The organism is Pseudomonas sp. GL_093 (genome assembly GCF_057837605.1).
The window spans coordinates 3,548,478-3,663,300 of record NZ_CM174448.1 but is presented as its reverse complement, the minus strand read 5'-3'; the positions used below and the strand labels follow the sequence as shown (position 1 = coordinate 3,663,300).

Sequence of the window (114,823 nt, the reverse complement as noted above, 5' to 3'; positions counted from 1 at the left end):
TCGGTAATCGAGATCAATTGCAGGGGATGACCCAAGGCGCTGAGCAACTGCAGCAGGCCGCCGCAGGTCACGACTTCATCGCCGGGATGTGGAGCAATCACCACGGCGCGTGCGCCAGCGGGAACCAGGGTCTGAGTGCTGATGACAGGAATGTTGTCCAGTTGCGGGGCGCTGTTCCAGATTTGTACTGGCGGGATGCTTTCACTGATGGAAACCGATTTCATGGCTACGTCCTTGTTCTCGTTGATAGCAATGTGCGGCGCTCCAAACCCTGGATTGCCGCGAGCAGAGTATTGCTCATGTCACGCTATTCGTCGACTCGATGCGCCATTCAGTCCGTTTTTTTATCCGGGCTATCCCTGAAGGTCCATTTCACTCTTCTTCCTCACGCTGCAATTCGAACAGCAGCAGCGAACGACCAGTGACGGAATATTCGTGCCCGAACTCGAAGCGTTCCTGACCCCGAATCGACGGTTGGTTGGTGTCGATCATGCAGGTCCAGAAACCGCCGTCTGGCACTTCCGGAAGCAGGAAATTGACGATGTCGTGATGGGCGTTGACCACCAACAGCAGGGTGGCGTCGGCGCCTTTGCGGCGGATACCGGTTTCCTGGGCGCGGCCATCCATCAGCATGCCGAGGCAGCGGCCATGGCCTTCCTCCCATTGTTCGATGGACATTTCGCTGCCATCCGGCGCGAGCCAGGTGACGTCCTTGACGCCGATGTCCTCGTTGTAATTGCCCACCAGGAACCGGCCGCGACGCAGGATCGGGTAGGTCAGGCGCAACTTGATCAGCCGTTTGACGAACTTGAGCAGGGACTTGCCGTCTTCGCTCAGGTCCCAATTGACCCAACCGATCTCGCTGTCCTGGCAATAGGCGTTGTTGTTGCCCTCCTGGGTGCGGGCGAATTCGTCGCCGGCCACCAGCATCGGCGTGCCTTGGGACAGCAGCAGCGTGGCGAAGAAGTTGCGCATCTGCCGCTGACGCAGCTCATTGATCTCGGGATCGTCGGTCGGGCCTTCGACGCCATGGTTCCAGGACAGGTTGTTGTTACTGCCGTCCTGATTGTTCTCGTCGTTGGCTTCGTTGTGTTTGTCGTTGTACGACACCAGGTCGTTCAGGGTGAAACCGTCGTGGGCGGTGACGAAGTTCACCGAGGCATACGGCCGTCGGCCCCGCTGATTGAACATCTCGCCGGAGGCGGTCATGCGGCTGGCGAAGTCCGCCAGTTGGCCGTCGTCGCCTTTCCAGAACGCACGCACGGTGTCGCGGAATTTGTCATTCCACTCGACCCAACCCGGCGGAAAGTTACCGACCTGATAGCCACCGGGGCCGCAATCCCATGCTTCGGCAATCATCTTCACCTGGCGCAGCACCGGGTCCTGCCGGCAGGCCACAAGGAAGCTGTGACGTTCGTCGAAGCCATCGTGGTAACGCCCGAGAATAGTCGCCAGGTCGAAGCGGAAACCGTCGACGTGCATTTCCGAAGCCCAGTAGCGCAGGGAGTCGGTGACCATTTGCAGCACGCACGGGTGACTCAGGTCCAAGGTGTTGCCGGTACCGGAATCGTTGATGTAGAAGCGCTTGTCGTCGGGCATCAAGCGGTAGTAAGAGGCGTTGTCGATGCCGCGCATGGACAGGGTCGGGCCTTGTTCATTGCCCTCGGCGGTGTGGTTGTAGACCACGTCGAGAATCACTTCAAGATTGGCTTCGTGCAGGTGCGCGACCATCTCCTTGAACTCGGCGATCTTGCCGCTGGCCAGGTAACGCGGGTCGGGGGCGAAGAACGCGATGCTGTTGTAGCCCCAGTAATTGGTCATGCCTTTGTGCAACAGATGCTGGTCGTTGACGAAGGCATGAATCGGCAGCAATTCCACCGTCGACACACCGAGCTTGCGGATGTGTTCCAGCACGTCATCGACCATCAACCCGGCGAAGGTGCCGCGCACGTTATCGGGGACGGAGGGGTGACGCATGCTGAAACCGCGCACATGAGTCTCATAAATGATGGTTTTGTCCCACGGCACGCTGACCCGATGGTCGTGACCCCAGGTGTGGGCCGGGTCGATCACCTTGCACTTGGGCACGAACGGCGCGCTGTCACGTTCATCGAAACTCAGGTCGGCGTCGGGGTGGCCGATGGTGTAGCCGAACAGGGCTTCGGACCATTTCAATTGGCCGACCAGTTGTTTGGCGTAGGGGTCGATCAGCAGTTTGTTGTGGTTGAAGCGATGACCGTTCGCCGGGTCGTACGGGCCATAGACACGGTAGCCGTAGATCATCCCCGGATGCGCGTCGGGCAGGTAGCCGTGGTAGATCTCGTCGGTGTATTCCGGCAGTTCGATGCGTTCCAGTTCGACCTCGCCGGCATCATCGAAGATGCACAGCTCGACCTTGGTGGCATTGGCGGAAAACAAGGCGAAGTTGACCCCCAGGCCATCCCAGGTCGCGCCCAGCGGGAAGGGCAAGCCTTCACGGATTCGCGAGGCCTCGACCTGAGGTTCTGGCGCGGCTTTCTTCGGACTGGTCATAGGTGCTCCTGCAAAGGGGGGACAGTTCTTGGCTCTGGTTTTTTTTGAGGGCGAGCGAGCCCTCGGTGGCGAGAAGGCTCGCCACGAGGTCAATCAGGACACGGGTGAGAGGCGTCAGACAGCGGGCGGTTTACGCGCTGCTCGAGGCTTTTTCTCAGTAGCTTTTTCGCCCGGAGGGATCACCTTCGACGCCGCGGCAGGCTTGGCTTTGGCTTTGGTTGTTGGCTCGGCAGCCTTGCCATTGGCTTTGCTGGCAGGGGCCTTGACGGCGGCTTTGCTGCCAGCGGCTTTTGGCGATTTGCTCGGTGCCAGGGCTTCGGCTTCAGCCAGTTTGCGGGCCATCTCCCAGTGGCGAGCGTCCTGGCCCTCGGGTTTTCCTTCCGATTCCCAGATTTGATAGGCGAATTCGCGGATGCGTTTATCGTTTGTGCTCATCGCAATGCTCCTGAACTGAACTCAAGTGTGGGTAGTTTGGATAAAAAGATTGATCGGGAAATCCACTAGCGCGTCGCTGATGTTCAACTCCCTTTGGGGTGTGACTGTTGTGCTTGAAAAAAGTCCCTTCAAATTTTCATCAGGGGCGGTGAACGGTAATTTGACCCGTGTATCGCCCCACAGCGGCGCGTCAATTCGGGGTTCGGCACTGTTTTTCAGCAGTTCGGCGCAGCGTATCGGTACGATCACGATGGCGCGTTTTCCTTCCAGCGAGCGAGCAAATGCGAGCACCCGGTGAGCCTGGCTGCCGACGACTTCCAGGGCTTGATACGTCCCTCGCCGAAACAGCTCGGTGTGCTCGAGTCGCAGGTTCAACACCTGAGCGATCAGGGTTTGCTTGATGCGCCCGTCGCGCCAGTCTGCCAACAGCTCGGGCAGTGCCAATGGCGTCTGCATCGACTGCTGACGGCTGGCGTAATCCACCGGCCGGCGGTTGTCCGGATCGACCAGCGAAAAGTCCCAGTACTCATTGCCCTGATACAGGTCCGGTACCCCCGGCACAGTCATGCGCAGCAAGGTTTGCGCCAACCCATTGAGGGCGCCGGGGACGGCGATGCTCTTGGCTGCTTTGCCGAGGGCCGCGCGTAACAGCTCACCTTCGGGGCTCAGAAGCAGACGTTGCAGGAATTGCTGAACCGCTTGTTCGTAAGCTTCGTTCGGCGCGCTCCAGCTGCTTTGCAACTTGGCTTCGCGCAAGGCTTTCTGTTGCCACTGCCACAGGCGTTGAGTGTAGTTTTCCAAGGCTGCTTGATCGTCACTGCGCAAATCGAGCGGCCAACTGCCGAGGATCGCTTGATAGAGGATCAACTCATCGCCTGCAGTCGGCATCTGGTCGTCGTCGCGCAGGGGGCGTGCGAGGGTTCGCCAGAACGGGACTTCCTCGGCGTACCAGGCACTGCGCTCGCTTAGCACCGCCAGGCGCGCGCGGGTGTCTTCGCCGCGTTTGTGGTCGTGGGTCGCGGTGGCCAGCAAATTATCGGGGAACGCTTCGAGACGGCTGATGCACGCCGCATGGAAATCGGCCACCGGCGCGCTGAACTGCTCGGTGCTGAACCCCACGTCATTGCGCGACAGCAACATCGCCGAGCGATAGAACGCGGTGTCTTCCACAGCCTTCGCCGCCGCCGGCGACGTCAGTTGCTGAAAACGCACACAGGCATGCTTGAGCATCTTGCGCGGCCGGCCCAACGGGCGTTTGCGCCATGATTCACCACCTAGCCAGCCAGCCAGGCAATCGAGCACCGGCCAGTCGGCCTCGCCGAGGGTTTGTCTGGCACCGTCCATGGCTTGCTGGAAAAACACATCGTCTTCAGCCAACCGCCCACGGGGGCTGATGTAGGTGCGGTACACCGGGAAATGCACGATCAATTCCTGCAACGCCCGACGGATCGCACCGAGGGTCAGGTCGCGGGTCATCAGGTCATCCCGGGCCACTTGCAACAGGGCCTGGGCGACGCTTTCGAAGTCTCCGGCAAGGGAGCCGTTGAGGATCTGCTGGCGGGCCAGTTGCGCTTCCTGACAGAAATCGGCGGGCCGTTCGCTGTAGCGATTCCACAGTTCGCCCAAGGTGTCGGCGCCTTCCGGAGCGTGTTGCAGCAGCGACAGCTGATTCATGAACTCGTAACCCGTGGTGCCATCCACCGACCAGTCACGGTGCAGGGTTTCACCTTCGCCGAGGATCTTCTCGACGTAGATCGGCAGGTGCCGATCCGGCGATAGGCTGTCGACCCGCCGCCGCAATTTGCGGCAGTAACCCCGAGGGTCGGCGAGGCCGTCGATATGGTCGATGCGCAGTCCGTCAACGAGGCCTTCGGCCACCAATTCGAAGATTTTCGCGTGGGTGGCTTCGAACACGGCCGGACGTTCGACGCGCAGGCCGCCCAGTTCGTTGATATCGAAAAAACGCCGCCAGTTGATGTCATCTGCCGCCGTGCGCCAACTGGCCAGGCGATAGCTTTGGCGTTCAAGCAACAGGTGCAGGCGCTGGAAACCTTCGGGCGTGAGCGAGTCGTAAGCGCTTAGGTTTTGCTGGATGGCTTGCAGAATCGCCGGATCGCTGGCCAGTTCACGCAGCTCTGTTTTCAGCGGTATCGCCAGACTGTGGGCGTCGGTCTGGTAGCTCAAGGTGCTGAAACGGTCTGCCAGCGACTTGAGCGATTCGGTGCTCAGAGGGTCATCGGTCCTGAGCAGTTCGCCGTAATTCGTCGGGCAGATCGGGAAGTGATGCTCATAGTGCTCGACATAAAACGCACCCTTTTGCCCATCGAAGCGCAGGGGCAGGGTGCCGTCCTGCAAGGCGATGCCGTAGTCGCTGCCGAGGAAAGGCAGCAGTAACTGGCCTTCCATCAACGGGTCGGGTGAATGCCACTGGATATCGAAGAACTCGCCGTAAGGACTCAGGCGTCCCCATTCCAGCAAGTCCTGCCACCAGGGATTATCGCCACCGCCGACGGCCATGTGGTTGGAGACGATGTCGAGGATCAGCCCCATGTTCAGCTCGCGCAATGCGCTGACCAAACGCCGCAGCGCCGCTTCTCCGCCCAGCTCCGGGTTGACCGTGGTCGGGTCCACGACGTCGTAGCCATGCATGGAGCCGGCGCGGGCGCTCAGCAGGGGGGACGCATAGACATGGCTGATGCCGAGGCTAGCGAAGTACGGCACCAGCGGCACCGCATCGTCCAGCGTGAAGTCTTTATGGAACTGCAGCCGCAGGGTGGCCCGCAGCGGTTGGGTAAGCGTTTGCGTCATTGGTCACGCTCGGCCGCCTGAAGCCGCGCACAGGCGAGCAGTTCCAGGCGTCGGGCGGCGTCCGCGTCATCGAGTAACGCTTCACTGTCGCCGGGCAGGCGTCGGGACCAGTTGGGGTGCGTGTCGGTGGTACCGGGCAAGTTGGCCTGCTGTTCAATGCCCAGGGCATCTTCCAGCGGCAGCAACACCAGCGGTGCACGGGTATGACCGAGGAAACGTATCGCGGCGTCGAGCACCTGATCGGTTTCATGGGACTCTTCGCGAAAGTTCTGCGGGTCCTCGCTCAACACCCTGCGCAGGCCTTCACGCTCGCGTTCGCGGTGGTGGCGCCATTCGATTTCACCCGGGGCGTCGACCAGGCCCAGTCGGGCGTTCCAGTCGATATCGCGGCCATGCCACCAGCCATTGAGCGTCGGCAGGTCATGGGTGCTGGTGGTTGCGAGGGCGTTGTCCGGCCAGTCGAGAATCGGTTTGAAGTGCGCGTTGTCCTGTTCGAACAGCAGCACGCGCATGCCGAGGATCGAGCGGGCGATGAGCTTTTCTCGTAGACCATCGGCCACGGTGCCGAGGTCTTCACCGAGGACGATGGCCTGATGCCGATGGGACTCGAGGGTCAGCAAACGCAGCAGGTCGTCCACCGGGTAATAGAGGTAGGCGCCGTCGGCGGGTGACGCGCCATTGGGGATCACCCACAGCCGTTGCAGGCCCATGACGTGATCGATGCGCAGGCCACCGGCGTGGGCAAAATTGGCGCGGAGCATTTCGATGAAGGCACGAAAGCCATTGCGTACCAGACCTTCGGGCGAGAACGCGGAAATCCCCCAGCCCTGACCGGTGCGGTTAAGGATGTCCGGTGGTGCGCCCACGGTCAGCGAGGCGAGCAACTCGTCCTGACGACTCCAGGCCTGACTGCCGCCGCCATCGGCACCCACCGCCAGATCGGCGATCAGGCCAATGCTCATGCCGGCGCCGCGGGCGGCGGTTTGTGCGCGTTCCAGGCAGCGGGTGATCAGCCATTGGCAGAAGGCGAAGAAGCCGATGCGCCCAGCGTTCTCTTCGGCGAATTCGGCCAGGGCCGCGCTGCGCGGGTTTTGCCATGGCTCGGGCCACTGCCGCCAGTCGAGGCTTTCACCCTTGGCAGCGCGGGATTCTTGAATGGCTTCAAAGCGGCAGTGGTTTTCCAGGGCTTCGCCAGCAGCGTGGCGGAAGCTGCTGAAGTCGGCATGCAACGGGTGTTCGCCCTGGACAAAGCCTTCGTACAACGCCTGCAACAGGCGATGTTTGGCTTCGGCCGCCACCGGCCAATCAATCAACGGCATGGCTTCAAGGTGCTTGAGTTCTGCCGCCAGGCCGGTGGTATCAATCGCGGTGCGCAATGCTCGATCGCCCAGGATGGCGCCCGGTGCGGCGTACAGACTGTTGAGAAACAAACGGCTGGACGGCGAATACGGGCTGTAACGCTGGGTGTCGCTGCTGAACATGGCATGCAGCGGACTGATCGCCAATGCTTCGGCGCCGCGTTCACCGGCCACCCGGGCCAGGTCTTCCAGCGCCTGGGTATCGCCGAAACCACCATCACCCGGACGACGCAGCGAGTACAGCTGCACACTCAGGCCCCAGGCACGCGGGATCGGGCTGTCGACGGCATCGCCGACGCTGTAGCTGCGAGACGGTGCAACGGCCAAGGTAAATTCCTGGCCGTCGATGCTGACGTGTTGATAACCGACCGGGATCAGGCCGGGCAGTATCGCCTCGGCATCCAGTTTCAGGTTGAGTCGCGAGCCATCTTCAAGGTGGATTTCGCACGGTGTTTCGGGCTCAAAGTAATGCGCCAGGCTCAGGCCGACACCGAAGTCTGCGGTCAGCAGCGGCGGCAGGTGTCGGGTCTGTTGCACCTGCTGCAGTTCCAGCAGGCTGGCGTCGATTTCCTGAGCGCTGCCGGCCGGGTGGCCGAGTCCTGTGAGGACGTTACGCAACACCGATGGAGCGACTTTCTGTGGGCGGCCGTTGGCGTCGATCCAGTCGACAGCCAGGCCAGCTCGGCTGGCCAGTATTTCCAATTGCGCATCGCTCATTGGCGCTCTCCATCCGGGGGTAGCAAAGGGGCTGCGGCCGTGAGGCTGACTAGCGCGCAATACGGGGCGAGGGTGCCCTGATCCAACAGACCGGCTGACTGTGGCGGGTATTCGAACAACAACGAAGCGTCGGCCTGTGGGGAGTGGACCACAGGCGTGTCGCTGAGGTTCAGGTCAATGCGCAGCTGACTGCCATCGCCCAGTCGCCAGCGCGCCGTTACCGCGCCTGTGGCCAGCACCTCGGCGCCCAATGCTTGAGCACCGGGCAGGCGGGGAATGATCTGCTGATGGCGGATCTGCAACAGTTGGCGATACAGATCGTGCATGGCGGATTGTCGGGTTGATGTCAGCTCGGGGCGTGAAGCCTCGAAGGTCTGGCGCGCGTTGGGGTCGGGAATCTGCTCGCGTTTGTGCGGATCAGCAAACGCGCTGAAGGCTGCAAACTCGTTACGGCGTCCCTCGCGGACCAACTCCGCGAGCTCACCGTGATGGCTGGTGAAGAACAGGAACGGTTGCTCGGCGGCGAACTCGTCGCCCATGAACATCAGCGGAATCATCGGTGACAACAGCAGTAATGCCGTGGCTGCCTTGAGCGCATCGGGGTTGGCCAGTTGATGCAGCCGTTCGCCCAAGGCGCGGTTGCCGATCTGGTCGTGGTTTTGCAGAAACAGCACGAAAGCACTGGGCGGCAAATGACCGCTGGGCTCGCCACGGGTTGTACCGTGACGGGTCACGTGGCCTTGAAACACAAAGCCCTGGCTCAGGCAGCGGGCCAGTTGTTCAGTGGGGTTTTGCGCATAGTCGGCGTAATAGGCGTCGGTTTCGCCGGTCAGCAGCACGTGCAAGGCATTGTGGCCGTCGTCGTTCCACTGCGCGTCGAAGCCTTCTTCGAGCAGGCTGGCCTGGTTGTGTTCGTTTTCAACGGTCAGCCACACATGCCTGGCCGGATCGGTTTGCTGGCGAACCTTTTGCGCCAGTTCCTGAAGAAAGTCAGGGTCTTCAATGGCGTGTACCGCGTCCAGGCGCAAACCGTCGAAGCGGTACTCCAGCAACCACATCAGCGCATTGTCGATGAAGAAGTCCCGTACCTCGCGCCGCCGGAAGTCGATGGCCGCACCCCACGGGGTGTGCTTGTCTTCGCGGAAGAAGGCCTTGGCGTAGCGATGCAGGTAATTGCCGTCCGGACCGAAGTGGTTGTAGACCACGTCGAGAATCACCGCCAGGCCATGGCCGTGGGCGGTGTCGATCAGGTGCTTGAGTTGTTCGGGAGTGCCGTAGGAGGCTTGGGGCGAGTAGGGCAGCACCCCGTCGTAGCCCCAATTGCGATCGCCGGGGAACTGCGCCAGCGGCATCAGTTCGATCGCGCTGATGCCCAGCTCCACGAGGCGCGCCAGGTGCTGCTCGACTTCGCTGAAGCCGCCGAGCGCACCGACGTGCAATTCGTAGATCACCGCCTCATTCCACGGCCGCCCAAGCCAGGCGCTGTGTTGCCATTGATACGCAAGTGGATCGACCACCACGCTGTGGCGGTCGATATCACCGGCCTGCGCGCGGGAGGCCGGGTCGGGCACCTCCAGCTCGCCGTCGATGTTGTAGCGGTAACGCGTGCCGGCAGGGCAGCGGGTGTTGATCACGAACCAGCCATCTGCCTGGGGCAGGAGTGGCAAGGACTGTCCATCTTCCAGTTCGACACTGACGTAAAACGCATCTGGCGCCCACAAGGCAAAACGCGTGTGCTCTGCGTCCAGCATGATTGCGCCGTGGGGCCAGGTCTCAAGGGTCCGTAACGGCATCTATGAAAACCTCTTAATGTTTGCCCGATTTACCCAGCGCCTTGGTCACCAGTTTTTCGTAGAGTTCGGCGTACGGTTCGACCGCCTTGCACCAGTTGAAAGGCGCGGCCATGGCCCGGCAGCGCATGGCATTGAGCAGGTCGGGGAAGGCAAAAACCTTGAAGGCCCGGCTCAGGGCTTCCTCGTAACTTTCGGCCGTGGATTCGTCGAACAGGAAACCGGTCACGCCGTTTTCAATGGTGTCGGCCAAACCACCGGTGTTGCGTGCCACCGGCAACGAACCGAAGCGCTGGGCGTACATCTGGCTCAGCCCGCAAGGCTCGTAACGCGAAGGCATCAGCAGGAAATCACTGCCGGCGAACATGCGACGGGCGTCGGTCTCATTGAAACCGATGCGCACGCCGATCTGGCCTGGAAAGCGCAGGGCCAGTTCACGCATGGCTTGTTCTTCTTCCGGTTCGCCACGACCGATGATCGCGATCTGCCCGCCAGATTTGACGATGTACTCGGAGACGGCTTCGGTCAGGTCCAGGCCTTTCTGATAGACCAGTCGCGAAACCACGGCGAACAGCGGACCTTCACTATCGTCCAGGCCGAACAACTCACGCACGTGGGCGGCGTTGACCGCTTTGCCTTCCCAATCGCCAATTTTGAAGGGGCAGAACAGGTGCGGGTCGGTGGCGGCGTCCCAGCTTTCATCGATGCCATTGGGAATACCACTGAGCAGACCTTGCTGGGTCTTGGCGGCAAGAAAACCGTCGAGACCGCAGCCGAAGGCCGGGGTGGTGATTTCCTGGGCATAGGTGGCGCTGACGGTGGTGATGTGGCTCGAATAAGCCATGCCGGCCTTGAGGAACGACATCTTGCCGTAGAACTCCATGCCTTCCTGTTGCAAGGCATGCAGGGGAATACCCAGTTCCGGGCACGACCCAAGACTGGTCACGCCCTGGTAGGCGAGGTTATGAATGGTGAACAGCGTCGGGGTGCGCTGTCCACGCCAGTGCATGTAAGCGGGTGCCAGACCGGCAGGCCAGTCATGGGCGTGCACCAGGTCCGGGCACCAGTGAATTTGTGCAAGGTTGGCGGCGATATCGGCGGCGGCCAGGCCCAGACGGGCGAAACGGATGTGGTTGTCCGGCCAGTCGCGACCGTTGTTGGCACCGTAAGGAGAACCCTCGCGCTCGTAGAGTTCGGGGCAGATCAACACGTAAATGACCAGACCGTCGGGCATGTCCATGCGCCCGATTTTGCAGGGGGGCAACGCGGCGTGACCACCGAGCTCACCAATGATATGAATCGGGTTCTCGCTGTGCAGCACTTGCGGGTAACCGGGGATCAACACGCGCACATCGTGCAAGTGAGCCATGGCTCGCGGCAGCGCTGCGGAAACGTCGCCCAGACCTCCGGTTTTCACCAGATCGGCAATCTCCGAGGTGACGAACAGGACTTTCTTCTTGTTGGGATTCTGACTGGCCACCGGTGCCAGCGTCTTGGTGCCGGGGACGCTGATCGATTGGTGGCTTGGGGCGCTCACGGCGCTCGTTTCGCCGACCTGCTGATGAGCACGTTCTCCCTGAATATCTAAAGCCGCACTGATCATATGAATCTCCCGTGTTGTTGATCTAATTCTTAGGTCTGGCACAAACGGTGTTTCGTGGCCAATTCCTGTGGCCGGGCGCAAACGCGCTACGCATCGGTGAGCAAGCGCTGCCAATACGATGAAGCAGAATGGCTGTAGAGATCGTTGCAAGGATTGCACCAGTCGCAACGCACCTCCTTTTAAGCTGACCCGTCACGACCGGCAAAAGTTTCGACTTTCTTTCCGCTTTGTGACCGACCGGTTTCGCCCCGCGGAACTGAGTCTAGGCCAGAACTTAGAGCGTGTGAGGCCAGATGGCAAAATTGTTCGACAATCGGTTTAAAGAGGTACGGACGTACCGCCTGGAGGGAGAAACGCACCGACGAAGGGCATGTTTTTTTACCTTTTTGCCTCAAAAAAAAGTCGAGATGTCACATGAATGTGCGAGGCGCGGCAATGCTCGCGCACCGTTGTGGTGCGCAGGCTAAGTCCCGTCTTTGGCCGAACCGCTGCCTTACGGTCCGCCTTGATGCCTTGTTATAGTCCGGGCCTCATTTTCTGCCCGGTAAAAGGATCACTGCCATGTCTCAGTACACTGCGTTCACCGTCGAACTGGCCGATAAAATCGCCCATGTGCAGATCAACCGGCCGGAAAAGATCAATTCGATGAATGCCGCGTTCTGGAGCGAGATCATCGAGATTTTCCAGTGGGTCGACGACACCGACGAAGTCCGGGTGGTGGTGCTCAGTGGTGCGGGCAAGCATTTTTCTTCTGGCATCGACCTGATGATGCTGGCCGGCGTGGCCAATGAACTGGGCAAGGACGTGGGTCGCAACGCGCGCCTGCTGCGCCGCAAGATCCTCGCCCTGCAAGCGTCTTTCAATGCCGTCGACAATTGCCGCAAGCCGGTACTGGCGGCGGTTCAGGGTTATTGCCTGGGTGGCGCCATCGATCTTATTGCTGCCTGCGACATGCGTTACGCTGCTGAAGACGCGCAATTCTCGATCAAGGAAATCGACATCGGCATGGCGGCCGACGTTGGCACTTTGCAACGCTTGCCGCGGATCATCGGTGACGGCATGCTGCGTGAACTGGCTTACACTGGTCGCACGTTCGGTGCCGAAGAAGCGCGTGGCATGGGCCTGGTCAATCGTGTTTACAGCGACACCGCCAGCCTGCTTGACGGTGTCATGGGCATAGCCCGCGAGATCGTCAGCAAGTCGCCGATTGCGATCACCGGCACCAAAGAGATGATCAGCTACATGCGCGACCATCGCATCGATGACGGCCTCGAATACGTCGCCACCTGGAACGCCGCCATGCTGCAATCCAACGATTTGCGCGTGGCCATGGCCGCCCATATGAGCAAACAGAAACCCGAATTTCTGGATTGATTAAAAATGACTCCACGCTGGACCACTGCAGTACTGGACACCGACCAACCGGGCGGCTGGGCGGTGGCGCGCAGCCCCGAAGGCTTTCTGTTCGATGACAATGGCGCGCTGTTCCCCCGTGAATGGCTCAAGCGCCAGGACCTGTCGATCCTTGCTGAACATGGCATCGGTCACCTGGACGGCGAACCGGTCTATTTACTGGAGCTGCGCAGTCACAGCGACGTGCCGGGCTGCAACTGGAAAGGCCTGCGGGCGTTCATGCTCGAAGGCGACCATACGGTTTACAAGGTACTCGGTTATGCCGCGCAAATCGGCACCTGGGCCCGCGAACACCGTTTTTGCGGTAACTGCGGGCAGGCGATGACCCAAGTGACCCGGGAACGGGCGATGTATTGCGAGCCGTGTGATTTACGCAGCTACCCGCGCATTTCGCCGAGCATGATCGTGCTGGTGACCCGGGGCGATGAAGTCCTGCTGGCCCGTTCGCCGCGCTTTGTCACCGGCGTCTACAGCACGTTGGCGGGGTTTGCCGAGCCGGGCGAGTCGGCCGAAGACTGCCTGATTCGCGAAGTCCGCGAAGAAGTGCAGATCGAGGTCAAGAACATCCAGTACATGGGCAGCCAGTGCTGGCCGTTCCCGCATTCGATGATGCTGGGTTTCCATGCCGAATACGCCGGTGGCGAGATCGTGTGTCAGGAAGACGAGATCGAAGACGCCCAGTGGTTCAACGTTCATGAGCTGCCGCCGTTGCCGGCGTCACGCTCGATTGCCCGTTACCTGATCGACGTCTATGTGGCGCAGCGCTTAGGCCACGCTGAACCAGTGTTGCCAGGCTAACCGCACGGTCAAGCCCAGCACCACGGTGATGAACACCGGGCGAATGAACTTCGCACCGCCGCTGATGGCGGTGCGAGCCCCGAAGAACGCCCCGATCATCACCGACAGGCCCATGCTCAGGCCGATGATCCAGTCCACCTGCCCGGAAAACACGAACACCGACAGTGCCGCAATGTTGCTGACGAAGTTCATGCTGCGCGCCACACCGCTGGCCTTCACCAGGTCGATGGGGTACATCAGCATCGTGCTGACGGTCCAGAACGCACCCGTGCCGGGACCGGCAACGCCGTCGTAGAAACCGAGGCCGAAGCCTTGGGTCGATTGCCACTTTTTCTTGATCGGTGCGTCGCTGTCCAGCGGCGCTTTCGGCGTGCCGCCAAACAATAGATAGACGCCGCAGCCGAAAACGATCACCGGGAGCATCTTGTTCAGCCATTCCGCCGGCAGGTAGTGAGCGACCACGGCACCGGTCAGCGCGCCCACCAGCGTGCCGACAATGGCGTGCATCCACTGCCTTGGATGGAACAGCTTGCGTCGGTAGAAGGTGAAACTGGCGGTGGCCGAGCCGAACGTCGAACTGAGTTTGTTGGTGCCCAGCACCAGATGCGGCGGCAGGCCTGCGGTCAGCAGCGCCGGAGTGGTCAACAAACCACCGCCGCCGGCAATGGCGTCGATGAAACCGGCAATGAAAGCGACGAGGGCCAGAATGGCCAGGGTGGTGAGGTCAACGCTGAGTTCGAAAGGCATGGAATCGGCTTATTCGGCGGGGTGCAGGACAGGGCTGCGGGGAAGGGCCGATATCTTACCTATATCCAACTACTGCGGCGACCGCTCTGGCCCTATCGTCGGATCGCCGCCCGGAGACAAGCTCGCTCCCACATTTGATCTATGCCGCACCGCAGATCACCTGTGGGAGCGAGCTTGCTCGCGATGGCGTCAGCCCTGACGACACATCACTTGACCTGCGGACCATTCCCGATTTGCCACACAAACGGCGGCTCGGTCCCGTTGATCGCCCAATCCCCGACAATCCGCGCTTTGTAGATCACCGGATTGTGCGACGACACCGTCCGCGCATTGCGCCAGTGCCGGTCCAGCGATTTACCCACCCGAGTATCCGAAGCCCCCAGTGCATTGAACAGTTCTGTGGTCGCTCGCTGGATCAGCTCCGACACTACCACCTGCGCCTTGGCCGATTCGATTTCCGCCGCGACATTCGCTGCCTGTTCCAAGGCTTCATCACCCGAGAATCGCGCCAGATAAGCCCGCTGCGCCGGTTGCGCAGCCTTCAAGGCGCTGGCCTCGGCCGCATACACCAGTGCCGCAATTTCACCGACCACTTGCTGCACTTGCGAATCCTGGCTGACGTGCTGCGCATTGCCATGGCTGTAGATGCGTTTGCGTTCACGTACCTGGTGCGCCACATCGCGCAACGCCGCGCGACCGATCCCGGCCAGGGTCGCCAGCAGCACCAGCTGATAAAACGCAGTCTGATATTTGAAGCGGGTGGCGAAGTCGAGGATGTTCTCGGCCTCCACGTCGGCATCGATAAACCGTGAGGTGCCACTGCCGGTGGTGCGCTGGCCGAAACCGTCCCAGTCGTCGCTCTGCACGATGCCCGGTTGGCGAGTGCGGACCGCAGCAATCACGTCGCCGCCGGTGTCGCTGCGTTGCGCGTACACGTCGATCCAGTCGGAAAACAGGCTGCCGGTGCTGTAGAACTTCTCGCCGTTGAGCCTCCATTGGTCACCGTGAGGCGAGACTTTAGTGATGACATCGCCAATCGCCACGCTGCCGATTTCGGTCCAGGCATTGCCGGCGATGTCACCGTCGACGAAGCGCTTGAACCACAGGTCCCGCGCCGGCCCGGGCGCCGAGTTCAAGCGATCCTCGGCAAAGGCGAAGTGCCCGCGCAAGGCCTGAGGCACGTTGGAATCGGCTTCGGCCAATTCGATCAGCAGCTCAAACAGTTGTGGCAGGGATGCACCGCCACCGCCGTATTCAACCGGAATCCGTACGGCGCCGAAACCGGCATCCTTGAGCCACTGAATCGGTTCGTACGGAAGGGTGCGGGACTGCTCGCGCTCAACGGCACCGGCGGCGATGCGTTGGAAAATCGGCCGGAACCTTGCGGCCAGCGCTTCGTAGTCGGTGCCAATGGACAGCGGATTGATTACCTGATGTTCGGTCATGGGACGGCTCCTTGGATCGGCAGTGAATTCCAAGGGGGGATTGCACGGTCCATGCCGGGTAGCGGTAGCCAGGATTTGCTGGGGCGTGTGGTTTTCGATGTCGCGTGAACTGTTGCTGTACCAACAACAAAGCAGCAAATTGCCCTGACACACCGCAAATCACTGTGGGAGCGAGCCTGCTCGCGAAAGCGGTGTATCAGTCAACGATGATGTTGAATGTTAAGCCGCCTTCGCGAGCAGGCTCGCTCCCACAGGGTTCTCGCCCGGCTCAAGACAGTCGTCCTGCAAGCCATGTTTCAGCGCTGGCACGGTTGCTGCTCTCACCCAAGGACTTCCCTAAAGTCCCGAGGACATGCCAATGAGTCAGCAAGCCGTCAAATTTGCCTACTGGGTGCCGAACGTCAGCGGCGGGCTGGTGGTCAGCAAGATCGAGCAACGCACCCACTGGGGCATCGACTACAACCGCAAACTGGCGCAGCTGGCCGAAGAGGCGGGGTTCGAATACGCCCTGACGCAGATCCGCTTCACCGCCGGTTATGGCGCCGAGTACCAGCATGAATCCGTCGCCTTCAGCCATGCGCTGCTGGCCGCCACCACCCAACTGAAAGTGATCGCCGCGATCCTGCCCGGCCCTTGGCAACCGGCACTGGCGGCCAAGCAATTGGCAACCATCGACCAGCTGACTAACGGCCGGGTGGCGGTGAACATTGTCAGTGGCTGGTTCAAGGGTGAGTTCCAGGCGATTGGCGAACACTGGCTGGAACACGACGAGCGTTATCGCCGCTCCGAAGAATTCATCCGCTCGTTGAAGGGCATCTGGAGCGAGGACAACTTTACCTTTCGCGGCGACTTCTACCGCTTCGACAACTACAGCCTCAAACCCAAACCGCTCGGTCAGCCGGAAATCTTCCAGGGTGGCAGTTCCCGCGCGGCTCGGGACATGGCCGCGCGGGTTTCGGACTGGTACTTCACCAACGGCAACACCCCGGAAGGCATCAAGGTCCAGGTCGATGACATCCGCACCAAGGCGGCGGCCAACAATCATTCGGTGAAAGTCGGCGTGAACGCGTTTGTCATTGCCCGCGACACCGAAGAAGAAGCTCGAGCCGTGCTGGCGCAAATCATCGATCAGGCGGACCCGGCGGCGGTGAATGCGTTTGGCGATGCCGCGAAGCAGGCGGGCAGGGCGTCACCTGAGGGCGAGGGCAACTGGGCCAAGTCGACGTTCGAGGATCTGGTGCAGTACAACGACGGTTTCAAGACCAACCTGATCGGTACGCCGCAGCAGATTGCCGAGCGGATCGTCGCGCTGAAAGCGGTGGGCGTGGATTTGGTGTTGGCGGGGTTTCTGCACTTTCAGGAAGAGGTGGAGTATTTCGGCAAGCGGGTGTTGCCATTGGTGCGTGAGCTGGAAGCCAAGGCAGCGGCCAAGCAGCAGGCCGCGGTAGCCTGAACACCACAAACCCCTGTAGGAGTGAGCCTGCTCGCGATGGCGTCAACAAATTCAACATCAATGTTGACTGATAGTCCGCTATCGCGAGCAAGCTCGCTCCCACATTGGATCAGTGCTTACAGGCCCAGGTCGGACAGACCTGGATGGTCGTCAGGACGACGGCCCAGCGGCCAGTGGAACTTGCGGTCGCTTTCCTTGATCGGCAAGTCGTTGATGCAGGCAAACCGATTGGCCATCAAACCGTTCTCGTCGAACTCCCAGTTTTCGTTGCCGTAGGAACGGAACCAGTTGCCCGAGTCGTCGTGCCATTCGTAGGCATAACGCACGGCGATGCGGTTGCCGGTAAAGGCCCAAAGTTCTTTGATCAGGCGGTAATCCAGTTCCTTGGCCCATTTGCGCGTCAGGAAACCTTTGGCTTCTTCGCGGTTGTAGGCGAACTCGGCGCGGTTACGCCATTTGGTGTCCAGGGTGTAGGCCAGCGACACCCGTTCCGGGTCGCGGGAGTTCCAGCCGTCTTCGGCCAAACGTACTTTTTCGATGGCCGATTCACGGGTGAATGGCGGCAATGGCGGACGAACTTCGGCATTAGACATTAATAGTCTCCCTATCAAAGTAAAGTTCTAGCAAGTTGTCGGGCTTGGTTGAAGTGTTACAGGTCCAATAACTTTCGCGCCATGCATTGCGCATTATCGGCGGCACTGTGATCACCCATGACAAGCGCCACGGTAATGGCACCGTCGATCAGGATCAGCAGCTGTTTGGCCAGCGTCTCCGGGTCTGTGGCGCCATGTTCGGTGCAGAGCTCGCGCACGTAGTCGAGCAGCTTCTGTTTGTGGTCTTTGGCAACCAGGCGAACCGGGTCTTGCGGGTCGCCGGTTTCGCCGCTGGTGTTGATGAATGCACAGCCACGGAAGCCTTCGGAGGCGAACCAGGCCTTGAGTACGGTAAACAGGTTGAGCAGCCGGTCGGCCGGTGTTTCAGCCTGGTCGACTTCGCTTCTGTACCAATGCATCCAGCGCACATCACGGCGCTGCAGGGCCGCGACGGTGAGCTCCTCCTTGTTGGCGAAGTAGCGGTAAATACTCTTTCTGGAGACGCCGGCGGTTTTCACCAGAAGATCCATCCCGGTGGCAGCGATGCCACTTTTGTAGATCAACTTTTCGGTGACATCCAGAATGATGTCGCGTGTGTCGTTGCTGGTTATTTCGTTCATGTGGCGAACAGTAGAACGATCGTTCTCCTTGGTCAAGCGGATATTTCGTCGCATACAAAATAGCTATCGCGAGCAAGCTCGCTCCCACAGGGGAACGCATTTCAAATGTGGGAGCGAGCTTGCTCGCGATGGGGGCATTACAGTCAGTAACAAGACCCGAACCGATCCATGGTGTAAGCTCTCGGGTTCTTCGGATTCGACCTTTTTGCGAGCCCTATGCCGTCGCTTTTCAAACGCTCTCTGCTGCCCAAACTGCGCAGTTTTCCGCTGACCGCCGATGCCGTCACCATTCTTTCCGGCGCTGCCGAGTTTCGTCGGTGCCTGCTGGAAAAGATCGCCAGCGCCACCCGGCGCATTTATATCGTCGCGCTCTATCTGCAACAGGATGAAGCCGGCCAGGAAATTCTCGATGCCTTGCACGCCGCCAAACTGGCGCGTCCGGAACTGGACGTGGTGCTGGTGGTTGACTGGTTGCGCGCTCAGCGCGGCTTGATCGGCGCCGGCAAGCAGCCGGGCAACTCGGCCTGGTATCAGGAAACCACCCGGACTCATGCCAGTGAAGTCCCGGTGTATGGCGTTCCCGTGCAGACCCGAGAGCTGTTCGGCGTGCTGCATTTGAAAGGCTTCGTGATCGACGATTGCGTGATCTACAGCGGCGCGAGCCTGAACAACGTTTACCTGCACAAATTCGACAAGTACCGCTACGACCGTTATCACCTGCTGCAGAACAGCGCTCTGGCCGATTCGATGCAGCACCTGGTCCAGCACGGTCTGATCGCCTCCAAAGCGGTGCATCGTCTGGATTTGCCGAACCTGCCGACCACCCGCAGCCTGCGCAACGACATCGGCGACTTGCGCAGCCGCCTCAAGCACGCGGCGTACGACACCACGACAGGCACCACGGAAAAGGGTGGTTTGTCGGTCAGCCCATTGCTTGGTGTCGGTAAGAACAACCCGTTGAGTCGAGTGATTTGCGAGTTGATCGCCAGCGCTCAGCATCAACTGACCATCTGCACGCCGTACTTCAACCTGCCGCTGCCCGTGACCCGGGAAATCAACCGGGCACTGGCGCGGGGCGTGAAGATCGACATCATCGTCGGCGACAAGACGGCCAACGACTTCTACATCCCGCCGAGCGAACCGTTCAAGGTGATTTCGGCGTTGCCGTACCTTTACGAGATCAGCCTGCGGCGTTTCGCCAAGCGTCATCATCGCAGCGTCGACAGCGGCCAGTTGAACCTGCATCTGTGGCGTGACGGCGACAACACCTATCACCTCAAGGGCATGTGGATCGATCAGCGCTACACCTTGCTGACCGGCAACAACCTCAACCCGCGGGCGTTCCGACTCGATCTGGAAAACGCCTTGCTGATTGATGATCCGAAAGGCGAACTGCTGGAGCCGCGTCGTAAAGAGCTGGCGGAGATTTTCGAGAACACCCGCCGCATCGAGCGTTATCAGGAACTGGAAACGCTGCTGGAATACCCGGCGGGGGTAGCCAAGTTTCTCAAGCGCGTGAGTCGTGTGCGGATCGAGCGGTTGTTGTACCGGATTCTGTAGCACGGCGGGGCAAATGTGCTGCCCTTCAAAACGCCTTCGCGAGCAGGCTCGCTCCCACATTGGATTTGTGATCGACACAACCCCCCCTGTGGGAGCGAGCTTGCTCGCGATTGGGCCCGCTCAAACACTACAAATCTCAGTTCAGCCCCAACTTCCCACGCAACGTCGACAAATCCTCAGCCAGCGTATTCACCGGCCCGACCAGCGCCTTGCGGTCGTTTTCCTTCACCTTGTCATACGTCTCGAAACCACCGTCTTTGGTTTTGTACTTGGCCAGCGTCTTGTTCACCGTCGCGAAGTTCTTGTCGACTTTGGCTATGAAGGCCGCGTCCTGCTTTTCGATCTGCGGACGGAACAAATCGACGATTTTCTTCGCGCCGTCGATGTTGCCCTGGAAGTCATAAAGGTCGGTGTGACTGTAGCGATCTTCTTCACCGGAGATCTTGGTCGCAGCGACTTCTTCAAGCAGCGCCGCAGCGCCGCCCACCACTTTTTCCGGCGGGAAGGTCAGGCCGGCGACGCGGGTTTGCAGGTCTTTCACGTCTTTGTTCAAGCCATCGGCCAGTTCGCCAAGGCCCTGGGTGCTGTTTTCCGAAAACAGCGAGTATTCGATGCGGTGGAAACCGGTGAAGTCGGAGGCACCCACGCCTTTTTCGTGGTCATCGACACGGGAGTCGATGGACGCGTCCAGGTCACTGAACAACTCGGCAATCGGCTCGATCGACTCGTAGTAGACGCGGGTCGGGGCGTAGAGCTTTTTGGCGGTGGCCAGGTCACCTTTTTTCACGGCATCGGTGAATTGTTGGGTGTGGCTGGCCAGCTCATCGAGCTGTTCAGTCACGTAAATCTTGTAGTCCGAGATCGGCCCCACCAACTCCAGCTGTGCCGTCGCCGCGAAAGCCGAAAGTGGGATGTTGAGCAAACCAAGGGTCAGCAGTAACGCGAATGGCGACTTTTTCATGGCACGGTTCCGTGTTGGGGGTGGGTTATGCGGTTGCTTTTGGTTGAAGAGTTGGTTGCGTGGCGTCAAGCAGCGAACGACCGATGAAGTCCTTGTCGCCCGTCACCCCGGGCAGGGTGAAGAAATACCCGCCGCCGACCGGTTTGAGGTATTCCTCGAGAGGCTCGCCGTTGAGTCGGGTTTGCACGGTGATGAAGCCTTTTTGCAGATCCGCCTGATAGCAGATGAACAGCAGACCCATGTCCAGCTGACCGTTCTTGTTCACGCCGTTGGAGTAGTTGAACGGCCGACGCAGGATCAGGTTGGCCTGGGTCGCGGCGGTGCGAGGGTTGGCCAGGCGGATATGCGCATCGAGCTTGGTCAGCTTGCCTTCCGGGTCCTTGGCATAGTCCGGGACCTGGGTTTCATGCTCGCCGCCCATGGGCGCGCCGGTGCTCTTGACCCGGCCGAGAATGCTTTCCTGTTCTTGCAGCGGCGTGCGGTCCCAACGCTCGACGAAGTTGCGGATGATTCGCACCGCTTGATAGCTGCCATTGGCCGCCCAGGCCGGTTCGTCGCTGCCGGGCTGGACCCAGACGATGCTGTCCATGACCTTGGCATCGTTGGAATTCGGGTTGGCCGAGCCGTCGCGAAAACCGAGAAAGTTGCGTGCACTTTGCGCTGGCACGCCGGGTTTGACCGGGGCCTGGGGCGGCACGCTGCCTTCCTGTTTCCAGCGCACCAGGAGCAAGTCCGGCAGGTTTTTCACGATGTCGCGCAGGGCGTGGATGTTGGTGTCGGTGGTGTTGGAGCAGAACTGCAAACTGAGGTCGCCGTGGCAGCAATCGGCTTCCAGCGCATCGTTGGGAAAACCGACCATGCGGATCAGGCGCTTGGGTTTGGCGGCGGCCAGGCCGAAGCGCTCATCGAACAGCGACTCGCCCACCGACACGGTGATGGTCAGGTTGTCCGGCGTGACGACCGGGCCGAGAATTCCCGAATCCACCGGCGGCAGTTTCGGATCGACCTGCGTGACCGGGCCACCCTTCATCAGGAAGGCGATGCGCTCGTTGAGGGTGCGGAACAAACGCTCCAGGTCTTCGCGGTCGCTGGCCAATACGTCAAACGACACCAACATGCCGGAGGCCGGGCGCGGGGTGACGATGCCGGTCTGGTGCATGCCGTGGAACGCGTGGCGGTCTTCAGTCTTGTCGCTGCTCGGCGCTTCGGTCACTTGCGCCGGGCTGGCGGCCATGGCCGGGCAACTGAGCGCGGTGCCGGCCAATGCCACACCGGCGGCGCCCATGCCCATCAATACCCGGCGACGCTGGAGGTTGAATTGTTCTGAATCGTTCATCGGTTTGTTCTTCTGCTTACAGGCCGGAAAGGCCAAGGGCGGGATCGATTCCATCGAGTGCATCGGCCAGAACCTTGGCCTTGTCGGCGATCTGTTGGCGCTGCTCGGCACTGACGCTGTCGTAGCTCGCATAGCCGTCATTGACCTTGAAACCATTGAGCTCGGCGTTGAGGGCAGTGACAGCGCTGTCGATATTCGGCAGTAGCTCGGCGGCGGATTTGCTTAGTAACGGACGCAACAGGTCGACGACTTTGCGGGCAGCAAAGAGGTTGGCGGCAAACCCGTTCAGGTCGGTGTGGCTGTAGCGTTCTTCTTCACCGCTGCTGGCGCGGACGTCGGCCAAGCTGTTGAGATTGCGCACCAAAAGGCTCACCAGCTGTTCAGGCGGCAGCGACTGGGCCAGCAGTTGTTGTTTGAGTGTGGTGACATCGGCAATCAGACGCTGGGCGACAGGCATCACGCCGTCGAGCGTGCGTTGCTGGAACAGTGCGTATTCGATCCGGTGGAAACCGGTGAAGCCCGGATCCTGCTCGCGTTTCTCGAAGTAATCGGCGCGGGCGTTGATCGTGTTGTCCAGCTCGGCCAGACGCTGGGCGGCCGGGGCGATCCGTTGATACGCGGCGCGGGCTGGCACATACAAGGCTTGCGCCTGATCGAGGTCACCGGCTTCGATGGCTTGCTCAAGGGCGGTGACGGCGTTGATCAGCGCGCTGCTCTGAGTGCTCAGGTAAACGCGGAACTCCGACAATGGGCCAACAAAGGCCACCATCGACGGTTTGGCTTTGGCCGCAGCGTCTGAAGCGGCCGTCGGGCTGACGTGCAAGGTGCCACGCGGATTGCTCAGCAGGCCGCACGTGATCGCATAGTCACCGGGCAACAGGTTGGCATTGATCACCTGGCTCAGGCCGGGTGCGATGTTTTCCCGCTCTTCGACCACCAGCACACCGTCGAGGATTTCCCATTCAACGGCCCGGTCCGAGCGATTGACGATGCGGAAACTGGCTCGACCGGCCGGGACGCTCAGTGCATTCGGCTCGCAGCTGTGCGGGTGAATGGTCACCAGCACTTCGTCATGGTTGGCCTGACGCTTGGCGGCGGCCACTTTCGAGGCGTAGTAGAACAGGCCACCGGCGGCGATCATCACGATCACCGAACCGGCCACCGCCCAACGCAAGGCGCGAGGAGGGGAGGCCTGAGGAGAGGCTTGATTTGGCATGGGTGCCCTTACTGACTGGAAACGGAAGAAGATCGCTTGGCGGGTGCAGGCGCAGGGAGAAAAAACATCATCAACGCCACCACCAGATAAATCAGATACGCCCCGAGGGTGCTGACCGTAGGCGCGTCCTGGTAGCCGAACATCCCGGCCAGTACCGAGCCCAGCGGGCCATCCATTGGCAGCGTTGCGCTGAAGTCGAAGAGCACGGTTTGCAGGTGATTCCACACGCCGGCTTCATGCAGCGCTTGCACCGAGTTGGCGAGGATCCCGGCGGCGACCACCAGAATGAACAACCCGGTCCAGCGGAAGAACGCGCCGAGGTTCAGGCGCATGCTGCCTGTGTAAATCAGGAAGCCGACGATGATCGCCAGGATCAGGCCGAGCAGGGCGCCAATCGGTGCCGCCGGGCCTTCGCTTTGCTGGAACACGGCGAGCAGGAAGAACACCGTTTCCAGGCCTTCCCGGGCCACGGCGAAAAACACCATGGCGATCAGCGCCGTGACCTGGTGTCTGGAACCGGTCAGCGCCTGATCGAGTGAAGCGTGCAGTGAGTGTTTGATTGAGCGCGCGACTTTGCGCATCCAGAACACCATGGAACTGAGAATGCCCACGGCGACCAGGCCGACCACGCCTTCAAACAATTCCTGTTGTTTTTGCGGGAACTCGGCACTGACCAGTTCCAGGCCTCCGCCCACCAGCAGGGCCAGGGCCGCGGCGAGGAAAACGCCAATCCACACCGCCGGCATCCACTGGCCGCGGCCGGTCTGCTTGAGGTAGCTGGCGATGATGCCAACGATCAGCGCGGCTTCTATGCCTTCGCGCAACATGATCAGAAAAGGAACGAGCATTCAGCACCGTGGTGTCATTCGATAGGGTGCTAATTTGTAACATAATGACACTAATTCCCAAATGGCATTCATTAGCATTTAGCTGAACGTAACCTGAACAACTTTGCACATCACACCATCCCCTGTGGGAGCGAGCTTGCTCGCGATGGCGGACTGACATTCAGCAATGATGTCGACTGATACGCCGCTATCGCGAGCAAGCTCGCTCCCACAGGGTTTCAGGCTGACCCACAGGGATCTGCGTCTGGCCCACGGCTGCGCTAATATGCCCACCACTCAAACAAGAACAAGGCTTACCTCGGTCAATGTCGGAAAAAGACACCATCTCCATTCAACTGGTGCGTGAAGCACTGCTGCAAAGCTGCGCCCCCGGAGCGACCACCGATGAGGTGTTGAACAAGGTCGGCATCGATCCGGCGCTGCTGGAAACCACCACTGCCCGCGTACCGGCCACCGCTTACGCAAGGCTGTGGCGCTTGTTGGCCCGGCGTCGGGACGATGAATTCTTTGGCATGGACCCGCGCAAACTCAAATCAGGCAGCCTGGAGTTTCTCTGTCGCTGCTCCATGGTCCAGCCGAGCCTGGCTGCCGGCCTGACCTCGGGTTTGAGCTTTCTGTCGTTGATGCTCGAACACCTGCCCGCGGAACTGGTTCGTCAGCAAAGCCTGGCGGAAATCGTCCTGCTCGAAGACGACCAGGGCCCGCGCCGCGCCTTCACGTATTTCACTTACTGGATGATCGTGCACGGCGTCGCCTGCTGGCTGGCGGGACGGCGGATTCCGATCCTGGCCATCGAGTTACGCTGCCCGGCGCCGGACTTCTGCGATGACTATCAGGTGATGTTCTCCGAGAACCTGCGTTTCGACCGGCCGCGCACGCGGATGATTTTCTCGGCCGAGTGCCTGGACTTGCCGATCAAGCGCAGCCCGGAAGAACTCAAGCGTTTCCTGGCCCATGCGCCGGCCAATATTCTGGTCAAGTACCGCGACCCAGAGAGCCTGGCCAGCCGGATCAAGCACGATTTGCGGCAACTGCCCGCGGAACACTGGCCGGAAACTGAACCCTTGGCGCAACAGCTGTGCATGTCGGCTTCCACCCTGCGTCGACGCCTGGCCGAAGAGGGCCAGACTTACCAAGGGCTCAAGGACAGCGTGCGCAAGGAACTGGCGATTGTCTGGCTGGCCGAGCCTGCCATCAGCTTTGCAGAGATCGCCACGCGGCTGGGGTTTGCCGATACCAGCTCGTTCTACAAGGCGTTTCGCAAGTGGTCCGGGTCAAATCCCGGGCATTACCGCAGCCTGATCCTCAATGAGGCTGACTGATCCGAAGGCTGTGGTGTCCGGACTGACGCTATCGCGAGCAGGCTCGCTCCCACATTTGGAATGCGTTCCCCTGTGGGAGCGAGCCTGCTCGCGATGAGGCCCTTACAGGCGCCACATCTCTCGGATCTTGGCCAAACCAGTCACGCAACTTGATAGCTTTGACCATTGTCCCGCGCCCCGCGCAGAGCGAGTATTTCCCAGTTACTCAAGGTTCCCCCAGCCTAATAAAAATACAAAGGGATTCTGGCAATGCGCGATTATTTGTCTGCTACATCACAGTTCAATTATCAGCACACCGTCGACGCCGCACTCGCGGGCGATTTGACTGCCCTCAATGCCTGTGTCGAGTGTTGCGACCGGCATGCCTTGCCGGGGCGCATCGCGCTGTTCTGGGAAGGCCGCGATGGCGCCAGCGCGACCTACACCTTCAGCGACTTGCAGGACAAAGCGGCGCGTTTAGCCAATTTTCTCCTGGCCCAAGGCGTGAAAAAAGGCGACAAGGTGGCCGGTCTCCTGCCACGTAACATCGAATTGCTGATCACTGTGTTCGCCACCTGGCGCATCGGCGCGGTCTACCAGCCGCTGTTCACGGCGTTCGGCCCGAAAGCCATCGAACACCGCCTCAGCTCCTCTGGCGCCAAAGTGGTGGTCACCGACGCCGGCAACCGCTCCAAACTCTCTGAAGTCGCCGACTGCCCGACCATCGTCACCGTCGCCGGTCCCAAAGGCCAGGGCATCGTCCGCGGCGATTACAGCTTCTGGGCCGAACTGGCCAATTATTCTCCTGAGTGCGAACCGGTCCTGCTGACCGGCGAAGACCCGTTCCTGCTGATGTTCACCTCGGGCACCACCGGCCCATCGAAAGCGCTGTCCGTTCCGCTCAAGGCCATCGTCGCCTTCGAGAGCTACACCCGTGACGCCGTGGACTTGCGCCCCGAAGACGCCTTCTGGAACGTCGCCGATCCGGGTTGGGCCTACGGCATCTATTTCGGTGTCACAGGGCCGATGGCCATGGGGCATCCGATCACCTTTTACGATGGCCCATTCACCCTCGAAAGCACCTGCCGGGTGATCAACAAATACGGAATCACCAACCTTACCGGCTCGCCGACGGCCTATCGCCTGTTGATCGCGGGTGGCGACGAATTCGCCCGCTCGATCAAGGGCAAGCTGCGCATCGTCAGCAGTGCCGGCGAGCCGCTGAACCCGGAAGTGATTCGCTGGTTCGCCGACAACCTCGGCGTGGTGATTCATGACCATTACGGTCAGACCGAACTGGGCATGGTCCTGTGCAATCACCATGGCCTCGAGCATCCGATCCACATGGGGGCCGCCGGTTTCGCTTCGCCAGGCCATCGCATCGTGGTGCTGGATGACGAGTACAAAGAACTCGGCGTCGGTCAGCCGGGCATTCTGGCCATCGATCGCACCCAGTCGCCGATGTGCTGGTTCGCCGGTTACGAAGGCGCACCGACCAAGGCCTTCATCGGCAACTATTACTTGAGCGGCGACACCGTCGAGTGGAACCCGGACGGCAGCATCAGCTTTGTCGGTCGCAGCGACGACGTGATCACCACCTCAGGTTATCGCGTCGGTCCGTTCGACGTGGAAAGTGCGTTGATCGAACACCCTGCAGTGATCGAAGCCGCCGTCGTCGGCAAGCCGGATCCGGAGCGCACTGAGCTGGTGAAAGCCTTCGTGGTGATTTGCTCGCAATACCGCGCAACACCGGAACTGGCAGAAGAATTGCGCCAACACGTGCGCAAACGACTGGCGGCGCACTCGTACCCCCGTGAAATCGAATTTGTCAGCGAGTTGCCGAAAACCCCAAGCGGCAAATTGCAGCGCTTTATCTTGCGCAACCAGGAAATCGCCAAGGCTCAAGAGGCCGCCGCGAAGAACGTTTCAGCTTGAATCCAAGGAAACAATGATGCAGATCGAAAACAAGGTTTTTCTCGTCACCGGCGGTGCATCCGGCCTCGGTGCGGCCACGGCTGAAATGCTGGTCGCGGCGGGCGCCAAAGTCATGTTGGTGGACATGAACGCCGAAGCCGTTGCGGCCCAGGCTGAACGTCTCGGCGCGCAAAGCGTGGTGGCGGATATCAGCAACGAAGCCGCGGCCGAAGCCGCCGTGCAGGCGACGGTCAAAGCCTTCGGTGGCCTGAATGGTCTGGTCAACTGCGCCGGTATCGTGCGCGGTGAGAAGATCCTCGGCAAGAACGGCCCACACGTGTTGGCCAATTTCAGCCAGGTGATCAACGTCAACCTGATCGGCAGCTTCAACATGCTGCGCCTGGCCGCTGCGGCGATTGCCGAAACCGAAGCGGATGCTGACGGCGAGCGTGGCGTGATCATCAACACCGCCTCGGCTGCCGCGTACGACGGCCAGATCGGTCAGGCCGCATATGCCGCCTCCAAAGGCGCGATCGTCAGCCTGACCTTGCCCGCCGCCCGTGAACTGGCGCGCTTCGGCATCCGCGTGATGACCATCGCCCCGGGTATTTTCGAAACCCCGATGATGGCCGGCATGACCCCGGAAGTCCGCGCGTCCCTGGCGGCTGGCGTGCCGTTTCCGCCACGTTTGGGCAAACCTAGCGAATATGCCGAGCTGGTCAGGCATATCATTGAAAACAGCATGCTCAATGGCGAGGTGATCCGTCTCGACGGTGCCTTGCGCATGGCCGCCAAATAAGGAGGATTTGTCATGACTATTTCCAACGATCCCATTGTTATCGTCAGCGCCGTCCGCACCCCGATGGGCGGTTTCCAGGGCGAACTGAAAAGCCTGACCGCACCGCAACTCGGTGCTGCGGCGATTCGCGCTGCTGTCGAGCGCGCCGGTGTGGCGCCAGACTCGGTTGAAGAAGTGCTGTTCGGTTGCGTCCTGTCCGCCGGCCTCGGCCAGGCGCCGGCGCGCCAAGCCGCATTGGGCGCCGGGCTGGATAAATCGACCCGCTGCACCACCCTGAACAAAATGTGCGGTTCGGGCATGGAAGCGGCCATTCTGGCCCACGACATGCTGGTGGCCGGCAGCGCCGACGTGGTTGTCGCCGGCGGCATGGAAAGCATGTCCAATGCGCCGTACCTGCTGGACCGCGCCCGCAGCGGTTACCGCATGGGCCACGGTCGTGTGCTTGATCACATGTTCCTCGACGGACTGGAAGACGCTTACGACAAAGGCCGCCTGATGGGCACCTACGCCGAGGATTGCGCTGAAACCAACGGTTTCACCCGTGAAGCCCAGGACGCGTTTGCCATTGCCTCGACCACCCGCGCACAGCAGGCGATCAAGGACGGCAACTTCAAAGACGAGATCGTGCCGCTCACCGTGACTGTCGGTAAAGAGCAAGTGCTGATCAGCAACGACGAACAGCCACCGAAAGCCAAACTGGACAAGATCGCTTCCTTGAAACCGGCGTTCCGCGACGGCGGCACGGTGACGGCGGCGAACTCCAGCTCCATTTCCGATGGTGCTGCGGCACTGGTGTTGATGCGCCGTTCCGAAGCTGAAAAGCGCGGCCTGAAACCGCTGGCAGTGATTCACGGCCACGCGGCGTTTGCCGACACTCCGGGCCTGTTCCCGGTGGCACCGGTGGGCGCGATCGAGAAGCTGATGAAGAAAACCGGCTGGTCTCTGGACGAAGTCGATCTGGTCGAAGTCAACGAAGCCTTCGCCGTGGTCAGTCTGGTGACCATGAGCAAACTGGAAATCCCCCACGAGAAGATCAACGTTCACGGCGGCGCTTGCGCCCTCGGTCACCCGATCGGTGCATCTGGCGCGCGGATCCTCGTGACCTTGCTCTCGGCCCTGCGCCAGAAAGGCCTGAAACGCGGCGTTGCAGCGATCTGCATCGGCGGCGGCGAAGCTACGGCCATGGCCGTGGAATGCCTTTACTAGGCCAACCTCACCCCTGTGGGAGCCAGCCTGCTGGCGATGACGGTGTGTCATAAAAGTAGACATTGACTGACATGACGCCATCGCCAGCAGGCTGGCTCCCACAGAGTTTTGTGTTGTACCCCGGATTTTAAGGATTTGCCATGATTCCCAATGACGAACAACTTCAGATCAGCGAAGCGGCCCGGCAGTTTGCCCAGGAACGGCTGAAACCGTTCGCCGCCGAGTGGGACCGCGAGCATCGCTTCCCCAAGGAAGCCATCGGCGAGATGGCGGAACTGGGCTTCTTCGGCATGTTGGTGCCGGAAGAGTGGGGCGGTTGCGACACCGGTTACCTGGCCTACGCCATGGCCCTGGAAGAAATCGCGGCCGGCGACGGCGCCTGCTCGACCATCATGAGCGTGCACAACTCGGTGGGTTGCGTACCGATCCTCAAGTACGGCAACGACGACCAGAAAGAACGCTTCCTCAAACCGTTGGCCAGCGGCTCGATGCTCGGGGCTTTTGCCTTGACCGAACCGCAGGCCGGCTCCGACGCCAGCGGCTTGAAAACCCGCGCCCGTCTGGAAGGCGATCATTACGTGTTGAACGGCTGCAAGCAGTTCATCACGTCCGGGCAGAACGCCGGGGTGGTGATCGTGTTCGCCGTGACTGATCCGAGTGCCGGCAAGCGTGGCATCACGGCGCTGATCGTGCCCACCGATTCGCCGGGCTACAAAGTCGCGCGGGTCGAAGACAAGCTCGGTCAGCACGCGTCCGACACCTGCCAGATCCTGTTTGAAGACGTGAAGGTGCCGGTAGCCAACCGCTTGGGCGAGGAGGGCGAAGGTTATCGAATCGCCCTGGCCAACCTCGAGGGCGGCCGTGTCGGCATCGCTTCGCAATCGGTGGGCATGGCCCGCGCTGCCTTCGAAGCAGCCCGCGACTATGCCCGCGAGCGTGAAAGCTTCGGCAAACCGATCATCGAACATCAAGCGGTCGCGTTCCGCCTGGCGGACATGGCGACCCAAATCGCCGTCGCCCGGCAGATGGTGCATTACGCGGCGGCGTTAAGAGACAGTGGCAAACCCGCTTTGGTAGAAGCGTCCATGGCCAAGCTGTTTGCCTCGGAAATGGCCGAGAAAGTCTGTTCCTCGGCGTTGCAAACCCTCGGCGGTTACGGTTACTTGAACGATTTCCCGCTGGAGCGTATCTACCGCGACGTGCGGGTTTGCCAGATCTACGAAGGCACTAGCGATATTCAGCGCATGGTTATTTCGCGCAATCTTTGAGAAGGAAGCTACTTGTGAACTACGAAACGATTTTGTTGGAAACCCATGGTCGCGTTGGCCTGATCACCCTCAACCGTCCGCAAGCGCTGAATGCGTTGAACGCGCAAATTGTCAGCGAGCTGAACCAAGCCCTCGATGGCCTGGAAGCCGATTCGAACATCGGCTGCATCGTGCTGACCGGCTCGAAAAAAGCCTTCGCGGCCGGTGCCGACATCAAGGAAATGGCCGAACTGACCTACCCGCAGATCTACCTTGACGACCTGTTCAGCGACAGCGATCGCGTGGCTAACCGCCGCAAGCCGATCATTGCCGCCGTCAACGGTTTCGCCTTGGGCGGTGGTTGTGAACTGGCGCTGATGTGCGACTTCATCCTGGCCGGCGACAATGCCAAGTTCGGTCAGCCGGAAATCAACCTCGGCGTACTGCCGGGCATGGGCGGCACCCAGCGCCTGACCCGCGCGGTGGGCAAGGCCAAGGCCATGGAAATGTGCCTGAGCGGTCGCTTGATCGATGCGGTGGAAGCGGAGCGTTGCGGGATTGTGGCGCGGATTGTTCCAGCCGATGAGTTGCTGGAAGAAGCGTTGAAAGTCGCGGCGCTGATTGCCAAGAAGTCGCTGCCGATTGCAATGATGATCAAGGAAAGCGTCAACCGCGCGTTTGAAGTGAGCCTGTCGGAAGGTGTGCGCTTTGAGCGTCGGGTGTTCCATGCGGCGTTTGCGACGCAGGATCAGAAGGAAGGGATGGCGGCGTTTATTGCCAAACGTGAGGCCGAGTTCCAGGGCAAGTGATGTAGCGTTCTCACGGACGTCATCGCGAGCAAGCTCGCTCCCACAGTGGATCAGCGGTGTTCACAGATCTTGTGTACACAGAAGAACCCTGTGGGAGCGAGCTTGCTCGCGATGCTTTTGGGCATCACACCAGGTAGTGCTTCAGCTCCCGAGCAATCACCATCCGCTGTATCTCGCTCGACCCTTCATAAATCTGCGTAATCCGCGCATCCCGGTAGTAACGCTCCACCGGGTAATCCTCCAGATACCCATACCCGCCATGTATCTGCATCGCCGACGAACACACCTTCTCGGCCATCTCGGATGCAAACAACTTCGCCTGTGAAGCCTCCGACAGACACGGCTTGCCGGCACTGCGCAACCGCGCGGCATGCAAGATCAGCAGTCGTGCCGCGTTCAACCGGGTGTGCATGTCGGCCAGCATGTTGGCGATGCTCTGGTGCTCGATGATCGGCTTGTTGAACTGCACCCGATCCCGCGAGTAGGCCAGCGCCGCTTCAAATGCCGCGCGGGCAATGCCCAACGCCTGCGCCGCGATGCCGATGCGGCCGCCTTCGAGGTTGGAGAGGGCAATCGCCAGTCCTTTGCCGCGCTCACCCAACAGGTTGGCTTCGGGGATGGTGCAGTTGCTCAGGGTCACCGCGCAGGTATCGGACGCGCGAATACCCATTTTGTGTTCGGTGCGATCAACGATGAAACCCGCGGTATCGGTCGGCACCAGGAACGCCGAGATGCCGCGCTTGCCCAGGTCCGGATCGGTCACCGCGAACACGATGGCCAGTTTCGCCCGTTTGCCATTGCTGACGAATTGCTTGGCGCCGTTGATCACCCACTGGCCGTCGCGCAGTTCAGCGCGGGTGCGCAGGTTGTGGGCTTCGGACCCGGCCTGGGGTTCGGTCAGGCAGAAGCAGCCGATGGCCTGACCGCTGGCGAGATCCGGCAGCCAGGTCTGTTTCTGTTCTTCAGTGCCGTAGTTGAGGACCGGCCCGCAACCCACGGAGTTGTGAATGCTCATCAGCGCGCCAGTGGCACCGTCACCGGCCGAAATCTCTTCCACGGCCAAGGCGTAGGCGACGTAGTCGACATAGGTGCCGCCCCATTCCTCGGGCACCACCATGCCCAGCAGACCCAGTTCGCCCATCTTCGCCACCAGGCCATCATCGATCCAGCCGGCTTTTTCCCAGGCCTGGGCGTGGGGTGCGATTTCGCCGCGGGCAAAGTCCCGGGCCATGTCGCGGATCATGACTTGCTCTTCGCTCAATTCGATATCGTGCATGGCTCAGCTCCCGCTTTGGTCAAAACCCGTGAAGAAACTCGCGACGTGCTCGGCGTCCAGCGCCTGCAAGGTCGGCGGGTTCCAGCGCGGTTTCTTGTCTTTGTCGATCAGCAAGGCGCGCACGCCTTCGATCAGGTCGCCGCGCTCGAACCACTGACGGTCCAGGTGCAGCTCAAGGGCGAAGCAGTCTTCCAGACTCAAGTGCCGACCACGACGAAGCATTTCCAGGGTCACACCCATGGCCAGCGGTGAACGGCTTTCCAGCAGGTCGGCGGTGGTCATGGCCCACTCGTGGCTGTCGGCGACCGTTACTTCACGCAGTTGCTCAACAATACTCGGCACATCGGGCAGGGCGAAGAAGTGATCGATGGCCGGGCGCAACGCGCTCAATGGCGCGTCGGGCAGCTGTTGCACCGCGAGTTTCGCCAGCAGACCTTGAAGGTCCTTCAACGGTGTTTCGTGCCATTCGAGCTGATCGAGTTGCTCGTCCAGAGTGCCCAGCCTGTCGCTTTCCAGGTACCAGTCAGCCAGGCCGCAATAGAGCGCATCGGCCGCACGGATCTGCACGCCGCTGACGCCGAGGTAAATACCCAGCTCACCGGGAACGCGCGGCAGGAAATGGCTGCCACCGACATCCGGAAAATAACCGATCGCCACTTCCGGCATCGCCAAGCGGCTTTTCTCGGTGACCACCCGCAGGTCGGCGCCTTGCACCAGGCCCATGCCGCCGCCCAGGACAAAGCCGTCCATCAAGGCGAGCATCGGTTTGCGGTAATGGTGAATCGCGAGGTCGAGGGCGTATTCCTCGACGAAGAAATCTTCGTGCAGCGTGTCGCCGTTTTTGAAGCTGTCATATAGCGAACGGATGTCGCCGCCGGCACAGAACGCCTTCTCGCCAGCACCGCGCAATACCACTGCGTGTACATGCGGATCCAGTGCCCAGGCGTCGAGCTGACGCTGCAGATTACGCACCATGTCCAGGGTAATGGCGTTAAGGCCGGCGGGGCGATTGAGGGTCAGGTGACCGATGTGGTTGCGAACCTCGGCCAGCACCTCGTTTTGCGTGGCATCCATGGACGAAGTCCACTTCGATGAAACCTGAGCAGTCATCACTAACTCCCTGCTTTTATTGTTCTTTATAGAGAAGCTCGCGCGCGAGCGATGCTGGATCGTACCAGTGCAAATTTGTGATGTACAACCGGCATATGTGCAGCTCTCGTCTGCGTTTTTGTAATGCCGGCGAAGAATTCCTCTGCGAAAATGGCCGCGGGCCGTGCTTACGACAGATTCGGCTGTGAAAACTGCCTTATCAGCGCAATCCGGGTGTCTACACCGGCCCGTACGACACCTGCACCCGCTCATCTGTTGGCATTCTGGCCTCGGGTTTGAAGCCGTCTGTGCCGAGGGTTTCAGGCCGGGTGCCGCTGAGTGCGGCCCACCGTGCAAAACAATAAGAACGCTGTTGCGGTGTTAGCCGCATCGACTCTCTGTTCCTGCCCATAAAGGTGGCCTGGTTAGCCTGGCCGCGATAACTCCAAACAAATCGGGATTCAAGAAGATGAAGACTAGATGGCTGAGCTTGTCGGTACTCGCATTGCTGTGCTGCACCACCGGCGCCAGTGCCAAGGAATGGAAAGAGCTGCGATTCGGCGTCAACCCGAGCTATCCGCCTTTTGAGTCCACCACCGCCGATGGTGGCGTGCAGGGCTTTGGCGTGGATTTGGGCAACGCGATCTGCACCGAATTGAAGTTGAAATGCGTATGGGTCAGCAATGACTTCGACGGGCTGATTCCGGCACTCAAGGCGGGCAAGTTCGATGCCATCGAATCGTCGATGACGGTGACCGATGCGCGCAAAAAACAGATCGACTTCACCGATCGCCTGTATGCCGGGCCGACCGCGATCGTCACCCGCAAGGATTCCGGGCTGTTGCCCACCGCCGAGTCGCTGCAGGGCAAGACCATCGGTTACATGCAGGGCACGATTCAGGAAACCTACGCCAAGGCCAAACTGGCACCCGGCGGCGTGAAACTGCGGGCCTATCAGAATCAGGATCAGGTCTACGCCGACCTGGTATTTGGCCGCCTCGACGCCTCCATCCAGGACAAGATGCAGGCGCAAATGAGCTTTTTGACTTCCCCCCAAGGCGCTGACTTCAAGAACAGTGAAGGCATCAGCGACCCGTTAGTGCCATCCGACATCGCCATCGGCGTGCGCAAGGACAACGAAGAACTCAAAGGCATGCTCAATACCGCCATCAAAGCCCTGCATGACAAGGGTATCTACGCGCAGATCCAGCAGAAACACTTCGGCGATCTGGACCTCTACAACTACTGATCCTCGCGCCCCGAAGGCTGCGTCCTGGTAACAGGCGCAGCGCTTGCGCGCGGGCGCCTCAAGACAGGTGACTGACGTGAACTCCTTCCTGAATCTGATCGGGGTCGATCTCTCGGCCCTGCAAGGCTATGGCCCTTTGTTGCTGCACGGCACCTGGGTCACGCTGAAATTGTCAGCGCTCTCGCTGCTGGTGAGCATGGCGTTGGGCCTGCTCGGCGCGGCGGCAAAACTGTCGCCGCTGAAGCTGTTGAACCTGCCGGCAACCTTCTACACGACGCTGATCCGCGGTGTGCCGGACCTGGTGCTGATGCTGCTGATTTTCTACAGCCTGCAAGGCTGGCTGAGTAGCCTGACCGAGGCCATGGACTGGCCCTACATGGAAATTGACCCGTTCGTGGCCGGCGTCATCACCCTCGGGTTTATTTACGGCGCGTATTTCACCGAGACCTTTCGCGGGGCAATTCTGAGTGTGCCGCGTGGCCAACAGGAAGCCGCCGCGTGCTTTGGTCTGAACCGCTGGCAGCGATTTCGCTTCGTGGTGTTCCCGCAAATGATGCGTTTCGCCTTGCCGAGCCTCGGCAATAACTGGCTGGTACTGCTCAAGGCCACGGCGCTGGTGTCGATCATCGGTTTGTCGGACCTGGTCAAAGTCGCGCAGGAAGCCGGAAAAAGCACTTTCAACATGCTCGATTTCCTGCTGCTGGCAGCGGCCCTGTATTTGCTGATCACCAGCGCTTCGAACTACGTTTTGCGCGTGCTGGAACGGCGCTATAACCAGGGTGTGCGGGGGATGGCACGATGATCGAGTTGATTGCCGAATACTGGAAACCCTTTCTGTTCAGCGACGGCTACAGCCTCACCGGGTTGGCCATGACCTTGTGGCTGCTGGTGGCGAGCATTGTGATGGGGTTCTTCCTGTCGTTGCCGTTGGCGATCATGCGCACCTCGCGCTGGGGCCTGCTGCGCTGGCCGGTTCAGCTGTTCACTTATGTGTTTCGCGGTACGCCGCTGTATATCCAGTTGCTGATTTGCTACAGCGGGATCTACGGCATCGCCGTGGTGCGCTCGCAACCATTGCTCGAAGCATTTTTCCGCGATGCGATGAATTGCACCTTGCTCGCGTTCACGCTCAACACCTGCGCCTACACCGTGGAAATCTTCGCCGGGGCGATTCGCAGCATTCCCTACGGTGAAATCGAGGCCGCCCATGCTTATGGCTTGAGTGGCTGGCGCCTGTACCTGCGGCTGATTCTGCCTTCGGCGTTGCGCCGGGCACTGCCGTATTACAGCAACGAAGTGATCCTGATGTTGCACGCGACTTCAGTGGCGTTCACCGCCACCATTCCGGACATCCTCAAAATCGCCCGGGACGCCAATGCCGCGACCTTCATGACCTTTCAGGCCTTCGGCATTGCCGGCCTGCTGTACCTCGCGCTGTCGTTCGGCCTGGTCGCAGCTTTCCGGCTGGCAGAGAAGCGCTGGCTGAGTTTTCTCGGTCCTACTCACTGAATCCCATTTTCTATCCAGAGCGGTGCCGCCAGGCGCGCCGCTCCAGGAGTGCTGACATGTACAAACTCACGGTTGAAAATCTGTATAAACGTTTTGGTGACAACGAAGTGCTCAAGGGCGTCTCGTTGAATGCACGGGCAGGCGATGTGGTGAGCATGATCGGCGCCAGCGGTTCGGGTAAAAGCACGATGCTGCGCTGCATCAATTTTCTGGAGCGCGCGGACGAAGGCGCCATTGAACTGGACGGCGAGCGCGTCATCACGCGCCCGGGTGCCGGTGGCATGCGTGTCGCTCATCCGGCGCAATTGCAGCGTTTGCGCACACGCCTGGCGATGGTGTTCCAGCATTTCAATTTGTGGAGCCATCTGACGGTGCTGGAGAACATCGTGCTGGCGCCGTGTCGGGTGCTGGGGATCAGCCGCAAGGCCGCCGAAGAAAGTGCGCGGGCTTATCTGGACAAGGTCGGTCTGCCGCAACGAGTGGCCGATCAATACCCGGCGTTTCTGTCCGGCGGACAGCAACAGCGGGTGGCGATCGCGCGTGCCCTGGCAGTGGAACCGGAGATTCTGTTGTTCGACGAGCCGACTTCGGCACTCGATCCGGAATTGGTGGGTGAGGTGTTGAAGGTCATTCAGGCGCTGGCCGAAGAAGGCCGTACCATGTTGATGGTGACCCACGAAATGGGCTTTGCCCGGCAGGTTTCAAGCCAGGTGTTGTTCTTGCATCAGGGCAAGGTCGAGGAGCAGGGTGACGCTACGATCCTCGACCAGCCAAAAAGTGAACGTTTGCAGCAATTTCTATCGGGTCGTTTGAAGTGAGGCAAGACGTACATGGCGGATATCCGCGATCTGTCGATCGTGCTTGATCGTATCGATCAGGCAATCATCGAAGTGCTGCGCCACGAAGGGCGCATCACTTATCAAAAGCTTTCCGAACGCGTGCACCTGACGCCCAGGCCGTGCCTGGAACGGGTGCGCAAACTCGAACAGCTCGGGGTCATTCGTGGGTATGGCGCGATTCTCGATGAAAAGAAACTGACACCAGGCTTGTCGTTGCTGGTACTGGTTGCGTTGTCGAACCAGAGTGGGCGGGCGGCGCAAAAGGCGTTCGAAGCCAAGGTCCGCGCCTGTCCGCAGGTGCTGGAATGTCGGTTGATCAGCGGTGCGTTCGACTACAGCTTGCGCATGCGTTGCCGGGACATGGAGCACTATCGGGTGCTCACCGAAGTCTGGTTCGATGATCCGGATTTGCACATCGACAAGTTGGTCAGCCACCCGGAACTGGCGATGGTCAAGACCACGATGGAATAGAACTGCACCCGTCCCTGTAGCAGCTGCCGAGCCTGCGAGGCTGCGTTCGGCGGCGAAGCCGTCGTGAAATCAAGCGGTGCGGTGTATCAGGTAGACCGTGTATGCAGGGTTTACGACGGCTTCGCCGCCGAACGCAGCCTCGCAGGCTCGGCAGCTGCTACAGACCTACGCCGAATCGGCTGCGCCACACACGTTTTTCAGCCGTTTCCATCACGCCGCAGCCACTTATCAACCGGGTTTTTTAGCCTGCGAAACAGACAATGAGTACCTCTTAACCCTCATTGAATCTGTGCCCATGCAAACCACCAATACTGTTTTGATGATTCGCCCGACACGCTTCTCCTTCAATCAGGACACAGCGGCGAACAACCGTTTCCAGCAGCCGGCCGACGTCAGCGAAGACGTTCAGCAAAAGGCCCTGCAAGAGTTCGATGGCTACGTTGCCGCGCTGCGCAACCATGGCGTCGAAGTCATGGTGCACAACGACCGCGAAGCGCCGCATACCCCGGATTCGATCTTTCCTAACAATTGGTGGAGCAGCCATCCCGACGGCACCTTGGTGCTGTACCCGATGCAGGGCCACAACCGGCGTCTGGAGCGGGACAAAGGCGTGCTCGACTGGCTGCGGGACGAGTACCGGGTGGAACAGTTGCTGGACCTTTCCAGCCTCGAACAGCAGGAAGTGTTCCTCGAAGGCACCGGCAGCATGGTGCTGGATCGTCAGCAGCGGATTTGCTACGCCGGTTATTCCACCCGCACCCATGCCCGTGCGCTGGATCAGGTGGTCAGCCATTTGGGCTACGAGCTGTGCGCATTCAATGCAGTGGACCGCCAGGGCGTCGCGATTTACCACACCAACGTGATGATGAGTGTCGGCACGCGCCTGGCCGTGGCTTGCCTGGCGTCGGTCACGCAACCGGCCGAACGCCTGGCCCTGCGTTCGCGACTGGAAGACAGCGGCAAAAAGGTCATCGCCCTGAGCTGGGAGCAATTGGAATCCTTCGCCGGCAACATGCTGGAGGTCCACAACGCCGCAGGCGAACCCTTGCTGGTGATGTCGCGCACGGCCTGGCAATCGCTGGATGCCGCGCAACGTCGTTTGATCGAAACCCACACCACGCCACTCCCCGTCAACATCGACACCATCGAGCGTATCGGCGGCGGCAGCGCGCGCTGCATGTTGGCGGAAGTCTTTCTAACCAAACGTCTGGCTACCCAGGAGCAACTGCAATGATCGTTCGTCCAGCCACACCGGCAGACCTGCCGGCCCTGTTAGCCCTGGCCCATAGCGCCGGAACCGGTTTGACCACTTTGCCGGCCGACGCGGGGCGTCTGCGTCAGCGTCTGGAATGGGCGGCGAAAACCTTCGCCGGCGAGGCCGAGCGTGCCGATGCCGATTACTTGTTTGTGCTCGAGAATGACCAGCATGAAGCCATCGGTATTTGCGCACTGGCGGGTGCTGTCGGCCTGCGCGAGCCTTGGTACAACTATCGACTGGGCCTGTTTGTCGCGGCCTCGAAAAACCTCGGGATCAATCAGCAACTGCCGACCTTGTTCCTCGGTAACGACATGACCGGCCATTCGGAGCTGTGCTCGCTGTTTCTACATGCCGATCACCGCAGCGGCCTGAACGGGCGCTTGCTGTCCAAGGCGCGGTTCCTGTTTCTGGCGGAATTTCGTCAGCATTTCGGAGAGAAGGTCATCGCCGAGATGCGCGGCTACTCGGATGCAGAAGGCGTTTCACCGTTCTGGGAAGGTCTGGGGCGGCACTTCTTTAAGATGGATTTTGCCGATGCCGACTACCTGACCGGGCTGGGTAACAAGACGTTCATCGCAGAATTGATGCCCAAGTTTCCGCTGCCGACTTGCCTGTTGCCGGAAGCGGCGCGAACCGTCATCGGTCGCGTCCACCCCAACACCGAACCGGCGCTGGGCATGCTCAAGGCTGAAGGGTTCGAGCACCGCGATTACATCGACATCTTCGACGGCGGCCCGCTGATCGAATGCGCCACCGGGGATATTCGTGCGGTGCGCGACAGTCAGGTGCTGCAACTGAGCATCGGCACACCGGGGGAGCAGGCGGCGACTTACCTGATTCATAACCGCCAGTTTGCCGAATGCCGGATTACCGCGGCACCGGCGCGGGTGGCTGCCGGGACGTTGATTGTCGATGCGCAGACTGCGAAAACATTGGGCTTGAGCGCCGGTTCATCGGTGCGCGCGGCGAGCCTGGCCGTGCCAGCCCGGCAAATGTCCGCGGCCTAAACAGATTTTTGGGTTGGCGCTGAACCTGTGGGAGCGAGCCTGCTCGCGAAGGGGTCCTGTCAGTCAATATTGATGTTGAATGACACTCCGCCTTCGCGAGCAGGCTCGCTCCCACAGGGGAACTGTGTTTCTTCAGGTTCTACTGCTGAGTACTTCACCAATGCTGCGCCGCTTGGCATGCAACTCACTGGCATGGATCAACTGTTCGAGGTCTTCGGGCGTGACATCGAAGAACGCCTCCATGTCCGCCAAGGCCAGTTTCAGGTCTTGGGCGGTGATCGCCTGGCTGTCGGTGGGCGGGCGATCGGCCGGCACCCTGGACACCGGTTCGCTGGCGCGTTTTGGGTAACGAATGCGCGTCAGGTTGTTGTAGGCCAGCGCGCTGAGCAGCATGGTCGATCCGCTGAGCATCACCGGGCCAAGGGCTTTCCAGTCCAGGGCAATGGTCGCCGGGTCTGCTAACACCAACAGCAGCGCCAAGGCCCCGGCCGGTGGGTGCAGGCAACGCAGCCAGCACATCAGAATCAGTGCCATCCCCGCCGCCAAACAAGCGCTGCCGAGGGTTCGTCCGAGCACGTGAGCGACCAGCAGCGAAACCACCCCGGCGCTGAGGTAGCCGCCAAGAATCGACCAGGGCTGGGCAAGGGCGCCGGAGGACACTGCGAACAACAACACCGCCGACGCGCCCAGCGGACCGATCAGGTGCTGCGCCACTTGCATGCCGAATACCTGGCTGCAGAGCCAGACGCTGAACATCGTGCCCAAGGACATGCCGATCGCGGCGCGGCTCCATTCGGAGGGGCGGGTGTTGATGGCGGCGGGAAACCAGCGAGCGAACATGAGGCAGACGATCCGTTGAAAAAAACCGAGGCAAAAAAAAGGCTTAGCTGGGATACCCAGAAAGCCCTTGAAGTTGTTCCAACTATTGGGGGAGGAACGGGCACAGTGTGCCGTTCATTCCTGATGCTGACAAATTCATATTAATGCAGCTTTAGTGCATTAATTTTGCTGTAACGCCACCCGACGACCGCTCATGAAACACAGGAAACCGCCCATGGCGGTCAGTGCGCTCAGGGCATAAAACATCGTTGGCGCCGGGGTGTGCATCAGCAGGTAACCGCAAATCACCGGGCTCAGGGCACCGCCGAGGGCCGCGAGGTTTTGCGCGCCGTAATAGCTGCCGCGCAGCTCTTCCGGGGCCAGGGTGTCGACGAAGAGGAATTCGGCGGGGTAAATGATCATTTCACCGAGGGTGAAGATGAACATGGCCACGCACCAGCTCACAAGGCTGTCGGCCAGGCTGAAACCGATCAACCCGACGATGAACAGACTGGTGCCGCCTGCGATCCAGTAACGCAATTGCTCGCGTTTGAGGAAACGGCCGATCTGGTATTGCAGCAGGATCACGCTGATCGCATTGCAGGCGAGCAGGGCGGCCATGGTTTCCAGCGCCCGCTTGGAATCGTGGGTCACCAGCAGGTATTGCGACAGGTACAGGGTGAAACGCCCGTGGACCACGGTGCTGAGCAGGCAGCCACAGGTGAACATGATCAGCGTGCGGTCGTTTTTCAGGGTGACCAGCGTCTTGAGAAAACTCTGGGGCTGGCCGATTACGGGTGCCTGGGCCGAGTCCTTCGGTATCCCGATCATCAGGAAAATACTGAAGAACGCGATGCCGCCGGCGATCAGGAACGGTGCTATCGGGTACACGCCGGCAATCACCACGCCCAGCATCGGGCCGGTGGCGTAGCCGATGTTGGTCAAGGTGTAGCGCAGGGAAAACGCCTTGGCGCGTTGGCCCATGGGCAGGTTTTCGCTGAGAATCGCCTTCGAGCCGATCAGGAACAGCGCCGAGGCGGTTTCGGTGATCACCAGGGTGGCGGTGGTCAGGTAGAGGTTGTCGGCGAAGGTCAGCAGCACGAAGCCGATGGCGCTGGAGAGCATCGCGAGGATCAGCAGCCGGCGCTTCTCAAGGCGGTCGATGATGTAACCGCCGTAGAGCGCGAGCAGGGTGGCGATGAACACCGCGATGCCCAGCAGCAAGCCGACGTCCTGTTGGTTGAGGCCGAGTTTGTTGCTCAGGAACAACGTCAGCAGCGGGCTGGTGATGGCGCGGCTGACAACGATGGTCAGCGAAACGATCATCAACCGGCGGATAACGAGTGAGTAAGTGGCCACGGTGGTGCAAATATCCTTATTCAGATTTTAGTGTTCGACGTAACACCGAGTCGCTGCCATTCGCGAGCAAGCTCGCTCCCACATTGGATGTTCGGCGAACACAAAAGGTGTGATCACTACAGATCAACTGTGGGAGCGAGCTTGCTCGCGATGGGGCCCGCCAAGGCAACGCAAGACTCAAGTCAGCCATCGACCCAGAGCCTCAACCGATTCCAGCTCATCCAACCGCCACAACTGCTCAAGCAGTTCTGCCGCTTGCCCCCGCGGCATCACCCGCACCGCCAGACTGAAAAACTTCTCCTCCAGCGCCGCATCACTCAACGGATTGCCCGGCGCACCCAACGGCGGGTCGACACACAGGCTCGCCTGCCGACCGTCCACGGTCCGCACGCTGACGACGGGCTCGCCATCCTCTGACAGTTGCGGGTCCACTTCAAGACGGATACGCGACATCCAGTGAGCAATCCGTGGATCGCTCCGTTGTTCATCGTCATAAGCCTCCAGCCGGCAATGACCCTGCACCAGCCGGGCCGCGAGGGCATACGGCAGGCTCATCTGCGCCGCCGCCAACGTGCCGACATCGCGTCCGCCGCACATGTCCTGCAGAAACCCGCACAACGACACCTGAACATCCTCGACCTGATCCGCGCTGACCTGCAGTTGATCCAGCAACAGGCCTAGCGCATCGATTGCCGAATGCGTTCCTCGGCACGCGGCATACGGTTTGATGGAACAGCGAGCGAGTTTCCATACGACGCCCAGATCGGCATCCAGCGCGTCAGGTTGTGCAGTATCACCGGCCAGGGTTTTCAGAAACCCGCCCCAGACATCGTCGAACAACTTCGTCGGCCCGGTGATGCCGCGTTGGGCAAATCGCGCCGCCAGTAATCCACCCTCGGCGGCACGACCGCTGTGAAGTTTTTTGCTTTGCGAACCGTCGTGGATGAAGGCCCACAATCCCCCGCTGAAACTGCCGGCAATGCCCAGCGCCGAGACGGTTTGCGCGGTATCCAGTCCGAGAATTCGCGCGCTGGCCGCCGCCGCGCCGAACACGCCGCAGGTGGCGGTGGAGTGCCAGCCGGCGCCGTTGTGGGCTGAATAACTGCCGCAGGCTTCGAGTACCCGGCGGCCGATTTCGTAGCCGATCACCACGGCCGCGATCAACTCCCGACCATTCACCGGTTTTCCACACATCGATATCGCCGCCATGACGGCCGGCAGCACCACCGCGCCGGAATGGTCGCAGCCACCGGTGTCGTCCAGTTCCAGGGCATGGGCGGCGACACCATTGAGCATCGCGGCCTGAGCCGCGCCGGTGCGCTGATCGGTGCCCCAGATCAGCGTGCTCCCGACTTCACCGTCGAACACCTGACGTGCCTGTTTTGCTACATCGCTGCCAGCCCCAGCCAACGTCGCGCCGAAGGTGTCGAGTATGTGCCGCTTGGCTTGGGCCACCAGTGCGGGCGGCAAGTCTTCGAATCGGGTGTCGACGCAAAACTGCGCCAATCGCTGCATCCGCTCACTCATACGATGTAATCCCGATAATGCCGCTCATACACGGCCGCCGGATGGTCCTCGGTCACCGGCAGCGCCGATTCAGCCCACCATTGAGCGACGTCGGCGCCGGTGGCAATCCACACGTCATCGTGCTGTTGAATCCCTTCAAGCAACTCGCGCAACACGCCAATCCGCCCGGGTGTCGCAATGATTTCCGGGTGCAGCCGCAGCACATAACACAACCCAAACCGGTGAAACCCGGCGAAGTCCATTTGCAGGTTGCCCAGGGTGTGGCTGTAAGAGGCAATCCGCGATTGCGCCGGCGGCACCGCCGGGCTGAGGTTGAAGGCGAAGTAGGGTTCGTCTTCCAGTTCGTAGTGCAACGGCAACTCAATGACGTCGGGCGCGGTCGGGTGAGCAAACGGCAAATCATCACCGCGCCACGACGATGACCAGCGAATGCCGTGATCCTTCAACGCCTCGATGAAACCCGGCGCACCGTTGCCGGCCGGAATGCGAAACCCCGTCGGGCGCTGGCCCGTCAGCGCGGTCAACGCCTCGCAGCCTTTGGCAATTTCGGCACTTTGCTCGGCGAGACTCAGGGTGTCGTAGTTCTGATGGCGATAACCGGCGCAGGCAATTTCATGCCCGCCAGCCTGGATTGCCCGAATGTGCCCGGGGTTTTCCTCGGCGACGATGCCGGGAACAAACCAGCTGCTGGAAACCCCCAGTTCTTCGAACAAACCGAGCAAACGGTCGACGCCGCGTTGGGTGCCATAGCGCCAGACCGACAGCGTCTTGTCGCGCCCGGCGACCTCCGGGGCCTGGGTGAGGATGCCGTGGATGTCGTTGTAATCGACGGTCAACACCACGGCGCAGCGGTAGCCTTTGGGCCAGACAGTGGACTCAGCCATGGTGATGCTCCTTCAGCCACCACTGGGCGACATCGCGGCACGTGGCGAACCACACGTCATCGCGCTGGCGCATGTGTTCGAAGAGTTTTTCCAGCAGCAGGATGCGTCCTGGTTTGCCGGTGATCTTGGGGTGGAACAGGGTGGTCAGGCACAACCCTTCGTTCATCGCACCGTCGAACTCGCGGCACCAGTTATCGAGGGTCAGCGCGTAGCTGGCGGTGCGGTCCAGCCCGGAAGGAAAGTCCGGCGCGCGGGTGTAGGCGAGGGAGGCGTAGTCGTCCATTTCCCAGCGACCGGGGATTTCCACCAACGGTGTTTCGTGACCCGGCACTTTCACCAGGTACGGCCGGTCATCGCCGCGCATGCTGCTGGAGTAGGTCACGCCGGCTTCCACCAGCATCGCCGGGGTTTCGGCGCGCCAGTCGCCGGACGGGGTGCGGAAACCTTCGGCGCGGATGTTCAAGTGCTTCCAGAACACCTCGCGGGATTTGTTCATCACGTCCTTTTGCTGTTCCAGCGTCAGGGCGTAAAAGGATTCGTGTTTGTAGCCGTGGTAGGCCACTTCATGCCCGCGCTCGACAATCGCCTGGCACTGTTTCGGCCAGTTCTCCACGACCCAGGCCGGGACGAAGAACGTCGTCGGGATTTGGTACTCGTCGAGCACATCGAGGATTCGCGGCAAGGCCCGGTAAGGGCCATAACCGCCGAAACCGAAGTACTCGGGTTTGCGCCAGATCGAGCCATTGAGCATGGCATCGCCAGTCGGGCCGTCGAGGTCGAAGGCCAGGGCGAGGCAGGCTTTGTGCGGGTCGGGCCAGGTGGGTTGAGCAGAGGCGGACATCGTGGTGCTCCAACTATCTATAAGTGCACTCCGAACCCTGTGGGAGCGAGCTTGCTCGCGATAGCGGTGTGTCATTCAACATCAATGTTGACTGGCATGGCCTCATCGCGAGCAAGCTCGCTCCCACAGGTACTACATTCATCCCTTACAGGTTTATTTGCCGGCGTTGATGGTCACAGTCTTGATCGCACCCAACTCCAGATCCCACTTCTTCAGGATCGTCTGGTAGGTGCCGTCATCGATCATGCTCTGCAACGCGACCTTCACCGCCTCACTCAGCTCAGGCTTTTTCTTGCTCACGCCCATCCCGGAGAACTGCACGGAAATCGGCTGGCCCACGGTCTTGTACATGTCCTTTTCCTGAGTCTTCAGGTAGGACAAGGTCTCGCTGCCTTGCATGGCGGCGTCGATACGGCTCTGACGCAGTTGTGCACGGGCATCGGCCGAACCTTCGGTGCCAATCACCACGATGGCCGGTTTGCCGGCGGCTTCACAGTTGGCTTTGCTGTATTCAGCGATTTCCGCCGGGAAAGTAGTACGTCGGCTAGTACCGACTTTCTTGCCGCACAGATCAGTGATTTCGTTGAAATCCTTGTTCTTCTGCAAGGTGTAGAACTGCGGACCGCTGGTGAAGTAGTCGACGAAGGTCACACTGGCCTGCCGTTCGACGGTGTCGGTCATGCCCGACAGCACCATGTCCACGCGGTCGGTGGTCAGCGCATTGATCATTTGCTCGAAGCCGGTTTCCTGCCATTTGATCTTCACGCCCAGACGTTCGGCCAGGGCGTTGCCCAGGTCGTAGTCGAGCCCGGTGAGGGTGTTGGTGGCCGGGTCCTTGAAATCCATCGGCGGGTAGTTCGGCATGATCGCGACGACGATCTCGCCCTTGGCCTTGATGCTCGCCGGCAACTCGGCGGCAAAGGTGACGCCGCAAGACATAACGCCTGCGAGTACTGCTGGGATAACGAAGTTCTTCATGGTCGTTCTCTTATGAGTGTTGTGAGGCGGCTCTTGTTTTCCAAGCACGGCACTTAGGTTCGAACGGCAGAAATGAAGCTTTGGGTGCGCGGGTTTTGCGGACTTATTAGTATTTCTTCGGGGCTTCCAGCCTCCACGATCTGCCCGCCGTCCATGAACACCATGCGGTTGGAAACTTCGCGGGCGAAGCCCAGTTCATGGGTGACGACGATCATGGTCATGCCGGTCTGCGCGAGGTCGCGCATCACCGACAGCACCTCACCGACCAGTTCCGGGTCGAGTGCCGAAGTGGGTTCATCGAACAGCATCAGCTTGGGCCGCATGGCCAGTGCACGGGCAATGGCGACGCGTTGTTGCTGACCACCCGAGAGTTCGATCGGGTAGCTGTTGCGCTTGTCGGCCAGGCCGACGCGAGCGAGCAATTCCACGGCTTCTTCGTGCGCCTCTTTGGGCGAACGCTTGAGCACCTGGCATGGCCCTTCGATGATGTTTTGCAGCACGGTCATGTGCGGGAACAGGTTGAAACGCTGGAACACCATGCCGGTGGACAGGCGTTGACGGGCGATCTGCGATTCGTTGAGCTCGTGCAGTTTGTTGCCGACGATCCGGTAACCCACCAGTTCGCCGTCGACCCACAGGCCACCCTTGTCGATTTTTTCCAGCTGATTGATGCAGCGCAGCAAGGTGCTTTTGCCGGAGCCGGACGGGCCGATGATGCACAGCACTTCGCCTTGCTCGACTTCGATGTTGATGTCCTTGAGGGCGTGGAAATGGTCGTAGTACTTGTTCAGGCTCACGGCCTTGACGATGCTTCTCATGTTGAACTCCTCAAGAACGCTTGCCGGCGCCGCGAGCGAAACGACGCTCCAGACGACTTTGACCGAAGGACAGGACGGTGACGGTGGCCAGGTACCAGATACCGGCGACGATCAGCAGCTCCATGACCCGGGCGTTGGCGTAGTAGATGTTCTGGGCGTTGTAGAGCAGTTCCGAGTATTGGATGACGCTCGCCAGCGAGGTCATCTTCACCATGCCGATGAACTCGTTACCGACCGGCGGAATGATGACCCGCATGGCCTGGGGCAGGATGATCCGGCGCAGCGCTTGCAGGCGCGGCATGCCGATCGACTTGGCGGCTTCGTACTGGCCGGTGTCCACCGACAGCAGGCCGGCACGCACCACTTCGGCCGTGTAGGCGCCCTGGTTGATGCTCAAGCCGAGGAGGGCAGCCACGAACGGCGTCATCAGGCTCACGGTGTCCATTTCGAACAGGCCGGGGATGCCGATGGTGGGGAAGATCAGCGCGAGGTTGAACCACAACAGCAGTTGCAGAATCAGTGGCGTACCGCGAAACAGCCAGGTGTAGGTCACCGCCACATAGCGCAGGATCGGGTTGGCCGACATGCGCATGATCGCGGTGATCACCCCGAAGACAATGCCCAGCGCCATGGCCAGCACCGCCATGACGATGGTGTTGAGCAAACCCCACATGATCGCCTGGGAAGTGAGGAACTGGCCGATGTAGGACCATTCGATCTTGCCTTCGGCGAAGGCCCGCACCAACCCGAGAATCGCAATGACGATGACGGTGGCGAAGAAGATCCGCCCGTAGTAACGCCGTGGCACATGGTGGTACTGGGTGATATCGAACTGGTTTTCCGCCAGTTTGCGCTCCGACTGGAGTCGTTCTGCCTGAGTCTGGCTCATGTTGTTTCTCCGTACACTTGGTCATTCAAGCCAACCACAATCCCTGTAGGAGTGAGCCTGCTCGCGATGGCGGCGGGTCAGGCAACAGGGGTGTTGAATGTCATACCGCTATCGCGAGCAGGCTCGCTCCTACAGGTTCTGTGTGCTGACTTAAAGCCGGAAACCCTGATAGTTCTCGGTCCACGCTTGCTGAGCAGCGAGCGCGGTTTTCAAGCGGCCGATCTGCTCGCGCACCTGTTGCGGCGCGGTGCCGCCCCAGCCACTGCGGGCGGCGATGGCGGCTTCGAGGGTCAGGCTCTCGCGCACTTCTGCGGTCAGGCGTGGATCGATCTCGGCCAACAATGCCGGGGACGCTTCCCACAATTCGATGTCGTGTTTCTCGCAGGCCTGGACCAGCGCACCGGTGATTTCGTGGGCTTCCTTGAACGGCACGCCGCGCATGGCCAACCAGTCGGCGACTTCGGTGGCGAGGGTGAAGCCCAGTGGCGCCTGACGACGCAGCTCTTCGACGTTGACCTTCATGGTCGCGACCATTCCGGCCATGGCGGGCAACACCAGCAACAGGGTGTCGACGCTGTCGAGCACGCCGTTTTTGTCTTCGCTCAAGTCGCGGTTGTACGACAGCGGCAGGGATTTGAGGGTGGAGAGCAGGCCGGTCAGGTTGCCGATCAGGCGACCTGCCTTGCCGCGGGCCAGTTCAGCAATGTCCGGGTTTTTCTTCTGCGGCATGATCGAACTGCCGGTGGCGTAGGCATCGTCCAGTGCGACCCAGCGAAACTGCCGCGACGACCACAGGCAGAACTCTTCAGCGAGGCGGGAAATGTTGATCCCGAGCATGCTGGCAATGAACAGGAACTCGGCAACGTGATCGCGGCTGGCCACGGCGTCGATGGAGTTTTCACACACGCCGCTGTAACCCATTTCCTTGGCCGACTGCTGCGGCAGGCGAGCGATGGCGGAACCGGCCATGGCCGCCGCGCCGAGTGGCGACAGCGAAGTGCGCACGTCCCAGTCCACCAGCCGTTGCACGTCACGCAACATCGATTGGGCGTGGGCCAGCAAGTGGTGAGCGAAAACGATGGGTTGAGCCTGCTGCAGGTGAGTGAACCCCGGGCAGATGCTTTCGATGTGTTGCTCGGCCTGATCCACCAGCGCTTGCTGCAGGGCCAGCACTTCAACGGCCAAGGTGCGGACGTGATCACGCAGGAACAGGCGCAGGTCGTTGGCGGTCTGGTCGTTGCGTGAACGGCCGGCGCGCAGCTTGCCTCCGAGGGCGCCGAGGCGTTCGGTCAGCAGGCGTTCGATGAAGGTGTGGACGTCTTCGTCGTCCAGGGTCGGTGCGATGCTGCCGGCGCGGAAGTCATCACCGATGCGCTCAAGAGCGTCGAGCATGGTTTGGGTTTCTTGTTCGCTCAGCAGCCCGGCGCGCTGCAATTCACGGGCATGTGCCTTGGAACCGGCGAGGTCATACGGGGTGAGGCGAAAGTAGCGCTCGGGGCAACGGGACAAGGCCGCCAGGGCTTCGGACGGGCCGCTTTTGAAGCGAGCACCCCAGAGACGGTCGGTGGTTTGAGACATTGTTGTTTTCCTCGTCGGTAAAGCGAACTGAAATCGGTGTGCCGGGCCTGAAACACTCGCCACAAATCAATTGGGCGTGGTTTGGCCTAAACATTATTCAAGGGCAGGGGAAAAGCGCAGTTGCATCGTTGCGAGAGCTGATCGAAGTGTCAGCTTTTAATAGTTCGAATTCAGTGAGTTGGCACTGATGTGCGGGATTTATTAGCGGTTGCCAAGCCTGGTTTTCTGTGGTCATTATTATTTACCAGCACTATTTTTGTTGTTGGACACAGGTTGTTGAATAGGGCGCCAGAGGTAAATAGGCATTATGGAAACCCCACTTTCCAATTCCGGAAACCCGCCGTTGAAAACGAGCCATCGGGCACCGCTGACCCTCAGCGGTCTGGACTTCAAATTGCTCAAAGTGTTCAAGGCCGTGGTCGAGGCCGGCGGCTTCAGTGCCGCCCAGAACGAGTTGAATGTGGGACTGGCAGCCATCAGCAAACAGATCTCCGACCTGGAGATCCGCATCGGCATGCGCCTGTGCACCCGAGGTCGCGAGGGTTTTCACCTGACCGAAGAGGGCCGTCTGGTGTATCAGGCGTCGATTGATTTATTCGCCTCGGTCGACAACTTTCGTGATCGGCTTAGTTCAGCGCAAAACGAACTGATCGGTGACCTTGGCGTGGGGGTTATTGATAATACGATTTCCGATGTTAATTCGCCGTTAGTTGCTGCACTTAGAATAATTAATGAGACTTCGCCTAAAGTCAGGTTCCAACTTCAAGCCTCTCAGCTGGATGAGGTGGAAAGAGGCGTGGTAGAGGGGCGATTAGTGGCAGGGATCGTGCCGGTTTATCAGAAGCGCGAAGAGTTTGATTACTACGGGCTTTATGAAGAACGCTCCGAAGTTTATTGCGCGGTCGGTCATCCATTGTTCTCGGTGCCGGACGCAGAAATCGGCAGTCATGTGCTCAAGGATTACGAGTGCATCAACCACCGCTATGCGATCCATCGCGACAAACTGAATTTTGCCCACTACGACAGCTTTTCCGCCTCGGCCACCCAGGTCGAAGCGGTGGCATTGTTGATCAAGACCGGGCGTTTCGTGGGTTTTCTTCCCCAACATTACGCCGCGTCGCTGGTGGAACAGGGGCAGTTCCGGGCGGTGCGCCCGGACCTCATCAACATCGTCACACCGTTCAACCTGATCCTTCGCCACAACACCGTGCGCAGTCCGTTGGTCAAGGCGTTTGCCCAGGCGTTGGGGGTTGATTTGAAGGCGCCGCTCTAAGGCGCAAACGCATCGCACACCGCCGTTCACCGGGTAAGCCGTGGGCGACTTCGTCGTTTAATACAGTCGCTAATCGCGGACCCAATTGTGCAGGGCTCAATGTTTCAAAGCCCATGCCCTGATAAAACGGTTCATTCCACGGCAAGTCACGGAACGTGGTCAGCGTCAGACCATAGAGTTCTCGATCCCGGGCATACTCAACCGCGGTTAACAGTAACTTGCGACCCGCTCCCCGGCCCTGGAAGCGTTGTCTGACGGACAGTTCCTGAATATGCAGTTCGTTGTCGACTTCAACAGCGCTGAGAAACCCCATAAGTACGCCATCAAGGGATTGCGTGACCCAAACCTCATCCGTCTCGATTGCCCGTTGATGTTGTTCGGCATCGGTCACCTGCGCATCGGCAAGCCAGGCCAGCGAAGGGTCGCAGCGAAACAGTTCAGCCGCCGAACGCTCGATGGCGGGGAGGGCAGCGGCGTCGGCAAGTTGGGCACGGCGAATAGTGAAATTCATGCGGGCGACTGTAGCAGCTGTCGAGCTTGCGAGGCTGCGTTCGGCGACGTAGTCGTCGTGAACCCAGGCAACGCGGTGTTCCAGGAAGACCTCATGCGCAGGCCTTGCGACGACTGCGTCGCCGAACGCAGCCTCGCAGGCTCGGCAGCTGCTACAAGGGGTTGAGGTGAAGCAGGACGAAATCGTTTTTGTCGAAGCGCCCGCTCAATACGGGCGACAACGCACCCAAAGGCGTGCCCTGCAGGGCGCGGTAGTCGATTTCATCCATCATCAGCCAATGCGGCCCCTGAAGGCTTTCCAATTCTTGGGTCGATTCGGTGAATACCGGCCGAAAGTCCTGATCGATATTGACCATGAACTTGATCGCCTTGGCGTCTTTACCCATGGCGTGCAGCACCAGCGGCGCCGGGTCTTTCTGGACAAGTGCGAATGCCGCGCGGCTGAAGGTCCGGGTGTCGTAGAGCCGGCGTTCGACCGGCTCGAACACCAAAACATACACCGACCACAGCGCCAGGACTGCGCAAAAGGCAAGTGTTTGCGCCCGCCAGCGCGGTCGCACAAGCACCGCCAGGGCAATGACTTGCAGCACGCCGAGGATGATCAGTATCGAAGTTAGCGTCGTCAGTTCATCGGGAAACCGTCGCTGGGCGACCAGCAGTCCGCCGATCAACAGGGCAGGGACCACCAGCCACACCCCTTGCATCAACCCCCGCAACCACTCGAATACCCGACCTTGCGCTACCTGAAACGGATACGCCGCAATGATCGCCGCCATGGGCAACATCGGCAGCAGGTAGCGGGCTTTTTTTGCCTGGGGGATCGAGAGCCCGACCATCACGATCAGGCCGGCTGCCGTGCAGTACTGCAACAGGCGCAACGCAGGACCCGCCTGCCGCGGACTTGTCAGCCAGACCGCGGCCAGTACCAGCAACGCCAACGGATACGCAAGCGCATAGTTGCCCACCGAGCTGGTGAAGTAGTACAGCGAACCGCTGACGCCTTCGCTACCGTCCATGCGCCCCATGAACTGCATGCGGACCACGTCGTGCATGAAGTCCGCCCCTCCGATGGTTTCCGCCAGCCACAGCAGCACGCCAATGCACACTGCCAGCAGTACGGCGGCCACCAAGCCAAAACCAAAAAAATGCTGCCATTGACGATTGAGCAAGAAATAGCTGCACAGCATGCCCGTGGGAATCACCAGCCCGATCGGCCCGCGAATCCCGAAACCCAGCAACAACAAGGCAAAGATCAGCAACCACCGGCGCTTTGCGGCGAAATGATCGGCGGCATAACCCAGGTAGAACACTGAAAACGCCACCGCCGCGAGCATCAAATCCAGGGACACGGCACGGGTTTCGGTGACAAAGGTGTTGGTCAGCATCATCAGGGCGATGCTCAGCAACGCCCAGCGCTGGGAGTAGGGCGCCAGCAGCCGGTACATCAACGTGACGATCACCGCCCCGGCAATGGCGCTCGGCAACCAGGCAGTCAAACTGTTGACCTGCCCGAACGGCAGCGACAGCAGCCAGGTGAACAGCGTCGAAAGCGCCGAATAGTCCGCATACGGCTGGCCATAGGTCGTCGGAAAAACGGACGGCCCGTAGCGCAGCATTTCCTGAGCAAACAGCACGAAGCGCGAATCGAAGCCGATCACTGTCTGCTGATACACCCCGGCGCTGAACAGCAGCAGCGCCAACAGCCCTATGCATAGAGACTGTCGGCGGATACCGGGTGATGTCGTAATCAAGCGATGACCGAGGCGGCGGGCCACTGCTGATGCGGAATCGGCAGATTGCGCGATTCACCGCGGCCCATCGGGAAGTACTTGAAGCCGGCACGAGCCAGGCGATCGGCGTCGTAGAGGTTGCGTCCGTCGAAGATCACCGGTGCGTTGAGCCGCTGTTGGATCAGGCTGAAATCCGGGGCCTTGAACTGCTGCCATTCGGTGCAGATGATCAGCGCGTCAGCGCCGGACAATACCGACTCCGGGGTGCCCATGAGCATCAACTTGGGTTCATCGGGATACAGCTGCTGGGTTTCCTGCATGGCTTCCGGGTCGAACGCGCGGACGTTGGCCCCGGCGGCAAACAGCGCTTCCAGCAGCACCCGGCTCGGTGCATCGCGCATGTCGTCGGTGTTCGGTTTGAACGCCAGCCCCCACACGGCAAAGGTCCTGCCGCGCAAATCGCCCTTGTAGAACGCGTTGATGCGCTCGAACAGCTTGTGCTTCTGACGCTCGTTGATCGCTTCCACCGCTTGCAGCAGATCGCTGGAGCAATGCGCCTCTTCAGCGCTGTGGATCAGCGCGCGCATGTCCTTGGGAAAGCATGAGCCGCCATAACCGCAACCGGGGTAGATGAAGTGATAGCCGATGCGCGAATCGGCGCCGATGCCCAGGCGCACCGATTCGATGTCGGCGCCCAGGTGTTCGGCCAGTTCGGCGATCTGGTTGATGAAGCTGATCTTGGTCGCCAGCATGCAGTTGGCGGCGTATTTGGTCAGCTCGGCGCTGCGCAGGTCCATGAACATGACCCGGTCATGATTGCGGTTGAAGGGCGCGTAGAGGTCACGCATCACGTCACGCACCTCATCGCGTTCGCAGCCGATGATGATCCGGTCCGGGCGTCGGCAATCGGCCACGGCCGAGCCTTCTTTCAAAAATTCCGGGTTGGAGACGATATCGAACTGCAGCAAGCGGCCGACCTTGATCAGGCACTTGTCGATATGCGCACGCAAGGTGTCACCCGTGCCCACCGGCACCGTGGATTTCTCCACCAGAATCACCGGTTGTTCACGATGACGCGCCACGGCTTCTCCTACCGACAGCACATAACGCAGGTCCGCCGAACCATCGTCCCGGGACGGTGTACCGACCGCGATAAACAACACCTGGCCATGCTGCACCGCGAGTTTTTCGTCGGTGGTGAACTGTAGACGTTTGCCTTCCAGGCCTTCGCGCACCAGGCTGGCCAGCCCCGGTTCGAAAATGCTCACGTGGCCTTGTTGCAACAGTTCGATTTTCTTCTCGTCAATGTCCATGCAGACCACGTCGTGGCCAACTTCAGCCAAGACGGCGGCTTGCACCAGACCAACGTAACCGCTACCAAATACAGTGATTTTCATGGGGCACTCCTGAGTTCGCGCGAGCGAGCAGGCCGAGAGTTAATGGTAATGACACCGAGGATGACCAGGGCCACCCCGATGGTTTTTGAAAGGCTGAATGCTTCGTTGAACAGCGGCAGGCTGGCGGCCAGCAGGTAGACCAGCGCGTAGCTGATACTCAGCAGCGAATAGGCCCGGCCCAGCGGTAAATCCCGCAGGGCGGCGAGCCAGCAGAGCATCGACAGGGCGTAAGCGAAAATGGCGACCAGCACCACGGCGACAGCGCTCAGATCGATGCTGGTGGTGAGCCAGTGCTCGGGCGATGGCAGGCGACTCATGCTCCAGCGCATGCCCAATTGCGCGGCACTGACCAGCAGCACGCTGCCCAGCGCGAAGGTAATTCCGCGACGCAGGTTCATGTGTGTTGCCCCAGCAGCACCACGCCACCGATCACCAGCGCCACACCCAACCAGTGGCGACGGTCGATGGTTTCGTGGAAAACGAAGCGGGCGACCAAGGTGATCAGTACGAAATTGAGGCTCAGCATCGGGTAGGCAATGCCGACTTCGAGGCGCTGCAACACCAGCAGCCACACCAGCAAGCCCAATCCCAGAGAGGCAAGCGCCAGCCACAACCACGGCGAGCGCAGTTTCTCAGCCCAGCCCGACGCCTTGTCGCGCCAGCTTTCAACGGCGTATTTTTGGGCGATCTGGCCCAGGCAGGTCAGCAGGCAGGCGGCCAAGAGCAGTAACAGGCTCATGACGCCTCCTGAGGAAAAATCAGAATCACAATGTTGCCTTGTTCATAACGCTTGCCATCCTTGGGCAGCAGTTCGATTTCGCGCAGTTCGTCGTCACCCTTGATGCGCATGACCACGCCGACCGAACCGCTCTGGCGGGCATCGCGCATCCACGCTTGAACCTGGCGCGGGTCGACTTGCTGCTGTGCGCCGTCAGGATAGGCGAGGCCATATTTCAATTCGCCTATCGTGTTGTACAACGCCACGTCCGGGCGTTTCAGACGCCAGGCCAGCGCCCCGGCGGCGCCTAGGTCGTTGCTCAGCAACTGATCGGTCTGGCCGAGTTCCTGGGCATGTTCGAGGATGAATTGATCGGGCATCTTGTTGGCGACCACCGACTCGGGCAGCCCGGCCGGCAACAAGGCGATCAGCAGCAGACTGCCGAAGGCCGGCGCCGCCCAGCATTGCAAAGGTCTGAAGGCTTGCAACAGGTTGGCCATGATCCAGCCGATCAGACCGATAAACACCAGCACCAGGTTGTGCAGTTCATGGTTGTAGAGCGGTTTTTTCAGTTGCAGGTAGACCAGGGCCACCAGGATCGTCAGGCCCAGCAGCAGGTTCAGCAGACCATTGATGCCCAGTACCCGGCCTTGCTCAAGCTTCAAGCGGTCCACCAGTGCGTGGCCCAGCAGCAACGCCAACGGCAACAGGCACGGCAGGATGTAGCTCGGCAATTTGCCTTTGCTGAGGCTGAAAAACAGCAGCGGCATCAACAGCCACAACAACAGGAAAGCGATATTCGACTGACGACGTGTTTGCCACGCTTGCTTGAGCGCCGGTGGCAACAGCGCCACCCACGGCAGGCTGAACGCAACCAGTAACGGCAAGTAGTACCACCACGGGGCGTCATGCTGGGCATCGTCCCCGGCAAAACGGCGGATGTGTTCGTGCCAGAAGAAGAACCGCCAGTAATCGGACTCCTGGCCATGCACCGCCAAGGCCCAAGGCAAGCTGACGGCGATGGCCACGACAATCGCCAGCGGCCCGTAGATCAGCAGCTCACGCCAGCGTTTTTGCCAGAGTATCCAGGGCAGGGCGATCAACACCGGCAATAACCAGGCGAGGAAACCCTTGGTCATGAACCCCATGCCGCAGGCCAGGCCTAACCCGGCCCAACTGATCAGGCGTTGGGTGCGGTCGACGCTGTCCAGCGCAAACCACAAAGCGACCAGGCTCAAATTGACCCAGAACGTGAATTGCGGATCGAGATTGGCGTAGCCCGCCGCGCCGGCGATGACGGTGAGACTCATGTACAACAGCGCGCAGGCAAAACTCTTGCGTGGATCGCTCCACATCCGGCGAGCGATGAGGTAACACAGCAACACACTCAGCCCGGTGCTCAGGGCGGAGGCAAACCGCACGCCGAACAGGTTCTGGCCAAACAGTGCCTGGCTCGCGGCGATCATCCAGTAGCCGGCCGCGGGTTTTTCGAAATAACGCAAACTCATGAAGTGCGGCGACACCCAGTTGCCGCTCAGGAGCATGTCCTGGCTGATCTGGGCGTAGCGGGTTTCGTCGGGAATCCATAAGCCATGGCTGCCCAGCGGCAGCAGATACGCCAGAGAGAAGATGACCAGTAACAACGGCAATGCCCAGCGCTTGCTCATACGCCTTGCACTCCCAACCAGCCTTCGCGTCCTTCGAGTGCGCCACGCAGCACCCGGCCGACCGGCAAGGTGTCGGGGGCCTCGGGCAGCAGATCGCCCAAGGGTTGAAAACGGATGTTTCGCTGGCGCGCATCGGCCAGCAGTTGACGAAAATCGTTGGCCATCAGAATCCCTTCTACTTCGGCATGGATCGTGTAGACGTTGAGTTTTTCGGGGCTGAAGCGATCAAGAATGAAGGCGTTGAAGTCCTTGGCCGCCACGTTGGGGCCGACCACCTCATCGAACGTCGGCAGGTCCACCGGAATCTGCGGCGCACCCAAACCACCATCGGCCAATCGTGGTCGGAACAGGCTCTGGCCCCGGCAATCGCTGTTGTAGCGAAAGCTGAACGCCTGCTTGGCCTCGATCACGCGCTCGTCCGCCCGCCACCCGGCGGACGCCGAACATTCGACGTTTTTCCCGAGGATGTCGGCGAGGGTGTCGACGCCCCGACGAAGGTGCTCGATCAGTTGCTTGTCACTCCAGCGTCCGGCATTGGCCTGCCAGCCGTGGTGATCCCAGGCGTGCAGGCCGACTTCATGCCCGGCGGCCACGGTTTGACGCATCAAATGCCCAAGATCACGGCCGATCGGTTTACCGGGCCACGCGGTGCCGGCCAGCAAGATGTCCCAGCCGTACAGGCCGGCCGCGTTGGAACGGAGCATTTTCCAGAGAAATTGCGGGCGGATCAGGCGCCATAAATGACGCCCCATGTTGTCCGGCCCGACACTGAAGAAAAACGTCGCCTTGACCTGCGCTTCATCGAGGATTTCCAGCAGCCGCGGCACCCCCTCACGGGTGCCTCGGTAAGTGTCGACATCAATCCGCAGACCTGCCCGCATCAGCGCTTGTCCGCGATTTCGAGCATGGCTTCACGCAGGAAGAAATCCAGCGTATTGCCGATGGTCTCGCTCATTTCAACCGTTGGGGTCCAGTCCAGCAGGCGCTTGGCGTTGGCGATGCTCGGTTTGCGGTGCGAAACGTCCTGATAACCGGTGCCGTAGAACGCTTTGCTTTCGACATCGCGGAACCCGGCGAACGGCGGGAAGTTGTCGCGCAACGGATGCGCTTCGAACTGACGCAGCAGCTCTTCGCCCAACTGGCGGATGCTGGCTTCGTTGTCCGGGTTGCCGATGTTGATGATCTGGCCGTTGCAGGCGTCGTTGTCGTTGTCGATGATCCGCGCCAGGGCTTCTACGCCGTCGGCAATGTCGGTGAAGCAGCGTTTTTGCTCACCACCATCGAACAGGCGAATCGGCGTGCCTTCCACCAGGTTGAGGATCAACTGGGTGATCGCGCGGGAACTGCCGATACGCGCCGAATCCAGGCGGTCGAGGCGTGGGCCCATCCAGTTGAAGGGACGGAACAACGTGAAATTCAGGCCTTTCTGGCCGTAGGCCCAGATCACCCGGTCGAGCAGTTGCTTGGAGATCGAGTAGATCCAGCGCTGTTTGTTGATCGGACCGACGATGAGGTTGGAGGTGTCTTCGTCGAAGTTCTGGTCCTGGCACATGCCATAGACTTCCGAGGTCGACGGGAAGATCACGCGTTTGTTGTATTTGACGCAGTAACGAACCAGTTTCAGGTTCTCTTCAAAGTCCAGCTCGAACACCCGCAGCGGGTTGCGGGTGTACTCGATCGGCGTGGCGATCGCCACCAGTGGCAGGACCACGTCGCACTTCTTGATGTGGTACTCGATCCACTCGGAGTGGATGCTGATGTCGCCTTCGACGAAGTGGAAATTCGGATGGCTGCGCAGGCGCTCGATGGCATCCGAACCGATGTCCAGGCCATACACCTCGTATCGGTCGTCGCGCAGCAGGCGCTCGGACAGGTGATTGCCGATGAAGCCGTTGACGCCGAGGATCAGCACGCGGGTGCGACGCGGGGCGCGACCGGACTCGGCGCCACGCAGTACGGAACCGTCCACCAGGCCCAGTTCGTTGGCCAGTTGCGGACCACTGAGGTACAGGCCGTTGTCGTTGCGCTGGCCGGCGGTGATCACCAGGGAATCTTCGCCGCAGGCGATACGCAGTGGGTCGACACTGATGACGCGACCAGGCGCTTGACCTTCATTGCCTTGGGCGACTTCTGCGTTCCAGACAATCAGCTTGTGCTCGCCCACGGCGCAGAAAGCACCCGGGTACGGCTGGGTAACGGCGCGAACCAGATTGAACAGTTCTTCCGCCGGTTTGCTCCAGACCAGTTTGCCGTCGGCTGGCGTGCGGCGGCCAAACACCGTGGCTTTGGATTCGTCCTGTGGGGTTTCGTTGACTTTGCCCTGAAGCAACGCCGGTAGTGTGTCACGCAGCAAGTCGCTAGCGGCCAGACGCAGTTTTCCGTGCAGGCTCAGCGCCGTGTCGCTGCGCTCGATCGCCACTGTTTTCTGGGCGAGGATTGCGCCGGCATCGGCCCGTTTGACCATGCGGTGCAGGGTGACGCCGGTTTCGGTTTCACCGTTGACCAGCACCCAGTTGGCCGGCGCACGACCACGGTAGCGCGGCAACAACGAACCGTGCAGGTTGAAGGCGCCTTTGCTGGCAGTGGCCAACAGCGGCTCGCTCAACAGGTTGCGGTAGTAGAACGAGAACAGGTAATCCGGGTTGAGTTTGCTGATGCGCTCGATCCACAGCGGGTGGTTGGCATCTTCCGGGGCGTGCACCGGGATGCCCTTGCGTGCGCACAGTTGCGCAACGGAGCCGTAGAACGCGTTTTCCTTCGGATCATCAGGGTGAGTAAACACGGCGGCAATATCAAAGCCCGAGTTGAGCAGGGATTCGATGCCGGCACAGCCAATATCGTGATAGGCGAAGACAACAGCTTTTGCACTCATGAGTGAACCTGATCTGAAGAAATGGAGGTGAGACCGTCAACGGTGACAACGGGAGCGGGGGCTGCGGGTTGGTTACGCAGGACTTTTTCAATAAAGAACCGGGGGCGGGCGCGAACGTCACCGTACATGCGTCCCAGGTACTCGCCCAACAGGCCCATGCCGATGAACTGGCCACCGGTGAAGATGAACAGCACGGCGAACAGCACGAATGTCCCGTCGCCGGCCCAATGGGCGCCGAAGGCCAGGCGCAGCACGATCAGCGTAATGGCGAACACTACGCCGAGGGCCGCCATGCCAAAGCCGACGATGCTGAGCAAACGCAGGGGCGTGGTGGTCATGCAGGTGATCAGGTCGAACATCAGATTGATCAGGCGCATGGGGCTGTACTTCGATTCCCCGTGTTCGCGCTCGGCGTGGGGCACGAGGATTTCCGTGGTGTGCCGGGCGAAGCTGTTGGCGAGGATCGGGATGAAGGTGCTGCGTTCACGGCAGGCGAGCATGGCGTCGACAATGGTTCGCCGGTAAGCGCGGAGCATGCAGCCGTAGTCGGTCATGGCGACGCCGGTTGAGCGCTGCACGGCCAGGTTGATCAGCTTTGACGGCCAACGGCGCAGTGCCGAGTCTTGACGGTTGTTGCGCACGGTGGCGACCACGTCATAACCCAGCTCGGCCTGAGCCACTAACCGCGGAATCTCCTCGGGAGGGTTTTGCAGGTCGGCGTCGAGGGTAATAATCACATCACCTTTGCACTGCTCGAAACCGGCCATGATTGCCGCGTGCTGGCCGTAGTTGCGGTTGAGAATGACCGCCACCACCGAGCTGCACTCGCGATGGGCGGCCTCTTCGAGGATTTGCGCCGAGTTGTCGCGGCTGCCGTCGTCCACCAACACAATCTCGTAGTCATGGTGCAATTGCTGACATGCCGCTTCAGTACGCCGGAGCAACTCGGGCAGGCTGTCTTGCTCGTTGTAGACCGGGATGACGATTGACACGCAACGGATCGGGTAAGGTTTCACAGGCTTGAGTCCATAACGTTTTCAATAGCGCCGACCACACGATCGACGTCATCGGTGGTCATGTCGGGGAATAACGGAATCGAGCACAGCCGTGCCGAGTTCCATTCAGTGTTGGGCAGATAGATGTTGGGGAAGCGCTGGCGGTAGTAGGTGTGGAGGTGAGTGGCGATGAAGTGAATGCCGGTGCCGATGTTCTGCGCTTGCAGGGCCTTCATGAACGCTTCACGGTCCATTCCGCAGCGCTCGGTGTCGATACGCAGGATGAACAAGTGCCAGGCGTGCTGTTGCGCATAGGCTGGAAGGGCCAGGGGTTGCACCGGCAAACCTTCCAGTCGCTGCAAATAAGTGCCGGCCAGCTCCGTGCGTTTGGCGTTGATTTCGTCCAGTCGCTTCAGCTGCACCAAGGCGATGGCGGCATTGATGTCGGCCAGGTTGTACTTGAAGCCGGGCTCCATGACCTGAGCCTGAGGTTTGCGGCCGTGGGTCAGGCGGTCATAGGCATCGACACCGAGGCCGTGGAACTTGAGCATGCGCACACGACTGGCCAGGGCTTCATCGTCACTGACAAACATGGCGCCCTCGGCGCAGGTCATGTTCTTGATCGCGTGGAACGAGAAGATCGCCGTGCCTTTCGCGCCGACATGACGACCTTTGTAGAAGGTGCCTGCGGCGTGAGCGGCATCTTCGATGACGGGGATGCCGTGTTTGTCGGCCAACGCATAAAGCGGATCGAGATCGAACGCCGCGCCAGCGTAATGCACTGGAATGATGGCTTTGGTGCGCGGCGTGATCGCTGCTTCGATGCTGGCCAGGTCACTCATCAGCGTGTCGCGATCAACGTCGACGAACACCGGTGTCGCGCCCAACAGGCAGATCATGTTGGCAGTGGACACCCAGGTCTGCGACGGCGTGATGACTTCATCGCCCGGACCAATTCCCAGTGCCAGTAAAGTAATGTGCATCCCGCCGGTGGCCGAGGACAGTGCCACGGCATGACGGCATCCCACGTAGTTGGCGAATTGCTCTTCCAGTTCCTGGTTTTTCGGCCCGGTAGTGATCCAGCCAGAGCGCAATACTTGCTCTACGGCGGCAATTTCTTCATCGCCGATACTGGGGCGGGAGAAGGGGAGAAAAGCCTGACTCATGGACACCTCGGGGCTGAAGAGTGAATAGCCTGTGAGGCTAAAAAAATTTTGGATCCATTGCAAGCGTAGACGCTAAAACAAAAGCTGCATCAATTACTTACTCGAAATACCTGACGATTTAGATAGGTTGACATTTTCTGCGATGGTCGGCAGGTTGGTCCCTCGCAAAGAGACAGGCCGGATCCATTGAGGTTATTCCCGATTTTGTGAAAGGAACATGAAAAACCGGTCGGCGAATCGTTTATCTGGATGTCATACAGCCACTGTTCAGGCTTCTGCCGCTCATCGAGTTTTCTAGTAAGAAGTCCTACAGAAGTGTCCCGCTTTACATGAAGGATGTTTCAATCCTTAGTTGTTTAATGAACTGTTTCCACTGAAGGCCGTTTCGTTTGATCGACTTACCCGCTACCGACTCAACTCCCTCAAAGACCAATCCGTTGACCCTGTATCTGGCGCGTCTGGCGCCCTCCAGCCAACTGACCATGCGTTATGTTTTGCAGGACGCCGCTGACCGGTTGGGCTTCGAAGACATGAACGTCGAGGAGATTCCCTGGCACAACCTGCAACCTGAAGATGTCATCGCTCTGGTGGCAGCCTTGCGCACGGATGGCTACGCGCCGAACACCTCTTCGCTTTACGTCAACGCGGTACGCGGGGTGATGAACGAGGCGTGGCGCATGAGCCTGATCAGTCAGGAACACTTGCTGAAAATGCGTTCAGTGAAAGGGATTGCCGGCACGCGATTGTCCCAGGGGCGAAACCTCAGGCGCACGCTGATCCAGGAATTGATGGCGGTCTGCGCCGCCGATCCACGGCCTCAAGGGTTGAGGGATGCGGCGATTATCGGGATTTTGTATGGCTCGGGCATGCGCAAATCGGAATCGGTCAACCTGGACCTGAACCAGGTCGATTTCACCGAGCGCAGCCTTCGTGTGACCGCCAAGGGCAACAAACAATTGATCAAGTACGCACCGGCCTGGGCGTTCGCCAAACTCAATGACTGGCTGGAACTGCGGCGCTCGCTACTGAAGGAGGGTGAAGTGGATGATTCGTTCCTGTTCAACCGCATCCGCCGCGGCAGTCATATCACCCGCGAGCGCATCACCAAGCATGCGATCTATTACATCGCCCGACAGCGGGGCGCGCAGGTCGGGGTGAAAATCATGCCGCATGATTTTCGACGTTCGTTCATTACCCGAGTGATTGAGGAATATGACTTGTCGATCGCCCAGAAACTCGCCCATCACAGCAACATCCAGACCACGGCCAACTACGATGTGCGCGATGACAACGAACGGCGTCGGGCCGTGGACCGGTTCGATCTTTGATGGACGGGGTTCAGGATTCGCTCAGTACGTGGGCATGGCCGATCGTCGAGACGTGAACCGCACTGCCGGCGGGTGGTGCATACAGGCCCGAACTGCGCACCATCAATGATCGACCTGGCTGTTGCCCGGAAGCCAAAGCCTCCAGTTCCACCGTCAACGTGCAGGTATTGCCGCTGAAATCCCGCTCGGTCACAACGGCACGACACCCGGCAGCCTCGGTTGGGCTGGGCTGGATGCTGACGAGTTGCAGTTGTTCGGGACGCAGCATGATCTGCGCCGATTTGTTGTTCCGGTGATTGTTCACCGGTATGCGACCGAGATCGCAATGGGCCCAGCCGGCTTCGATTCTGGCGGGCATGACCACGGCATCCCCCAGAAACAGCGCGGTTTGTTCATCCTCGGGGTAGCGGTAAAGATCCAGCGGATGGCCTGACTGCACCAGCCGACCATCGCGCATTACCGCCAGCTGATCGGCAAACGACAAGGCTTCACTCTGGTCATGGGTGACCAGAATGGTGGTCACGCCGGCGTCGGACAGCAGCCGTGCGACCATTTTGCGCATGGCGCCTCGAAGTCCGGTGTCGAGGGCCGAAAACGGCTCGTCCAGCAACATCAAGCGCGGCTGTTGCGCCAACGCCCGTGCCAGCGCCACGCGTTGTTGCTGGCCGCCGGAGAGTTCATGGGGCCAACGATTGGCCATGTTCGCATCCAGCGCCACGCTGTCCATCAACTCTGCGACTCTCTCCTGTTTTGCACCGCCCTTGATCGAAAGCCCGAAACCGATGTTGGCGGCCACGGTCATGTGCGGGAACAGCGCGCCGTCCTGTGGAACATAACCAATCAAACGCTGATGCGCCGGGACTTCGTGGGTGTCGTCGACGAGCGTTTGGCCATTGAGTGATAGTCGGCCTGCATCCGGGAATTCGAAGCCGGCAATCATCCGCAACAGCGTGGTTTTTCCTGAGCCGGACGGGCCGACGATGACCGTTCGGCTGCCCGTTGGCACCGACAGGTTGATGCTCTCCAGCGCTTTATGGGCGCCGTAGGACTTGGAAATGGAATGGAGTTCAAGAGCGTTCATCGGCCAGCCGTTCGTTTGGATTGGTGATAAAGAAGTCCGGTCAAGGGAAGCGACAGCAAAATCATCAGCAAGGCATAGGGCGCAGCCGCGGCGTAGTCGATTTCGCTGGTCATGGCCCAGAATCCGGTGGCCAGGGTGCGTGTGCCGTTGGGGGCGAGCAGCAGGGTGGCGGTCAACTCATTGGTGATCGCCAGGAACACCAGAGCGGCGCCAGCGGCAGCACCAGGCGCGGCCAGGCGCAGGGTGATCAGCCACAATGCCCGGGCGGGGGAGCGGCCGAGGCTGCGGGCCATGTTTTCCAGCTCCACCGGCGCCTGTGCGATCCCGGCGCGCAAACTCACCAGGGCGCGGGGCAAAAACATCAGCAGGTACGCCAGCAGCACCGTGATGGTCGTCTGGTAAATCGGCCGGGCGAAATGGATGGTGACGGTCACCAATGCCAGGGCCACGATGATCCCGGGCAACGAACTGGTGATGTAGTTGCAGCTTTCCAGTACGCGTTGCAACCGGCCCGGAGAGCGAATCGACAGCCAGGCAATCGGGATGGCGGCGCAGGTGGTGAGGGCTGCACCCGCAAGGCCGAGCAGCAGCGTCTGCTCCAGCGCCGGCAGAAGTTCGTCCATCTGCCAGACCTGCGTACCGCCGGCGATCAGCCAGTTACCCAAGGTCACCAGTGGCACCCCCAGCGCCAGCGCGCAGGTCGCGATCTGTACGGTCAGCGCGAGGAGGGTGGTTCCAGATTTCAGGCGCACCACCCGCTGTTCGCGAGCGCTTCCCGACCCGACCCGGGCGTAACGCGCCGTGCCGCGAGCGGCCGATTCTGCGGTCAGCATCACCAGGCAACACAACCCGAGCACGCTGGCCAGCATGTTGGCGGCGGGGCCGTTGAAGGTGGATTTGAACTGATCGAAGATGGCTGTGGTGAAGGTGTCGAAGCGGATCATCGCGTACAGGCCATATTCGGCCAGCAGGTGCAGGCCCACCAGCAATGCGCCGCCACAGATGGCCAGGCGCAGTTGCGGCAGCACCACGCGGAAAAATATCGCCCAAGGCTTGAGCCCCAGCGATTCGGCAACGTCTTCGATGGCCGGATCGAGCCGGCGCAGCGTCGCAGCAATCGGCAGGTAGAGGAACGGGAAGTAGGCGATGACCGAGACCAGAACCCCGGCAAACAGCCCGTGAATCGGTGGGACCAGACTGACCCACGCATAGCTGTGAACGAACGCCGGCACCGCCAGCGGCGCGGTCGCCAACAACGACCACCAGCGCCGCCCCGGCAGGTTGGTGCGCTCTGTCAGCCAGGCCAGAGACAGGCCTAACGTGACGCACAACGGAATCGTGATCACCACCAATAAAACGGTGTTGATCAACAGTTCAGCGACCCGCGGCCGGAATACCAGCGGCACAAGGGTCGCCCAACCTGTCTGAAACGATACGCCGATGACGAAGGCAATCGGCAGCAGCGACAGCAGCGACACCAGTACCGACAAACCGATCACCCACGCGCCACCACGCCCCGCGAAGAGGCCGCGGGATCGTCGTCGCAAGTTCGCGGGTATCGCCTCGGCGACGCCCGCTGGCAAGGTTTCAGGCATCAATTAGAGCAGTCCCGCCTGAGTCATCAACTCCACGGCTTTTTTACTGTCGAGTTTTGAAGCATCGACTGTCGGCGCGTCGAGTTGCTGCAAAGGCACCAGTTTTGGATTGGATTCAGCGTTTTTGCCCACGGCGTATTCAAACGATTTGCCGGTTTTGAGGATGGCCTGGCCATCTTTGCCGGTAATCCATTTGAGGAACGCCTGGGCTTGTTCCTTGTGTTTGCTGGACGCCAGCACGCCGCCGCCGGAGACGCTGACAAACGCGCCCGGATCCTTGTGCTTGAAGTAGTGCAGGGCGGTGTTCTTGCTGTTTTCGCCGGTTTTGGCCTGGTCGCCGAAGCTGTAATAGTGGTAGATCACGCCGCTGTCGACCTGCCCGGCGTTGACCGCTTTCAGTACCGCACTGTTGCCGCGATAGATCGTGGCATTGGCCTTCAACCCTTTGAGCCATTCCAGCGTGGCGGCTTCACCCTTGAGTTCCAGCACGGCGGCGACGATGGCCTGGAAGTCGGCACCGGCCGGTGAAGCGCCCCAGCGACCTTTCCAGTTCGGGCCGGCGAGGTCCATCAGCGACTTGGGCAGCTCGGCTTCGGGCAGTTTGCTCGGGTTATAGACAAACACCGTGGAGCGCGCGGCGATCCCCACCCATTTGCCATGGGCCGGGCGGTAAGCATTGCCGACCTGTTCCAGAGTGGCCGGCGCAACCGGCGCAAACAGCCCCGCATTGTCGACCAGCACCATGGCCGGGGAGTTTTCGGTCAGGAACACGTCGGCCGGGGAGGCAGCGCCTTCCTGCACGATCTGATTGCCCATCTCGGTGTCGTCGCCATTGCGCACGGTGACCTTGATCCCGGTTTCCTTGGTAAAGCCCTCGATCCAGGATTTGGTCAGGCTTTCGTGCTGGGCGTTGTAGACCACAATGCCATCGGCCTCAGCTGCATATACGTGGCCGGCGCTCAGCAGAGCGGTGGTCATCAGTGCGGTTTTCAGGAAAGAGGGAAAATGGGCATTCATGCGTCGGCAGCTCCTGTTTTTTTAATCGTGCGCGCAGATTCGACAGCGTCGACGAGGTAGGTCGTCGATGAGTGTAGATCAATACGAATCATTTGCATGTTTAAGACGCGGCGAATGTAGTGCCTGAAATGAGAAAAAAACGTCAATTTAATCGTTAATTCCTGTCATTTGGCGTGTGGGCTCGGGTACCGAGACAGTCACTCGCGAGCCGTTGCCTGGAGCGCTGTGCACGGTGATGTGGCCACCGAGTGTTTCGACAATGCGTTTGCAATGGGCAAAGCCCAGCCCGAACGAAGATGTTTGTGAGCGAGCTGCATCGGCGCGAAAGAACACCTGGCCCAGTTGCTTGAGTTCATCGGCGGACATGCCCACGCCGTTGTCACAAATGTCGATTGTGAAGCCAGTGCCTGGGTGGTGCGCAACGAGTACATTAATTTCACCGCCCGGGTCGGTGTACTTGATGGCATTGTCCAGCAGGTTACCGATGACCACTTCCCACTGTTCCTGAGTGCCCATCACCCGGCCCCCGGCATCGTCGAGCGACCGTAGGGAAAGATTGAGCTGCTTTTGTTCCGCCGCTTTACGCCAACGCTCGACGGCATCGAATACGTTGTCATTCAGCACGCTCGACTGACCGGCGGTGTCTGCGGTGCCTTCCAGTTCTGCCAGGTTCAGCAGGCCGAGTGACAGGCGTTTGAGCACTTGCATTTCGGCCAGCACATCACGGCAGGTCTGTTCGTAGTCTTCGGCCTGTCGGGGCCGGGCCAGAATCACCTCCAGTGCCGAGGTCACCGCAGCGATCGGCGTCTTGAGTTCATGGGAGGCGTTGGCGATAAACAGCCGTTGGCGCTCCAACACCTCCTGGACTGCCGTTTCCATTTGCGCATAGCTGTCGAACAGCAGTTTTTCTTCCGCCGAATGCGGCTCGAACACCACTCGACGGGTGAACTCCGGCGGCTTCAAGGTGCGCAGTTGTCGGGCGAAGCTGCGCAGGTTTCGGGTGGAGAACGACACAACGAAAAAACTGCCGAGCGTGGTCAGCAGCAGTATTCCCGATGCGGCAAGCGCCACCACGCGTTTGAAGGCGGCGACTGCATCAAGTACCGGTTGTGCGTTGGTAGCCACCAGCAGCCTGGCCTTCATCGCCCCCTCGGGGCTATTGCGCTCAAGGTCGCCGATCTGCGCAATCCATTTTTCATAACCGACGTCGAACAGGAACGTCTCTTCGCCGTCCGCCCGAACCTGATTCATGGCGCGGCGAAGTGCTTCGCGCATGGGTAGAGTCGGGCCTTGAGAGTCTTGCAGCAGCGCACCGGATATCGATGACAGTGCGAAGTACATGTCGTGATCGTGATCCAGTTCCGAGGCAAACTCGCCATGGCGTTGATAGACCAGATCACCGTCTTCGACACTGATCAATGATTCGATGACATCCGACTGGGTATCGAGATGGTGACGCAATTCATCGAGGCGGGTGGTTTGCACCCAATGACTCAGCCACACAAACCCGATCAGTAACACGCACGCCTGCACCAGGAACAAGGTGATGGCAATTTTTATGTTGAGTGCCAGGCTACGCCACACGAAGGATCAACCCCTTGCCGCGAATGGTTTCAATCTCGACGTTGGCACCTGTCAGCTTGCGCCGCAGACGATTGAGCAGAACGTCCAGGCTGTTGCTGTCCGGCTCGCTGTCAAAAGGATAGAGCAGCCCCAGCAAAACCGTGCGGGTCTGCAACTGATTGGCCTTGCCGGCCAAAGCCACCAGCAGATCGTATTCCATGCCCGTCAGTACCAGCGGTCGGTCACCGATGCTGACCCGCAACGTGTCGAGTTCGATGTTCAGATTGCCCAAAGACAGCAATCTCGAGCCTCGGGCGATCGAGCGTCGATAGAGCGCATTCAAGCGCGACACCAGTTCGATCATTTCGAACGGTTTGGTCAGATAATCGTCGGCGCCGCGATCCAGTCCCTGAACCCGATCCGCCACTTCACTTCGGGCGGTGACCATGATCACCGGCACCTCGTTGCCCATGCCGCGCAGTTCCTTCAGCACGTCCAGGCCCGATCTGTGCGGCAGCATCCAATCCAGCACCAGTACGTCGTATTCGCTCGATTGCGCGTAGTACAACGCCTCTTTGCCGTCCCTGGCCAGGTCCACCACCCAGCCTTCTTCCTCAAGCCCGCGCTTGATGCTGTTGCCCAGCAAAACATTGTCTTCAGCCACCAGAACTTTCATCACTCGCTCCCTGTCCGGGCGTTGCAGAGGAGGGCATTCATTGCATGTCCGCCACGCGCTGGCAAGCCATCGCGCAACAACGTGGCTTCGTTAACAAGCGGTTCATTTTCACCTCTTTAGACTGCCCGGCAGTGGCGAACGATGATCCTGCGGGTTCGGTTCGCTTTTCAATTTCTCACCTGGACTTCCCTCATGAGCCTTTCCAGTCGACGTCTGTCGTTCATCTTCCTGACGGTGCTATTGGCCTGTCTGGTGGCCGCGACATTTTCCAGCCTGGCCACCCATGTGCGTTTCGGACTGGAGTTTCGCGGTGGTTACGAGATTTATTACGTTGTAAACCCGGCGCCGGGCAAAACCCAGGTTTCCAAGGATGACCTTTTGCAAACGGTCGCGATCCTGAGTAAGCGCGCCGATAGCATCGGCATTACCGAGCCGGACATCCGGGTTGAAGGCGCCAACCACATTCGGGTCAAACTGGCCGGCCTGACGTCTGCCGAAGAGTCGCGTTCCCTGCTCGGCAGCGCTCAGGGACTGCCCACCCAATTGACGGAGAAATACACCCAGACCGTCGGCAGCGTGCTGGGCAAGACGGCTCTGGCGGAAACGGTACAAGCGGGGTTGATCGGTATCGCCTGTATTTTCCTGCTGCTGGTGGGTCTGTATCGCATCGCCGGTTTGCTTGCCGCGTTTTGTACGGTGGTCTACCTCTGGTTATTGCTGATTGTATTCACAGCCTCGGGGGCGACCTTATCGCTGTCGGCGGTGGTCGCGTTCGTGCTGGGCATTGGCATGGCGGCAGACGCCAGCATCATCTGTCTGGAGCGCGTTCGTGAAGAACTCGGCCTCGGTCGGTCATTGCGCGAGGCCGTGCAAAACGGTTTCAACGGCTCGCTGCCGACAATTCGCGACGCGAACCTGGTGACCGCACTGGCCATGATCGCCCTGTTTGCGGCGGGCATTGGCCCGATCCAGGGTTTTGCGCTGACGATGCTGGTGAGCATCGTGATCAGCATCGCCACCAACTTTTTCCTGGTTCGGCGGCTAGTACTGTGGCTGGCCGATACTCAATGGGTCAGCCAGCGCTGGTTGATCGGCAAGGGCAAATCACCCGCGACCACAGCCCGCAGTTTCAACTTCATTGGCCTGGGTAAAACAGCGATTTTTGTGTCATTGCTGACCATCGTCGCCGGATCGCTGTACTACCGTGCTCACGGTCTGAACCTGGACATCGATTTCACCGCAGGCACCGCGCTGGACATCGACGTTGACCGGGCGATTACTCAGCAAACGGCCACCCAAATCATGACCGAGGCGGGCACCATACCGGCCACGGTGGCTGTGGGCGGTGTACAGAATCAACACATCGCCGTGCGCTTCGATGAAGTGCTCAAACCGGCTGATCTGAAGCAAATCATTGCTGCATTCAAAGGCAAGTACCAGAGCGTCGAATACGAAGAGAACACCGCGGACCCTGGCGTAGCGCGAGACTTCGCTACCCGGGCGATCTATGCCGTGATTGCGGCGTTCGCCAGTATCGCGATTTACATCGGCCTGCGCTTTTCCTGGGCCATCGCCCTGGCGACACTGCTGCCGATCGTTCAGGATATTCTGATCGTCTCGGCGATATTTTCGCTGTTCAAGTTTGAGGTCGACGTCACCTACATCGCGGCCCTATTGACGATTATCGGCTACTCGCTGAACGACAAAATCGTGATTTTCGGGCGCATCGTCGAGAATGTGAAAAAGTCCCCGCCCGGCGATCCTGTGTCCTTGTGGCGTTTGATCAACTTGAGTATCCGCCAGACCCTGGGGCGTTCGCTGTACACCGTGCTGACGGTAGTGCTGGCGTCGACCTGCCTTTATTTGTTCGCGTGTGAGCCGTTGCAAATGTTTTCGCTGGCACTTGTGCTGGGGCTGATATCAGGTGCAGCGTCGTCAATTTTCATCTCCAGTGCGATCTGGCTGACCCTGTCGCGCCGCCAGCTATGGCCGGCCAAGGCTGGCTCACCCTTGAAGATCAATCCTCGGTCTGTCCCGCACCTGGCATCAACGCCGTTCCTTGGCGCGCTGCTGGCGGTGTGTATGGTTGGTGTGGGCGGGTGGTTCTGGATTCCCGCCCAGGCAACGGCAGGCAAGTCGGCGCTCAGTATGTCGACCGATACGGGTTCCCTGGGAGACTTGTCGAGTTTCCGGCAAATCACTGTGGACACCGCCCGATTAGTGGATGCAGGAGATATGAAGGCAGCCAAGGCCCGGATCACTGACCTGGAAACCGCCTGGGATCAGGCCGAAGAAACCTTGCAACCCAAGTCTCCGGCCAACTGGACGTCCGTCGACAAGTCAATTGACCGTGCGCTGTCGCAATTGCGTTCGGGTAAGCCAGATCCGGCAGCCTGTGCAGAGGCGTTGAAAACCCTGCTGGCGAAGCTGGATAACAAGCAGAGCAGTGCCGCCCCCCCAGTGGCGGCCGCGACCGCGGGGTCCATGGGCGATTTGTCTTACCTGAAGGTCATTCTGTCCGACACTCAACAGCTGCTCGCCCGCGGCGACATGAAGGGTGCCCGCGCACGGATCACCGACCTGGAGAGCGCCTGGGATCAGGCCGAGGAAAAATTGCGTGCGATCGATCCTGAAGGCTGGACCTCGATCGACAAGTCATTGGACCGGGCATTGAAGCAGGTCAGGACGGGGTCGCCGGACCTGGCAGCCTGCACCGAGGCGCTGGATACCTTGTCGACGAAGATCACCAGTAAAAGCGCGCACTGACAGTTTGTTAAACCCGAATAGGAACGACATAATCCGTAGCAGCTGGCGAAGCCTGCGTTCGGCTGCGCAGCAGTCGTGAAATCAGACGATGCGGTGTTTCAGGAAGACCGCAAACTCAGGTTTTACGACTGCTGCGCAGCCGAACGCAGGCTTCGCCAGCTGCTACAGATCTCGTTTCGGCTTAACTGATCGGCATTAGGTTCCAGGGGCCTCTTTTTTTGACGGTCTTGTCAGGGTTGGGTTTGCGGGAAAATCAGAATCTCCAGATTGCCGCGCTCATAACGCTTGCCATCGATAGGCAACAATTCGACTTCTTGCACTTCCTGGACACTGTTGACTCGCATCACCACGCCGACTGCGCCTTTTTTGCGGGCCTCGGTCATCCACTGAGCGACATTGTCCTTGGTCACTTTTCTCGAATCCATCGCAGGATCGTCGAGGCCGTACTTCAGCTCACCGATGGTGTTGTAAAGAGTGATCTGCGGCCGCTTCAGTCGCCACGACAAGGCTGATGCCGCACCCAAATCGTTACTGAGCAGCGAGGTCGTCTGGCTCAAGGCATCCAGATGCTCGGCAATGAACTGATCGGGCATCTTGCTATCGACGATCTGACCGGGCATCGCCGCCGGCAGCAATGCGACCAGCAGCCAGATGCCCAGGGCCGGCATGGCCCAGAACATCAATGGACGCAGGACTTGCAACGCGTTAGCGATGATCCAGCCAAGCAGCACGAAAAACACCAGCGACAGGCTGAACATTTCGGTGTTTTCGTAGATCTCTCTGGTGGTCTGCAGATAAAGCAGAACGATCAGGGCTATGGTCGCCACAACGACATTGATCACACCGTTGATACGAATCGCCCGGCCGCGCGCCTGGTTCAGCAACTCGGTCAGAGCATGGCCCATCAGCAACGCCAGGGGTAACAGGCACGGCATGATATAGGTCGGCAGCTTGCCGCTGCTCAGGCTGAAGAACCCCAGTGGCAATAGCAGCCAGAGCAACAGAAAGCAGATCGCCGGCTGGCGTTTGTGCTGCCAGGCCTGGACGAATGTCGCTGGCAGCAAGGCTGCCCAAGGCAGACTCGACACGACCAGTAGCGGCACGTAGAACCACCAGGGACGAGCGTGCTGCGCATCATCGGCAGCGAAACGGCGAACGTGCTCGTTCCAGAAGAAAAACCGCCAGAAGTCCGGCTCCTGATGGTGGATCGCGAGTACCCACGGCAGACAAACCGCAGCGGCCACGACGACCGCCAGCGGCCCGTAACGCAACAACTCACCCAAGCGTCGTTGCCAGAGCATCCAGGGCAGGGCAATCAACACGGGCAACAACCAGGCAAGAAAACCCTTGGTCATGAAACCCATACCGCAGGCAACGCCCAACAACGCCCAAGCGCCGAGTCGAGCGCGTGAAACCTGGCTATCGATGGCAAACCACAGCGCAACCAGGCTCAGGTTGACCCATAACGTGAATTGCGGATCGAGGTTGGCGTATCCGGCCTGACCGGCGATCAACCCGAAGCTCATGTACAACAGTGCGCAGGCGAAGCTTTTGCGCGGGTCGTTCCAGAGGCGACGGGCAATCAGGTACGTGAGCCAGATACTCAGTCCGGTGCTCAATGCCGAGGCGATACGCACCCCAAACAGGGTGTCGCCAAATACAGCCTGGCCGATGGCGATCATCCAGTAACCGGCAATCGGCTTCTCGAAATAACGAATCCCCATGAAATGCGGAGCGACCCAGTTGCCGCTCAACAGCATTTCCTGACTGACCTGACCATAACGGGTTTCATCAGGCGTCCATAAGCCATGGGTCACGAGCGGCAGGAGATAAAAGACCAGGAAGACCAGCAGCAAACCCGGAACCATCCAGCGCTCGGCGATCGACCGGGCTGAGGAGTCTGCTCGGGATAAATGGCCAGCAGAACGGGGAAGCAGGTTATCGGGTGTCATGACTAAACCTTGTCAAAGTTTGTAAATGAACGGGCGCGTGGCACGACGCAGCAAGAGCGCAACTTCTTCAATGTCATGACGCAACCGCGACCTGAACTTGGAAGTTGGCTCAACTGTTTTTTGGATTTTTAAGTTAAAGCGATTTGTTCGCAAACACTGTGTTCGGGCGCGCCGGCAGGATTATCGGCTCACCTATTTTTCGCTTAACAGCGAATGCCAGCCATTGGCACTGACGATACCGAGCACTTGAAGTTCTCCATCAGCACTAATGCGCACGAACAACGAACTGCCATATTCACTTTTCTTCGCGTGTTTGAAACCGGTCTGCGCTTCAAATCCGTGGATACAACCGCTGTGAGTGACCAACACCAGATTGCGATGGGCCACCTTGTGCGCCACCACATCGTTACGCAGGGTTTTGCCGCAGATCGACAGCCAGTCCTGAGTCATCGCGTCTTTGCCGAGCATGTAGTGTGCGGTTTGCACTGTACGGGTAACCGGACTGCTCAGGACGTCGGTCTGCGACAGACCCAGGCGCAGGAAACCCTGGCCCACCGCCGCGGCCTCAACGCTGCCGGCTTGGGTGATACCGTCAGCCGGGCCCAGGCATGGGTTCGTGGATCGGTCGCATCGCTCGGCATGGCGTACCAGCGCGACGACCTCACCGGCTTGCCAGCGCTGGAGCAGGTCCGCTTTAGTTGCGGTTCCAGCCGTCGACAGGTTGGCCGGAGATCTTGACCACAACAAAAAACCGGTTGTCCCGGCCAGGATGACCAACGCCACGATCAACCCCGTAAGCCCGAACAGCCGCGATAGCCACGTTGGTTTTTTCGGAAACTTGCGCGATAGTAAATTAGACACGTGTGTTTTAACCCCTGAGTGCGCGATAAACATCAACTCTCAATGCGCTTCTTCCAAACAGTCTTTGAAATTCATCGGCTATTTTGGTTGTCCAGGCGCAATTAACGACAAACTAAAAGGTGTCAGGTGCCTGAGGGGTGAAAGAAATGTGAAAGTTTTGCAGGAGGGTTGGGCCGTTAATTATTAGTGCGTTGTTGCAAACGCTTCTCTTATGTACCTTGCCTGTGGGCTGATGTTGGTTTTAGCCCCGGTTCTGTGGCAATTGACCCCGACAATGGAGCCCGGCAACAGAATGGATTTCAAACAGAGCCTGACGAAAAGGATCGTCATCGTATTCGCCCTGATGAGCGCGTTGGTGGCGGGCGTATTTGCGGTGGGCATCGTCGCAACAGTGCACGTGGTTGACCGAAAGCTCACGACGACGCGATTGGCGGGAGGGATGCACCGCCTGCTGTCGATGGACAATCCTGGTCAGTGGACCCATCAACCGGAAAAAGACGAGCTGTTTTTTACCCAGGGCGGGAAGGGCCTCATGGCGCTTGATTCGCAGTTGGAATCGCTACGTCTTGGATTTCAGGAAATCCTGTATCACGGCGCCGATTTCTACGCGATGGTCGAAGTCGTGGATGGACGCAAGTATGTGTTGCTGCGCGATCAGCAAAGCCTCGAACAGCGCGAGCGGATGTTGTTTGGTATCGTCATGGTCGGTTTCGTTTTGAGCATTCTGCTGGCGATTCTGCTGGGCCGGTTATTGGCTCGGCGTGTGATGGCTCCGGTGATTCGCCTGGCGCGCCAGGTGCGTCATCGCGATCAACTATTGGACCTCGCGTCACCGCTTCGACCCGACTATGCGGCTGATGAGGTGGGAGAGCTGGCGCAGTCCTTTGACCAGACCCTGGGACGTCTGCGCGCAGCACTGGGCCGGGAAAAACTCTTCACCAGTGATGTCAGTCACGAATTGCGTACCCCGCTGATGGTGCTAGGCGGCTCCTGTGAGCTTTTGCTGAGCAATCCCTCGCTGGACCCTCGTTCCGTGGCTCAGGTCAACCGAATCGCCCGGGCCACCGACGAAATGCGTCAATTGGTCGAAACGTTTTTGATGCTGGCTCGCGCTCGAGAGGATTCCGGTTCGGAGGCGAATGCCACCCTCAAAGAAGTCGCCGATGCGCTGGTTGAAATCTGGGGGCGACTGATCCGGGAGAAGGGCATCGAATTCATTTACGACATCGAGCATGTTTCGTCGGATCGTCATAACCTGACGTTCCTGCAATCGGTCATGGGCAATTTGTTGCGAAATGCCTGGCACTACACGGATCAAGGCCACATTCGACTGACCCTGCGTGAACACGGCTTCATTATCGAAGACAGCGGCATAGGCATCCCGGAAGAAGAACGCCATGCGATATTTCAGCCGTTCGTGCGCGGTGACGAGAGTCGAGGTGAAGGGTTGGGGTTGGGCCTTTCACTGGTACAACGAATCTGCAGCAATCAGAACTGGCGAGTACAACTCAGTAGCCGCCAGCCCAACGGTTGTTGTTTCACCGTTGAGCTGGACCGCGAGTAAACCTTTTACTGAACCGATGGACAGCCTCTCGGTGTTCCGGCAGCGGCTTGACTGATCAACGCGGCCAAGCGCTTGACGTTGCTCTGCTGAGCCGCTACCAGTTCATCGATGGACGGCCCTGAAGGTGTTTGCAAAGTGCTTCGGCACGTGACCAGCGCGTTATCGCTTTCGCCGAGGTTGCGCAGGCGCCATTTGACGTCAATCAGCGCGTATTGGCCGGGGATCGAGTCAAACCGTTGCACGTCCAGGCGCACCGACATTTTGCGCTGGGGATTACTGTTGACCAGTTGGTCCGCCAGGGCAGTGCGCAATTCATCCGACAGGCTCGCGCCCCACCATTGTGTTTCGAGGATGGCCAGGCCGCTGTTACCCTGTCGAATAACGATTTGCGGGCGGTCGACCTGAGGCGGGACGCTGAGGCTCTCGATCTGGATATCCGCAGTGCTGGTCCTTGAATTGCTGCTCGGTTGGGCCGGGGTCAGGGTGTGGAATTGAATCGGCTCACTGCGGCACGCGGCGAGTAGCAACAATGCAGTGACCAAGCTGATCTTCAGCGGATAAACCATGAGTGATGCTCCTGTGGTCATTTGCGCGGCGGCCCCTGCAGGTCAATCGGCGCGGCATTGTCGGGACGACCGCGAATCAGCGATTCCGGATGCCGTCCCAGGTAATCCGAGAGTTCACGCAAGGAGCGCGACATGCGCCCGAGCTCGTCGAGGGTCTGACCTAATTGTTCGCGTTGCGGCGAGTCTTCGGCCAAGGTCGAACTGGCCGATTGCAGCGTCTTGCTGACGTCCGCCAGGGTGGTCTGCACGCCGGGCAGGGTCTTGGCGTTGAACTGTGCGAGGCCTTTGCGCAGTTCGACGAGGTTGCTGTCCAGGTTGCCGGCAATGCGCTCGATCGGCAGTTGGTTGATCTTGTTGACCATGCCCTCCAGTTTTTCCTGCAATTGTTCGAGGCTGCCCGGAACGGTTGGGATGGAGACTGGACGGGCGGTCGGATCGAACACGACTTTCTCCGCTTTGGGGTAGAAGTCGAGCGCAATGTAGAGCTGGCCGGTCAACAGATTGCCGCTACGGGCCTGGGCCCGCAGGCCGTTTTCGATGAAGGTGCCCATCAAACGTACGCCAGCGGCTTCGTCGTTGGGGTCATGCTTCAACACCTCGAGCATTTTGGTGTGGGCCTGGCCGAGTCGTTGTGGGTAGATCATGATCCCGACATTGACCGGAAAACTGCGCTTTTTCGCGTCGAAATCCAGATTGACCGCCACGACTCTGCCGAACTCGATGCCCAGGAATTCCACCGGTGCACCGACTTTGAGCCCGCGCAAGGCCTGATCGAAACGCAAACTCAAGAATTGCCCCTTGCCGCTGGGCGGGGCGAGGGCGGTTAGCTGGTCTTCGAACAGATCGAAGGCTTTGTCCTCTGCGGCCGGTTGATCATTGGGACTGTAATCCGGAGCGCGGAAGGCGATACCGCCCACCAGAATGGATGACAGCGATTCGGTTTTCACCGAAAAGCCGTTGGCGCCGACGTTCACGTCGATCCCGCTGGCGTTCCAGAAACGGGTGTTTTCGGTCACGTAGGCATCATTGGGCGAATGCACGAAAATCTCGATATCGACCCCTTTACCGTCGGCATTCAGGGCGTAGGCCACCACTTGGCCGACCGGAATCTTGCGGAAGTAAACCGGAGAGCCGATATCCAGCGAACCGAGGTCATCGGTGTGCAGGGTGAAGCGCTTGCCCGGCTCGCCATAGGTAATCGGCGGCGGGTTTTCCAGGCCGGTAAAGTTTTTTGCGCGGGCGTCGGCTTGGCCGATGTCGGCGCCAATGTAGTCCCCGGACAGCAGAGTATCGATACCCGACACCCCGCCGGCGCCAATACGCGGACGCACAACCCAGAATTCCGAATCTTCGCGGGTGAAACTTTCCGCCTGCTTGGACAGTTTGATGGTGGCGTTGACGCTCTTCTGATCGCTGCTCAGTTCCACGTCCGAGACATGGCCGATCACCACGTTGCGGTATTTGACCTCGGTCTTGTTGGCCGTCAGGCCACTGCCGGTTTTGAACATGACAGTAATGGTCGGACCTTCCTGCAACATGGTGTGTACGACCAGGGAAATCCCCACCAGCACCGCGACGATCGGCACGATCCATACCAGCGAAACGCTGAAACGACGGGTTTTAACAGGGGCCTGGCCGGGGGCTTGCGGCCCGTCAGTGGCTTGCGACTTCATCCATGACCTCCTCGTTTTGTGGGCTTTTCCGCTCTTTATCCCAGATCAGGCGTGGGTCGAAACTCATCGCTGACAGCATGGTGAACACCACCACCAGGCCAAAGAACAAAATGCCCGGGCGCGGTTCGATATCGGCCAGGGCTTGAAACTTAACCAGTGAAGCCACCAGGGCGACCACGATTACATCGAGCATCGACCAGTAACCGATGAGCTCGACGAAACGGTACAGCGTTGACCGCTGCTTGTTCGCCCATTGGCTGTCGCGCTGAACGGTCACCAGTAACAGCGTCAGGGCGACGAACTTGATGCCCGGCACCGCGATGCTGGCGATGAAAATAATCAGGGCAATGTCCCAGGCACCGTGCTGCCAGAACTCGACTACACCGCTCATGATCGTGCTATCGGCACCGTTGCCGACCATCTTGGTGTTCATTACTGGCAGCAGATTAGCCGGGACGTAAAACGCCAGGGCAGTGAACATGTAGGCCCAGGTCCGGGCCAATGAGTTGGTTTTGCGCCGATGCAGCGGCGCGCCGCACCGTGTGCATTCGTGAGGTTCATCGGTCATGTCACAGGCCAGGCCGCAGCTATGACACAGGCACAGGTTGAGTTCACTCGCCACCGGGGGCCTGTTCATAAGATGTCCCATAGATCACGGATGTCGCGTCCGGCGATGCGGATCATCATCAGACTGAGAATGGCCAGGGCAAACAGGCCGATGCCGGGCAGCACATCCAGCAATCCTGCGAGTTTGATGACCGCGACCATCGCCCCCAGCAGACAGACCTCCAGCATGCTCCAGGGCCTGAGCGTTTCCAGCCAGCGCATGCAGAACCTGAAACCGGGCGAGCGACGGGAGGCGAGGGCGAAGCTCAGCACCCAGATAAGCAGCAACAACTGGAAAATCGGCGCGATGATCATCGCGATCGCCGCCACCATGGCGATGAAAGTGATCGGCCCCAGACTCAGGGCAAGCACCGAATCCCAGAGTGTTGCGCTGTTTTTCAGGCCTTTGAGGCTGATGCTCATGACGGGATAGAAGTTGGCGAAGATCCACAGCATCAACGCGGTGAAGGTCAACGCCAGACGTTGTTCCACAGTCAGGCCGTTATAGCGTTGAAGCACGCCGCCACAGCGCGTACACAGGGTTTTCTGATGTTTGGCGAGCGTGACTTTTTCGTACACGCAGTCGCAGTGCTCGCAGATGATCAGTGGGTCAGTCGTAGCCATAGGCTGCACTCGCCAGGACGCAGGGAAGTCAGAGCACTCCCTCAATATAGAAGCGCCTCGCGATTGAGCAAATCCAAAGGCCAAATGCCTGATAGACAGCGTCACCGTTCTTCGCGAGCAGGCTCGCTCCCACATTTGGAATGCGTTTCCCTGTGGGAGCGAGCCTGCTCGCGAAAGCGGTGGGTCAGCAACGTGGTTTTTTAGCCGAGCAGTTCGCGCAGGCGATACCAGAACATGCCGAGCGCCAGCAGCGGAGAGCGCAGCATCGCCCCGCCGGGAAAGGTCATGTGTGGCACGGCGCTGAACACGTCAAAGCCCTGACTGTGTCCGACGTGGATCGCTTCGCCCAACAGCTTTGCGCACCAGTGGGTCACGTTCAGGCCATGACCTGAGTAGCCCTGGGCGTAAAACACGTTCGGATGCTGGCTCAAGCGCCCGACCTGAGGGAAGCGATTGGCGCTGATGCCAATCTTGCCGCCCCATTGATAGTCGATGCGCACGTTGGCCAATTGCGGGAAGACCTTGAGCATGTGCGGGCGCATGTAAGCTTCGATGTCCGCCGGATCGCGCCCGGAATAATGGCAGGCCCCGCCGAACAGCAAGCGTCGGTCCGCCGAGAGCCGGTAGTAATCCAGGCCGACTTTCTGGTCGCAGAGCGCCAGGTTATGCGGGATCAATTGCGCTGCCTGTTCGGGCGTCAACGGCTCGGTGGCGATGATGTAGCTGCCCGCCGGGAGAACCTTGCCGCTCAGCTTAGGTTCGAGCTCTTCCAGGTGAGCGTTGCACGCCAGCACCAGACTGCCGGCGCGCACCGTGCCGCCGGCACAGCGAACCTGCACGGTGCTGCCATGGATCAACTCCAGCACCGGGCTCTGCTCGAAAATTTGCACCCCTAAGGATTGAGCCAATAGCGCTTCGCCAAGGACAAGATTGAGCGGGTGCAAGTGACCCGAGCCCATGTCGACGAGACCACCGGCATACACGCCTGAGTTCACCACCTGCTGACGGATCTGCTCCGGCCCGACGAGTCGGGTTTCGTGGGCGTAACCCGATTCGGCAAGGCCTTGCTGCTCAGCCTTGAACGCCGCGAACTGCGCTTTAGTATTGGCCAGTTCACAGAACCCCCAGCGCAGGTCGCAATCAATCCCGTGCTCACGAATGCGGTTGCCCACGAGCGCTACCGATTCGACGCCCGCACGCTCAAGGTAACGCACACCTTCTTCACCGACATGACGGGCAAAACCGCTGACGTCATGGCCGATACCGCGGATCAACTGCCCGCCGTTGCGCCCACTGGCGCCCCAGCCGATCCGTCGGCCCTCCAGCAGAATCACCGAGAGCCCGCGCTGCGCCAGTTCGATCGCCGTGTTAACGCCGGTAAAGCCGCCGCCGATCACACAGACATCGGCTTCAAGGTCCTCGGCCAGTGTAGGGTAGGGCGCCATTCCATTGGCCGATGCCGCGTAATAGGAGCGAGCATGTTCGTTGCTGTACAGGTTCATTGGTTGGACTTCACTTTGCTCCAGGAGCGGGTCATCAAACGCATGATCGCCTGGGGCGGGGTGGTCGAAATGTAGAGCTTGTCGAGGACTGCCTGGGGTGGGTAAACCTCAGGGTTGTTGACCAGCTCAGGGTCCATGTCTTGCTTGGACGCCGGGTTCGGGTTGGCGTAACCGACCGACGCACTGACCTTGGCAATCACTTGCGGATCGAGCAGGTAATTGATGAAAGCATGCGCCTCTTTCTGATTGCTGGCGTCTGCGGGAATCGCCAACAGGTCGAACCACAAATTACTGCCTTCCTTGGGAATCGCGTAGGCGATGTTCACGCCGTTCTTGGCTTCCTTGGCCCGGTTCGCGGCCTGGAACACGTCACCCGAGTAACCGAAAGCTACGCAGATGTCGCCGTTGGCCAGGTCCGACACGTACTTGGAGGAGTGGAAGTAGGTGATGTAAGGGCGGAGGGTCAACAGCTTGGCTTCAGCCTTTTTGTAATCCTCAGGATTTTCGCTGCGCGGGTCCATGCCCATGTAATTGAGGATCGCCGGGAACACTTCATCGGCCGAATCCATCATCGACACGCCGCACTGACTGAGTTTCTTCAGGTTCTCCGGTTCGAAAAACACCGCCCAGGAGTCGATGCGATCAATGCCGAGCACTTGCTTGACCTTGTCGACGTTGTAGCCGATGCCGTTGGTGCCCCACAGGTACGGGACCGAGTGTTCGTTGCCCGGATCGTTTTTCTCCAGCAGCGCCAACAGTTTCGGGTCGAGGTTCTTGAAGTTGGGCAGCTGCGAACGATCGAGCTTCAGGAACGCGCCAGCCTTCACCTGGCGAGCGAGGAAGTGGTTGGACGGCACCACCACGTCATACCCGGTGCGGCCAGCGAGCAATTTGCCCTCCAGGGTTTCGTTGGAATCGAATACGTCGTAGATCACCTTGATCCCGCTTTTCGCCTGGAAGTCGACGAGGGTGGTCTCGCCGATGTAATCGGTCCAGTTGTAGACGCTGACTGTTGGCTGAGCCTGCGCAACGGCGCTGAACAATAACGCCAGTGCAACCGGAGCCACGGATTTCAATAGACGCATACGACACCTCTTATAGTTATTGGATTCTTCCGGAGTTTCTTTGGTGTTCTTTCGGCCTCATCGCGAGCAGGCTCGCTCCCACATTTGGAATGCATTCCCCTGTGGGAGCGAGCCTGCTCGCGATGAGGCCCTCTCGGGCCGTGCAGATCTCAGACGCTGAGCAACAGGAACTCTCGTTCCCACGAGCTGATCACGCGTTTGAAGTTCTCGTGTTCCGCTCGCTTGACCGCGACATAACCGCGAACGAATTTGCTGCCCAGATAACGCGAAACGGTGTCGCACTCTTCCATTTGCGTCAGCGCATCTTCGATAGTGATCGGCAGGCGCAGATTGCGGCGCTCATAGGCACGACCCTGGACTGCAGCACTCGGTTCGACGCGCTCGACCATCCCCAGATACCCGCACAACAGGCTTGCTGCGATGGCCAGATAAGGGTTGGCGTCAGCGCCCGGCAAACGGTTCTCCACGCGCATCGCGTCTGGCGTTGAAGTCGGCACACGCAGGCCCACGGTGCGGTTTTCTTCGCCCCATTCGACGTTCACTGGCGCCGAGGTGTCCGGCAGGAAGCGGCGGAACGAATTGACGTTCGGCGCGAACATCGGCAGCACTTTGGGGATGTACTTTTGCAGGCCGCCGATGTGGTGCAGGAACAGCTCGCTCATCTGCCCGTCGGCATCGGCAAAGATCGGCTGGCCGGTGGTGATGTCCACGACGCTCTGGTGGATATGCATGGCGCTGCCGGGCTCATCGCCAATCGGTTTGGCCATGAAGGTCGCGGTAACGTTGTGCTTGAGCGCCGCTTCGCGCAGGGTGCGCTTGAACACGGTGATCTGGTCGGCCAGATCGAGTGCGTCGCCGTGACGGAAGTTGATTTCCATCTGCGCCGGGCCGTCTTCGTGGATCAAGGTATCGAGGTCCAGACCTTGAAGTTCACACCAGTCGTACACGTCTTCAAACAGCGGATCGAATTCGTTGGCAGCGTCGATGGAAAACGACTGACGACCACTTTCCGCACGGCCCGAACGCCCCAGCGGTGCCTTGAGCGGCAAGTCCGGGTCTTCGCAGCGCTGGGTCAGGTAGAACTCCATTTCCGGCGCGACAATCGGCCGCCAGCCTTTGTCGGTGTACAGCTGCAGGACTTTTTTCAGCACGTTGCGCGGTGACAGCTCGATCGGGTTGCCGAACTTGTCGAAGGTGTCGTGAATCACGATAGCGGTGGGCTCGATGGCCCATGGGATCACGTACACCGCGTCGGAGACGGGCTTGCACACCATGTCGATGTCGGCCGGGTCGAGCAGGTCGTAGTAGATGTCGTCGTCGACAAAGTCCCCGGTTACCGTTTGCAAAAGCACACTTTCCGGCAGGCGCATGCCTCGCTCATGCAGGAACTTGTTGGTGGGTGCAATTTTGCCGCGTGCGATGCCGGTCAAGTCGCTGACCACACACTCGACTTCGGTAATCTTGTGATCTTTCAGCCACGTGAGCAACTGATCGAAAGGGACATTCATAAAGACCTCGTTATTGGTTTTATTAACGCCGGGGAGGCTGGTTTCATCCACCACACACTTCCCCTGTGACGCGTTGACGACTATCTTGGGCGAGCCTTGACGTTCCATCTATCCACTTTCAGCAGCACCAAAACGCACCAAACGAGTGCGTAAGGTCACCCATGACAACGTGCAACCCCCTGCAAGTCCAAGCGTTCAACACCGCCGATGTAGCCGAGCAAATCCGCGCCACGCCGGGTTGGGTGCAGCATTACCAACAAATGTCACCGGGGCATTTCGCCGGGCGCGTGCGCTACCTGGACCTGCAAGGCGTGGAGATTTACGAGGAACAGATGAACACGCGGGTCGAGCAGAATTTCAGCGCGCCCGAAGGTTCGCTGGCGTTCTGCTTCGATCGCAGTGACAACGCGCTCTACGTGTTGAATGGCGAAAGCCGCAACATCTGGATCACCCCGGAGAACTACCAGGAAATCGCCGTGGTGTTCGGTCCGGAGTTCGTGCAGCGTCACGGTTTGAACGTGGCCAGGCTCGAAGGCCTGTTCATGGCGCCACTGAACTCGGGGCAGAACGCGTTGTTCAGTCGCTGGCTCAGCGGGACATTGACCCGACTGGCGCAGACGCTCGATCCGCCGAGCAAGGAGGCGTTGACCCAGCAGTTGCTGGAAGACTGCCTGTACATCCTCGACAACGCGTGTGTGTGCCTTGATCGCGGAGGCTTACAGCGCCGCGCCGAAGAGCGATCGGTGATGAAGCGCATCGGTGAGTGGGCGGCTGATGCCCCGGAGGAAACCCTGAATCTGCTGGAGCTTTCGCAGGTCGCCGGGGTTTCGTTGCGGCAGTTGCAGCATGCGTTCAAGGCGTATACCGGGATGACCCCGACCCATTGGCTGCGCTTGCGCCGACTCAACAGCGCACGCCGCGAATTGCTCAGCCGCACAGCGATGGACACCACCGTTGCCGAAGTGGCGATGCACTGGTCGTTCTGGCATTTGGGGCGTTTTTCCAGCAGTTATCGGGCGTTGTTCAACGAACTTCCCAGTCAGACGCTCGCCCGCAAACCCTGTGGCGCACCAGGTCGCGGGTAAGCCCGGACACGTCAGCGCGGCTTTGTGGCTTTCGTCGATTTGCTGTTGCCCGGCATGTGCAGGTAAGCCATCACGCTTTCGGTCAGCTCGGTCGCCAGCTTGACGGCTTCCTTGTTGCGCGCCATCACGCCCGCCACCAAGCCTTCGATCAAGGCGAGCACCGCGATGTTGGAACTGGTCAATACCGGATGGTCGGCGGGAGCAAACAGCACGTGCTCGGCAATGCTGGTGAGCGGCGAGGCGGGTGAATCAGTGATTGCCAGCACTGTGGCGCCACGCTCATTGGCGAAACGGGCGAGTTGCAGGGTATCGAGGGAATAGCGCGGCAGGGAGATCGCCAACAACACATCCTGATCGGTAATCGCGGCCAGACGGTAAGCGGCGTTTTCGTTGCCGCCCTCCATGCTGATGGCGGTGGCGTCGGCGCAGAAGGGCATCAGGGTCGAGGCGGCGAGACCGGCGAAGTAGACGCTGTTGCCGAAGCCCAGAATGTAGATTTTGCGCGCGGTGGTCAGGCGCGTGACGAAGGCTTCGAAGGTGTCTGCATGGTTGTTGGTCGCCGCCGTGGCGAGGTTGCTGCTGGCGCTCTGGATTTGCTCATGCAGGCCAAATGCGCCGCCAGGACGGTGTGCCAGTTCGTTACGCAGCTTGTCGACCGGCGACACCATCTGCTGCAACGTCGCGACCAGTTCGGCCTTCATGCCGGTATAACCACCCAGGTTCAGGGCCTTGGCCAAACGGTTGACCGCGGCTGGTGAGGTTGACGTTTCGTGGGCCATCTCCTCAATGGTCAGCGTCGCGGCCCTCAGCGGGTGACGCAGAATAAAGTCCGCCACCTTGCGCAGTGACGGCTGCAAATCGCCAACGATCTCCGCCAGTTTGCGCATAACCGGTGCGGCATAGACCGTGGTGTTTTTCGATGGGGTCGGCATATCCGGCTCAACATTTCCTGAGGGTTGGAGAAGGGGGGGCACAAGGTTGGCTGGAGTGTATCCGAAGCCAACCGTTGGTGTGCAACGCTTGCCAAGGGTCGGAATGCCAGTCAGTTAAGCCGTAACGCAGTCCGTGTAGCAGCTGGCGAAGCCTGCGTTCGGCTGCGCAGCAGTCGTGAAATCAGGCAATGCGGTTCTTCAGGACTACCTCGCGGTCAGGTTTTACGACTGCTGCGCAGCCGAACGCAGGCTTCGCCAGCTGCTACAAAGTATGCGCTGCATTGGCCGGGTGGGTTATTTCAAGCTGCCGGCAAGAAACTGCTGGAGGCGTTCGGACTGCGGGTTGACCAGCACTTCGCGCGGGTCGCCACGTTCTTCGACCTGACCTTGGTGCAGGAACACCAGTTGATTGGAAACCTCGCGGGCAAAACCCATTTCGTGGGTCACGACCACCATAGTGCGGCCTTCGAGGGCGAGGTCTTGCATGACTTTCAGCACCTCGCCGACCAGTTCGGGATCGAGTGCCGAGGTCGGCTCATCGAACAGCATCACTTCCGGCTCCATGGCCAGCGCGCGGGCAATCGCCACACGCTGCTGCTCGCCGCCCGACATATGAGCCGGCCAGGCGTCCATGCGGTGCGCCACGCCGACTTTGTTCAGGTAGTGCTCGGCCTTTTCCCGGGCTTCTTTTTTGCTTATGCCCAGCACATGCACCGGCGCTTCCATGACGTTTTCAAGGGCGCTCATGTGCGACCACAGATTGAAGTGCTGAAACACCATCGACAACCGCGAACGCATGCGTTGTAGCTGCTTGGGTTCGGCGGCCTTGAGCCCGCCTAGTTTGTTGGTCACCAGTTTCAATTGTTCGCCGTTGAGCACGATGTTGCCGGCGTTGGGCTGCTCCAGCAGGTTGATGCAGCGCAGGAAAGTGCTTTTGCCCGAGCCGCTGGAGCCGATGAGGCTGATTACATCGCCGGCCTTCGCCTCCAGGGACACACCCTTGAGCACGTGGTGGCTGCCGTAGCTTTTGTGTAGATCCTGAACTTCAAGTTTGTACATGGTTTTTATTCTCTGGAATCAGTCGCTGAGCAAGCGACCTTGGCGAATAAGGCGGGTGCCGGCGACTTTGGCCAGCCACAAACCGGGCTGGGCAAAGCGCAGGCGTTCTCGGGCATAGAGGATGCCGTCGGTGCTGGCGCGCACGATGCTGTGGCGATCGGTCAGCGGATCCAGCACTTCGAACAGCGGATCGCCCACCCTGACCCGGGCACCCAGCGGTTGCAGAAAACTCACCACCCCCGGGTGCGGCGCATAGGCGTACTGCGCGCCGGCGAATGGCGTCGCTTCACAACAGGTCGTTGGCGCTGCTGGCCAGTCACCGCTGATCAGGCCTTGTTCGGCGAGATAGCCAAGAATGGCCTCGGCGCTATCGACACATTGTTCGCGTTCGGTGTCGGCCATGCCGCGCAACTCGATGGTGGTGGCCACGCAGGCCAACGGAATATCGGCTTCAGGAAACAGCTCAGCCAAGCGCAACCAAGGGATCGCACAGGCTTCATCGAAGGCACTGCCGCCCGCACCCTCGGCCAGCAGCGCGGCGCCGGCACCGAGTCGAGCGGCCAACGAACGCAAGCGCGGCCAGTTTTGCGGCATGGCGTAAAGCAACATGATCGACTCGAAATCGCAATGCAGGTCCAGCACCACATCGGCGTCACAGGCATGTTGCAGCAACAGGCGGCGCAAGCCATCGAGTTCCGACATAGGTGGTGGCATGTCGGCGAGGACATCGACCATGGCCCGGCGGATCAGTGCGGTGTTGACGTCGACATCGTCTCCCAGTTTTCCTTCCAGCAGCGTCGCCACGGCTTCGGTCAATTCAGGGAAATCGCGATTGAAATTCTTCCCGCTGGAGAACTCAAAGCGCCCCTGATGGGTGGCCTGGAACATCTGGGCGATGCCAATCGGATTGGCCATCGGCACCAGCTCGATCACCCCGGTCAGTCGGCCTTGTTCTTCCAGCACCCGCAGACGTCGTTTGAGTTCAACCGCCACGCGCATCCCCGGCAACTCGTCGGCGTGCAGGGACGCCTGAATGTAGGCCTTGCGCGGCCCGCTGCCAAAACGAAACAGCGACAGCTTGCGTTCAGTGCCCGAGGCACTCCACGGCAACAGGTATTGAATGTGCTTCATAAAATTCCTTAGTGCTTGCGCGGTGCCAGGTACGCCAGCCAGCGACGCTCGGCGAGCTTGAACAGGCGAACCAGGATGAAGGTCAGGGCCAGGTAGATGAGGCCGGCAGTGATGAACGCCTCGAACGGCAGATAGAACCGCGCACTGACCGTACGCGCGGCCCCGGTGATGTCCACCAACGTGACAATCGATGCCAGGCTGGTGGTTTGCAGCATCATCAGCACTTCATTGCTGTACTGCGGCAACGCCCGGCGTAAGGCCGACGGCAGCAGAATGCGGCGGTACAGAGTAAAGCGCGACATGCCCATGGCTTTGGCGGCTTCGATCTCGCCGTGGGCCGTGGACTTCAGACTGCCAGCCAGCAGTTCCGCGCTATAGGCACTGGTATTGATCGCAAAGGCCAGGCAGGCACAAAAGGTTGCGCTGGACAGGTACGGCCAGAGCGCGCTTTCACGTACCGCTGCGAACTGCGCCAGGCCGTAATAGATCAGGAACAATTGCACCAGCATCGGCGTGCCGCGAATCACGTAGGTGTAGAGCCACGCAGGGACGTTGATCAAGGGCGATCGGGATACCCGCATCAATGCCAACGGAATCGCCAGCACCAGGCCGAAGGCCAGGGAAATCAGCAGGACTTTGAGGGTCAACAAGGCGCCATTGAAATACAGCGGCAGGTTTTCCCAGATCAGGTTGTAGTCGAGAATCATGGGGTTGCTCCCAATCACAATTCGGCGGCTTTGATGCCGACCGAGTAGTGTTTTTCCAGATAGCGCAGCACCAGCAATGACACGCTGGTCAGCATCAGATACAGCGCCGCCACCGCGAGGAAAAACGTAAACGGCTCATGAGTGGCGTCCGCTGCGTTCTTGGCTTTGAACATCATGTCCTGCAAGCCGATCACCGAGATCAGCGCGGTGGATTTGGTCAGCACCAACCAGTTGTTGGTGAACCCCGGGATGGCGAAACGAATCATCTGCGGCACCAGAATCCGCCAGAACACCTGGCCGCCACTCATGCCATAGGCCACGCCGGCCTCGGCCTGACCTTTAGGGATCGCCATAAACGCACCGCGAAAAGTTTCTGACAGATAGGCGCCAAAAATGAAGCCCATGGTGCAGACGCCGGCGATAAAGGGGTTGATGTCGATATAGCGGGTGTAACCGAGCGCCAAGGCGATGCGGTTCACCAAATCCTGGCCGCCATAGAAGATCAGCAGGATCAACACCAGGTCAGGAATACCGCGAATCAGGGTTGTGTAGCCTTCGCCCAGCATCGCCAGCCATTTCAGTGGCGACAGCCGAAAGGCCGCGCCGATCAGACCCAAAGCAATCGCCATGCTCATGGAGGTCAGGGCCAGGTTAATGGTCAGCCAGGCGCCATCGAGAATGCTCGATCCGTAGCCGTGAAGCATGATGAAGTTCCTCAAACGAGCGCCAAAAGGCGCGCGAGACGAGCCCAAAGCGCCCGCAAGAGGCCGGCGCCACAGGGTTTCAGGTAAGGTTTATTCGCCGTAGATATCGAACGCGAAGTACTTGGCCATCACTTGCTGGTACTTGCCATTGGCGCGGATGGCGTCGATCGCTGTACTCAGACGTGCAACGTTCACGCTGTCGCCTTTGCGTACTGCGATCCCGGCGCCTCGGCCGAAATATTTCGGGTCGCTGATGTCCGGTCCAACCAGCGCGAAGCCTTTGCCTGCTGGCGTTTTGATGAAGCTCTCGTCGGTGTTGACGATGTCGGCGAGCGTCGCGTCCAGTCGACCCGACGCCAGATCGAGGAAGGCTTCATTTTGTGAGCCGTAGCGCACCACTTCGACCCCGGCTTTTTCAAGCTGCTCGGTGGCGAAACGGTCGTAGGTCGAAGAGCGTTGCACCCCGACTTTCTTGCCCTTGAGATCAACCAGCGGGTCGTTGATCACATTGCCGGCCTTCATCGCGAACTTGCCCGGCGTGTGGTAGTACTTTTTGCTGAAGTCGACCGACTTCATACGGTCTTCAGTGATCGACATCGACGACAGCACGGCATCGATCTTGCGCACTTTCAGCGATGGGATCATGCCGTCGAATTCCTGGATGACCCACTCGCATTTGACCTTCATTTCTTCGCACAGGGCGTTGCCGATGTCGTAGTCGAAACCACTGACGTTGCCCTCTGGCGTCTTGAAAGAGAAGGGCGGGTAGGCGGCTTCGATACCGATACGCAGGCTGTCTTCGTCGGCGTGTGCCAGCAAGCTTGCGGCGCACAGTGCCAGAGCACCTAGAAGTTCTGTCTTGTTCATATTGTTGACTCCTTGGAGGGGCGTTGGGGTGGTACAGGCCATCCGATCTGGCACGGTGGATCAGTCCTGATGATTTTGTGTGGCTATAAATGACATGTTTTATTTCATAATGCAATGCTATGAAAATAAGCGTGTCATTCGATGGCGCAAAAAATCACAGCGATCCTGTGTGATCACGAACATGTTCAGGCGCCAGGCAGGCTATCGATGTAATGCTGTTCACTTAAGCTTGGGGTGTATATCCGTTTCTGCGGTAGCGGCTGCTTAGGGTTCCGCCCTTACGGCGGGTCACTTTGGAAAAGAACCCCAAAGTAACCAAAGGGTTCTTGCCCCTTTCGTTCGGTGCCTCGCCTAGGCTCGGCATGCCCTCGCTCCGGTCCTGCTCCGTGGGCCCGCCGCCATCGGCCATCCATGGCCGGGGGCGGCTAACCCGGCATCCATGCCGGGTTGCCCACTGCGCAGAACCTCCACTCGGCCTCTCGAGGGGGCGGTGCATCAAGATCAAAAGCTGCAGGCGAGCTAACGCTCGGCCTGTTGAGTGGTGAGAAGCAAAAGCTGTACGCCGATCTGCTTTATGTGGGAGCGGCGGTGCGACGATTCGACTTGCTCGCGAAGCTGTTGATCTTGCCGTCGCCGTTGCTTTTGATTTTGATTTTGATTTTGATCTGTTGCCCCTTTCCCAGAGGCCGAACGCAGGCGTTGCGCAGGGGGCACCGCGGCAAGGATGCCGCGGTAGCCGCCCCCGGCCATGGATGGCCGATGGCGGCGGGCCCCCGGAGCAATGCCGGAGTGAGGGCATGCCGAGCCTAGGCGAGGCACCGAATGGCGGGGCAGGAGCCCTTGGTTACTTGGGGCTTTTCCAAGTGACTCGCTGTAAAAGCGAAACCGCCAGCAGCCATCACCGCAGAAACGGATATGTACCCCAACAACCTTAAGTGAACAGCATCAGGCTATTGATGGGCATTACGCAGGAGGGACCGGCTTGGCCAATTCGATGCCAGCCGCACTCAATCGCTTCAGGATCTCAAAGAGCAGATCGCTCTTGGTCGTGCTGACAATCCTTGGGCTGCTGACATAGCCGGTGATGGTCAGGGTGATGCCTTCAGGGCTCAGGTTGCTGAATCGAACAACGGGGGAGGGTTTGTCGAGGATGGTTTCATGTTCGCAATAGGTGGTGTACAGCAGGGTTTTGACTTGCTCGGGGTCGATATCCAGAGGGAACACCAGCTCGAGGGTGGCGACCCCTTGAGCGCTACCGCCCATGGTCACATTGCGCAGGTTCTGGGAAATAAGCTGCGAGTTGGGCACGATCACGATCGAGCGGTCACTGAGCTGTATCTCGGTAGCCCTGACATTGATCCGCCGGATATCACCTTCGACCCCGCTGATGCTGATCAAGTCGCCGACCTTGACCGGACGCTCAGTGAGCAGGATCAACCCGGACACGAAGTTCTTGACGATCTCCTGCAGGCCGAAGCCGATCCCCACCGACAACGCACTGACGATCCAGGCCAGATTCGTCCATTGGACGCCCAATGAAGACAACGCCAGCAGAATGACCAGTACGTAGCCGATATTACTGAACAGGGTGCTCAGCGAAGCCCCCATGCCGGGGTCCATATCGGTTTTCGGCAGGAACTCGTTATCCAGCCATCTGCGCAGCGATCGAATCAGGTAAATACCGATCAACAGCGCGAGGATCGCATTCAACAGATTGCCCGGAATAATATTCAGCTTGCGCAGGCCATCGCCGCCGAGGATCGCTGAAACCCTGTCAGTCAGTTGGCCAAAGGTCGCTCCAATCCCCCCCACAATCGTTGTAATCACGGCAATCAGGAGTAAGGCCGCTCGGCCAATACCCGCCACAACAACCTCGATTTGTTCAAGCCGTACGTCGCCGATACCCAGCAGCTGTTTGATCGTTTTGCCGCTGGGGTGCTTTGGCGAAAACAGATAATCACACAAGTCCCTGAACAACTGCGTCAGCAAATAGAAGCTGGCAATAACGATATAGAGCCAGACAATTTCGTAAGTGATGAACCGGGCCAGGGAGATGTAACCGATCAGCAGGCCAAAAATCGAGATCAACACGGCGATACTGACGCCGGTATAAATCAGCCCCGCCAGCGTAGTACCTGACTCAGGGTGTTCCCCGGCAATGACCATCGCTCGGCGGGTTCTACTGACGCGCAGCAATAGCGCACCGATAATCATGATGACGACTAATGACACGACGCCCCGGCTGAACAGAACCACTTGCGTACTCATACCCGTCGCATTGGTGACTTGTACCAGTGAGATGAGTATCAACATTGAAGCGGCCAACAGCGCCGGAAAAGGGCTTATTGCAAGTGCTACTTCATCGGCGATGCCAGGCAACCGCCATGAGGGATTGCGTTTTGACAGCAGGGCCCGGCTCAGGCCGATGATCAGGGCGCAGGCGTAAGCGACTTTCTCGACATCGTCGAAGTAACCTTGCAGTGGTTGCGGCAATGGTTGAAGCCGGGTAGCCGCCGCGGAGATGAGCTGTACTGCGCAACCTGCGCTCAACATCGTGGCAACTACCGTCGCTATCGCCAATGAACTTCTGCGCAGGCGACCTTCCGGTACTCGATGGATACAGATCCATGTCAAACCACGTTCAGCCAGTCTTCGCCCCGGCGTCCAGAAGGCCAGGGCCAGCAATAACAACGTGACGGTCGCGGCACGCCGGCCGGGTTGCCAGACGGACTGGATGACACTGTTGCACTGGTCGATCAAAAAACTCAGACGGTTTTTATCCTCCTCCAGTGGAGAAAACAGCGGTAACCAGAACCGGGGGTTGAGGAAGCTGGCGGTGCGCTGGGCCAGTTCGGTTTCCAGTTGGGTACGCCGAATGCTGGCAATCTGGGCGATGAGGTTAGTCGCGCCTTCTTTGATGGCCAGCAGTATGTTGAGATCGTTATCCACCTTGTCTTTTTGTGCGGTGAGATAGGACCTCTGTTTCACGATATCGGACTTTTCCGCGGCAAGACTGATGGCGGACGCCGTCCCGAGCACACTGAGTTGTGCTTGCAATTGCGCCTGCTCGGGAAGTAACAGCGCCGCCAACTTGTCCACATCACTGAAGAGCAACTGAACGTTGTCCTGAAAGCCCACCAACTGGGAGTAATTACTGGTCAGCGACACCTGCTGTTTAAGGTTGTCCAGCCTTGATTGCAGTGCTTCCAGATCACTTTTTGACACCGTAGCGGTAGCGCTGGCCTCACCGTTGCTTGACGTGTTGGGTAGTTCGTCCGCCGACAGCTCGCCGATGTTCGCCCCCATCAGCGCGAACACAACGAATATGAGTAATTTCAATGCGGGACGCATAGGCATGCCTCCAGCGGCTTTAGCCATTCAGGTTAGGTCATGGCGTGTGCTGGCGCGAAAAATAGTTCTGCGATGCGCGCGATTGTTCTGAATACGCGAACACTGAAGTCGCCGAGAATGGAATTGTTGGGGTAGTGATGGGCTTGTAGCCTGCAATACGCCGAACACTACGATCTGCCAAAGATCGAGTGGAGCCCGAGCCAGGGCTTTTCAAGACAGACACCTTCACGTCATACCTTGCTGTCGGCCTGATGCCCCTACGGGGGGTTGGCGCCTAATAAAAATAAGGAACACCGGTATGAGTATTCGTACATGGGCATGTGCCGCAACCCTGTTCGGTCCCGTTCTGGGAGCCGGCATTGTATTTCCCTCAATGGCATCGGCCGCGGAAGACCCGATGGGCTCGCTGGTTCGCGGGGTGTTTGGCGACAGCCTTGAGCGTGAGCATGGCATCAAGGTCTACGGCTGGGGCCAGGTGGGTGTGAGCTACAACAACAACGGCACGGATGACGTCAGCAAACAGAGCTTCTTCACTTCCGACGAAGGCGTAAACCTCAACCAGTTCGCGCTGGCCGTGGAAAAGAAACCCAAGAGCAATGTGATCGGTCGTGTCGGACCGTTTCCCGGGCCCATGCCGCAAGAGGCTGATTGGGGTTTCAATGTCACGGCGCTGTATGGCAAGGATGCACGCTTCTTCAAGACCTACGGCTGGGACGAAGACCTGAGTGTCAATCGCGACAACAAGGCCGAAGACGAAGCCTTCACCGTCGCTCAGGCGTATGTCGATTTTTACTTCCCTGTACTTGGCGGTTCCGACTTGATGATCGGGATTTTCCACACGCCGCTGGAAAATGAAATCGGCTTCGCCTTGCCATCCCCGGCACCGAGCGACTTCTACTCGCACACTTATTCCTTTATGCACGGCCCGGCCAAGCATGCCGGGGCGCTGTACTCGTTCAAACTGCCCTCGGCGCCCGGGGAAAGCATGCTGGGCTTCGAACTGGGCGTGGTGCAGGGCTGGAACAACCTGCAGGACCCCAACCATGACCCGGATGTGATCGCCAACGTCCGCTGGCGTTCGGCGGATTTCACCACCTGGATCGACTGGGAAAACATCTACGGCAACGGTGCCGGTGACAGCTTCGCCGACTGCAGTTGTGGTTCGCCATTGCCGGCCGGCACCAAGGACGACGACTACAAGCGCCTGGCCTCGTACTTGACCCTGTCGCAAGTGCTCGATCCGAATAACCGTGTGGCGCTGGAGTTGAATTACGGCAAGCAGGAGCAGGGCGCTTTCGCCGGGTTTGCCAACAAAAACGATGCCACCTGGTACGGCACTGATATCAACTGGTATCACCGAGTCAGCGAAACCCTGATGTGGAACAGCCGCGCCGAGTGGTTCTACACCGATGCACCGGTGCACGTGATGATGGCCAACATCGACCCGCACACCGGAATTCCCGACCCGACCTGGGGCAGTTTCTACGGTGTGACCACCAACCTGGCCTGGACGCCGACCCTCAACGTGCGCCTGCGACCGGAATTGCGCTACGACATCCATTCCGGCCCCGGTCGCGATGCCTACGCCGATGGGCAAAAGGACTCGCAACTGGTCGCGTCCTTCGACGTCAGCTTCTTTTTCTAAACCGCCCACTTTCGCAAAGCACCTGACCCTGCGTGCTGGCTCAGCCCACACGCTGCGACTTTGTTCGCCCGGACTTTGCCGGCAAGCAGCCGCATTGGAGTACTACATGACAGACAACAACGATAAAAACCTGTATGGCCGCGACGTCTCGCGCCGTGATTTCCTGCGCAGCACAGGCGTTGCTGCCGGCGGTATGGCGCTGGCGAGTTTGCCGTTCAACTTTGCGCTGGGTAGCGAGCGGGTGATCAAACTCGGTTATGTCAGCCCGCAGACCGGGCCATTGGCCCCCTTTGCGGCCGCCGACAACTACATCATCGAATCGCTCAAGCAGGTGTTGAAGAACTCCATCAACGTAGCCGGCAAGGCGTATCGCCTGGAAGTCATCGTCAAAGACAGCCAGTCCAACCCTAATCGCGCAGCGGAAGTGGCGAGCGAGCTGATCCTGTCTGATCAGGTCGACCTGATGCTGGTGTCGTCGACACCGGAAACCACCAACCCGGTCTCCGACCAATGCGAAATCAACGAGATTCCGTGTATTTCCACGGTGGCGCCGTGGCAGCCGTGGTTCTTTACCCGCGGTGGCAAGCCGGATCAGGGGTTCGAGTGGACTTATCACTTCTTCTGGGGCTTGGAGGATGTGATCGGCACTTACAGCGCCATGTGGGGCGCGATGCCGTCCAACAAGGTGGTCGGCGGTCTGTTCCCCAACGATGGCGACGGCAATGCCTGGGGCGATCCGAAACTCGGCTTTCCACCGGTGTTGGCGCAGAAGGGTTTCCAAGTGGTCGACCCCGGCCGCTTTCAAAGCTTGACCGACGATTTCTCGGCGCAGATCGCCGCGTTCAAAAAGGCCGACGTCGAGATCGTCACCGGCGTGGTCATTCCACCTGACTTGACCACCTTCTGGACCCAGGCGCGCCAGCAGGGCTTCAAGCCCAAAGCGGTGTCGGTCGGCAAGGCGCTGCTGTTTCCCACGGCGGTCGAAGCGCTGGGCAAGGCCGGCAACAACCTGTCGACCGAAATCTGGTGGAGCCCGACGCACCCGTTCAGCTCTTCCTTGACGGGCGCCAGTGCCGGGCAGTTGGCCCAGGGCTTCACTCAGGCGACCGGCAAGCAGTGGACTCAACCGCTGGGTTTCGTGCATGCCCTGTTCGAACTGGCGGTGGACATCCTCAAGCGCACGGAAGAAATCGGTAACCCGCATGCGGTACGCGATGCCTTGCTCAAGACCGACCTCAACACCATTGTCGGGCCGATCAGCTGGAAAAATGGACCGGTGAAGAACGTCGCCAAAACACCTTTGGTCAGCGGCCAATGGCGATTGGGCAATGACAACAAATACGACCTGGTCGTGACCAGCAATGCCACCGCACCAGCGATTCCGCTGGGCGGCGACATGCAGGCCATTACGTACTGATTGCTCGAAAAGAAACGGGTGCACCATGCAACAGCCACTTCTGCAAATGAACGATGTGCACAAAAGCTACGGCTCGGTGAAGGTCACGGACGCGATGAGCCTGACCCTGCAACCGGGTGAAGCCCTTGGCATCATCGGTCCCAATGGCGCGGGTAAAAGCACGCTGTTCAACCTGATCGCCGGGGGCGTGGCAGCCGACAGCGGCACGATCCATTTCGAAGGTCGCAACGTCACCCGCGAGCCGGTGTTCAAGCGCTGTCAGCAAGGCATTGGCCGCTCCCATCAGATCCCGCATCCGTTCGTGAAAATGACGGTGTTCGAGAACTTGCTGGTCGGCGCGACCTTCGGGGCGCGATTGCGCGACAAGGAGGCCAGCCAATGGTGCGCGCAGACCCTGGAACTGACGGGGCTGATGCGCAAGGCCAACGTCCTGGCCGGCTCGCTGACATTGCTCGACCGCAAGCGTCTGGAGATGGCCCGCGCGTTGTCGACCCAACCGCGGCTGTTGTTGCTGGATGAAATCGCCGGTGGCCTGACCGAACCGGAGTGCCTGGCGCTGGTGGAAACCATTCAGGGCATTCACAAGGCTGGCGTCGCCATCATCTGGATCGAACACATCGTGCATGCCTTGCTGGCGGTCGTCAGCCGTCTGACGGTGATCAACTTCGGCGCCAAACTGGCCGAAGGCGAACCGCGCAGCGTGATGGACGACCCCAGGGTCCAGGACATTTATATGGGCATCGGGAGCTGAACATGTCGACCCCTTCAAACCTGTTGTCCATCGAAAATCTCTGTGCCGGCTACGGCGACTTTCAAGCCCTGTTCGATATCAGCCTGACCCTTGAGGCGGGCGAAACCGTGGCGATCATCGGCTCCAACGGCGCGGGCAAATCGACGTTCCTGCACTCGCTGGCCGGGCTGATCAAAAACCAGCCCGGCGCCATCACCTTCAAGGGCCAGGCGATTGGTGACCTGGCGGCCAATCAGGTGCTGGAACGTGGAATCGCCTTGGTGCCGGAAGGCAGGAAGCTGTTTCCTTCGCTGAGCGTCGAGGAAAACCTGTTGATCGGCGCCTACAGCAAACGCCCCGGCCCGTGGACGCTGGCGCGGATCTATCAGCTGTTTCCAGTGCTGGAAAAACTGCGCAAGCGCCCCGGCACCGCGCTGTCCGGCGGTCAGCAGCAAATGGTTGCGATAGGCCGGGGCTTGATGGCCAACCCGCATTTGCTGTTGTGCGACGAGATCAGCCTGGGCCTGGCGCCGACCACGATCAAGGACATCTACGCCGCGCTGCCCTCGATCAAGGCTGACGGCACGACGGTGATTCTCGTCGAGCAGGACATCAATCAGGCGCTGAGTGTCTGCGACCGTTTCTATTGCTTCCAGGAAGGGCGCGTGTCCCTGACCGGCCGCCCTGGGGACGCGGACAAAGCACAAATCAAAGCCGCGTATTTCGGGATCTAGTTATGGAATGGCTCAATACTTTGCTTCAGGGCATGTTGCTGGGTGGCCTCTACGCGATGTTCGCGGTGGGGCTGTCGCTGATGTTCGGCATCATGCGCCTGGTCAATATCGCCCATGGCGACTTCATCGTGCTGGCGTCGTACCTGGCGCTGATGGTGGTCAATCATCTGGGCTTCAGCCCGTTGGCGAGCTTGCTGGTGGTGGTGCCGCTGATGTTCTGTTTCGGCTACCTGCTGCAACGGTTGTTACTCAACCGAACGCTTGGCCAGGACATCCTGCCGCCGCTGCTGGTGACCTTTGGTTTGTCGATCATCGTGCAAAACGTGCTACTGGAGTTTTTCAGCGCAGACAGTCAAAAGCTGTCTCAGGGTGATCTTGAAGTCGCCAGTGTCGGCTTCGGCAGTTTGAGCGTGGGCGTCATGCCGCTGATCGTGTTTTGCAGTGCGTTGCTGATCATCGGTGGTTTGCAATTACTGTTCTACAAAACCGCTCTGGGCCGGGCATTTCGCGCTACCTCCGATGATCAGCACACCGCGCGGCTGATGGGCGTCAACAACGCGCATATCTTCGGTCTGGCCATGGCGCTGGCGATGGCTGTGGTGTCGATTGCCGGGGTGTTTCTGGCGATTCGCACCAGCTTCGACCCCACCGTGGGGCCGGCGCGTCTCTTGTACGGTTTCGAAGCGGTGATCATCGGCGGGTTGGGCAGCCTGTGGGGCACCCTGGCCGGCGGGGTGATTCTCGGCGTCGCCCAGGCGCTGGGCGCAAAAATCGATCCTGGCTGGCAAATCCTCGCCGGTCATCTTGTGTTCTTGCTGATTCTGGTCGTGCGCCCGCGTGGCCTGTTCCCCCGGAGTGTCGACTGATGAATGCCTTGAACAATCCCGCGCTCAACTATCGCGTACAACGGACGACCACCAGCAGCATGGTCGGGCTGTCATTGCTGGGCGTCTGTGTGTTGGTGTTGATCAGTGCACCATTCTGGGCGGACCGCTCAAGTTTGCGGCTCGTGGTGGAGTTCGCCTACTACCTGGCGCTGGCGCAAATGTGGAACCTGCTGGCGGGTTACGCGGGCATGGTTTCGGTCGGGCAGCAGGCGTTCGTCGGTCTGGGTGGGTATCTGCTGTTTATGTTGGCCACCCGGCTTGGTATTCCGCCGTTGTTCGCGGTCCTGCTTTCGGGTGTTCTGGTCGCGCTGTTGGCGATTCCCACAGCCTTGATTGTGTTTCGGCTGCGCGGTGCCTACTTCGCCATTGGCACCTGGGTGGTGGCAGAAGTCTTTCGCCTGGGTCTGGCGCAGATGAGTAGCCTCGGCGGCGGTTCCGGGCAAAGCCTGCCGGCGGCGATTGTGCGGCAGATCGGCAATGACCGGGACGAGCGCGAGATGCTGATCTACTTCACCGCGCTGGCCATCGCCATTGCCGCCGTGGCGGTGGTGTTTTTTGTGCTGCGTTCGCGACAGGGCCTGGCCCTGGCGTCGATTCGCGACTCCGAGCCGGCGTCCGGCAGCCTGGGGGTCAACACCTTCCGTACCAAGTTGATGGTGTACGTGCTGGCCGCCGGTTGCACGGGCGTGGTCGGGGCGCTGATCTTCCTGCAGAAACTGCGTATTTCACCGGACGCGGCGTTCAACCTGCAGGACTGGACGGCGGTGGTGATCTTCATCGTGATCATCGGCGGCATCGGCACGCTGGAGGGGCCATTGATCGGCACGCTGATTTACTTTGTGTTGCGCGGCTGCCTGGCGCAGTACGGCGCCGTGTACATGATCATCCTCGGCGTGGTCGCGGTGGTGATGATGCTCAAGGCGCCGCAAGGGGTGTGGGGGCTGATCAGTGAACGCCTGGGCTGGCAGGTTTTCCCCATGCAGCGACGGTTGTCTGTTCAGAACCACAAATAGCGCGTTGCCAGGGATGTGGAGTGCGGGGTGCCGACAGGCTAACCTCGCTGTTCCTATAAGAACAAAAACATCCAGAGAACCTGCCCCATGGATCGTTTACTCAGTGTCGAAGCCTTTGTGCGTGTTGCCGAAACCGGCAACTTCGCCAAGGCGGCCCAGCAATTGGGCGTGACCCGGTCGGTGATCACTCACCGCATTCAACAGCTGGAACAGTTCATCAATGCGCCGCTGTTCCACCGCAGTACGCGGCACGTCCGGCTCTCCGAAGTGGGCGAGACCTACTACAAGGAATGCGCGGACATGGTCGCGAGCTTCAACTCGCTGACTGAACACATGCGCGAGTTGCGCGCCAAACCCACCGGCAAATTGCGCGTGCAGATGCTGCCAGGCTTTGCCATCGGCCACTTCGGCAGAATGCTCGCCGAGTTCACGCGGCTGTACCCGGACATTGAAGTCGACGTCATCGTCAATGACCGGGTGGTGGACCCGATCGAAGAGGGTTTCGATGTGGCGTTCCAGATGTTCCCGCCGATGGCGGAAACCCTGATCGAACGCAAGTTGTTCAGCGTTCGCCGGTTGTTCTGCATGTCACCCGATTATGCCGCCGAGTTCGGTGTGCCCAAGCATCCGCAGGAGCTGCTGCAACACAAAATCGCCTTGTACGAAGGCTATCCGTCACGCAACCGCTGGATCTTCACCGGCGAGCACGAGCAGGTGGAGCTGAGCCTGCCGGGGCAGGTACGGTCGAATTCGGTTCATTTGCTGCGCGACTACGCGTCGACCGGGGTCTGCATTGTTTGTTTGCCGACGTTGGTGGCCAGCGATGACCTGCTCAGCGGTCGACTGATTCCGGTACTGCCGGAGTACGCCTTGTCATCTTTCAACTTCTCCGCGGTGTATCCCGCCACCCAGCGTCGTGCCTTGAAAGTACGCACGCTGATCGACTTCCTGGTGGAAAACTTCGGTGACGAACCGTGCTGGGACAAACCCTTGCTGGAGCGTGGCTGGGTACGCTGAGCAGCAGCCGGTCCCTGTAGGAGCTGACGAGTGAAACGAGGCTGCGATCTTTTGATTTTTAAAAGCAAGATCAAAAGATCGCAGCCTGCGGCAGCTCCTACAGTGTTTGCGTTTCGCGAACACTGTTGTCGCCCGCTCTCTAATTGTCCCCGGAGGAGGGGGGACGTACTGTTGACTCACTGTTACTACAACAACAAAACGGTGAAAACCATGAGTAGCGCGGCAATCGAAACGGTCTTCGGCTCGCTGGATAACTACAGCAAAGGGTCGGTTGAAATCATCAGCGGCCAGGCCAGTCATTACGCCTTTTCGAATATTTTCGAAGTGGCGGACAACTCCCTTCCTTATGAAAAAGTCGTCGTCGGTCTCAATCTTGGCTACGTCATTGAAACCCTGCGCGCCGAAGGGCAGTCGCCTTGGTACACAGCGGCGCACGACGAATTCGCCATCGTCATGGACGGCGAAGTTCGCGTGGACTTCCTCAAGCTCGATGCGCCATTGAAAGACAGCGAGGGCACTCAGCTGGCCGGTGAAGTCCCGGCGGGCAAACCGATGGGTTACGTGCTGCTCAAGCGTGGTCACCAGTGCCTGTTGCCGACCGGCACGGCGTATCGCTTCGAAGCCAGCCGTCCCGGCGTGATCCTGCAGCAGACCATCAAGGGGCCGTTATCGGTCGAGAAGTGGGCCGACATCTGCTTCAAGTGATCACCGCCTTCCCATCTAATAAAAGCAACAAGAGGAACCCCGTCATGGCCATGCTTGAAAACGCTGCCGATAACACACCCTTTGCCGACGACGAAGTCCAGGCCAGCGCTCCCCATGCCGTCACCGGCTATCGCGCCTTCAAACTCGGCGCTTTCGAACTGTCGCGCGACGAGTATTTTGCCCGCATCACCTGGCCCGCCAAAGGTCAGACCCGTTCGCACCTGATTCCGGTCGATGCCTTTCTGCGCGCCATGATGCGCGACGTCGCCTGGGGCTTTTTCTACGGCTGGGTCAACTTCGACCACGTCATCGGCACCCGCAATTACTACGGCAAAGTCGACCTGTATGCCGGCACCTTCAATGGCACGCTCAAGGCCGCCGGCGTCAACTACACCGAAAACTTTGAAACACCGCTGATCATGGCGACCTTCAAGGCCATCCTGCGGGACTGGACCAACGCCACCTTCGACCCCTTCGCGGCACCGGAAGAAACCGGTTCGGCGTTCGGTCGCAAGAACGGCAACAACATCGAGGCCATCGAACGCTTCCGCATCGCCACCCAGCGCATGCCGGGCCTGAAAGATGACTCGCCGCTGCGTAACGATTTGCCGGTCAATCGCCAGTTCATCGACGTGTCCCAGGATGAGCCGGAAGTTCACGCGGCAGAGGGTTTCGAAGGTGAGTTGCATGCCTTCAGCCTGTTCAAGTACCTGTCGCGCTCCGACGTGACCTGGAACCCGTCGGTGACTTCGGTGTGCAAGGCCAGCCTGTTCTGCCCGACCACAGAAGAATTCATCTTGCCGGTGTTCCATGGCAATGACCGGGTCGAGTGGTTCTTGCAGTTGTCCGATGAAATCCTCTGGGACGTCGGCGACAAGGACGACGGCAACCCGCGAGCGCGCATCACCATGCGTGCCGGCGACATCTGCGCGATGCCGGCGGACATTCGTCATCAGGGCTACTCGACCAAGCGCTCGATGCTGCTGGTGTGGGAGAACGCCACACCGAACCTGCCGCAGCGCTACGAAAGCGGTGAGCTGAAACCGTATCCAATCGAGTTCTAAGACCTTGCGTCTTGCCCGGCATCGTGTCGGGCCGTGTTTTCAAGAATCAAGTCATCAGACACTGCGCCATCGGCGCGGTGCGAGGAAAATATTATGCAAAATCAGCTCTATATCGATGGCCGTTTCGTGGATGCGGTCGCTGGCGGCACCCTTGACGTCGTGTCGCCCCATGACGGCTCGTTGATCACCCGCGTCGCCGCGGCAGAAGCCGCTGACATCGACCTCGCTGTCGCCGCGGCCAAACGGGCGTTTCCAGCCTGGTCTGCCCTGGGTGCCGCCGAACGTGGGCGCTTGTTGCTCAAACTGGCGGACAAGATCGAAGAATGTAGCGAAGAACTGGCGCAGCTCGAATCCCTCAACACCGGGCACCCGATCCGTGATTCCCGTGGCCTCGATGTTCCACGCACGGCGGCCTGTTTCCGTTATTTCGGCGGCATGGCCGACAAGATCGAAGGTGCGGTGATTCCGGTCGAAGCCGGGTTTCTCAATTACGTGCAGCGCAAGCCGATCGGTGTGGTCGGGCAGATTGTGCCCTGGAACTTCCCGCTGATGTTCACCAGTTGGAAAATGGGCCCGGCACTGGCCGCCGGTAATACCATCGTCATCAAACCCTCGGAAATCACGCCGCTGACAACCTTGCGGATTGTCGAACTGATGACCGAAGTCGGCTTTCCGAAGGGCGTGGTCAACGTCGTGCCGGGTTACGGGCATACCGCCGGTCAACGCCTGGCCGAACACCCGGACGTGGGCAAGATTGCCTTTACTGGTTCGACGGCCACCGGCCGCCGGATCGTTGAAGCGTCGAAAGGCAACCTCAAGCGTATTCAACTGGAGCTGGGCGGGAAGGGCGCCAACATCGTGTTCGAAGACGCCAACCTGGACGCGGCCGTCAACGGCGCTGCCTGGGCGATTTTTCACAACCAGGGCCAGGCCTGCATCGCCGGTTCGCGTTTGATTCTGCATAAAGACATTGCTGATCAGTTCCTTGAGCGTTTCATCGCGCTGGCCAAATCCATCCGCCTGGGCGACCCGATGAACCCGGAGACCGAAATGGGCCCGCTGACGTCGGCGCTGCACCGCGACCGCGTGCTGGCCTATGTCGATATCGCGATAGAGCAGGGCGGCAAAATCCTCTGTGGCGGCAAGGCCCCGGATGACCAGGCGCTGGTCCAAGGCTTTTATGTCGAGCCGACCATTGTCGAGGCTTCGCCAGAAGATCGCGTTTGCCAGGAAGAGGTCTTCGGTCCATTCGTCAGCGTGGTGCGTTTCAGTACCGATGAAGAAGCCCTGGCCATCGCCAACAACACTGAGTACGGACTGGGCAGCGGCCTGTGGACGCAGAACCTGAGCCGCGCGCACAAAATGGCCGATGCCATTCATGCCGGTATGTGCTGGGTCAACTGCTACAAACGCGTGAGCCCTGGCAGCCCGTTTGGTGGCGTTGGGCAGTCGGGCTACGGCCGTGAAATGGGCTTTGAAGCGATCCATGATTACACCGAGGCGCGCTCGGTCTGGGTCAACGTCGACGCCAAAATCCCTGCGCACTTCAAACGCTGAGGCCTGCCATGAATCCTTTTGTGTACCAAAGCCTGCCGACCCGTGTGGTGTTCGGCTGGGGCAAGCTCTCGGCGCTGGCTGAAGAGATCGAGCGTCTGGGCGCCAGGCGCGCGCTGATCCTCACCACGCCTGAACAGCATGGGCTCGGCGAACAGGTCGCGGCGTTGCTCGGTGATCGCGCGGCGGGTGTCTATTCCAAGGCAGTGATGCATGTGCCGCTGGAAGTGGCGCAAGCGGCGCGTGTCGAAGCGGTGCGTCTGGATGCCGATTGCTGCGTCGCCATTGGCGGTGGTTCCACCATTGGCCTGGGTAAGGCGATTGCCATGGATTCGGGGCTGCCGATCGTGGCGATTCCGACGACGTACGCCGGTTCGGAGATGACGCCGATTTACGGACTGACCGAAAACCGCCTGAAGAAAACCGGACGTGATCCAAGGGTGTTGCCCAAGACCGTGATCTACGATCCGCAATTGACCCTGACCTTGCCGGCGCAGATTTCCGCCTGTTCGGGAATGAACGCCATGGCCCACGCGGTTGAAGCGTTGTACGCCCAGGACGCCAATCCGATCATCGGTTTCATGGCTGAAGAGTCGATTCGCTCACTGGCACTGGCCCTGCCGGGCGTGGTCAATGACCCCAGCGACCCGCAAGCGCGCAGCCAGGCGTTATATGGCGCGTGGCTGGCAGGCATTTGCCTGGGTTCGGTCGGCATGGCCTTGCACCACAAGCTCTGCCACACCTTGGGCGGGACGTTCAATTTGCCTCACGCCCAGGCACACGCGATTGTTTTGCCACACGCGGCGCATTACAACCGTGAAGCGGCCGCAGGCCCGTTACAGCGTGCCGCCCGCGCCTTGGGCGGCAGCGAAGCGGGGGAGGTGGGCGCCTTGTTGTACGCGCTGAACCAGAAGCTGGGTATTCCATTGGCGCTGGCTGACATTGGCCTGCCTGAAAACGGGCCGGCCGACGCCGCGCAAATCGCCTGCGCCAGTCCTTATTACAACCCACGGCCGTTTGAACAAGGCCCGATCGAAGCGCTGTTGACCCGTGCCATGAAAGGTCTGGCGCCAGCCTGATGTACCCGTGCAAACAACCCATGTCGGAATAAAAACAATGACCGATCAAGACAAAGCCATGGAAACCCTGATCTCCGAGCAGGCGGTCAGCAGTTTTGGCGATGCGCCCAATGCGCGTTACAAACAGATCATGCAGAGCCTGGTTCGCCACCTGCACGCATTCGTCAGCGACGTCGAACTGACCGAGCAGGAGTGGTTTGAAGGCATCCGCTTTCTGACCGAGACCGGCCACAAGTGCGATGGTCTGGTGCGCCAGGAATTCATCCTGCTGTCGGACACCTTGGGCGTGTCAATGCTGGTCGATGCGATCAACCATCGGCACAGTGCAAATGCCACCGAGACCACCGTGTTCGGACCGTTCTACATCGAAGGCATGCCGGAGCGGGACTTCGGCGAAAACATGGCCTTCACCCCGGGCGAGACGGCGCTGGTGCGCGGTCGGGTGGTCGATACTCAGGGCAATCCCTTGGCCGGCGCGGTGCTCGACGTCTGGCAGACTGCCGAAAATGGCATGTATTCAGGCCAGGACACCGAGCAGCCTTTCGGTAATCTGCGCGGACGCTATCGCACCGATGCCGATGGCTATTTTGCGATTCGCACGATTGTCCCGGTGTGCTATCCGATCCCCACCGATGGCCCGGTCGGGCGCATGCTCAACGCCGCAAACCGTCACCCGTGGCGGCCTGCGCACCTGCATTTCATGATCGATGTGCCCGGCTATCGCAAACTGGTCACCCACCTGTTCAATCACGACGATCCGTACCTGGCGTCCGATGCGGTGTTCGGCGTCAAACAGTCATTGCAGGTGATCTATGAAGACCGGATCACCCACGATGATCTGTCCGCCGACCTGGGTATCGACTTGCCGTTCAAGCGCGCCTGTTACGAATTCGTCATGGAAACCGAGTGAACCATGGGACAGTTTTTTGCGGTATTCGCTACAGACCACCCGGATTCCCTGGCCTTGCGTCAGCGCTTGCGGCCGAGTCATCAGGCGCACTTGCGAGCGACTGAAACGCATCGAGTGGTCGTGCGATTCGGCGGCCCGACCCTCGATGAGACGGGTACGGCCATGAATGGCACGTTGCTGGTCATCGAGGCGGGCAGTCTGCCGGAGGTGGAAGCGTTCATCCAGGACGATCCGTATGTTCAGGCAGGACTGTTCGCCAGTGTTCAGATTCGCCCCTGGTACTGGAGCCTTGGCAACCCGGAATTGCGCGGCTGATCATGACCATCATTACCTTATGCCAACTGGATGACATCGCGGATGGCGGCGCCCTGGGGCTGCCCGAACACCAGCAATTGCATCCCGGCGGGCTGGTGGCGGTGCGGCAAGGCGAGCAGGTGTGGGTCTATATCAACCGTTGCCCGCATTTCTCGGTGCCTCTGGACTATCGCCCGCAAGAATTCTGCACCTATCGCGGCAAAATCCTGATGTGCGCTCATCACAGCGCGATGTTTCGTTTCGAAGATGGGCATTGCATCGACGGTCCCTGCAAGGGCGCGCAGTTGGAGCCCGTGCCGGTGCGATGGATCGAAGACCGATTGATCATGGAGGTATAGCGCCACGCGGTTCACGAATGGAGAAGGGGGCGGGTGAGAAGGGGTGATCTACAATCTTTTATGCTGAACCACGCTCATCCGGAGGTCATCATGAAAAGGTTATCGCCCATCGGCCTGTGCGTCGCATTGTCGGTTTTCAGTGTCCAGGGATGGGCGGAAACGGTCGTGCCGATGAAAGGGCAGAGTTCGCAACAAACCCAAACGGATATTACCGAATGCCACAACATCGCGGCCGGTCAGAGCGCCTCGGCTGCACCGCCTGCTAGCGGTGGAAGGCTGAAGGGCGCCGCGGCGGGCGCTGCTGCCGGTGCGGCGGGGGCGCAGGTGCGGGGACGTCAGCATGACGAGTTTTATGATCGCGTCGACGATGACGTGAAGCAGGACTATCGCCAGAATCGCGCCAAGGAAACCGCCGTGGCAGGAGCGGTCGTCGGGGGCTCGCGTCAACGCCAGGAGCGCCGGGCACAAGAGAAAACCAGTGCTGCGACCAGTTCGACGGCCTATACCAGTTGCCTGCAAGGGAAGGGGTATCAGGTCAACCCTTGAGCATTTTCCTGCCGTTGATCGAGCAGATGAACCATCAGGCAGGCATACAGCGTCACGAGGATAAACAAGCCCATGCGGATGGCGAACGCTGTGTAAACGTCCTTGCCTGCTGCGCTGTCCTGTACCGACTGACCCAACAGGATGATCAGCGTGATCAGGGTATTGAGCCAGAACCCCGGGGTAAACCGCGTCGGGCTCAGGGCATACAACTTGCGCGCCATCACCAGGCCGAACAGCAGCATCCACAGAAAGAACATCCACAGATGCACAAACAGGCTGAGGGCGCTCCAGAACAGGATCGCCAACAGGCCTGCGAGCAAGGTTGAACCGAGCAGTTCGCGACCGGCGATGCGGGCGTTCGTCGTGGAGCTTTGCTGACCCAGGCCGACGGCCTTCAGGATGATCGGCAGATAACCGGCCGGGTCGATCAGCGCCAGCAGGAATGCCGGCAGCACGATCAAGGTGGCACGCAGCGCAATCCGACTGACTTCTTCTGCCGGCAAGGGTGGGGCAGGCGGCGGAGAAGGGGCATTGGGTGGATCCGGGAATAACCCATGACTGAACGCCACGACGACAACGGCGAGCAGCAAACCCTTGACCAGTGCGCCGATGACCATCGCCGCCAGATCGAATTCGGCGATACCGGCTGAGGAGATCATGGTCAGGCCAATCACCAGGAAGGTCATGATCAAGGTGTTGCCGCCGCGCAGGCCATAGCGGAAGGCCAGGAACAGACCGACGCTGATCAATAGCACGCCGCTGACGGGGTAATAACGCAGGACCGGGATCAATAGCAGGCCGATGCCGGTGGTCAACATGGCAGCCAGTGCGAGCACCAGTCCGGCCTTGAACGGCAGCGGGCGATTGACCGAGGCCAGCAACAGCAGGCAAAGCACCGGCGCCATAAAGGGAATCGGCAAGCCGAGGCCGAAACTGGCGGTGAGGCACAACGCCGTGCCGGTGGCCAGGCGCAGTGCGCGTTGATCCCGCGGCGTGCGCCGAGTCGACATACCTTTAATAGGCATAGCTCAGCCAGCTCATGAACCCCACAAACACGTGGCCGAGCGGGTTCAGCGGATTGCCTTCGGTGGGGAAGGCCATGACTTCGGCCTGCCCACCGGCACGGATCCCCCGACTGTCACGCAGCGTGTTCAATGAGTCTGGCGAAAACTCGATAATGACCGGAAAACGCTGGGCCGGACGCAACCAGTCGCGGCTGTTCTGCACACTGGGCAAGGTTCCTGGCGGGGGTGTTTGCCCCACGCTGACGCCGTAACCGACGCTACGCACGCGCCCTTCGAAAACTTCACCCGGCAGAGCATCCAGAACAATTGAAACCGGCGTATCGAGCTTCACCAGACCGAGGTTGTTCTCGGTCATGTCCGCACTGATCCACACATCATGAATGGCGATCAGGGTCATGACCGGGCTGCCGGCAGCGGCGAATTGCCCTGCGTCAGTACGCAGATCCGTAATCAGTCCGGCCGAGCGAGCGCGAATCTGCGTGTTGGACAGATCCAGTTCGGCTTTGGACAATGCCGTGGCGGCACTGCGCAGCAAGGCGTTGTCTTCTTCGCTGCCACCTTCCTGCTCACGCGCGCGCTGCACTTCAGCGCGGGCAGCGGCGACCTGGCTGACCGCCTGTTCGCGGTTGGCGCGAGACACTTCGAGCAGACGTACGGAAATGGTGCCGGGGTCTTCGCGATACAAACCCTCAAGACGCTGATTGTCCTGACGCGCCTTGAGCTCATTGGCCTGGGCGGCCCGCAGATTGGCTTGCGCCGAGGCAATGCCGGCGGTGCTCGCACCGATCTGTCGGCGGGTCGATTCAAGGTCGGCACGTGCACGGTCGACGGCAATCTGGTACGGCTGAGGGTCCACCTCGAAAAGGATTTCGCCGGGCTTGACGTCCTGGTTGTTGCGCACGTTCACCCGGATCACGCGGCCCGCCACTTCCGAGGCGACCGGAATCACAAAGGCACCCACCCGGGCCTGTTGTGTATAGGGTGTGAAACGATCCGCCAACAGGTACCAGGTCAGGCTCAGGAGGATCAGTAACAGCACCCACTTGATGCCTTTTTTCGCCGGGTCGGCAGCCGGTGCTGGCGCCTGGGTGACAGGTGTCTCTGGCGTGGGCTGGGCGGCTTCACTCATTGGTCTTTTACCTTGTAAGACATTGGAATGGCAGGCTGTGCAGTGGTGGGCTCTTCCAGCAGATCGCCCCAGTCGGTACGTTTTTCCATTTGCTGGCGAGTGGCTGGATCAACTTTCGGCTGGGCGCTGTACCAGCCACCGCCCACGGCTTTGTACAAGGCAATGACATTACTCACGGCATTGCTGCGGGCGACCAGATAATTGTCCTGTTGTTCAAGCAAGGCACGCTGCGCATCCAGCACCCGCTGGAAGTCCGAATATCCTTCGCGATACTGCGCGCTGGCCAACACCAGCGAGCGTTTGGCTGCCACTTCAGCCTCACCCAGAATGCGTTCGCGCTCCAGGGATTTGATCAGGCCATAGGCTGCATCGTCTGCCTCGCGTGCCGCCTGGCGAACCTTGTCGCGGTAGGCCTCGATCAGCTGCTGCAACCGCGCATCCTGCACGCGCACGTTGTTGCTGATCTGGCCGTGATCGAACACATTCCAGCGCAGACTGGGGCCGCCGATCAAATCCAGATTCCGAGGCGTGCCACTGAGCGTGTCGGTGGACCAGACGATGCTGCCCAGCAAGGTCAGCGACGGATAGAAATCGCTCTCGGCCACACCGATCAGCGCTGACTGGGCGGCGACATTAAGCTCGGCGGCGCGCACGTCTGGCCGACGCAGCAGCAAGTTGGCCGGTACATCTTGCAACACGGCACGGTCGACCAGCGGGATCAATCCCACGTTCTCGACCAGTTGCGGCAGCGCGCCGGGCGGCTGGCCGATCAATACCGCCAACGCATTGCGGGTTCGTTGCAACTGATCTTCGAAGTTGGGGATGGTACTCAACGTACCCAGGTATTGAGTCCTGGCTTGTTGCAGGTCGAGCTCGGCGGTTTGGCCGCTATTGAAGAGTTTCTCGGTAATCTCGAAGTTGCGCTTTTGCTGTTTGGCGTTTTCCCGGGCGACACGCAAACGGGCTTCGGTGGTGCGTAGTGAGAAATAGGTATCGGCCACTTGCGCGCGCAGCAGGACGAGCACGTCTTCATAGTTGGCCTGGGCGGCGAAGTAGCTGGCATCGGATGACTCGATGGCGCGACTGAAACGGCCCCAGAAGTCCAGCTCCCAACCCACATCGAACCCCGCGCTGTGTTGCCAGAAATGGCTGTCTTGCGGGTTGGTCCCGCCGGATTGCCTGCGGTTAAAGTAAAGACTGTCGACACTGGCTTGCTGCAGTTGCGGGTAAAGACCGCTTTGAGCAATGCCGAGTTGGGCACGGGCTTCCATGACGCGCAGGCCGGCGATTTTGAGGCTGGAGTTGCGTGCATCCGACTCCGCTATCAAATGATTGAGGACCGGATCGGCGAAGACTTGCCACCATTGACGCAGATCCGGGTTCAGGCTGCGTTGGCTGGATTGCTCAAGGGCAGGGGTGCTCCAGTGTTTGACCCATTCTTCGCCGGGCGGCTGGAAGTCCGGCCCAAGTCGTACGCAGCCATTGAGGCCGAGTACGCCAAGCAGCACGAGCCGGCCTGGCCAATTCAGCAGGGTTGTACCTGGATGCATTACGCATTTCCCGACCAACAAAGATCACTGGAGCATAGCCGTCCAAATGGGCACATGGCTGCTACGCTTTTTTAAGCGCCATCAAATCTACTGATCAGTTAGAAAGGTACGAGGATTATGAATAACACCCCAGGTGTTGTTGAACCCCATTCAGCCGGTTGGCGCTTTAAGTTGGGCATAGTCATTATCTGCTTGATGCTGGGTTCCTGGCTGTTAGTGCCTCTCGCCGCGGCTGCCGATGTGCCGGGTTCAAAGATCGCTGCACTGACCGGCGTGCTGTTCATCAGCAACAAAGTCCTGTTGATTATCGTTATTGCGGTGATGGGCAAAGCCGGATTCCAACAGTTAAAGCGCAGCCTGTTCGGATATGTGTCCTCACTTGCACCTAGCACGGAAGTCGAAGTGGGCCCATGGCGTCACAGAATTGGCATCGTTATGTTCTTTGTGCCGCTGATTTCCTCCTTTCTTGAACCCTACGTCGACAGCATTTGGCCGGGGCTCAGACCCAACCTCTGGCAAGTTCAAGCGCTGGGTGACCTCATGCTGATTGGCAGCTTTTTCGTATTGGGGGGTAATTTCTGGGAGAAAGTGCGCGCCTTGTTTATTCGCACCGCTCGTGTCGCAAACACAAGTGCGGTGTGAATAACAATAGTGGGCGAGGGTAGTGAGTACTCGTGCGTTCAAACTCTAATGGCTAGCTCTACTAAAGAGCTATTTAGCATAGTTATTATTAATCTAGCGCATGATGGCAATAGAGCGGGCGTATTCATTGCGCGCTATTTCAAAGGCTGGAGGGCTCAATCAACATGACTACCAACACCTTTGATAAGCACATTCCCAGCGCTGAGGCTGTGATCGCAGCACTGAACCTGGAACCCCACATGGAAGGCGGTTTCTACCGCAGAACCTTTCAAACCGATCACCACGCGATGGTTGAGACCGCCGGGGGCCGGCGCTACCTGATGACCTCCATTTACTACTTGCTGACCAAGAATTCGCCGATAGGTCATTTTCATCTTAACCAATCGGACATCGTGCATTACTACCATGTGGGAGATGCGATTCAGTACAGCCTGATTTTTCCGGACGGCACATTAAAAACGGTTGTGATGGGCAGCGATATAATCGCCGGACAATGTCTGCAGCTGCATGTACCGGGTGGCGTCTGGAAAGCTTCGCAGCTTACAAATGGACTGGCGGGATACGGCCTGATCAGCGAAGCGGTTACACCAGGGTTTGATTTTGCAGATATGGCGTTGGGCATGCAGGAGCAGCTTACCGAGCAATTTCCCGAACACGCGGAGCTGTTTGAGAAGCTGATGGGAGAATGAGTGGCTGAGGCGATTTGATCGTTTCAAAATCTGCGTGCAACCGGGCTAATCTCGAAACATCTTGTTACGTGTAATGTATATTATGTTAAATCATGTATCTGTACGGAACTTCCTATGCTTGAGGTCAAGCTCCACCACTTTCCGATTTTTCAGGCGTCTAGGCTCTTCTCATTGGACGTCCTTCCTGACTTCGACACCTGACGTATGCATGAAAGTTTTGACCCGTCTCTACAAGAACTCCAGCCGGATACACAAACATCGCTTTTGATGCGTTCAAGCACGCATCGCCGATATAGCCGAGCGTTTACCTGATGTCATTCGTTTGCGGCGGCAACAACCAATGTCGTTCGGTGGTCCATCCGAGAAAAACCCGAGCCCCCTCACTTTTCTGGCGGTTCAGAGTCAACGGGAGCCCGGCAGCTGCCACACGTAACCCTATAATTGCCGGTAGAAATCTCTCTCGGAATGCAGTGGGTTGAGCCGCGAAATGTTCTTCGATGCTATCGATAGCGCAACGCCTCTCGGCGTCATCCAGCACGGATAAATAAAACACCATCTGGCGCCAGGCATAAGCGGTATTTTTGAGCATCACCAAGCTTGAGTGGTAGAACTTGATTTTCATCTGCTGCCGTATGCATATCCATTGGAAGCACTCCTGAGCAAGTGAACCCAGGCGATGATGTAGAAGCGCTTTCAAACCGAGCTCACCAAATAGAAGCGAAAGGTTTTGCGTCGTCAGAATCTGTTGTTGCTCGATGATCCTTCCGTTGGTTGCTGAGTGCCATGCACCCAAGGGTGCATTAGCCCGCTGTGCGCAAAGGTTCGCCAATGCATCACTGGTATCCAAGTCACGCTGGAAATAGTTTCTGCTCTTCGATTTCGGCTTATCGGGAAGGATCGCCAGTTGGTTCGTGTCGATGTCGTAATAATGGGCGTAAAGGGTGCCACCTATCAACGAGGCCGCTCGTCTGGCTGCTTCCACGAATTTGTTCGAGAAGGTTCCCATGAAAATGTCCACTGCGACCTCCTCCACAAAAGGAAGATCCAGCTTCGCGGTGACAGCAAGCGAACCAAACTCCTGAAGTAGTTTGTTCGGAAGGATTGCCTGAGGAAAAGCAGAGAGGGTCGTTGCCGAGGATTCGATCAAGGCTTGTCTGGCTCCCTCAACAGCGACAGCGTGTGCCTCACGTTCACCTTCGACGGCCGCTACCCAAGGCAGCTCACTGATTTTGACTTGGCTCTGTAGGTTGAGCAGCAGCAATGAACGGCGTCGCCGAAAAGCACGATACGTTGCGACAGACAACATACGCAGCGTCGTATCGCGAAATCCAGCACTGCAGATTTCGGCCGTCATCGCCGGCAGTACTCGCGCCACGGTATCCCCAGATGTGATCAATCCCTTGTCAATCAACTCAGTAATGGTTCCCTTTCGACAGCGCTCGAGGCGTCGGCGAACCGCCGGAGGAATGGCGACACCTGTTATCAGCGAATATGCCTTCGCCTCCTCGCCGGTAACGGGCTCCAACAGGGACGAAAAATCAGAGATGCCTTCCGAGCTCGAATAGCTGGTCAGACGCTCAGAAACAACCTTGGCGATCAGATGATGCTCGGGCGCGGCCACCTGATGGTGCTGCATTTCTCGGTACTGTAGATGATGTTCAGATTCTGGATGACCATGTTTGCACACGAAATCATTGACGATCCGCCGAATACGTCCGACTTGACGCCCTGTAAGCGAAGCTGGGTCACGGGAGCAGAGCCTCAGCAACGCGTACAACTCCCCTACCCGATCTCTGAAAGGTT

General features: G+C 59.7%; 100 protein-coding genes (2 of these 100 only partly in view). 39 read left to right on the top strand and 61 right to left on the bottom strand.

The features are described 5' to 3' along the window. From AC3IUE_RS16810 to glgA, 7 genes are all read right to left on the bottom strand, one after another. Nucleotides 1–224: the start of a PIG-L deacetylase family protein gene (locus AC3IUE_RS16810; protein WP_461998537.1), read on the bottom strand. It extends 535 nt beyond the left edge of the window; only the first 224 of its 759 coding nucleotides appear in the window; it begins with the start codon at nt 222–224; its stop codon lies beyond the left edge, outside the window. Between the two features lie 148 nt (nt 225–372). After that, the gene (gene glgX, locus AC3IUE_RS16805) at nt 373–2,532 is read right to left on the bottom strand and encodes a glycogen debranching protein GlgX (RefSeq protein WP_489262995.1); all 2,160 of its coding nucleotides are present in this window, start codon (nt 2,530–2,532) and stop codon (nt 373–375) included. A gap of 114 nt (nt 2,533–2,646) precedes the next feature. Next, nucleotides 2,647–2,967, bottom strand: a complete 321-nt coding sequence (locus AC3IUE_RS16800) for a DUF2934 domain-containing protein (protein WP_461998535.1) — start codon at nt 2,965–2,967, stop codon at nt 2,647–2,649. Between the two features lie 21 nt (nt 2,968–2,988). After that, nucleotides 2,989–5,775 (bottom strand): malto-oligosyltrehalose synthase, encoded by a 2,787-nt coding sequence (locus AC3IUE_RS16795; protein ID WP_489262994.1) that lies wholly within the window; start codon nt 5,773–5,775, stop codon nt 2,989–2,991. After that, the gene (gene malQ, locus AC3IUE_RS16790) at nt 5,772–7,850 is read right to left on the bottom strand and encodes a 4-alpha-glucanotransferase (protein WP_489262993.1); all 2,079 of its coding nucleotides are present in this window, start codon (nt 7,848–7,850) and stop codon (nt 5,772–5,774) included. Before malQ ends, AC3IUE_RS16795 begins: the two co-directional genes overlap by 4 nt. Then, entirely contained in the window at nt 7,847–9,643 is a 1,797-nt protein-coding gene (gene treZ / locus AC3IUE_RS16785) for a malto-oligosyltrehalose trehalohydrolase (RefSeq protein ID WP_489262992.1), read from the bottom strand. Before treZ ends, malQ begins: the two co-directional genes overlap by 4 nt. A 13-nt stretch (nt 9,644–9,656) precedes the next feature. Further along, nucleotides 9,657–11,243, bottom strand: a complete 1,587-nt coding sequence (glgA, locus tag AC3IUE_RS16780; protein WP_056745924.1) for a glycogen synthase GlgA — start codon at nt 11,241–11,243, stop codon at nt 9,657–9,659. A 561-nt stretch (nt 11,244–11,804) separates the two neighbouring features. Here glgA and AC3IUE_RS16775 point away from each other — a divergent pair. Both AC3IUE_RS16775 and nudC read left to right on the top strand, forming a co-directional pair. Beyond that, on the top strand, nt 11,805–12,617 hold the full coding sequence (locus AC3IUE_RS16775; RefSeq protein ID WP_489262990.1) for a crotonase/enoyl-CoA hydratase family protein: 813 nt from the start codon (nt 11,805–11,807) through the stop codon (nt 12,615–12,617). 6 nt (nt 12,618–12,623) lie between these two features. Continuing rightward, nucleotides 12,624–13,454, top strand: a complete 831-nt coding sequence (gene nudC, locus AC3IUE_RS16770) for an NAD(+) diphosphatase (RefSeq protein ID WP_489262989.1) — start codon at nt 12,624–12,626, stop codon at nt 13,452–13,454. Here the strand turns inward: nudC and AC3IUE_RS16765 are convergent. Next, nucleotides 13,422–14,201, bottom strand: a complete 780-nt coding sequence (locus tag AC3IUE_RS16765) for a TSUP family transporter (RefSeq protein ID WP_056745930.1) — start codon at nt 14,199–14,201, stop codon at nt 13,422–13,424. The genes nudC and AC3IUE_RS16765 overlap by 33 nt on opposite strands. A 206-nt stretch (nt 14,202–14,407) precedes the next feature. Next, nucleotides 14,408–15,646: an acyl-CoA dehydrogenase family protein gene (locus AC3IUE_RS16760; RefSeq protein ID WP_489262988.1), complete on the bottom strand. Its 1,239-nt coding sequence runs from the start codon at nt 15,644–15,646 to the stop codon at nt 14,408–14,410. A gap of 358 nt (nt 15,647–16,004) precedes the next feature. On the opposite strand from AC3IUE_RS16760, the gene sfnG reads away from it, so the two are divergent. Continuing rightward, on the top strand, nt 16,005–17,099 hold the full coding sequence (sfnG, locus tag AC3IUE_RS16755) for a dimethylsulfone monooxygenase SfnG (protein ID WP_489262987.1): 1,095 nt from the start codon (nt 16,005–16,007) through the stop codon (nt 17,097–17,099). A 116-nt stretch (nt 17,100–17,215) separates the two neighbouring features. Here the strand turns inward: sfnG and AC3IUE_RS16750 are convergent, their stop codons facing one another. Next, entirely contained in the window at nt 17,216–17,692 is a 477-nt protein-coding gene (locus AC3IUE_RS16750; RefSeq protein WP_096511704.1) for a nuclear transport factor 2 family protein, read from the bottom strand. Between the two features lie 56 nt (nt 17,693–17,748). Then, nucleotides 17,749–18,312 carry a TetR/AcrR family transcriptional regulator gene (locus AC3IUE_RS16745; RefSeq protein ID WP_008152706.1) on the bottom strand — a complete coding sequence of 188 codons (564 nt, stop codon included), beginning with the start codon at nt 18,310–18,312 and terminating at the stop codon, nt 17,749–17,751. A gap of 216 nt (nt 18,313–18,528) precedes the next feature. Here AC3IUE_RS16745 and pssA point away from each other — a divergent pair, with 216 nt between their 5' ends. Then, nucleotides 18,529–19,872, top strand: a complete 1,344-nt coding sequence (gene pssA, locus AC3IUE_RS16740; RefSeq protein ID WP_489262986.1) for a CDP-diacylglycerol--serine O-phosphatidyltransferase — start codon at nt 18,529–18,531, stop codon at nt 19,870–19,872. A 136-nt stretch (nt 19,873–20,008) separates the two neighbouring features. Here the strand turns inward: pssA and efeO (AC3IUE_RS16735) are convergent, their stop codons facing one another. From efeO (AC3IUE_RS16735) to efeU, 4 genes are read right to left on the bottom strand one after another with little or no spacing between them, the layout of a single operon-like run. After that, complete coding sequence (gene efeO / locus AC3IUE_RS16735) at nt 20,009–20,833, bottom strand: iron uptake system protein EfeO (RefSeq protein WP_489262985.1); 825 nt, start codon at nt 20,831–20,833, stop codon at nt 20,009–20,011. Between the two features lie 25 nt (nt 20,834–20,858). Next, complete coding sequence (gene efeB / locus AC3IUE_RS16730; RefSeq protein WP_489262984.1) at nt 20,859–22,169, bottom strand: iron uptake transporter deferrochelatase/peroxidase subunit; 1,311 nt, start codon at nt 22,167–22,169, stop codon at nt 20,859–20,861. A gap of 16 nt (nt 22,170–22,185) precedes the next feature. Further along, entirely contained in the window at nt 22,186–23,385 is a 1,200-nt protein-coding gene (gene efeO, locus AC3IUE_RS16725) for an iron uptake system protein EfeO (protein ID WP_489262983.1), read from the bottom strand. An 8-nt stretch (nt 23,386–23,393) separates the two neighbouring features. Further along, a complete protein-coding gene (gene efeU, locus AC3IUE_RS16720; protein WP_489262982.1) occupies nt 23,394–24,233 on the bottom strand; it encodes an iron uptake transporter permease EfeU in 840 nt (279 codons plus the stop codon). Nucleotides 24,234–24,538: 305 nt separating this feature from the next. On the opposite strand from efeU, the gene AC3IUE_RS16715 reads away from it, so the two are divergent. From AC3IUE_RS16715 to AC3IUE_RS16690, 6 genes are all read left to right on the top strand, one after another. Continuing rightward, complete coding sequence (locus AC3IUE_RS16715) at nt 24,539–25,555, top strand: AraC family transcriptional regulator (protein ID WP_489262981.1); 1,017 nt, start codon at nt 24,539–24,541, stop codon at nt 25,553–25,555. Nucleotides 25,556–25,804: 249 nt separating this feature from the next. Next, complete coding sequence (locus AC3IUE_RS16710; protein ID WP_489262980.1) at nt 25,805–27,469, top strand: AMP-binding protein; 1,665 nt, start codon at nt 25,805–25,807, stop codon at nt 27,467–27,469. Nucleotides 27,470–27,485: 16 nt separating this feature from the next. Beyond that, complete coding sequence (locus AC3IUE_RS16705) at nt 27,486–28,247, top strand: SDR family NAD(P)-dependent oxidoreductase (RefSeq protein ID WP_489262979.1); 762 nt, start codon at nt 27,486–27,488, stop codon at nt 28,245–28,247. A 12-nt stretch (nt 28,248–28,259) separates the two neighbouring features. After that, entirely contained in the window at nt 28,260–29,453 is a 1,194-nt protein-coding gene (locus AC3IUE_RS16700; RefSeq protein WP_489262978.1) for an acetyl-CoA C-acyltransferase, read from the top strand. Between the two features lie 140 nt (nt 29,454–29,593). Further along, a complete protein-coding gene (locus AC3IUE_RS16695; RefSeq protein ID WP_046046988.1) occupies nt 29,594–30,721 on the top strand; it encodes an acyl-CoA dehydrogenase in 1,128 nt (375 codons plus the stop codon). Between the two features lie 14 nt (nt 30,722–30,735). After that, entirely contained in the window at nt 30,736–31,509 is a 774-nt protein-coding gene (locus AC3IUE_RS16690; protein ID WP_461998516.1) for an enoyl-CoA hydratase, read from the top strand. Between the two features lie 124 nt (nt 31,510–31,633). Here AC3IUE_RS16690 and AC3IUE_RS16685 read toward each other — a convergent pair whose 3' ends face one another. Continuing rightward, on the bottom strand, nt 31,634–32,785 hold the full coding sequence (locus tag AC3IUE_RS16685; RefSeq protein ID WP_129443945.1) for an acyl-CoA dehydrogenase family protein: 1,152 nt from the start codon (nt 32,783–32,785) through the stop codon (nt 31,634–31,636). 3 nt (nt 32,786–32,788) lie between these two features. Further along, the gene (locus AC3IUE_RS16680; protein WP_489262976.1) at nt 32,789–33,895 is read right to left on the bottom strand and encodes an enoyl-CoA hydratase/isomerase family protein; all 1,107 of its coding nucleotides are present in this window, start codon (nt 33,893–33,895) and stop codon (nt 32,789–32,791) included. Between the two features lie 448 nt (nt 33,896–34,343). On the opposite strand from AC3IUE_RS16680, the gene AC3IUE_RS16675 reads away from it, so the two are divergent. From AC3IUE_RS16675 to astA, 7 genes are all read left to right on the top strand, one after another. After that, nucleotides 34,344–35,123 carry a transporter substrate-binding domain-containing protein gene (locus AC3IUE_RS16675; protein ID WP_489262975.1) on the top strand — a complete coding sequence of 260 codons (780 nt, stop codon included), beginning with the start codon at nt 34,344–34,346 and terminating at the stop codon, nt 35,121–35,123. 76 nt (nt 35,124–35,199) lie between these two features. Further along, on the top strand, nt 35,200–35,925 hold the full coding sequence (locus AC3IUE_RS16670) for an ABC transporter permease (RefSeq protein WP_033054762.1): 726 nt from the start codon (nt 35,200–35,202) through the stop codon (nt 35,923–35,925). After that, on the top strand, nt 35,922–36,632 hold the full coding sequence (locus AC3IUE_RS16665; RefSeq protein WP_436273913.1) for an ABC transporter permease: 711 nt from the start codon (nt 35,922–35,924) through the stop codon (nt 36,630–36,632). Before AC3IUE_RS16670 ends, AC3IUE_RS16665 begins: the two co-directional genes overlap by 4 nt. Before the next feature lie 56 nt (nt 36,633–36,688). Next, nucleotides 36,689–37,450: an ABC transporter ATP-binding protein gene (locus tag AC3IUE_RS16660; protein WP_008155281.1), complete on the top strand. Its 762-nt coding sequence runs from the start codon at nt 36,689–36,691 to the stop codon at nt 37,448–37,450. A 12-nt stretch (nt 37,451–37,462) separates the two neighbouring features. Further along, complete coding sequence (locus AC3IUE_RS16655; RefSeq protein WP_007974731.1) at nt 37,463–37,942, top strand: Lrp/AsnC family transcriptional regulator; 480 nt, start codon at nt 37,463–37,465, stop codon at nt 37,940–37,942. Between the two features lie 295 nt (nt 37,943–38,237). Continuing rightward, entirely contained in the window at nt 38,238–39,176 is a 939-nt protein-coding gene (gene ctlX / locus AC3IUE_RS16650; RefSeq protein ID WP_489262974.1) for a citrulline utilization hydrolase CtlX, read from the top strand. Then, a complete protein-coding gene (gene astA / locus AC3IUE_RS16645) occupies nt 39,173–40,207 on the top strand; it encodes an arginine N-succinyltransferase (protein WP_489262973.1) in 1,035 nt (344 codons plus the stop codon). The genes ctlX and astA overlap by 4 nt, the downstream gene beginning before the upstream one ends. A 132-nt stretch (nt 40,208–40,339) precedes the next feature. Here the strand turns inward: astA and AC3IUE_RS16640 are convergent, their stop codons facing one another. The 9 genes from AC3IUE_RS16640 to argH all read right to left on the bottom strand — a co-directional run bounded on the left by AC3IUE_RS16640 (nt 40,340) and on the right by argH (nt 49,900). Next, entirely contained in the window at nt 40,340–41,047 is a 708-nt protein-coding gene (locus AC3IUE_RS16640; protein ID WP_489262972.1) for an HPP family protein, read from the bottom strand. Between the two features lie 159 nt (nt 41,048–41,206). Further along, nucleotides 41,207–42,385, bottom strand: coding sequence for an MFS transporter (locus AC3IUE_RS16635; protein WP_489262971.1), 1,179 nt, complete (start codon nt 42,383–42,385; stop codon nt 41,207–41,209). 177 nt (nt 42,386–42,562) lie between these two features. Further along, complete coding sequence (locus AC3IUE_RS16630; RefSeq protein ID WP_489262970.1) at nt 42,563–43,912, bottom strand: MmgE/PrpD family protein; 1,350 nt, start codon at nt 43,910–43,912, stop codon at nt 42,563–42,565. Beyond that, on the bottom strand, nt 43,909–44,796 hold the full coding sequence (locus tag AC3IUE_RS16625; protein WP_489262969.1) for a polysaccharide deacetylase family protein: 888 nt from the start codon (nt 44,794–44,796) through the stop codon (nt 43,909–43,911). Before AC3IUE_RS16625 ends, AC3IUE_RS16630 begins: the two co-directional genes overlap by 4 nt. Continuing rightward, nucleotides 44,789–45,637, bottom strand: a complete 849-nt coding sequence (locus AC3IUE_RS16620) for a polysaccharide deacetylase family protein (protein ID WP_489262968.1) — start codon at nt 45,635–45,637, stop codon at nt 44,789–44,791. The genes AC3IUE_RS16625 and AC3IUE_RS16620 overlap by 8 nt, the downstream gene beginning before the upstream one ends. Nucleotides 45,638–45,790: 153 nt before the next feature. Beyond that, complete coding sequence (locus AC3IUE_RS16615; protein WP_489262967.1) at nt 45,791–46,615, bottom strand: ABC transporter substrate-binding protein; 825 nt, start codon at nt 46,613–46,615, stop codon at nt 45,791–45,793. Nucleotides 46,616–46,668: 53 nt separating this feature from the next. After that, nucleotides 46,669–47,433 (bottom strand): amino acid ABC transporter ATP-binding protein, encoded by a 765-nt coding sequence (locus AC3IUE_RS16610; RefSeq protein WP_033054778.1) that lies wholly within the window; start codon nt 47,431–47,433, stop codon nt 46,669–46,671. Between the two features lie 10 nt (nt 47,434–47,443). Continuing rightward, nucleotides 47,444–48,322 (bottom strand): amino acid ABC transporter permease, encoded by an 879-nt coding sequence (locus AC3IUE_RS16605; protein WP_056745976.1) that lies wholly within the window; start codon nt 48,320–48,322, stop codon nt 47,444–47,446. A gap of 150 nt (nt 48,323–48,472) precedes the next feature. Beyond that, a complete protein-coding gene (argH, locus tag AC3IUE_RS16600; protein WP_489262966.1) occupies nt 48,473–49,900 on the bottom strand; it encodes an argininosuccinate lyase in 1,428 nt (475 codons plus the stop codon). A 307-nt stretch (nt 49,901–50,207) separates the two neighbouring features. Here argH and AC3IUE_RS16595 point away from each other — a divergent pair, with 307 nt between their 5' ends. Beyond that, nucleotides 50,208–51,173, top strand: coding sequence for a LysR family transcriptional regulator (locus tag AC3IUE_RS16595; protein ID WP_489262965.1), 966 nt, complete (start codon nt 50,208–50,210; stop codon nt 51,171–51,173). On the opposite strand, the gene AC3IUE_RS16590 is transcribed toward AC3IUE_RS16595, so the two are convergent. The 10 genes from AC3IUE_RS16590 to arnB form a co-directional block, all read right to left on the bottom strand. Next, the gene (locus tag AC3IUE_RS16590; protein ID WP_489262964.1) at nt 51,124–51,684 is read right to left on the bottom strand and encodes a GNAT family N-acetyltransferase; all 561 of its coding nucleotides are present in this window, start codon (nt 51,682–51,684) and stop codon (nt 51,124–51,126) included. The two genes, AC3IUE_RS16595 and AC3IUE_RS16590, sit on opposite strands and share 50 nt — an antisense overlap. Before the next feature lie 151 nt (nt 51,685–51,835). Next, a complete protein-coding gene (locus AC3IUE_RS16585) occupies nt 51,836–53,434 on the bottom strand; it encodes an ArnT family glycosyltransferase (protein ID WP_489262963.1) in 1,599 nt (532 codons plus the stop codon). After that, complete coding sequence (locus AC3IUE_RS16580; protein WP_489262962.1) at nt 53,431–54,810, bottom strand: UDP-glucose dehydrogenase family protein; 1,380 nt, start codon at nt 54,808–54,810, stop codon at nt 53,431–53,433. Before AC3IUE_RS16580 ends, AC3IUE_RS16585 begins: the two co-directional genes overlap by 4 nt. Further along, entirely contained in the window at nt 54,807–55,208 is a 402-nt protein-coding gene (arnF, locus tag AC3IUE_RS16575; RefSeq protein ID WP_489262961.1) for a 4-amino-4-deoxy-L-arabinose-phosphoundecaprenol flippase subunit ArnF, read from the bottom strand. The genes AC3IUE_RS16580 and arnF overlap by 4 nt, the downstream gene beginning before the upstream one ends. Continuing rightward, entirely contained in the window at nt 55,205–55,549 is a 345-nt protein-coding gene (gene arnE, locus AC3IUE_RS16570; protein WP_046047010.1) for a 4-amino-4-deoxy-L-arabinose-phosphoundecaprenol flippase subunit ArnE, read from the bottom strand. The genes arnF and arnE overlap by 4 nt, the downstream gene beginning before the upstream one ends. Further along, complete coding sequence (arnT, locus tag AC3IUE_RS16565) at nt 55,546–57,195, bottom strand: lipid IV(A) 4-amino-4-deoxy-L-arabinosyltransferase (RefSeq protein WP_489262960.1); 1,650 nt, start codon at nt 57,193–57,195, stop codon at nt 55,546–55,548. The genes arnE and arnT (AC3IUE_RS16565) overlap by 4 nt, the downstream gene beginning before the upstream one ends. After that, nucleotides 57,192–58,076 (bottom strand): 4-deoxy-4-formamido-L-arabinose-phosphoundecaprenol deformylase, encoded by an 885-nt coding sequence (gene arnD / locus AC3IUE_RS16560; protein ID WP_489262959.1) that lies wholly within the window; start codon nt 58,074–58,076, stop codon nt 57,192–57,194. Before arnD ends, arnT (AC3IUE_RS16565) begins: the two co-directional genes overlap by 4 nt. Continuing rightward, entirely contained in the window at nt 58,076–60,067 is a 1,992-nt protein-coding gene (gene arnA, locus AC3IUE_RS16555) for a bifunctional UDP-4-amino-4-deoxy-L-arabinose formyltransferase/UDP-glucuronic acid oxidase ArnA (protein WP_489262958.1), read from the bottom strand. The genes arnD and arnA overlap by 1 nt, the downstream gene beginning before the upstream one ends. Next, nucleotides 60,064–61,083, bottom strand: a complete 1,020-nt coding sequence (arnC, locus tag AC3IUE_RS16550; RefSeq protein WP_489262957.1) for an undecaprenyl-phosphate 4-deoxy-4-formamido-L-arabinose transferase — start codon at nt 61,081–61,083, stop codon at nt 60,064–60,066. Before arnC ends, arnA begins: the two co-directional genes overlap by 4 nt. Next, a complete protein-coding gene (arnB, locus tag AC3IUE_RS16545; RefSeq protein ID WP_056745993.1) occupies nt 61,080–62,228 on the bottom strand; it encodes a UDP-4-amino-4-deoxy-L-arabinose aminotransferase in 1,149 nt (382 codons plus the stop codon). The genes arnC and arnB overlap by 4 nt, the downstream gene beginning before the upstream one ends. 389 nt (nt 62,229–62,617) lie before the next feature. Between arnB and AC3IUE_RS16540 the strand changes: the two genes are divergently transcribed. Continuing rightward, nucleotides 62,618–63,556 (top strand): site-specific integrase, encoded by a 939-nt coding sequence (locus AC3IUE_RS16540; RefSeq protein ID WP_056745995.1) that lies wholly within the window; start codon nt 62,618–62,620, stop codon nt 63,554–63,556. Nucleotides 63,557–63,566: 10 nt separating this feature from the next. On the opposite strand, the gene AC3IUE_RS16535 is transcribed toward AC3IUE_RS16540, so the two are convergent. From AC3IUE_RS16535 to AC3IUE_RS16515, 5 genes are all read right to left on the bottom strand, one after another. After that, nucleotides 63,567–64,637: an ABC transporter ATP-binding protein gene (locus AC3IUE_RS16535; RefSeq protein ID WP_489262956.1), complete on the bottom strand. Its 1,071-nt coding sequence runs from the start codon at nt 64,635–64,637 to the stop codon at nt 63,567–63,569. Next, nucleotides 64,634–66,232 (bottom strand): ABC transporter permease, encoded by a 1,599-nt coding sequence (locus AC3IUE_RS16530; protein ID WP_489262955.1) that lies wholly within the window; start codon nt 66,230–66,232, stop codon nt 64,634–64,636. Before AC3IUE_RS16530 ends, AC3IUE_RS16535 begins: the two co-directional genes overlap by 4 nt. Before the next feature lie 3 nt (nt 66,233–66,235). Further along, the gene (locus AC3IUE_RS16525; RefSeq protein WP_489262954.1) at nt 66,236–67,249 is read right to left on the bottom strand and encodes an iron ABC transporter substrate-binding protein; all 1,014 of its coding nucleotides are present in this window, start codon (nt 67,247–67,249) and stop codon (nt 66,236–66,238) included. Nucleotides 67,250–67,396: 147 nt separating this feature from the next. Further along, nucleotides 67,397–68,833 (bottom strand): sensor histidine kinase, encoded by a 1,437-nt coding sequence (locus tag AC3IUE_RS16520; protein ID WP_489262953.1) that lies wholly within the window; start codon nt 68,831–68,833, stop codon nt 67,397–67,399. Next, a complete protein-coding gene (locus tag AC3IUE_RS16515; protein ID WP_056746003.1) occupies nt 68,823–69,488 on the bottom strand; it encodes a response regulator transcription factor in 666 nt (221 codons plus the stop codon). Before AC3IUE_RS16515 ends, AC3IUE_RS16520 begins: the two co-directional genes overlap by 11 nt. 192 nt (nt 69,489–69,680) lie before the next feature. Between AC3IUE_RS16515 and secF the strand changes: the two genes are divergently transcribed. Then, nucleotides 69,681–72,254 carry a protein translocase subunit SecF gene (gene secF / locus AC3IUE_RS16510; RefSeq protein WP_489262952.1) on the top strand — a complete coding sequence of 858 codons (2,574 nt, stop codon included), beginning with the start codon at nt 69,681–69,683 and terminating at the stop codon, nt 72,252–72,254. Nucleotides 72,255–72,484: 230 nt separating this feature from the next. On the opposite strand, the gene arnT (AC3IUE_RS16505) is transcribed toward secF, so the two are convergent. Together arnT (AC3IUE_RS16505) and pmrG are read right to left on the bottom strand one after the other, a co-directional pair. After that, nucleotides 72,485–74,206, bottom strand: a complete 1,722-nt coding sequence (arnT, locus tag AC3IUE_RS16505; protein ID WP_489262951.1) for a lipid IV(A) 4-amino-4-deoxy-L-arabinosyltransferase — start codon at nt 74,204–74,206, stop codon at nt 72,485–72,487. A gap of 192 nt (nt 74,207–74,398) precedes the next feature. Then, on the bottom strand, nt 74,399–75,067 hold the full coding sequence (gene pmrG, locus AC3IUE_RS16500) for a lipopolysaccharide core heptose(II)-phosphate phosphatase PmrG (protein WP_489262950.1): 669 nt from the start codon (nt 75,065–75,067) through the stop codon (nt 74,399–74,401). Nucleotides 75,068–75,359: 292 nt separating this feature from the next. Between pmrG and AC3IUE_RS16495 the strand changes: the two genes are divergently transcribed. Beyond that, nucleotides 75,360–76,631, top strand: coding sequence for a sensor histidine kinase (locus tag AC3IUE_RS16495; RefSeq protein WP_489262948.1), 1,272 nt, complete (start codon nt 75,360–75,362; stop codon nt 76,629–76,631). 5 nt (nt 76,632–76,636) lie between these two features. Here AC3IUE_RS16495 and AC3IUE_RS16490 read toward each other — a convergent pair whose 3' ends face one another. The 7 genes from AC3IUE_RS16490 to AC3IUE_RS16460 form a co-directional block, all read right to left on the bottom strand. Next, nucleotides 76,637–77,197 (bottom strand): PqiC family protein, encoded by a 561-nt coding sequence (locus AC3IUE_RS16490; protein WP_489262947.1) that lies wholly within the window; start codon nt 77,195–77,197, stop codon nt 76,637–76,639. A gap of 17 nt (nt 77,198–77,214) precedes the next feature. Beyond that, a complete protein-coding gene (locus tag AC3IUE_RS16485) occupies nt 77,215–78,870 on the bottom strand; it encodes a PqiB family protein (protein ID WP_056746015.1) in 1,656 nt (551 codons plus the stop codon). Further along, entirely contained in the window at nt 78,851–79,507 is a 657-nt protein-coding gene (locus AC3IUE_RS16480; protein ID WP_489262946.1) for a paraquat-inducible protein A, read from the bottom strand. The genes AC3IUE_RS16485 and AC3IUE_RS16480 overlap by 20 nt, the downstream gene beginning before the upstream one ends. After that, the gene (locus tag AC3IUE_RS16475; protein WP_056746019.1) at nt 79,504–80,100 is read right to left on the bottom strand and encodes a paraquat-inducible protein A; all 597 of its coding nucleotides are present in this window, start codon (nt 80,098–80,100) and stop codon (nt 79,504–79,506) included. Before AC3IUE_RS16475 ends, AC3IUE_RS16480 begins: the two co-directional genes overlap by 4 nt. 200 nt (nt 80,101–80,300) lie before the next feature. Then, nucleotides 80,301–81,602, bottom strand: a complete 1,302-nt coding sequence (locus AC3IUE_RS16470; protein WP_489262945.1) for an NAD(P)/FAD-dependent oxidoreductase — start codon at nt 81,600–81,602, stop codon at nt 80,301–80,303. Next, entirely contained in the window at nt 81,599–82,687 is a 1,089-nt protein-coding gene (locus AC3IUE_RS16465; RefSeq protein ID WP_461998479.1) for a polyamine ABC transporter substrate-binding protein, read from the bottom strand. Before AC3IUE_RS16465 ends, AC3IUE_RS16470 begins: the two co-directional genes overlap by 4 nt. Nucleotides 82,688–82,836: 149 nt before the next feature. Next, complete coding sequence (locus AC3IUE_RS16460; RefSeq protein WP_489262944.1) at nt 82,837–84,195, bottom strand: glutamine synthetase family protein; 1,359 nt, start codon at nt 84,193–84,195, stop codon at nt 82,837–82,839. A gap of 161 nt (nt 84,196–84,356) precedes the next feature. Here AC3IUE_RS16460 and AC3IUE_RS16455 point away from each other — a divergent pair, with 161 nt between their 5' ends. Beyond that, the gene (locus AC3IUE_RS16455) at nt 84,357–85,280 is read left to right on the top strand and encodes a helix-turn-helix domain-containing protein (protein WP_489262943.1); all 924 of its coding nucleotides are present in this window, start codon (nt 84,357–84,359) and stop codon (nt 85,278–85,280) included. An 11-nt stretch (nt 85,281–85,291) separates the two neighbouring features. On the opposite strand, the gene AC3IUE_RS16450 is transcribed toward AC3IUE_RS16455, so the two are convergent. From AC3IUE_RS16450 to AC3IUE_RS16420, 7 genes are all read right to left on the bottom strand, one after another. Next, nucleotides 85,292–86,212 (bottom strand): MurR/RpiR family transcriptional regulator, encoded by a 921-nt coding sequence (locus tag AC3IUE_RS16450; RefSeq protein ID WP_489262942.1) that lies wholly within the window; start codon nt 86,210–86,212, stop codon nt 85,292–85,294. A gap of 294 nt (nt 86,213–86,506) precedes the next feature. Continuing rightward, nucleotides 86,507–87,271 (bottom strand): ABC transporter ATP-binding protein, encoded by a 765-nt coding sequence (locus AC3IUE_RS16445; protein WP_489262941.1) that lies wholly within the window; start codon nt 87,269–87,271, stop codon nt 86,507–86,509. An 18-nt stretch (nt 87,272–87,289) separates the two neighbouring features. After that, entirely contained in the window at nt 87,290–88,402 is a 1,113-nt protein-coding gene (locus AC3IUE_RS16440; protein ID WP_489262940.1) for a succinylglutamate desuccinylase/aspartoacylase family protein, read from the bottom strand. Nucleotides 88,403–88,410: 8 nt separating this feature from the next. Continuing rightward, the gene (locus tag AC3IUE_RS16435; RefSeq protein WP_489262939.1) at nt 88,411–89,109 is read right to left on the bottom strand and encodes an ABC transporter permease; all 699 of its coding nucleotides are present in this window, start codon (nt 89,107–89,109) and stop codon (nt 88,411–88,413) included. A gap of 14 nt (nt 89,110–89,123) precedes the next feature. Then, the gene (locus tag AC3IUE_RS16430) at nt 89,124–89,813 is read right to left on the bottom strand and encodes an ABC transporter permease (RefSeq protein ID WP_046047037.1); all 690 of its coding nucleotides are present in this window, start codon (nt 89,811–89,813) and stop codon (nt 89,124–89,126) included. Nucleotides 89,814–89,903: 90 nt separating this feature from the next. Continuing rightward, nucleotides 89,904–90,680 carry an ABC transporter substrate-binding protein gene (locus AC3IUE_RS16425; RefSeq protein WP_046047038.1) on the bottom strand — a complete coding sequence of 259 codons (777 nt, stop codon included), beginning with the start codon at nt 90,678–90,680 and terminating at the stop codon, nt 89,904–89,906. 963 nt (nt 90,681–91,643) lie between these two features. Then, nucleotides 91,644–94,031, bottom strand: a complete 2,388-nt coding sequence (locus tag AC3IUE_RS16420; protein ID WP_489262938.1) for a DUF3772 domain-containing protein — start codon at nt 94,029–94,031, stop codon at nt 91,644–91,646. A 298-nt stretch (nt 94,032–94,329) separates the two neighbouring features. Here AC3IUE_RS16420 and AC3IUE_RS16415 point away from each other — a divergent pair, with 298 nt between their 5' ends. The 15 genes from AC3IUE_RS16415 to AC3IUE_RS16345 all read left to right on the top strand — a co-directional run bounded on the left by AC3IUE_RS16415 (nt 94,330) and on the right by AC3IUE_RS16345 (nt 107,985). After that, the gene (locus AC3IUE_RS16415) at nt 94,330–95,676 is read left to right on the top strand and encodes an outer membrane beta-barrel protein (protein WP_489262937.1); all 1,347 of its coding nucleotides are present in this window, start codon (nt 94,330–94,332) and stop codon (nt 95,674–95,676) included. Between the two features lie 106 nt (nt 95,677–95,782). Then, the gene (locus AC3IUE_RS16410) at nt 95,783–97,093 is read left to right on the top strand and encodes an ABC transporter substrate-binding protein (RefSeq protein WP_489262935.1); all 1,311 of its coding nucleotides are present in this window, start codon (nt 95,783–95,785) and stop codon (nt 97,091–97,093) included. 25 nt (nt 97,094–97,118) lie between these two features. Beyond that, nucleotides 97,119–97,844: an ABC transporter ATP-binding protein gene (locus tag AC3IUE_RS16405; protein ID WP_489262934.1), complete on the top strand. Its 726-nt coding sequence runs from the start codon at nt 97,119–97,121 to the stop codon at nt 97,842–97,844. A 20-nt stretch (nt 97,845–97,864) separates the two neighbouring features. After that, nucleotides 97,865–98,557 (top strand): ABC transporter ATP-binding protein, encoded by a 693-nt coding sequence (locus AC3IUE_RS16400; protein WP_489268864.1) that lies wholly within the window; start codon nt 97,865–97,867, stop codon nt 98,555–98,557. Between the two features lie 2 nt (nt 98,558–98,559). Then, nucleotides 98,560–99,423, top strand: a complete 864-nt coding sequence (locus AC3IUE_RS16395) for a branched-chain amino acid ABC transporter permease (protein WP_348123800.1) — start codon at nt 98,560–98,562, stop codon at nt 99,421–99,423. Beyond that, complete coding sequence (locus tag AC3IUE_RS16390) at nt 99,423–100,457, top strand: branched-chain amino acid ABC transporter permease (RefSeq protein ID WP_489262933.1); 1,035 nt, start codon at nt 99,423–99,425, stop codon at nt 100,455–100,457. The genes AC3IUE_RS16395 and AC3IUE_RS16390 overlap by 1 nt, the downstream gene beginning before the upstream one ends. Nucleotides 100,458–100,544: 87 nt before the next feature. Then, a complete protein-coding gene (locus AC3IUE_RS16385; protein WP_140678827.1) occupies nt 100,545–101,474 on the top strand; it encodes a LysR family transcriptional regulator in 930 nt (309 codons plus the stop codon). 210 nt (nt 101,475–101,684) lie between these two features. Next, nucleotides 101,685–102,179 (top strand): cupin domain-containing protein, encoded by a 495-nt coding sequence (locus tag AC3IUE_RS16380; protein ID WP_489262932.1) that lies wholly within the window; start codon nt 101,685–101,687, stop codon nt 102,177–102,179. 44 nt (nt 102,180–102,223) lie between these two features. Beyond that, complete coding sequence (locus AC3IUE_RS16375; RefSeq protein WP_461998469.1) at nt 102,224–103,243, top strand: hydroxyquinol 1,2-dioxygenase; 1,020 nt, start codon at nt 102,224–102,226, stop codon at nt 103,241–103,243. 93 nt (nt 103,244–103,336) lie between these two features. Then, a complete protein-coding gene (locus tag AC3IUE_RS16370) occupies nt 103,337–104,800 on the top strand; it encodes an aldehyde dehydrogenase family protein (protein ID WP_489262931.1) in 1,464 nt (487 codons plus the stop codon). Nucleotides 104,801–104,808: 8 nt separating this feature from the next. After that, on the top strand, nt 104,809–105,876 hold the full coding sequence (locus tag AC3IUE_RS16365; protein WP_489262930.1) for a maleylacetate reductase: 1,068 nt from the start codon (nt 104,809–104,811) through the stop codon (nt 105,874–105,876). A gap of 37 nt (nt 105,877–105,913) precedes the next feature. Beyond that, nucleotides 105,914–106,786 (top strand): dioxygenase family protein, encoded by an 873-nt coding sequence (locus AC3IUE_RS16360; RefSeq protein ID WP_489262929.1) that lies wholly within the window; start codon nt 105,914–105,916, stop codon nt 106,784–106,786. A gap of 3 nt (nt 106,787–106,789) precedes the next feature. Beyond that, nucleotides 106,790–107,101, top strand: a complete 312-nt coding sequence (locus AC3IUE_RS16355; RefSeq protein WP_223430433.1) for a YciI family protein — start codon at nt 106,790–106,792, stop codon at nt 107,099–107,101. Nucleotides 107,102–107,103: 2 nt separating this feature from the next. Then, entirely contained in the window at nt 107,104–107,439 is a 336-nt protein-coding gene (locus AC3IUE_RS16350) for a Rieske (2Fe-2S) protein (protein ID WP_489262928.1), read from the top strand. 90 nt (nt 107,440–107,529) lie between these two features. Then, a complete protein-coding gene (locus tag AC3IUE_RS16345) occupies nt 107,530–107,985 on the top strand; it encodes a hypothetical protein (protein WP_489262926.1) in 456 nt (151 codons plus the stop codon). Here the strand turns inward: AC3IUE_RS16345 and AC3IUE_RS16340 are convergent. The 3 genes from AC3IUE_RS16340 to AC3IUE_RS16330 are packed head-to-tail and all read right to left on the bottom strand — an operon-like array spanning nt 107,970 to nt 111,689. Next, complete coding sequence (locus AC3IUE_RS16340) at nt 107,970–108,995, bottom strand: DUF2955 domain-containing protein (RefSeq protein WP_056742319.1); 1,026 nt, start codon at nt 108,993–108,995, stop codon at nt 107,970–107,972. The two genes, AC3IUE_RS16345 and AC3IUE_RS16340, sit on opposite strands and share 16 nt — an antisense overlap. A 4-nt stretch (nt 108,996–108,999) precedes the next feature. Next, entirely contained in the window at nt 109,000–110,139 is a 1,140-nt protein-coding gene (locus AC3IUE_RS16335) for an HlyD family secretion protein (protein WP_489262925.1), read from the bottom strand. Next, nucleotides 110,136–111,689, bottom strand: coding sequence for an efflux transporter outer membrane subunit (locus tag AC3IUE_RS16330; protein WP_489262924.1), 1,554 nt, complete (start codon nt 111,687–111,689; stop codon nt 110,136–110,138). Before AC3IUE_RS16330 ends, AC3IUE_RS16335 begins: the two co-directional genes overlap by 4 nt. A gap of 117 nt (nt 111,690–111,806) precedes the next feature. On the opposite strand from AC3IUE_RS16330, the gene AC3IUE_RS16325 reads away from it, so the two are divergent. After that, nucleotides 111,807–112,331 carry a transporter suffix domain-containing protein gene (locus tag AC3IUE_RS16325; RefSeq protein WP_489262923.1) on the top strand — a complete coding sequence of 175 codons (525 nt, stop codon included), beginning with the start codon at nt 111,807–111,809 and terminating at the stop codon, nt 112,329–112,331. Between the two features lie 164 nt (nt 112,332–112,495). Continuing rightward, on the top strand, nt 112,496–113,020 hold the full coding sequence (locus AC3IUE_RS16320; RefSeq protein ID WP_489262922.1) for a cupin domain-containing protein: 525 nt from the start codon (nt 112,496–112,498) through the stop codon (nt 113,018–113,020). 304 nt (nt 113,021–113,324) lie between these two features. Here the strand turns inward: AC3IUE_RS16320 and AC3IUE_RS16315 are convergent, their stop codons facing one another. Beyond that, nucleotides 113,325–114,823 carry the 3' portion of a hypothetical protein gene (locus tag AC3IUE_RS16315; protein WP_489262920.1) on the bottom strand. 793 nt of this gene lie beyond the right edge of the window, so only the last 1,499 of its 2,292 coding nucleotides appear in the window; its start codon lies beyond the right edge, outside the window; it ends in the stop codon at nt 113,325–113,327.

What these genes read in the sequence shown, in the direction of transcription:
- glgX (WP_489262995.1), bottom strand. Translation starts at nt 2,532, where the DNA reads ATGACCAGTCCGAAGAAAGCCGCGCCAGAACCTCAGGTCGAGGCCTCG.
- AC3IUE_RS16800 (WP_461998535.1), bottom strand. Translation starts at nt 2,967, where the DNA reads ATGAGCACAAACGATAAACGCATCCGCGAATTCGCCTATCAAATCTGG.
- AC3IUE_RS16795 (WP_489262994.1), bottom strand. Translation starts at nt 5,775, where the DNA reads ATGACGCAAACGCTTACCCAACCGCTGCGGGCCACCCTGCGGCTGCAG.
- malQ (WP_489262993.1), bottom strand. Translation starts at nt 7,850, where the DNA reads ATGAGCGATGCGCAATTGGAAATACTGGCCAGCCGAGCTGGCCTGGCT.
- treZ (WP_489262992.1), bottom strand. Translation starts at nt 9,643, where the DNA reads ATGCCGTTACGGACCCTTGAGACCTGGCCCCACGGCGCAATCATGCTG.
- glgA (WP_056745924.1), bottom strand. Translation starts at nt 11,243, where the DNA reads ATGATCAGTGCGGCTTTAGATATTCAGGGAGAACGTGCTCATCAGCAG.
- AC3IUE_RS16775 (WP_489262990.1), top strand. Translation starts at nt 11,805, where the DNA reads ATGTCTCAGTACACTGCGTTCACCGTCGAACTGGCCGATAAAATCGCC.
- nudC (WP_489262989.1), top strand. Translation starts at nt 12,624, where the DNA reads ATGACTCCACGCTGGACCACTGCAGTACTGGACACCGACCAACCGGGC.
- AC3IUE_RS16765 (WP_056745930.1), bottom strand. Translation starts at nt 14,201, where the DNA reads ATGCCTTTCGAACTCAGCGTTGACCTCACCACCCTGGCCATTCTGGCC.
- AC3IUE_RS16760 (WP_489262988.1), bottom strand. Translation starts at nt 15,646, where the DNA reads ATGACCGAACATCAGGTAATCAATCCGCTGTCCATTGGCACCGACTAC.
- sfnG (WP_489262987.1), top strand. Translation starts at nt 16,005, where the DNA reads ATGAGTCAGCAAGCCGTCAAATTTGCCTACTGGGTGCCGAACGTCAGC.
- AC3IUE_RS16750 (WP_096511704.1), bottom strand. Translation starts at nt 17,692, where the DNA reads ATGTCTAATGCCGAAGTTCGTCCGCCATTGCCGCCATTCACCCGTGAA.
- AC3IUE_RS16745 (WP_008152706.1), bottom strand. Translation starts at nt 18,312, where the DNA reads ATGAACGAAATAACCAGCAACGACACACGCGACATCATTCTGGATGTC.
- pssA (WP_489262986.1), top strand. Translation starts at nt 18,529, where the DNA reads ATGCCGTCGCTTTTCAAACGCTCTCTGCTGCCCAAACTGCGCAGTTTT.
- efeO (WP_489262985.1), bottom strand. Translation starts at nt 20,833, where the DNA reads ATGAAAAAGTCGCCATTCGCGTTACTGCTGACCCTTGGTTTGCTCAAC.
- efeB (WP_489262984.1), bottom strand. Translation starts at nt 22,169, where the DNA reads ATGAACGATTCAGAACAATTCAACCTCCAGCGTCGCCGGGTATTGATG.
- efeO (WP_489262983.1), bottom strand. Translation starts at nt 23,385, where the DNA reads ATGCCAAATCAAGCCTCTCCTCAGGCCTCCCCTCCTCGCGCCTTGCGT.
- efeU (WP_489262982.1), bottom strand. Translation starts at nt 24,233, where the DNA reads ATGCTCGTTCCTTTTCTGATCATGTTGCGCGAAGGCATAGAAGCCGCG.
- AC3IUE_RS16715 (WP_489262981.1), top strand. Translation starts at nt 24,539, where the DNA reads ATGTCGGAAAAAGACACCATCTCCATTCAACTGGTGCGTGAAGCACTG.
- AC3IUE_RS16710 (WP_489262980.1), top strand. Translation starts at nt 25,805, where the DNA reads ATGCGCGATTATTTGTCTGCTACATCACAGTTCAATTATCAGCACACC.
- AC3IUE_RS16705 (WP_489262979.1), top strand. Translation starts at nt 27,486, where the DNA reads ATGCAGATCGAAAACAAGGTTTTTCTCGTCACCGGCGGTGCATCCGGC.
- AC3IUE_RS16700 (WP_489262978.1), top strand. Translation starts at nt 28,260, where the DNA reads ATGACTATTTCCAACGATCCCATTGTTATCGTCAGCGCCGTCCGCACC.
- AC3IUE_RS16695 (WP_046046988.1), top strand. Translation starts at nt 29,594, where the DNA reads ATGATTCCCAATGACGAACAACTTCAGATCAGCGAAGCGGCCCGGCAG.
- AC3IUE_RS16685 (WP_129443945.1), bottom strand. Translation starts at nt 32,785, where the DNA reads ATGCACGATATCGAATTGAGCGAAGAGCAAGTCATGATCCGCGACATG.
- AC3IUE_RS16680 (WP_489262976.1), bottom strand. Translation starts at nt 33,895, where the DNA reads ATGACTGCTCAGGTTTCATCGAAGTGGACTTCGTCCATGGATGCCACG.
- AC3IUE_RS16675 (WP_489262975.1), top strand. Translation starts at nt 34,344, where the DNA reads ATGAAGACTAGATGGCTGAGCTTGTCGGTACTCGCATTGCTGTGCTGC.
- AC3IUE_RS16665 (WP_436273913.1), top strand. Translation starts at nt 35,922, where the DNA reads ATGATCGAGTTGATTGCCGAATACTGGAAACCCTTTCTGTTCAGCGAC.
- AC3IUE_RS16660 (WP_008155281.1), top strand. Translation starts at nt 36,689, where the DNA reads ATGTACAAACTCACGGTTGAAAATCTGTATAAACGTTTTGGTGACAAC.
- AC3IUE_RS16655 (WP_007974731.1), top strand. Translation starts at nt 37,463, where the DNA reads ATGGCGGATATCCGCGATCTGTCGATCGTGCTTGATCGTATCGATCAG.
- ctlX (WP_489262974.1), top strand. Translation starts at nt 38,238, where the DNA reads ATGCAAACCACCAATACTGTTTTGATGATTCGCCCGACACGCTTCTCC.
- astA (WP_489262973.1), top strand. Translation starts at nt 39,173, where the DNA reads ATGATCGTTCGTCCAGCCACACCGGCAGACCTGCCGGCCCTGTTAGCC.
- AC3IUE_RS16640 (WP_489262972.1), bottom strand. Translation starts at nt 41,047, where the DNA reads ATGTTCGCTCGCTGGTTTCCCGCCGCCATCAACACCCGCCCCTCCGAA.
- AC3IUE_RS16630 (WP_489262970.1), bottom strand. Translation starts at nt 43,912, where the DNA reads ATGAGTGAGCGGATGCAGCGATTGGCGCAGTTTTGCGTCGACACCCGA.
- AC3IUE_RS16625 (WP_489262969.1), bottom strand. Translation starts at nt 44,796, where the DNA reads ATGGCTGAGTCCACTGTCTGGCCCAAAGGCTACCGCTGCGCCGTGGTG.
- AC3IUE_RS16620 (WP_489262968.1), bottom strand. Translation starts at nt 45,637, where the DNA reads ATGTCCGCCTCTGCTCAACCCACCTGGCCCGACCCGCACAAAGCCTGC.
- AC3IUE_RS16615 (WP_489262967.1), bottom strand. Translation starts at nt 46,615, where the DNA reads ATGAAGAACTTCGTTATCCCAGCAGTACTCGCAGGCGTTATGTCTTGC.
- AC3IUE_RS16610 (WP_033054778.1), bottom strand. Translation starts at nt 47,433, where the DNA reads ATGAGAAGCATCGTCAAGGCCGTGAGCCTGAACAAGTACTACGACCAT.
- AC3IUE_RS16605 (WP_056745976.1), bottom strand. Translation starts at nt 48,322, where the DNA reads ATGAGCCAGACTCAGGCAGAACGACTCCAGTCGGAGCGCAAACTGGCG.
- argH (WP_489262966.1), bottom strand. Translation starts at nt 49,900, where the DNA reads ATGTCTCAAACCACCGACCGTCTCTGGGGTGCTCGCTTCAAAAGCGGC.
- AC3IUE_RS16595 (WP_489262965.1), top strand. Translation starts at nt 50,208, where the DNA reads ATGGAAACCCCACTTTCCAATTCCGGAAACCCGCCGTTGAAAACGAGC.
- AC3IUE_RS16590 (WP_489262964.1), bottom strand. Translation starts at nt 51,684, where the DNA reads ATGAATTTCACTATTCGCCGTGCCCAACTTGCCGACGCCGCTGCCCTC.
- AC3IUE_RS16580 (WP_489262962.1), bottom strand. Translation starts at nt 54,810, where the DNA reads ATGAAAATCACTGTATTTGGTAGCGGTTACGTTGGTCTGGTGCAAGCC.
- arnF (WP_489262961.1), bottom strand. Translation starts at nt 55,208, where the DNA reads ATGAACCTGCGTCGCGGAATTACCTTCGCGCTGGGCAGCGTGCTGCTG.
- arnE (WP_046047010.1), bottom strand. Translation starts at nt 55,549, where the DNA reads ATGAGCCTGTTACTGCTCTTGGCCGCCTGCCTGCTGACCTGCCTGGGC.
- arnT (WP_489262960.1), bottom strand. Translation starts at nt 57,195, where the DNA reads ATGAGCAAGCGCTGGGCATTGCCGTTGTTACTGGTCATCTTCTCTCTG.
- arnD (WP_489262959.1), bottom strand. Translation starts at nt 58,076, where the DNA reads ATGCGGGCAGGTCTGCGGATTGATGTCGACACTTACCGAGGCACCCGT.
- arnA (WP_489262958.1), bottom strand. Translation starts at nt 60,067, where the DNA reads ATGAGTGCAAAAGCTGTTGTCTTCGCCTATCACGATATTGGCTGTGCC.
- arnB (WP_056745993.1), bottom strand. Translation starts at nt 62,228, where the DNA reads ATGAGTCAGGCTTTTCTCCCCTTCTCCCGCCCCAGTATCGGCGATGAA.
- AC3IUE_RS16535 (WP_489262956.1), bottom strand. Translation starts at nt 64,637, where the DNA reads ATGAACGCTCTTGAACTCCATTCCATTTCCAAGTCCTACGGCGCCCAT.
- AC3IUE_RS16530 (WP_489262955.1), bottom strand. Translation starts at nt 66,232, where the DNA reads ATGCCTGAAACCTTGCCAGCGGGCGTCGCCGAGGCGATACCCGCGAAC.
- AC3IUE_RS16525 (WP_489262954.1), bottom strand. Translation starts at nt 67,249, where the DNA reads ATGAATGCCCATTTTCCCTCTTTCCTGAAAACCGCACTGATGACCACC.
- AC3IUE_RS16515 (WP_056746003.1), bottom strand. Translation starts at nt 69,488, where the DNA reads ATGAAAGTTCTGGTGGCTGAAGACAATGTTTTGCTGGGCAACAGCATC.
- secF (WP_489262952.1), top strand. Translation starts at nt 69,681, where the DNA reads ATGAGCCTTTCCAGTCGACGTCTGTCGTTCATCTTCCTGACGGTGCTA.
- arnT (WP_489262951.1), bottom strand. Translation starts at nt 74,206, where the DNA reads ATGACACCCGATAACCTGCTTCCCCGTTCTGCTGGCCATTTATCCCGA.
- AC3IUE_RS16495 (WP_489262948.1), top strand. Translation starts at nt 75,360, where the DNA reads ATGGATTTCAAACAGAGCCTGACGAAAAGGATCGTCATCGTATTCGCC.
- AC3IUE_RS16490 (WP_489262947.1), bottom strand. Translation starts at nt 77,197, where the DNA reads ATGGTTTATCCGCTGAAGATCAGCTTGGTCACTGCATTGTTGCTACTC.
- AC3IUE_RS16485 (WP_056746015.1), bottom strand. Translation starts at nt 78,870, where the DNA reads ATGAAGTCGCAAGCCACTGACGGGCCGCAAGCCCCCGGCCAGGCCCCT.
- AC3IUE_RS16480 (WP_489262946.1), bottom strand. Translation starts at nt 79,507, where the DNA reads ATGAACAGGCCCCCGGTGGCGAGTGAACTCAACCTGTGCCTGTGTCAT.
- AC3IUE_RS16475 (WP_056746019.1), bottom strand. Translation starts at nt 80,100, where the DNA reads ATGGCTACGACTGACCCACTGATCATCTGCGAGCACTGCGACTGCGTG.
- AC3IUE_RS16470 (WP_489262945.1), bottom strand. Translation starts at nt 81,602, where the DNA reads ATGAACCTGTACAGCAACGAACATGCTCGCTCCTATTACGCGGCATCG.
- AC3IUE_RS16465 (WP_461998479.1), bottom strand. Translation starts at nt 82,687, where the DNA reads ATGCGTCTATTGAAATCCGTGGCTCCGGTTGCACTGGCGTTATTGTTC.
- AC3IUE_RS16460 (WP_489262944.1), bottom strand. Translation starts at nt 84,195, where the DNA reads ATGAATGTCCCTTTCGATCAGTTGCTCACGTGGCTGAAAGATCACAAG.
- AC3IUE_RS16455 (WP_489262943.1), top strand. Translation starts at nt 84,357, where the DNA reads ATGACAACGTGCAACCCCCTGCAAGTCCAAGCGTTCAACACCGCCGAT.
- AC3IUE_RS16450 (WP_489262942.1), bottom strand. Translation starts at nt 86,212, where the DNA reads ATGCCGACCCCATCGAAAAACACCACGGTCTATGCCGCACCGGTTATG.
- AC3IUE_RS16445 (WP_489262941.1), bottom strand. Translation starts at nt 87,271, where the DNA reads ATGTACAAACTTGAAGTTCAGGATCTACACAAAAGCTACGGCAGCCAC.
- AC3IUE_RS16440 (WP_489262940.1), bottom strand. Translation starts at nt 88,402, where the DNA reads ATGAAGCACATTCAATACCTGTTGCCGTGGAGTGCCTCGGGCACTGAA.
- AC3IUE_RS16435 (WP_489262939.1), bottom strand. Translation starts at nt 89,109, where the DNA reads ATGATTCTCGACTACAACCTGATCTGGGAAAACCTGCCGCTGTATTTC.
- AC3IUE_RS16430 (WP_046047037.1), bottom strand. Translation starts at nt 89,813, where the DNA reads ATGCTTCACGGCTACGGATCGAGCATTCTCGATGGCGCCTGGCTGACC.
- AC3IUE_RS16425 (WP_046047038.1), bottom strand. Translation starts at nt 90,680, where the DNA reads ATGAACAAGACAGAACTTCTAGGTGCTCTGGCACTGTGCGCCGCAAGC.
- AC3IUE_RS16420 (WP_489262938.1), bottom strand. Translation starts at nt 94,031, where the DNA reads ATGCGTCCCGCATTGAAATTACTCATATTCGTTGTGTTCGCGCTGATG.
- AC3IUE_RS16415 (WP_489262937.1), top strand. Translation starts at nt 94,330, where the DNA reads ATGAGTATTCGTACATGGGCATGTGCCGCAACCCTGTTCGGTCCCGTT.
- AC3IUE_RS16410 (WP_489262935.1), top strand. Translation starts at nt 95,783, where the DNA reads ATGACAGACAACAACGATAAAAACCTGTATGGCCGCGACGTCTCGCGC.
- AC3IUE_RS16405 (WP_489262934.1), top strand. Translation starts at nt 97,119, where the DNA reads ATGCAACAGCCACTTCTGCAAATGAACGATGTGCACAAAAGCTACGGC.
- AC3IUE_RS16395 (WP_348123800.1), top strand. Translation starts at nt 98,560, where the DNA reads ATGGAATGGCTCAATACTTTGCTTCAGGGCATGTTGCTGGGTGGCCTC.
- AC3IUE_RS16390 (WP_489262933.1), top strand. Translation starts at nt 99,423, where the DNA reads ATGAATGCCTTGAACAATCCCGCGCTCAACTATCGCGTACAACGGACG.
- AC3IUE_RS16385 (WP_140678827.1), top strand. Translation starts at nt 100,545, where the DNA reads ATGGATCGTTTACTCAGTGTCGAAGCCTTTGTGCGTGTTGCCGAAACC.
- AC3IUE_RS16380 (WP_489262932.1), top strand. Translation starts at nt 101,685, where the DNA reads ATGAGTAGCGCGGCAATCGAAACGGTCTTCGGCTCGCTGGATAACTAC.
- AC3IUE_RS16375 (WP_461998469.1), top strand. Translation starts at nt 102,224, where the DNA reads ATGGCCATGCTTGAAAACGCTGCCGATAACACACCCTTTGCCGACGAC.
- AC3IUE_RS16370 (WP_489262931.1), top strand. Translation starts at nt 103,337, where the DNA reads ATGCAAAATCAGCTCTATATCGATGGCCGTTTCGTGGATGCGGTCGCT.
- AC3IUE_RS16365 (WP_489262930.1), top strand. Translation starts at nt 104,809, where the DNA reads ATGAATCCTTTTGTGTACCAAAGCCTGCCGACCCGTGTGGTGTTCGGC.
- AC3IUE_RS16360 (WP_489262929.1), top strand. Translation starts at nt 105,914, where the DNA reads ATGACCGATCAAGACAAAGCCATGGAAACCCTGATCTCCGAGCAGGCG.
- AC3IUE_RS16355 (WP_223430433.1), top strand. Translation starts at nt 106,790, where the DNA reads ATGGGACAGTTTTTTGCGGTATTCGCTACAGACCACCCGGATTCCCTG.
- AC3IUE_RS16350 (WP_489262928.1), top strand. Translation starts at nt 107,104, where the DNA reads ATGACCATCATTACCTTATGCCAACTGGATGACATCGCGGATGGCGGC.
- AC3IUE_RS16345 (WP_489262926.1), top strand. Translation starts at nt 107,530, where the DNA reads ATGAAAAGGTTATCGCCCATCGGCCTGTGCGTCGCATTGTCGGTTTTC.
- AC3IUE_RS16340 (WP_056742319.1), bottom strand. Translation starts at nt 108,995, where the DNA reads ATGTCGACTCGGCGCACGCCGCGGGATCAACGCGCACTGCGCCTGGCC.
- AC3IUE_RS16335 (WP_489262925.1), bottom strand. Translation starts at nt 110,139, where the DNA reads ATGAGTGAAGCCGCCCAGCCCACGCCAGAGACACCTGTCACCCAGGCG.
- AC3IUE_RS16330 (WP_489262924.1), bottom strand. Translation starts at nt 111,689, where the DNA reads ATGCATCCAGGTACAACCCTGCTGAATTGGCCAGGCCGGCTCGTGCTG.
- AC3IUE_RS16325 (WP_489262923.1), top strand. Translation starts at nt 111,807, where the DNA reads ATGAATAACACCCCAGGTGTTGTTGAACCCCATTCAGCCGGTTGGCGC.
- AC3IUE_RS16320 (WP_489262922.1), top strand. Translation starts at nt 112,496, where the DNA reads ATGACTACCAACACCTTTGATAAGCACATTCCCAGCGCTGAGGCTGTG.